Genomic DNA, 115,343 nt, shown 5'->3' with positions numbered 1-115,343 from the left:
AGCATTGGCGATTCAGCAAACAACTGGTCGGCTACGCTGTCTGCTTGGACCGGTGTCGAGCAACTCGACAAGCTCACGCTCTTGTCGTGGCGTGACGTTGTTTGCCCTACGAGTGGGTCTATGCAAGGCCACGGTCCATCACTGGTTGAAGGAGGGAGGCGCCCGGCGCGAGCTAGGCGACGCGGCCCCCCGCCACAACAAAAAAGCCGGCCCTTAGGCCGGCTTTTTTGCGTCCGTTCGCCTCTGCGCGATGCGAACAAAGCTTTTCACGCTACCACCGATTCCCGATAAAGCAAAATGCGTCCCATCGGGAAATAAAGCATAACGTGTCACGGTGGACACTTTATGCTTAACGGCACAGAACTTGTTGGTTCGATGGAACGGGGAATGGTGGGCCGGGTGGGATTCGAACCCACGGTGTCCTTTCGGAGGCGGATTATGAGTCCGCTGCCTGCAACCAGCACGGCGTCCGGCCCAATAAAAAGACCCGGTCTTTGGGAAGGCCGGGCCTCGTTTACAGTCGCGACATGTTACACGAAACCGTTGCATTCAGGGCCATGACGCAGCCCTCGAAACCGCGGCAACGGTACTACGTCAATTGCCTTCCAGGAACGACTTGAGCTTGTCCGAACGGCTCGGATGACGCAGCTTGCGCAGTGCCTTCGCCTCGATCTGGCGGATCCGTTCACGCGTCACGTCGAACTGCTTGCCAACCTCTTCGAGCGTGTGGTCCGTGCTCATCTCGATACCGAAGCGCATACGCAGCACCTTCGCTTCGCGCGGCGTCAGCGAATCGAGCACGTCCTTCACCACGTCGCGCATGCTCGCGTGCAGCGCGGCATCTGCCGGTGCGACGGTGTTCGTATCTTCGATGAAGTCGCCCAGATGGGAATCGTCGTCGTCACCGATCGGCGTTTCCATCGAGATCGGCTCCTTCGCGATCTTCATGATCTTGCGGATCTTGTCTTCCGGCATCTCCATCTTCTCGGCGAGCGTTGCCGGATCCGGCTCAAGGCCGGTTTCCTGCAGAATCTGCCGCGAGATGCGGTTCATCTTGTTGATCGTTTCGATCATGTGAACCGGAATACGGATCGTGCGCGCCTGGTCCGCGATCGAACGCGTAATGGCCTGGCGGATCCACCACGTCGCGTACGTCGAGAACTTGTAGCCGCGGCGATATTCGAACTTGTCCACCGCCTTCATCAGGCCGATGTTGCCTTCCTGGATGAGATCGAGGAACTGCAGACCACGGTTCGTGTACTTCTTCGCAATCGAGATCACGAGACGCAGGTTCGCCTCGGTCATTTCACGCTTGGCCTGACGTGCCTTCAACTCGCCCGCCGCCATCTGGCGGTTGGTTTCCTTCAGGTCCTTGAGCGGCAGCACCACGCGCGCCTGGAGGTCCAGCAGCCGTTGTTGCTGTTCGCGGATCGCCGGAATGTTGCGCGACAGGATGGCGCTGTACGAATGGCTCTCGCCCACGATCTTGTCGGCCCATTCGAGATCGGTTTCACTGCCCGGGAAGCGGGCGATGAATTCCGAGCGCGGCATGCCGCACTTGTCGACCACGATGTGCAGAATCTGGCGTTCCACCTGGCGCACTTCATCCACCTGCGCACGCAGCGTATCGCACAGACGCTCCACGGTACGCGCCGTGAAGCGGATCGACATCAGTTCGTTCTGGATGGTTTCCTGCGCCTTGAGGTACGACTTCGACTTGTAGCCTTCCTTCTCGAACGCGCGACGCATCTTGTCGAACCATTCGCTGATCAGCGCGAACTTTTCGAGCGAGGTGCGCTTGAGGGCTTCGAGCTGCGCCGCGTTGGCCGTGGCCTGCGCGGTGCCGTCGTCGTCTTCCTCTTCTTCCTCTTCCTCTTCTTCCTCTTCCTCTTCGGCGTTTTCGATCTCCTCCGCTTCCTGAGCCGAGAAGCCGTCGGTATCTTCCGCGTTCGGATCGATCAGGCCGTCGACGAGTTCGTCAACTCGAATCTCGTCGTTCGCCACGCGCTCGGCCATGGCGAGAATGTCGGCGATCGTCGTGGGGCACGCCGAGATGGCCATCACCATGTGCTTCAGGCCGTCTTCGATGCGCTTCGCGATTTCGATTTCGCCTTCACGCGTGAGCAGCTCGACGGTACCCATTTCGCGCATGTACATGCGCACGGGGTCGGTCGTGCGGCCGAATTCGGAGTCGACGGTGGAGAGTGCGACTTCCGCTTCCTCTTCCACTTCGTCGTCCGACGACGCGGCCGGCGCGTTGTCGTTGAGCAGCAACGTTTCCGCGTCAGGCGCCTGCTCGTACACCGCCACGCCCATGTCGTTGAACGTGCTGATGATGCCTTCGATCGCCTCGGTTTCCGTGAAGTTGTCCGGCAGGTGATCGTTGATTTCAGCGTAGGTCAGGAAGCCGCGTTCCTTGCCGAGCTTGATCAGCGCACGCAGCTTGGAGCGGCGCTCCTCGAGCTCCTCGACGGTGCCGGGCTGCGTCGACGCGAACGCGTCCTTCAGCAGCGCCTTTTCCTTTGCGCGGCGGTCGCGGGCGCGCGCCTTCTCACCCTTGGCGGGCGTGGGCGCCGTTTCTTCGCTCTGGGTTGCGTCGTCATCGACGGATACTTCGTTCAGCTTTTTCGTCATGGAGTTCGCCGTACCGGCTGTAGTCTCGACTCGCGGCTGCTGGACAACAGCCTCTTGAACCGTGGATACTTGAGTCTCGCGCTCTGCCGCATCGTCCGCGACGGCAGGCACTTCCCTTGCGCTTCTCTCACCGGACCGCTTCGTGGCCGGTTGGGTCGAAGCTTTAGCTGCACGCGCTGGTGCAGCTCGCGCGGCCGAAGCCGCCGGGGCCCGTTTTCTGGCAACAGGGGCGGTGCCGGCATCAGACGCTTTTGCTGCGGAACGAGAGGATCTGGCCTGATTGACCGTCGTGGTCGGCTCTTCGGAGCCCTTGCCTGTCGCTCTTTTTCCGCCCGTAGTCTTTGCCATTGCGAGTCCGTCCCTTGCTGGATTACTGGATGCCTGGAAAAACAGCCGCTGGAAACCTTTTATTATAGCACGCGGGCTTACCCCCTCCCCGCGCGGCCTCCGATCGGTTACAGCCCGAGCTGCCGCTTCATTTCGGCGCGCTTTTGGTTCAGATCCGTCAGCTCCGCCAATTCCTCGGGCGTGTGTTTCGATTGACGCGACAGCGCATCCAGGCGGTCGCACCACGCGTCGTAACGCATCTTGAGAATCGCCGCCTTCAGCTCCTCAGCGGCCAGTCGCTCCTGCTCGCGCCGTTCCTCGATCACGGCGGAATCCTCGGCATCCTTCAGCAACAAATCCCGAACGTTTTCATCATAGTTCAGAATTTCGCGAAAGATTTCCTCGAAGGTTGCCGCGTTTGCGCCGTTTCTCAGCAGGTCGGAGAGCAGCTGAAATGCTGCCGCGTCCCCCAGTGCGCGCGCGTGCGTGGCGACCTCCTCGAACAGTTCGCCATTGCGCGTCAGCGCAAGCAACGCTCGTTCGGCCTCTTCATCCAGCTCCAACACGATCTTCGGATGCATGACGAGATTGCGCAGCGCGCGCTGCTCGATTCCCGTTACCGCACGCCGGTCCTTGCGCGGCGGCGCGGTACGCGCGGCGGCGGCAATCCGGGCATCCACCTCGCAGAGGGCCGCCACCTCTTCGAACGGCACGTCCAGCCGGTCCGCCAGCATGTGCATGATCTGCGAACGCAGCGCATTGGCCGGCAGAGCCTGCAACAACGGCTTGGCATCGAAGAGCGCGCGTGCCCTGCCTTCCGGCTGGTCCAGTTCCTTGCCTACCAGTACTTCGTTCAACAGAAACTGTGACAGCGGCATGGCACGCTCGACCTGTTCGGCAAACGCCTCCGTGCCGAATTCACGGACGTAGCTGTCCGGGTCGTGCTCCGTCGGCAGGAACAGGAACCGGATGGTGCGGTTGTCCGCCGCGTGCGGCAGGCAGGCGTCCAGCGCGCGACGCGCCGCCCGTCGCCCCGCCGAGTCGCCGTCGAAGCTGAAAATTACCGTGTCGGTTTGACGCAGCAGCTTCTGCACGTGAATCGGCGTACAGGCCGTGCCGAGCGTGGCCACAGCGTTCTGGAATCCAAGCTGCGCTAGTGCGACCACGTCCATGTAGCCTTCGACCACGAGCACATAGTGTTGTTCGCGTATCGCGAGCCGGGCTTCGAAGAGCCCATACAGCTCGCTGCCCTTGTTAAATAGCGGCGTTTCGGGCGAATTCAAATACTTCGGCTCGCCTCCGTCCAATACGCGCCCACCGAAGCCGATCACCTGGCCCTTCACATTGCGGATGGGGAACATGATCCGTTCCCGAAAGCGATCGTAGCGGCGCGCGTGGCCCTGCGCGTCCTGCTTCTCGCTAACGATCACAAGGCCCGCTTCCACCAGCGCGTCGTCCCGATAATTGGGGAACGCCGCCTCCAGGTTCTGCCAGCCGTCCGGCGCGTAACCAAGTCCGAAACGCGCCGCAACTTCGCCTGTCAGCCCGCGCTTTTTCAGGTACTGGATTGCGTTGGGTGCGCCTCGCAGTTGCTTGCGGTAAAAATCGCACGCTGTCTGCATGACGTCGGATAGCGCTGTGGTGACCGCCCTGGAGGCAGCCGGCCCGTAGTCGTATCCGCCGCCCTGCCCGCCATACGAACCGCTGTTGCCGCGCCCGGGTGCCGGCTCGTTCGGAACGGTCAGCCCCACTGACTGCGCCAGTTCGTTTACTGCTTCTGGAAACGTGAGCCCGGCATGCTCCATGAGAAAGCCGATCGCCGTGCCGTGCGCCCCGCAACCGAAGCAGTGATAGAACTGCTTGGTAGGACTAACGGTGAACGAAGGGCTCTTTTCGTTGTGAAACGGGCAGAGCCCCATGAAGTTCGCGCCGCCCTTCTTCAATTGCACATAGCGCCCAACCACGTCGACAATATCGACGCGGTTCAGCAGATCCTGCAGGAACGAATGCGGAATCATCGAATGGCGCGGCCAGAAACGTGCGGGACGGTACGGAATTGCATGGCGGCGCAGCCGGACTCACGGGGCCGCCTTGGCGGCACGGCGCCGGCCAGCGACGGCGTTTTACTTCGAGAGCGCAGCCTTGACCTGCGCCGACACGGCGGTCATGTCGGCCCGGCCCGCCAGCTTCGGCTTGAGCACGCCCATCACCTTGCCCATGTCCTGCGGGCCTGCGGCGCCCGTCTGCGCAACGGCGGCCGCAACTTCGGCGGCGATCTGCCCAGCCGAAAGCTGCTCAGGCATATAGGCCGACAGCACCGCAAGCTCCGCGCTCTCCTTGCTGACCAGATCGGTACGGCCGGCGGCCTCGAACTGGCTGATCGAATCCTTGCGCTGCTTGATCATCTTGTCGATGACGACCGTGATGCCGGCGTCGTCGAGCGTCACGCGATCGTCGACCTCACGCTGCTTGATTGCCGCGAGCAACAGACGAATCGTGCCGAGCCGCTCGGTTTCGCGCGCGCGCATGGCGGCCTTCATGTCGTCGTTGATCTGGTCTCTTAGACTCATCACTCACCTGCATTCGTTGGATTGCTAAAACGCCCGGGAAGCTCGCCGACCGGCTCGAACCGCGCAAGACGAAGTCTTGCCGCGCCGCCTGCATTGCACAACAGCCGACGGCGCATTAATGCAAAAACCCGCTTGGAACATTTTCCAAGCGGGTTGGCGCAGACTCTTTGGTTGCGGCCTCACCAGGATGGCCTCGCGGTACAGGCTCTTGCCTCCTGCACCGCTTCGCGGCAGCGGACCTCGCCGCCACCTTCCGCCGCACTGACCGGGGACCCTGAGGTCCGAGGCGGCGCAGCGGCGCCGGAATCAGTAGAACTTCTTCGGCAGCATCTGGCTGCGCAGGCGCTTGAAGTGGCGCTTCACCGCGGCAGCCTTCTTGCGCTTGCGCTCCGCCGTCGGCTTTTCGTAAAACTCGCGTGCACGAAGTTCGGTCAACAGGCCGTTCTTCTCGATCGTGCGTTTGAAGCGGCGCATCGCTACTTCAAACGGCTCGTTTTCTTTAACGCGGATCGTCGTCATTTTCCAATAACGGGAAAGGGGCAAAGAACGGAAAGTATAGCAGAGCGTTTTGCACAAAGACAGCCAGCCGTCAAGCCGATTCTGCGTATCCGGCGGCGGCTTTTCCGGCGGCCACGCCCGACGCCCACGCCCACTGAAAGTTGTAGCCGCCGAGCCATCCCGTCACGTCGACGGCCTCGCCGACGAAGAACAGCCCCGGCACCCGCTCGCTCATGAGCGTCGACGACGACAGCTCGCGCGTATCCACGCCCCCGCGCGTCACTTCGGCCTTTCGATAGCCCTCCGTGCCGCTCGGGGTGAGCGTCCAGCGCGAAAGTGTCTCGCCAATGCGGCGTAGCGCGCGATCCGGGAGGTCGGCAAGGCGCGCCTCGGGCGCGATTTGATGCGTTTGCAGCCAGACGTGCGCGAGCCGACTGGGCAGCCACTCGGAGAGCAGATTACCGATTTGCCGCTTCGTGGCGCCTTTCGCCTCAATCAGCGCTGCCGCGACGTCCCGCTCCGGCAGCAGATTGACGTGGATCGGCTCTCCCGGCTGCCAGTAGCTCGAAATCTGCAGCACGCCGGGACCAGAAAGGCCGCGGTGGGTGAGCAGCAGATCTTCCACGAATTCGCCCCCGGTCTTGCGGTCGCCGGTGACGAGATGAACCTCGAGCGAAACGCCCGAGAGCGCCGAAAACGGCGCCCAGTCCTGGGCGGCAAACGTCAGCGGCACGAGCGCGGGACGTGTATCCACGAGCTTGTGGCCGAACTGCTTTGCGAGACGATACGCGAAGTCCGTTGCGCCGATCTTCGGAATGGACAGTCCGCCTGTCGCAATCACGAGCGCGCGTGCGCGAATCTGCCCCGCCTTCGTGCCCAGCGTGAAGCCGCCTGGCTGCGCGTACTCGACATGTTCCACCGCGAGCGGTCGCCGCCACGCGATCCGGCCTGCGTCGCACTCGGCGCGCAGCACGTCGATCACGGCCTCGCTCGACTGATTGCAGAAAAGCTGCCCTTTGTGCTTCTCATGCCACGTTACGCCGTGGCGCTTGAGGAGCGCCATGAAGTCGCGCGGCGTATAGCGCGCCAGCGCGGAGCGGCAAAAATGCGGGTTGGCGGACAGGTAATTGGCCGGTCCTGCATACAGATTCGTGAAGTTGCAGCGGCCGCCGCCCGATATGCGGATTTTTTCGGCAAGGTTCGGCGAGTGGTCGATCAGCACCACGCGCCGGCCCAGTTGCCCGGCCACAGAGGCGCACATCATGCCGGCCGCACCCGCGCCGATCACCGCAATATCGAAAGATTCCATGGCGCGCATTGTACCTGCGGGCCGCCGCCGTTCCTGGGCACTGCTATACTTTCAGGCTCGCCTCCAACTTCTGCTCACGCGCCGCACCGCCGCCCGGTTATCGCCAGGCCACTGCCGCGCGCCGCATCGAATCATGCTTGTTCTCGGCATCGAAAGCTCCTGCGACGAAACCGGTCTTGCGCTCTACGACACAGAGCGCGGCCTGCTCGCGCATGCGCTGCATTCGCAGATCGCCATGCACCGGGAGTACGGCGGCGTGGTGCCGGAACTCGCCTCGCGCGACCATATCCGGCGCGCGCTGCCGCTGCTGGAAGACGTGCTGGAACGTTCGGGCGCCACGCGAGGCGACATCGACGCCATCGCCTACACGCAAGGCCCCGGCCTCGCCGGTGCGCTGCTCGTGGGCGCCAGCATCGCAAACGCGCTTGCCATGGCCTGGGACAAGCCGACCATCGGCATCCATCACCTCGAAGGGCATCTGCTTTCGCCGCTGCTCGTCGATGCACCGCCGCCGTTCCCGTTCGTCGCGCTGCTCGTGTCGGGCGGTCACACTCAGCTCATGCGCGTAACCGACGTCGGCGTCTACGAGACGCTCGGCGAAACGCTCGACGACGCCGCCGGCGAAGCCTTCGACAAGACCGCGAAGCTGCTCGGCCTTGGCTACCCGGGCGGCCCGGAAGTCTCGCGACTCGCTGAATTCGGCACGCCGGGCGCCGTCGACCTGCCGCGCCCCATGCTGCATTCGGGCGACCTCGACTTCAGCTTCAGCGGTTTGAAGACCGCTGTGCTCACGCAGGTGAAGCGGCTGGGCGGAAACGTCTGCGAACAGGCCAAGGCCGATATCGCACGGGGTTTTGTCGACGCCGCGGTGGACGTGCTGGCGGCAAAGTCGCTGACGGCCCTCAAGCGGACGAAGCTCAAGCGACTCGTGGTGGCAGGCGGAGTGGGGGCGAACCGGCAGTTGCGCGAAGCGCTTTCGGCCGCGGCGGCGAAACGTGGGTTCCACGTCCACTACCCCGACCTCGCGCTCTGCACCGACAACGGCGCGATGATCGCGCTTGCCGGCGCGCTGCGACTTCAGCGCTGGCCGGCGCAGGCCGAGAAGAACTACGCGTTCACGGTGAAGCCGCGCTGGGATCTTTCGTCGCTCGCGCAGCAGTAAGGGCGGGACATCAGGCGAGGCGGCGAACAAAAAGCGGCACGGTTTCCACCCGCCGCGTAGGCACGATCAAAAGCCTGGCGCCTCACGCAACACGCTTGTCGTGCTCGATCACGGCGTACGCGCTGTGGTTGTGAATCGACTCGAAGTTCTCCGCTTCGAGCGTGTATGCGACCACCCGCACATCGTCGTTCAGGCGCTGCGCCACGTCCCGCACCAGATCTTCGACGAACTTGGGATTCTCGTAGGCGCGCTCGGTCACGAACTTTTCGTCCGGGCGCTTGAGCAGTCCCCACAGTTCGCACGACGCTTCTTCCTCCGCGATGGCGATCAGTTCTTCCGGCGCAAGATCGCCGGCCAGCTCAGCGCTGATCGTCACGTGCGAGCGCTGGTTATGGGCGCCGTATTCCGAAATCTTCTTGGAGCACGGGCACAAGCTCGTCACGGGCACGAGCACCTTCAGGAAGAGCCGCGTCTCGCCGTTGCGCGCATCGCCGGTGAGCGTCACCTCGTAGTCGAGCAGACTTTCCACGCCCGAGACGGGCGCCACTTTCTTCACGAAATACGGGAACGACACTTCGATACGGCCGGCGTCCGCTTCCAGCTTCTGGAGCATCGCCGCCAGCATCCGGCGGAACGTGGCCGGCTCGAGCGGCTCGCGGTTCTCTTCGAGCAACGCGACGAACCGCGACATATGCGTGCCCTTCTGATGCGCCGGCAGATGAACGTCGAGATTCCACACGCCGACGGTGGGCTGCACTTCGCCGCTACCCGTGCGTACCGTCAACGGATGGCGCACCGCCCTCACGCCCACCCGCTGGATCGGGATCTGCCGTGTGTCCACCGTGCTCTGCACGTCGGGCATCACGAAGGCGGGGTTCATCTGGTTCATCTTGTTGTCCTCAATGGCGCGCAAAACTGGACGCGCAAAGGCAAACGCCGGCAGCACGCCGGCGTTTTGCCAGATGGGCCTTGGCCCATCGGTTGAAACGGGAGTCGCTATACCCTCGACGACCGCCCCGACCTCACGCTACGCGCTTGACCGACTTGCCGGCCGCGCTGCTCGCGTGATCGAGGAACCGTTCGCGAATCGACTTCGCGATGCCCGCGGCGTCGAGCCCACAGCCGGCCAGCAGACGCGCCGGGTCGCCGTGGTCGATGAAGCGGTCGGGGAGGCCCAATTGTAGTACGGGCTTGATAACCCCACTCTCCAGCAGGGCTTCGACGCAAGCCGAGCCGGCACCGCCCATCACGCAGCCTTCTTCAACGGTCACGATGGCGTCGTGCGTCTCGGCGAGGCGGCGCACCAACTCGGCGTCGATCGGCTTCACGAAGCGCATGTTCGCCACGGTCGCATCCAGTTCTTCGGCGGCAGCCAGCGAAGGCGCCACCATCGTGCCGAACGCGAGGATGGCGATCCGCTTGCCGGACGGCTGCGACGTCTCGCGACGAACCTCGCCCTTGCCAACCGGAATGGTCGTCATCTGCTTGACGGTGGCCACGCCCGTGCCGGCGCCCCGCGGGTAACGCACGGCCGTCGGGTTCGACTGCTGAAGCGCCGTGTACAGCATCTGGCGGCATTCGTTTTCGTCCGACGCCGCCATCACAATCATGTTCGGGATGCAGCGCAGGAACGCGAGGTCGTAAGCGCCCGCGTGGGTAGCGCCGTCTGCGCCGACGAGACCCGCGCGGTCGATCGCGAACACAACCGGCAGGTTCTGCAACGCCACGTCGTGAATCAGCTGGTCGTAGGCGCGCTGCAGGAAGGTCGAATAGATGGCGACCACGGGCTTGAGCCCTTCGGCCGCGAGACCGCCCGCGAACGTGACCGCGTGCTGCTCAGCGATGCCCACGTCGAAGTAGCGGTCCGGAAAGCGCTTCTCGAATTCCACGAGACCGGAACCTTCACGCATGGCCGGCGTAATGCCGATCACGCGCGAATCGAGTTCGGCCGCGTCGCACAGCCACTCGCCGAACACCTGCGTGTACGTCTTCTTGCCCGGCGACGTGGACGGCTTGATGCCTTCGGCCGGATTGAACTTGCCCGGACCGTGATAGAGCACGGGATCCGCTTCGGCCAGCTTGTAGCCCTGGCCCTTCTTGGTGACCACGTGCAGGAATTGCGGACCGCGCAGTTCCTTGATGTTCTGCAGCGTGGGAATCAGCGAATCGAGGTCGTGACCGTCGATCGGGCCGATGTAGTTGAAGCCGAATTCCTCGAACAGCGTAGCCGGCACGAGCATGCCCTTCGCGTGCTCTTCGAGCTTGCGGGCGAGGTCGAGCATGGGCGGCGCCACGCGCAGCACGCGCTCCACGCCCGCGCGCGCAGCCGCGTAAAAGCGGCCCGACATGAGACGCGCCAGATGGCGGTTGAGCGCGCCGACGGGCGGCGAGATCGACATGTCGTTGTCGTTGAGGATGACGAGCAGCGGCACGTCTTCCATGACACCCGCGTTGTTCATGGCCTCGAAGGCCATGCCGGCCGTCATCGCGCCGTCGCCGATCACGGCGATCGCGTAGCGGTTGTCGCCTTGCAGCTGGCTCGCGACGGCCATGCCGAGCGCCGCCGAAATCGACGTGCTGGAATGCGCGGTGCCGAACGTGTCGTAGTCGGATTCGGTGCGGCGCGGAAAACCGGAGATGCCACCGAACTGCCGCAGCGAGTGCATCTGGTCACGGCGGCCGGTGAGAATCTTATGAGGATAGGTCTGATGCCCGACGTCCCAGACGATGCGGTCGCGCGGTGTGTCGAACACGTAGTGCAGTGCAATCGTCAGCTCGACCGTCCCGAGGTTGGACGAGAGGTGGCCGCCCGTCTGCGACACGCTGTCGAGCACGAAGGCGCGCAGCTCGTCGGCAAGCGGCTGCAACTGGCGGCGATCGAGCCGGCGCAAATCCGCAGGATCGTCAATGGTTTTCAGCAAGTCGTACATCGTCGTTCCATTGTAGGAAAACTTACGCGCCCGCACTTTTTTCGCGCACACCCGTAACGTTGTTCCATTCGTTTCATGCGCGGCGGCGGGCTTTCGCGTTCAGCTGACCCGGTCAACCACCAGGTCAGCGAGTTCTGCAAGACGCTGCGCGCGTGCGCCAAACGGCGCGAGCGCAGCGTGGGCATCGCGGCGCAGCTGTTGTGCCAGCGCGCGCGATGCGTCGAGTCCGATGATCGATACGTAGGTCGGCTTGCCGTCCTTCGCGTCCTTTCCGGCGGTTTTGCCGAGCGTCGCGGAGTCGGTCGTGACGTCGAGAATGTCGTCGACCACCTGGAACGCGAGACCCACGGCGGCCGCATAGGTGTCGAGCGACTTCAGCGTGTCCGCACCCGGCGCCTCGCCTGCAAGCGCGCCCATACGCACGGAGGCGCGCAGCAGCGCGCCTGTCTTCATCCGGTGCATCGTTTCCAGTTGCGGGCGCGTGAGCGCGTGGCCCACGCTTGCGAGGTCGATGGCCTGGCCGCCCGCCATGCCCACCGAGCCGCTCGCCACCGCCAGTTCGCGCACGAGCGACGCCTGTTGCGCCGGGCTCAGCACGTCGGCAGTCAGCGTGATGAAAGCCTGCGACTGCAATGCGTCTCCGACGAGAAGCGCCGTGGGTTCGTCGTATTTCACGTGGACCGTGGGCTTGCCGCGGCGAAGCGCGTCGTCGTCCATGCAGGGCATGTCGTCGTGCACCAGCGAATAGACGTGGATCATCTCAAGCGACACGGCGGCCGCATCGAGGCATTCGGCCCGCGCGCCCGTGAGTTCGCCCGCAGCATGGCACAGCAAGGGCCGGACCCGCTTGCCTCCGCCCAGCACTGCATAGCGCATGGCTTCGTGCAGTTGCTCGGGGACAGTCTTTTCGGACGGCAAATAGTGTTCGAGGGCCGCTTCGACCCGCTCGAGCACCGCGCGGGTCCACTGTTCAAAAGTCATAGATCGTCGTCTGCCTCTTGGGCGGCATTTCCAGTCGTATTGAGGGGCACGGGACGCAGCGTCTCGCCGTCGAGCACGCGGACCTGCTGCTCCACCTTCTCCAGCTGTTGCTGGCAGAACGTGACGAGCGCGGCTCCGCGCCGGTACGCAGAGAGCGATTCCTCGAGGCTCAGATTGCCGCTCTCCATCCGCGCCACGAGCCCTTCGAGTTCTGCGAGCGCCGCCTCGTAGTTCTCCGGCAGCGGCGCGCCGCCGTTGTCCTCGACGGACGCGGCAGCATCCTTCGGTGCGGTTTTGGCCATGAGGTGGTCGCAAATTTGAAACAAGTCGGACATTCTACGGCAAAAGCGTTATTTCCGACCCGCACGCCGGCGCCTGTCCCCTTACAGCTACAAGCCGGCATGTAACCAAATCCATCGCGTCCGCCTGGAAAATTTGAACTCCGGGGACAAATTTGACCCAAATCAGGCACTTAGTCTCCCCCGAAAAGGGGAAACGGGTATAATCGCCGGCTCCCTAAATCGAACCTTCGTCGAACCTTCGATGGTTGGGTTGTTCACTGCTTTCACGTCTTCATCGGGAGTGGGAATGTCCAATCTGAGCAATGCATTGCAGCTGAAGTCCATCCACAGCCAGCTGCCAGTCACGGCTTACTTTGACCAGGCGCTTTACGAGCGCGAAATCGCAACACTCTTCCAGCAGGGCCCCCGCTACGTCGGGCACGAACTCATGGTGCCCGAGAAGGGGAGTTATTTTGCCTTACCTGGCGAAGGCGAAGGGCGTGTGCTCGTCCGGAACCAGCAAGCTCAGATCGAGTTGCTCTCGAACGTCTGCCGCCACCGGCAGGCCATCATGCTCAACGGCCAGGGCCAGACCGAGAACATCGTCTGCCCGCTGCACCGCTGGACCTACGACCTGAACGGGCAACTGCTCGGCGCCCCACACTTCGCCGACAAGCCGTGCCTCAACCTCAACGCCACGCCGCTGCAGAACTGGCAGGGCCTGCTGTTCGAGTCGAGCGGTCGCGACGTGGCAAAAGACCTGGCGAACCTGGGGCCAGCGAAGCACTTCGACTTTTCGGACTACATGTTCGATCACGCCGAAATCCACGAGTGCAACTACAACTGGAAGACGTTCATCGAGGTGTACCTCGAGGACTATCACGTCGTGCCGTTCCATCCGGGCCTCGGCAGCTTCGTCTCCTGCGACGATCTGCGCTGGGAGTTCGGCGACTGGTACAGCGTACAGACGGTTGGCGTGCACAGCGGCCTCGGCAAGCCGGGCAGCGCGACGTATCGCAAATGGCACGACGAAGTGCTGCGTTTTCGCGGCGGCGAGCCGCCCGAGTTCGGCGCCATCTGGATGGTGTACTACCCGGGCGTCATGATCGAGTGGTATCCGCACGTGCTCGTTGTCTCGTGGCTTATTCCGCAGGGGCCGCTGAAGACCACGAATATCGTGGAGTTCTATTACCCCGAGGAAATCGTGCTGTTCGAGCGCGAGTTTGTCGAAGCCGAACGCGCCGCCTATATGGAGACGGCTCGCGAAGACGACGAGATTGCGGAGCGGATGGACGCCGGCCGCCGTGCGCTGTACGAGCGCGGCGAATCGCAGGTGGGCCCGTACCAGAGCCCGATGGAAGACGGTATGCAGCACTTCCACGAGTTCCTGCGCGCACAACTGGGCGACATCTAAGGCACCGCTCGCTACGCATCGCCGAATTGCGGATGCGCGGCAAGGCGCCAGGGAAAGACGGGCTCTCGCCCGTCTTTTTTTGTTTAGACTGACGGCATCCGGCGGGCCGATATCAAGCGACGTACAAGTAAGCTTCCGGCCCGCGCCATGCCCCAGGAGCCGTCATGCCTCACACTCACTACACCACGCTCATCTCCGCCGCGAACCTCAAGGAACGGCTGGATGCCGCGCCGGGCAGCGTGCTGATTTTCGACTGCCGCTTCGACCTTGCCGATCCCGCTTCCGGCGAAGCCGCTTACGCCGCCGGTCATCTGCCCGGCGCGCGCTATCTGCATCTGGACCGTGATCTCTCGGGTTCGAAGTCCGGCAGCAACGGGCGTCATCCGCTGCCCGATCGCGCAAAGCTCGTCGATACGCTCGCGGCACACGGGCTGAATGAAGGCCAGCAGGTCGTCGCATACGACGCGCAAGGCGGCGCCTTTGCCGCACGCCTCTGGTGGCTGCTGCGCTGGCTGGGTCACGATTCCGTGGCGCTCCTCGACGGCGGGCTGCAGGCCTGGCAAGCCGCCGGGCTAGCGCTCACGAGCGACGCTCCGCCCGCCTCCCGCGGCACCTTCAAGGCGAGCGCCCCGCTGCAGTCCACCGTGGACGCGCAAGCGCTGCTGCGCAATCTCACCCAGCGCGAACAACTCGTGATCGACGCCCGCTCGCCGGACCGCTATCGAGGCGAAAACGAAACCATCGATCCGGTCGGCGGCCACATTCCGGGCGCACTCAACCGGTTCTTCAAAGACAACCTCGGCGCCGACGGACGCTTCAAGTCCGCCCACGCGTTGCGCGAGGACTTCGCGGCGCTGCTCGCCGGCACCGCCCCGGACCACGTGGTACTGCAGTGCGGTTCCGGCGTCACGGCGTGCCACAACGCGCTCGCGATGGAAGTGGCGGGGCTGCACGGCGCCACGCTCTATCCCGGATCGTGGAGCGAGTGGTGCACGGACGCGTCGCGACCGGTCGCAACCGGGCCGAATCCCTGACGCCTGAACGCTACGCGAACGCTTTTAGAAGCAGCCGCGGCGCCAACACGAGCCCGCGGCCGCCCTTCTCGATGCGCGAATCGCAGCCTCGCGCATCGGAACCGCCTCAAGCCACGCCGTGTTCCTTGAACCAGGCGAGTGCGCGGCGCCAGCCGTCCTCGGCGTCGGCCTTGCGGTAGCTCGGCCGATAGTCTGCGAAGAACGCATGCCCCGCGTCGTCGTAGACCACGAACTGCGAGTCGCGCGCCGGCTGCGATGCATGGGCAAGCGCCTGCTTCATCTGCTCGATGGTGTCCTGCGGAATGCTCTGGTCCTGACGGCCGTAAAGCCCGAGCACCGGCACGCGCAAATCCGCGACGCGATCGATCGGATTGGCGGGCGTCATCGCGGTGTGGTCGCCCACGAGCCGCCCGTACCACGCCACGGCCGCCTTTAGCCGGGGATTGTGCTCGGCGTAGAGCCACGCAATCCGCCCGCCCCAGCAGAAACCCGTGAGCCCCAGCCGCTTCAGGTCGCCGCCATGTTCGCCGGCCCAGGCCACGGTCGCATCGAGGTCGGCCATGACCTGCTCGTCGGGCACCTTGCTGACAATGTGCTCGTCGAGTTGCTGGATGGTTGGGTACTTCGATGCATCGCCCTCGCGAACGTACAGGTCCGGCGCAATCGCCAGATAACCGAGCTTCGCGAATCGACGGCAGACGTCGGCGATGTGCTCGTGCACGCCGAAGATTTCGTGCACCACCACGATCACCGGCAAATGCGTCTTGCCTTTCGGCTGCGCGCGGTAGGCGGGCACGAGCGTGTCGCCCGAGTGAATGCCCACCTCGCCAGCTTCCAGCCCTTCGCTGTCGGTGTGGATGGTTTGTGCCGACACGGGCAACACGGCCGCTGCAAAGCCCGAGCCCAGTGCGGCCTTGATGAACGTGCGTCGATTGAACGGGACGTGGGGAACGAGGCTATCGACTTCAGGTTTCAGCATGCGGCGCTCCTTGGTGAGCCGCCCGGGAGAAGAGAGCGCTGGCTGCGAGGGCACGTGACACGAAGAGCCCGCTATCGAAACGCAGCAAGCAAGCACGGACGGAAATGGCGAACGTGTCGACCCTGAACCTCGGCCGCACACGCTCGCGCATTGTAGGCGCCTAACCCTGACGTCTGCAGAAAACCGCTCAGTGGAGCTTCACGCGCGGCAGCGTGGTGCGGTGCAGCCAGTGTGCGAAGGTGTCGAGCACCATCCGCGCATAGCCGTGCAGGGCCGCGATATGCAGCCGATACAGCGACATGTACATGAAGCGCGCAAAGAGCCCTTCGATCAGCATGTTGCCGCCGATCACCCCGCCCATCAAATTGCCGACCGCGCTGAAGTGGCCGAGCGAAACGAGCGAGCCGAAGTCGCGATAGGTGAATTCCGGCAGCGGCCGGCCTTCCAGCCGGTTGCCGAGCGCGCGCAGCAGAAAGCTGGCCTGCTGGTGTGCGGCCTGCGCGCGCGGCGGGACATTGCGTTCGTTGCCGGGCCAGGGACAGGCGGCGCAGTCGCCCATCGCGAAGACGTTGTCGTCGGTTTCGGTCTGCAGCGTGCGGCGCACCTGGATCTGCCCCAGCCTGTTGACGGACAGACCGTCCAGTTGCGCGAGCACGGGCGGCGCCGTGATGCCGGCGGCCCACACAGTCAGATCGGCGCGAATGGTCTTGCCGCTCGCGGTACGCACGAGGCCCTGCGCGACTTCCGTCACGCGCTCGCCCACCATGACCTTCACGCCCAGCTTCACGAGCAGCTCGGCCGTGGCCGACGACACGCGTTCCTGCAACGCGGGCAAGATACGCGGCCCCGACTCGATCAGCACGATGCCCACGTCGTGGCGCGGGTCGAGCTTGTGCAGACCGTAGGCCGAGAGCACCTGCGCCGTGTTGCGCAGTTCGGCGGACAGCTCGACGCCCGTCGCGCCGCCCCCGACGATCGCCACCTGAACCCGCGGCTCGTCAGACGGCGCGCCGCCGTCCGCGGGGTTGCTCTCCACCGGCTCGTGGACCTGATGCTCGGCGCGCATGCACGCCGCGATCAGACGCTTGCGGAAACGCTCGGCCTGCGGAACCGTGTCGAGGGCAATGGAGTGTTCCTGCGCGCCTTGCACGCCAAAGAAATGCGTCATGCTGCCGATGGCGATGACAAGCGTGTCGTATTCAAGCTCGCGCTTCGGCAGTAACTCGCCGCCATCATCGTCCTTCACCGCCGAGAGCGTGATGCGCTTCGCCGTGCGATCGAGGCCGCACAGCTCGCCCTGCTGAAACTCGAAGCCATGCCAGCGCGCCTGCGCCGCATAGGCCAGCTCCTGCGTGAACGGGTCCATGCTGCCCGCCGCCACCTCGTGCAGAAGCGGCTTCCAGATATGCGTGGGATAACGGTCCACGAGTGTCACGTGCGCGCGTGGCTCGCCCCGGTTCTTCTTCGTCGCGCCGTAGCGATCGCCAAGCCGCGTCGCCAGCTCCAGTCCTCCCGCTCCTCCACCCACGACGATGAACCGATGCATTCGACTCTCCAGGTTATTGACCGCGTTCGGGTACGGCAGCTACGCGGCGAGGCGCGCAGCCACACCGGACGATTGTCAGTGACGTCCTTGCATTGCAACAAGTCCTGAAAAAAGATGTGTGACATGCGCGCGACGCCGGGCTTGCGGCGCCGCTGCACGTCTGCAGCACGATCAGTGCGCTTCTTCCCAGTTGGCGCCCGCGCCCACTTCGGCCACGAGCGGCACCTTGAGTGCCGCCACGGAGCACATCAGCTCCGGCAAGCGCTTGCGCACGAGGTCGAGTTCGGCGTCCGGCACTTCGAGAATCAGTTCGTCGTGCACCTGCATGATCATCTTCGAGCCGACGCGCGACTCCTCGAGCCACTTCTGCACCGCGATCATCGACAGCTTGATGAGGTCTGCCGCCGTGCCCTGCATCGGCGCATTGATGGCCGCGCGCTCGGCGGCCTGGCGGCGCGGACCGTTGCCGCCGTTGATTTCGGGTAGCCACAGCCGGCGCCCGAACACGGTCTCGACGTAGCCGCGCGCCTTCGCGGCGGTACGCGTCTCGTCCATGTAGCGCGCGACGCCCGGGTAGCGGGCGAAATAACGGTCGATGTAAAGCTTCGCCGCGTCGCGCGTGATGCCGAGATTCGAGGCGAGACCAAACGAACTCATGCCGTAGATCAGGCCGAAGTTGATCACCTTCGCGATGCGCCGCTGGTCGGAACTCACTTCGAGCGGCGTCACGCCGAACACTTCGGACGCCGTGGCGCGGTGAATGTCCTCGCCCTGCGAGAACGCGCGCAGCAGCGACTCGTCGCCGGAAATGTGCGCCATGATGCGCAGCTCAATCTGCGAGTAGTCAGCCGATACGATCTTGTGGCCCGGCGGCGCGATGAAGGCCTCGCGAATACGGCGGCCCTCCGCGGTGCGCACGGGGATGTTCTGCAGGTTCGGATCGTTCGATGCAAGGCGCCCCGTTACGGCCACAGCCTGCGCGTAGTTGGTATGCACGCGGCCGGTGAGCGGATTCACCATGCGCGGCAGCTTGTCGGTGTAGGTGGACTTCAGCTTCGAGAGGCCGCGATGTTCGAGCAGCAGCTTCGGCAACGGATAATCTTCCGCCAGCTTCTGCAGCACTTCTTCGTCGGTGGAAGGCGCGCCGCTCGGCGTCTTCTTCACCACCGGCAATTGCAGCTTCTCGAAGAAGATCTGGCCGATCTGCTTGGGCGAGCCCAGGTTGAACTCGCCGCCCGCCAGCGCGTACGCATCGCGTTCGAGTTCGATGAGCCGTGTCGCGATCTCGTGGCTCTGCACGCGCAGCTTTTCCGCATCGATCAGCACGCCGTTGCGTTCCATCTTGCGCAGCACGCGCGACGTCGGCATCTCGATGTTGCGGTAGACGTGGTTGAGGCCGGCTTCGGGTTCGATCTGCGGATACAGCGCGCGATGAAGCTGCAGCGTGATGTCCGCGTCTTCGGCTGCGTATTCGGACGCCTTGTCCACCGGCACCTCGTCGAAGCCGATCTGCTGCGCGCCCTTGCCCGCCACTTCTTCGTACTTGATGGTCTTCACGCCGAGATGGCGCAGCGCGAGGCTGTCCATGTCGTGCGTGCGGTGCGATTCGAGCACGTAGGACTCGAGCAGCGTGTCGTGCTCGACGCCGTTCATTTCGATGCCGTAGCTTGCGAGCACCTGCTCGTCGTACTTCAGATGCTGGCCGAGTTTCTTCTTGTCCGCGCTCTCGAACCAGGGCTTGAGCTTTGCGAGCACTTCGTCGAGCGGCAACTGTTCAGGCGCATCCGGGCCGCGATGCGTGAGCGGCAGATACGCGGCATGACCGGGCTCCACCGAAAACGACATGCCCACCAGCTTCGCCGTCATCGCGTCGAGCGACGTGGTTTCCGTGTCGAACGCCGTGATTTCCGCGGTGTCGATCTTCGCGAGCCACGCGTCGAACTGTTCCCAGGTCAGGATGGTTTCGTAGTTGCGCTCGCCGTCCACGAGCGGCGCCGGCTCGTCGGTGGAACCGGGTTCTTCCACGGCCGCGGCCATTTCCACTTCGCGCAGCCACGTCTTGAAGCCGTGCCGCATGAAGAGATCGCGCAGCTCTTCGCGCGCTTCGGGCCGCGTGACGAGCGTGTTTTCGAACGACGCGACGTGCCCGTTGAGATCGCACGCGGTCTCCACCGTAACGAGCTTGCGCGCCATCGGCAGAAAGTCGAGCGCGCGGCGCAGATTGTCGCCTACCGCACCTTTTATTTCGTCCGCGTGTGCGACGATGTCGTCGAGCGTGCCGTATTGCGTGAGCCATTTGACCGCTGTTTTCGGGCCGCATTTCTCGACGCCGGGCACGTTGTCCACGGTGTCGCCCACGAGCGAGAGATAGTCGACGATGCGCTCGGGCGGCACGCCGAAACGTGCGATCACGCCGTCGCGATCGAGCGTTTCATTAGTCATCGTGTTGACGAGGGTGACATGATCCGTCACGAGCTGCGCCAGGTCCTTGTCTCCGGTGGAGACGACCACGTTCATGCCGTGGCGCTCGGCCTCGCGCGCGAGCGTGCCGATCACGTCGTCGGCTTCAACGCCATCGATCATCAGAAGCGGCCAGCCAAGTGCGCGCACGGCGACATGAATGGGCTCGATCTGCTTCGCAAGCGGCTCGGGCATCGGCGGCCGATGGGCCTTGTACTCCGGGTACCAGTCGTCGCGGAACGTCTTGCCCTTCGCGTCGAACACGCACGCGCTATACTCTGCCGTAACTTCCTTGCGCATACGGCGCAGCATGTTGATCATGCCGTAGAGCGCGCCAGTCGGTTCGCCGTCCGGGCCGCGCAAATCAGGCATCGCGTGGTAAGCCCGGTACAGATAACTCGAACCGTCGACCAATAGCAGGGTCTTACCTTCCAGATTTCGTTCTTCAGGCATTATGGACAAGAGAAAAGTGATTCCGAGTCTGCGTTCACTCGCAGATCAAGAGCGCGCCACGGCCAAGAAGGCCCGCGCGTCGTGGCAGATGTTCACGATTATGGCAGAGTTTATTGAGGCGACCGAGTACCTCTCGGAGATCCGCCCGGCTGTCAGCATCTATGGTTCGGCACGTCTGAAACCGGACTCGAAGTACTACCAGCTTGCAACGCAAATCGCGCGAAAACTCTCGGATGCGGGCTTCGCTGTTATCTCCGGTGGCGGCCCCGGCATCATGGAAGCGGCGAACAAAGGCGCACATGCGGGCAAGGCTCCTTCGGTAGGACTGAACATCGAGTTGCCGCACGAACAGTCGGGCAACCAGTGGCAGGACATCTCGCTGCGCTTTCGCCATTTCTTCACGCGCAAGGTCACGTTCGTGAAGAACTCCGACGCGGTGATCGTGATGCCTGGCGGTTTCGGCACGCTCGACGAACTCGCTGAAGTGCTCACGCTGATCCAGACGAAGAAATCGCGCCACGTGCCCATCATTCTGGTGGGCGGCGAATTCTGGACCGGCCTGCTCGAGTGGTTCCGCAGTTCGCTTCTGCCCATGGGTCTCATCAGCCCGGGCGACACGGACCTCATGCAGGTAATCGACGACCCGGACCAGGTGCTCGAAGCCGTGCTGTCGTTCTACGAAGACCGCGAAGAGACGGAGCCGCAGGCCGCCGCGAAGTCCGACGACGACCGCATGTTCTATCTATAAGCATCAGGCGGCGGGCGCAGCGCCTTTGGCCTGCGCCTCCAGCCAGCGGCAAAACTGTTCGACCAGCGGCGCGTTCGCCACCTCGCGCCGCGCCACCCACCAGTAGCCGCGCGCATCGATACTCGGTCCCGCGAACGGCGCCACGAGCCGGCCCGAGGCCAGTTCGTCGGCCACCAGCGGCAGCGGCCCGAGCGCGACGCCCAACCCGTCCACCGCCGCCTGCAACACCAGATAGAAGTGGTCGAACGACTGCTTCTTGCGGCACTTCACCTTCACACCCGCGGCCGCAAGCCATGTACGCCACGCGTCGGGCCGCGTATCCGAATGCAGCAGCACGTGTCGTGCAAGATCGTCCGGCGTGCGGATCGGCAGGCGCTGCACGAGCGCCGGGCTGCACATCGGAATTTCCATTTCATCGAGAAAGTGCGCGCTCGCGCAGTCGGGCCAATGCCCGGGGCCGCGCCTCACCGCGACGTCGAAGGCGTCGAGCGTCTCGACCGGCGCATTCGACGTGGAGAGCCGCAGCTCGACGTTCGGCACCATGCGCTGAAACTGGTTCAGACGCGGCAGCAGCCACTTCATCGCGAAGGTCGGCACCGCGTTAATACGAAGCACGTTCACGACGGCGGTGTCGCGCAACTGGTTGGTGGCGAGCGCGATGCTGTCGAAGGCGGCCTGCACCGTCGCGAGGTACCGGCGGCCATCGTCAGTGAGCCGCACGCGCTTGCCCACACGGTGGAACACCTGCACGCCGACCCACGCCTCGAACGCCGCCACCTGCCGGCTGATTGCACCGTGCGTCACATGAAGCTCGTCCGCTGCCGCCGTGAAGCTGTTGTGCCTTGCAGCCGCTTCAAAGGCGCGCAGCGCGGGAAATGGGGGAAGGTTACGGATCATGCTTGTGATTCTAAGTCACAAGCGGACGGCACAAAAATCGTTTTGCCTGACAACCGATCGGCGCTACCCTCGGGTCTTCTTACAAGATGGCACTGGTCATGGACGGCTCTTCTCCTTCGGACCGCGGCGACGCAAACGGCGCACCGCCGCACGCTCTGGCCCACACGCACGCCGCCGGCGACTCCACTACGGCGCCGTCGACGGTTGTTCCCACGGTGCGCGAAATATTCCTCGGCTTCCTGAGCCTCGGGTTCACCTCGTTCGGCGGCGCGCTACCGCTTGCGCGGCGCGCCATCGTGGAGCAGCGGCACTGGCTCAGCGCTTCGGAATTCACCGACCTGCTTGGCCTGTGCCAGTTTCTGCCCGGCGGCAACGTCATCAACCTTTCGGTTGCGCTGGGCATGCGCTTTCGCGGCCTGCGCGGTGCGCTTGCCGGTTTGCTCGGGCTGATCGCCGGGCCTTCGTTGGTGGTGGTCGGGCTCGGCGTGATTTACGAGCGCACGCAGAACGATCCGCATGTAAGACATCTGTTTGCCGGACTCGCAGCGGCAGCAGCCGGCCTGCTCATCGCGATGGCGGTCAAGATCCTGCTGCCGCTACGTCACGATCCGGCTGCGGCGACACTCGCGGCGCTCGGCTTCATCGCGATCGCGATCCTGCGCGTACCGCTGCTGCCCACCATGCTCGTGCTCACACCGCTCAGCATCTTCATTGCCTCGAGGGCCTCACGATGACCGACACGCTCGTTTCGCTCGCTATTATCTTCAGTCAGCTCTCGCTGCTTGCATTCGGCGGGGGCAATACGATCCTTCCGGAGATGCAGCGGCAAGTGGTCGATGTGCATCACTGGATGCCCGCCACCGAGTTCAGCGCCCTCTTCGCACTGGCTCAGGCCGCGCCGGGTCCCAACATGATGGTGGTGACGCTCGTGGGATGGCATGTGGCCGGGTGGTGGGGCATGCTCGTGAGTTCCGTGGCGAAGTTCGGACCGTCGTCGATCGTAACGATCCTCGCGCTTCACGCGTGGGAGCGATTCAAGGACCGCCCGTGGCGGCGCTTCGCGCAGAAGGGCCTGGTGCCGGTGACCGCGGGGCTCGTCACGGCCAGTGCGGTGCTCATCGCGCAGGCGTCGGACCTGGTGTGGGTTACATGGGGCATTACCGCTGTGTGCGCGGCTCTTGCGTTCAAGACGAAGATTCATCCGCTGTGGTTGCTCGGCGCGGGCAGCCTGATTGGGCTGACGGGGATCGGGCAGATGTAGCATACGCGACCCACCTTGCCGCGATGGCCGTGGGCGTTCATCGCGTGAGCCGCCCACGGCGGAATGTCGACAGCCCGGCTTACTGAAATGCCACTTCGGCGAAGCTCCGCAGCTTGCGACTGTGCAACCGATGCAGCCCGTTCGTGCGCAGCAGCTCCATCGCCTTCACGCCGATCTGCAGATGCTGGTCGACCTGCGCGCGATAGAACTGGTCTGCCATGCCAGGCAATTTCAGCTCGCCGTGCAGCGGCTTGTCCGAGACGCACAGCAGCGTGCCGTACGGCACACGGAAGCGGAAACCGTTGGCCGCAATCGTCGCACTTTCCATGTCGAGCGCAATCGCGCGGCTCTGCGACAGCCGCTGCACCGGCTCGCGATGATCGCGCAGTTCCCAGTTGCGGTTATCCACGCTCGCCACAGTGCCCGTGCGCATCACGCGCTTGAGTTCTGCGCCGTCGAGTTGCGTCACCTGCGCCACCGCACGCTCGAGCGCCACCTGCACTTCGGCCAGCGCGGGAATCGGCACCCAGAGCGGCAGGTCGTCGTCGAGCACGTGGTCTTCACGCACATAGCCGTGCGCCAGCACGTAGTCGCCCAGGCGCTGCGTGTTGCGCAGACCCGCGCAGTGCCCGAGCATGATCCACGCATGCGGGCGCAGCACGGCGATGTGATCGGTAATGGTCTTCGCGTTCGACGGCCCCACACCGATGTTGACCATCGTAATGCCGCTGCCATCCGCGCGCTTCAAGTGATAGGCCGGCATCTGCGGCTGCCGCGGCGGCGGCGCGCCTTCGTCGGCCTGTTCGTCGAGGTTCGCGTTGTACGTCACCACATCGCCGGGCTCGACGAACGACGTGTATTCGCAGCGGTATTCGCGCAATTCGGGGTCGTCGGTGTGCGCCATCATCGTGCGGCCCAGCTTCACGAACTCGTCGATATAGAACTGGTAGTTCGTGTAGAGCACGTAGTTCTGGAAGTGCGTGGGCGACGTGGCCGTGTAGTGCTTGAGCCGATGCAGCGAAAAATCCACGCGCGGCGCCGTGAAGAGCGCGAGCGGCTGCGGCTCGCCGTGCGCAGGCTCGTACGTGCCGTTGACGATGCGGTCGTCGAGCAGCGCGAGGTCAGGCGTGTCGAACACGTTGCGCATGGCGAGCAGACGGTCGCGATCCAGGTCACCTTCCAGATGAATGCCTTCGGCAAAGGCGAAGTGGATCGGAATGGGATGCTCCGATACACCCACTTCGATCGCCACGTGATGGTTCTTCGAAAGCAGACGCAATTGCTCGCGATAGTAATTGCCGAACAGGTCGGGACGCGTCACCGTGGTTTCGAACACGCCCGGGCCCGCGACGAAGCCATACGAGCGGCGCGAATCGATCTGCGTGTTGACTTCGGTACGGATGCGCACGAACGGATAACAGGCGCGCACACGACGCTCGAAAGGCTCGTTACGGCGATAGCGGGCGAACGCATCGCGCAGGAACGCCGTGTTGGCTTCGTAGATGGCCGAGAGCCGGGCCACTGCTTCGGTGGCGTCTTCGAAGGCCTCGGTGGGATAGTCGTTTGCCGGTGTCATCAGCGTCGGCAGATTGAATTCCTTGTTCATCTTGATCGCCTCGAATAGTTCAAACGACATTACCACGGAACCCGGCGCGAAGAGCGCAGCGCGCGTGCGCGGCAGCACCATCGAGCGGCATGCCAAACAGGTTCTGCATGACCGGGCAGCCTCGCGGCGGACACGGCCAAAGCGGCGCAAAATAAGGCTGTAGCGCCCGTGGCGCGAGCCGGATTTGTTAGAATCGCCAAACTCGAACGGAGAAACACCATGAAGCCGCTCCTCCCTGCTGCCGTTGCGGCGATGCTTGCTATGTGCAGCGTTGCGATGGCCGCGCCCGCCGACGAAGCGCAGGCCAACGTCGACGCTCAATCCGCCCAGGCCGCTCCGCAGTCGGCCAACGAACGCGCGGGGCTGCCCGATCTCGCAGCCATCAACCGGCCGCCGGCAAACGTGACGTCGAAGGTGGACATCAACGTGCCGCGCAAGCCGAGCTTCCACGAAAAGGCGGGGAACGGCACGGAAATCACCGAATATCGCGACAAAGGCAAGCCGGTGGAAATCGACGTGCGTTCGAACTTCGGCACGCACTATCAGATGAGCGCGCCGCTCGATACGTCGCCCACCGTGCGCGACAACGGCCAGGCAAGCAAGCGTCTGCCGTCGGTAAGCCTGCATTACTGATCCACACCGCGGCAGCGCAGGGCACGCGCCCTTCGCTGCCGCAGACGCGCCGCCTGACGCGCGGTGCTCGCAATCACTCATTGCCCGTTTGTCCGATCTCACCGCCGCGCCCGTCAGGCACGGACGGTCCGACCAACCCGACCCGACGTTTCGCGCATGGCCGTTTTCACCGCTGTCACTGAACCCCAGCTCGCGCAATGGATGCGCGACTACGACCTTGGCGAGGTCGTCGATTTCCGCGGCATTCAATCTGGAATCGAGAACAGCAATTTCTTCCTCACGACCACGCGCGGCGAATACGTTCTCACGATCTTCGAAAAGCTCACGGCAGTGCAGCTGCCTTTCTATCTGGATCTGATGCGGCACCTCGCGAGACATCGCGTGCCCGTGCCCGATCCGATGCCGCGCGCCGACGGCTCGCTCTTCGGCATGCTCAACGGCAAGCCGGCCGCCATCGTGACGAAACTCGAAGGCTCGGCCGAACTGGCGCCTCGTGAAGAGCACTGCATCGAGGTGGGTCAGATGCTCGCGCGCATGCATCTGGCCGGCCGCGATTTTTCGCGTGTGCAGCCGAATCTGCGCAGCCTGCCCTGGTGGCGCGAGACGGTGCCCGCCGTGCTGCCGTTCGTCACCGACGCACAGCGCGAACTGCTTACTACGGAACTCGCGCACCAGGAAGCGTTCTTCGCCTCGGCCGACTATGCGGCGATGCCGGGCGGCCCGTGCCATTGCGACCTGTTCCGCGACAACGTGCTGTTCGCGCACGCCGACCCGTCGACCGGTCACGAAGTGCGGCTGGGCGGGTTCTTCGATTTCTATTTCGCCGGCTGCGACAAGTGGTTGTTCGACGTGGCGGTCACGGTGAACGACTGGTGCGTCGACATCGCCACGGGCAAGCTGGACCTGGCGCGCGTGGAAGCGATGCTGCGCGCGTATCAGACCGTGCGTCCGTTCACGACCGAAGAAAACCATCACTGGGACGACATGCTGCGTGCGGGTGCATACCGGTTCTGGGTGTCGCGCCTGTACGACTTCCATCTGCCGCGCGCGGCAGAGCTTCTCAAGCCACACGACCCGGCACAGTTCGAGCGCATTCTGCGCGAACGCCTCGTCGGCTCCGCACTTCCTGGCATTCATACCTCATGCAACTGATTGAAGTTCCCGCGAAGGCCGGCTATGTCTGGTTCCGGCAGGGAATCTGGCTGTTCCGCAGAAATCCGCTCGCGTTCCTGACGCTGTTCTTTGCCTATTTGCTGGCGATGACGCTGATTTCGGCCATTCCCCTGGTGGGCAATGTGCTGCCGCTCATCTTCATTCCGGGCGTGGCAGTGGGATTCATGGCGGCGTGCCGCGACACGATCGCGGGCAAGCCGGTCTTCCCCACCATCTTGATTGACGGGTTCCGCTCGTATGGCGCCGTCGTGGCGCGGCGGCTGATCCTGCTCGGGGTGCTCTATGCGGTGGCGATGGCGCTGGTGCTCGCCGGGTCGGCGCTCGCCGACGGCGGCGCGCTGCTCAAGCTCATGACGGTAGGCGGTTCGACGGAGCCGGACAGCATCGCGAACAACGACGTGCTGCTCGCCATGATGGCGGCATTCGCGCTCTACATCCCCGTGGCCATGCTGTTCTGGTTCTCGCCGATATTGATTGCCTGGCACGACGTGCCGCCCATCAAGGCGATGTTTTTCAGCGTGGTGAGTTGCTGGCGCAATCGCGGCGCCTTCGTGGTGTACGCAGCGCTGTGGTTCGCCGTATCGATCACGGTATCGCTGGCGCTTTCGGCGCTGACACAAGCGCTCGGCACGGGCGAATACGGACTCGCTTTCGTTATGCCGGCGCTCATCGTCGTGACGACGATGCTCTATTGCTCGTTTTATGCGACGTATCGCGGGTGCTTCGGCGTACAGGAGCCAAAGACACCGGATCTGCCTGCGGCGGGGAAGTAGCCCGCAGGCAAGTAGACATCCGGCGGCCCGATGCAGGCCGCCACCGCGCCCACCCGCTTCTTAGTGCTGATTCATCCACGCCGGCTGACGGGTGCGCGACTCGCGATCCAGCTTGCGCATACGGAACTCGAGGTCGTACAGGTCGGTGGCTTCCGCCAGATACGCGTCGTTGCGTTCCTTGGCGCGTTCATCGGCGGACTTCGTGAGGAAGAGGAAAAGGCGGCTCAGAAGATACATGGTAACCTCGACGGTGTAAGGGTTAACACCTAAGTACAAACCCGATTATACGGGAAAACCCTGAGAGCTGCCACCGAATCATTATTCTGATGCTGCTGCGCAACATGCACTGATCAGAGTCTTGCCGCCGCGCTGCGGTCCGCGGTTTCTGCCGGTGCCGCCCGGCGTTGCAGGCGGAAAAAGTCCCAGATCAGGGCGCTGGCATCGGGCCCTTTTGAAGAGTGAAACGGCACGCTGTCGTCGCCGCCGCTCCAGGCGTGTCCAAGGCTGCCGATCCGGTAGACGCTCACCACCCGTCGCCCCGCTTGCAGGTAGTCGCGCACCACCACGTCAGCCCGGCGCTCCTCGCGCAACTGGCCGTCGCGACCTGAGCCACGCGCGTCCACCAGGCCGTTCAGGCGCAAGAACTGGACGGCCAGTTGTTCCGCGTTCACAGGCGCGACGACAGGATCGTCGTCGCCCTGCAGAATGATGGCCGGCATGCCAGGGTACGCGGATACGTCGACGGCTTTGTCCACCAGCGCCACAGGGTCGTGACGGGAGCCGCGCCGCATGACGTCCATCGCCGTAATGCCGGAATGCGCTTCGCCGAACATGGGCCCCGAATGCAGCGCCACGGCCGCGAACCGTTGCGGGTAGTGCGCCGCGAGCAGCGTAGCCAGCCCGGCGCCCGCCGACAAACCCGCCACGTAGACACGCTCACGGTCGAACCCGTGCTGCTCCACCAGCGACTCCACGAGCGAATCCACGGCGCGCGCCTCCGCGAGGCCCGTATGTTCGCTCGTGTCGTACCAGTGCCAGCACCGATGGGCATGCGCGTGCTTCGATTGCTCGGGGTACAGCACGGCGAACCCGTACCGGTCGGCGAGAAGGTTCATGCGCGAACCCTCGGCGAATTCGTCGATGGACTGCTTGCAGCCATGGAGCATCACGACCACCGGCATCTGCGTCGTCGGGCGGTCGGCCGGAAGGTAGAGACCGTAGGACAGGTGATTCACGAGCCGGCCGGCCGGAACAGGCGCCGAATGGAAGGAACGGGTCCAGTGCCCGGTCGCCCACGCGGCTGCGCGGGGACGCACGCGCGACTCCCTTGCCGGCGGCGTGCCGCGCGTGGCGGGCTTGCGCGCCTTCACGGTGGGCTTGGCGGCCGGTTTCGTCGTGGCTCTTGTCGGCGTTGCAGCACGCGCCGGCCGCAACCCCGCGCGTTTCGTCGTCTTGCGAATGTGTTCGCTCTGGATGGCCAGCAGGCGCTTCAAGCCGCCCAGCCAGATCTTCGTAAAGCTTTTGGTCATCGGGGACCTCGTAAAAGGGACCGATCTGTCGCTTCCCGCTGCGTCGTTCGCGAGCGGAAGGCGACATGTTGTGCGTTGCACAATAACACCATTCCGGGTCTGTCGCTGACGTCGAATATGCCTGCCGGATTGCGCTTCGCTCCTCTCGTCGCGCGACTCACCGCGCCCGACTTGCCGCACGGCCGCCGGCCCCCTCCCGCGGGCGGCGGCTATACTGGAGCTTATGCATTTAACGTGTTGTCGTCGGATGAAGCGGCTTACGCGTTATTCAAGTGATGAACCTGCCCTGAACGCGCCCGGTCGCCCGATGTCATGCCAGAGTTGCCTTCCCACCTGTGGTACCTGATCACCAGCTTCGGCGGCGCCGGCCTGACGCTGCCGCTGGCGCTCGCCATTGCGCTGTGGCTGGCGTTCGGGTACTCGTGGCGCCTTGCGGCGGGTTGGCTAGTGCTGCTCGGGATTGCCGTCGGCATCGTCACGGTGACGAAGATCGCCTTTCTGGGTTGGGGTGTCGGCATTCGTGAGCTCGACTTCACTGGCGTAAGCGGGCACGCAATGCTCTCTACGGCCGTCTATCCAGTCGCTTTTTTCCTCGTGCTATTGCGGGCGCGGCCCCCGGTACGAATACTCGGCATTGTGGCCGGCATCGCGGCCGGCGCTGCAGTGGGGCTCTCGCGGGTCGCGCTGGAGGCGCATTCGCCATCCGAAGCCGTGACGGGCTGCTTCGTCGGGGCTCTGACGGCGCTCGCGTTCATCCGATGGGCGTGGCATGCGCAGCCTGGGCGGCTGTCGGCGTCCGCGGTGACGATCAGCCTCGCCATCCTCGCTTTCACGCTGCATGACGTGCGCGTGCCGACCCAGCGCTGGGTCACGCACATTGCGCTCAAGGTGTCCGGCCACGAGCGTCCGTTCGTCCGCGCCAAATGGAAAGCCGGACGCTACGACCGCCCTCCTGCCGCCCCGGTCTCGCAGACTAGCAACACGCTTTCGCCGCGGCCCTCCGAAGCGGTCTAACCTGCGACCGCGCCCCACGTCGCGCGCCGCAGGTCGCATTTCCAACACCCAAGCGACGGACGGTGCTCAGCGCAGCGCCTGATCGAGCAGCCCCCAGCCCGGCCGCCTTTCCCAGACGCCTGCGCCGCGACCGCTGCGTCTCAATCGCTCACGCCGAGAATCACGCTCGACGCCTTGAACGCCGCAATCGCCTTCACACCGTCGTTAAGGCCGAGCGCATCCACGCTCTCGTTCGTAACGATTGCCGTCACCACCGGGCCGCCGTCGAGCTGAAGCGCGACCTCCGAGTTCACCGCGCCGCGCTTGACGCCGCTCACCGTGCCGCGCAGCTGGTTGCGCGCCGAGAGCTTGACGGGCTTGCCGTCGTCCACGAGCAGCATCACCCACGAGGCCTTGATGAGCGCAAACGCCTGCGCCCCAGGAGCCAGGCCCAGCGTTTCGCTGCTCTCGTGCGTCAACACGGCCACGATGGTCTGCCCGCCCGGCAGCTCGAGTGCCACTTCGTCGTTCACAGCTCCGCGTGTTATCGCCGAGACCTTGCCGTACAGCTGATTGCGTGCGCTCGTCTTCATGCCGATTCTCCCAATGAGTTGCCAGTCGTCTGCAAAATTTTCGATTGCCTCGCCCGCGCGTTCGAGAAACCGCCGGTGCTCCCGCTCCACCGCGCGAAACGTGGCGATCAGCTTGAGTGCGCGCGGCGTGAGTGTCGTGCCGCCACCGCCCTTGCCGCCCGTTGCCCGTTCGACGAGCGCCTCGCCCGCCAGGTTGTTCATGGCGTCGATGGCATCCCACGCGGCCTTGTAGCTCATGCCCACCGCTTTGGCCGCGCCCGTGATGGAGCCCGTCTCGCCAATCGCCGCGAGCAGCGCGATGCGCGACGCGCCGCCGAGCGTGTGCTCGCCGGCCTGAAACCATACGGAGCCGCCGAGTTCGAGCGGCTCGCGCAACGCACGGGCGGAGCGCGAGGAACGGGACGAGCGGGCAGGACGGGCGGTACGCGAAGTCATCGGCGCAAGGCAAAGAGGGGGGGAAACGCGGCGGGACGAACAACGTCCATGACGTGGACGCCGGCCGATTATAGCCACGCACCACACGACCAGCCGCGACCGCGCAACGGCGCTCACCCGTCGCCGCCTACGATCTTCGGCGCATCGAGGTCGCGCAGCAGCCGCTCGCCTTCTCGCGCCGTGTAACGCTTGACCGCCTCGCACCAGCCGCGCGCAAAGCCCTGCTGATACGCGTCGACGTTAAGTTCATCCAGATAACCGAGCGCCACCGCGGCGTCGTTGCCGTCCCCCAGCACGCTCTGGATGCGCGAGAGCGTCTTCGCCACCTCCACGCGCGTCTTGCGCGACAAGATGGACTCGAAGAACTCCAGCGCGTACCGCAGACGCTTGGCCTCGATGCGCACGCTATGGCGCGCCTTCTCGTCGATGGTCGTGAGTTTCGGCGTCTCGACGAGCCGGCGATACGGTTTGCGGATGCGCTTCTTCGCATGCTTCGCGAGCGACTGCCGCGCGGCATTGGGCGGCGTCTCGCGCGAGAGCAGCGCTGTCTGCCATTCGAGCCACGCGAGCGCGAGGTTCGCGTAACGCCGCGACGCCATGGCTTCCTGCACCTTCGCGCGCGCGGCGAGGCGCTGGACGTCGGCGGCCTCGCGCGTGGCTGCCCAGCGCGCAGCGTCGGTGTCCGCGTTCGCCAGCGCCGGCAGCGTCGAATCGACGAACACGTCGCGGTCGCGCGCGTTGCCCAGCAGCTTGCCAAGCCACTTCAGGTCGGGTTCGATGCGGTCGGCCCACGCTTCGTCAGCCCAACCCTTGAAGAGGCGCATGGCCGTGCGCAAGCGCCGTTGCGCGACTCGCATCTGATGGACGAACTCGGTATCCGCGGCGTCGCGCACGCCGGTTTCGTTGCCGAACCAATGCTCGGCGACATTGCGTCCGATGATGGCGAGCGCCTCGCGCTGGGTACGTGCTCCCGACAGATCGACCCCGCCCGCACGCACCGCCGTGAGCGCCGCGCCCACGCGATTACGGCATGTGCGGTCCGCGTAATCCGTCAGTTGCACGAAAGCGGGCAGCGCCGCGAGCGCGTCGCGTGCGGTCGCGAAAAGCGCCTGCCACGCGGCGGCGGGCACGGCCCCGCCCGGCCCGCTTCCAGGATCATCGGGCAAGGCAATCGAGAGACGCAGTTCATGAAGGCAGGGCTCGGCGCGATCCGGTGGCCCCATATCGGCATCGAGCGTCACGTCGATCACGACGCCATCCGGGCGCGGCCACATCCAGCGCGTGCGGGCAAATGCGAGCGTTGCGGCGGGTTGCAGCTCGCCCGCCATGGCGAGCGCTTCGCGAAACGCGGCGGGAGCGTCGTCGAAAGAAATGGCCGCGAGGCCGGCCGGGCGGTGGGCTCCATCAGACGGCGCCGCATCAGACGATGCATCACCCGGCGCATCGATCGCCACATCGAATACCGCCGAGCGGATCATGACGCCCGGCGAAAACGGCTCGAAATGCCAAACGGTGGCGCGCTGCGCATCTGCTGACGCTTCGATCGCCACCCGCCAGCCCGCATGGACCAGCGCGCTGCCGTTATCGAAACAGACGCTTTCGATGCGGGCGACAGAATCGCCGTCGGCACGCTCGAGCTGCGGCAGCGCTTCGCCCAGCAATTGAACGAATGCCGGTGCCTTCCCGCGTCGGCGGCTGCCGTCCTTCTTTTGACCGGCCCAATCACGGACCGCCGGTACAGCGATATCCAGCACGATCTCGATAAAACGAGCCATGAATATTCACCGGTAAGAAATGCGGCGCGCCCTGCCCGCGTGGCCGCCCGCCTCGGCAAGAACGCCACCGTTCATGTTACACAAGCCGACAGCCGGACAGAAAAACGACGCGCGAGGCAACGTGCGCCTTATGAGCGCACGACCGCATAAGGTGTGCGTAGGGTGGGGCGCAGGACGCAGGCACCCCCCGGCACCGCAGACCGCGCGCAACGGACAAGGCACAATGCCGCACTGGCGCCATGTTCGACGCCGCGCTCGTTTGAAAGCGCGCGGGCGCCATTCGTTCCTGTGTGCGTGAACTGCGTCACGCGCACGACGCCTCGCGAAACAACTTTGCAGTCTGCGTAGAAGGCAGTCCGTCCGAGACGATGCCCGCGACGACTCTGTCCGGCTCGTCCCGTCCCCCTGTCCAACTCGCGCCGTCCCTTGCGCCGCGCGCCAGCCTGGGAGCCCTACATGGCAACGCTGTCCGATATCCGGCATATCGTCGTGCTGATGCTCGAAAACCGTTCGTTCGATAACGTGCTGGGCTACCTCTATACCGACGGACGCGACTTCAACGGCCTCGCCCACGCGCCCGGCACCGCCAACCCGGAGCCGGGCAACACGCCCATCGCGCCGTGGACAGCACCGGGCGACCCCGCCGCGATGTCGCTGCCCGCGCCAGACCCCGGCGAATCGTTCGTCGACATCACGCAGCAGCTTTACGGCAACGCTGCGGCCAGCGGTGTTGCGCCCATGAACGGCTTCGCCGCGAATTACGTGGCGCACGGCGGCAAGGCGCGCGACATCATGCATTGCTTCAGTCCGCAGGACTTGCCGGCGCTCACCACGCTCGCCAGAAGCTACGCGGTCTCCGACATGTGGTTCGCTTCCGCGCCGTGCCAGACGTGGCCGAACCGCTTCTTCGTCCACACGGGCACGGCGAACGGCTACGAGAACAACGACCTTGCCGGCTTCCCGTTTCCCATGCAGAGCATCTTCAACGAGTTGCAGGGCGCGCAGCAGAAGTGGCGCATCTACTTTCACGACTTCTCGCAAGCCGCGCTGTTGCAACGGCTGTGGCCGTACTTCACGAACTTTCGTCCGTTCGACGAGTTCCTGGAAGACGTCAATTCGAACGACATGCCCGCGTACTCGTTTCTCGAACCGCGCTACTTTCCTGGCCTCGACATGCCGTGCGACATGCATCCGCCGCACAACGTGGCCTACGGCGATGCGCTGGTGGCGCAGGTGTACAACGCGGTGCGCAACTCGCCGAACTGGGCCTCGACGATGCTCGTCATCACCTTCGACGAACACGGCGGCTGCTACGACCACGTGCCGCCGCCCGCCGCGGTATGCCCCGAAGCGCCGCGCCCGGGTCAGGTGTTCGGGTTCGACCGCTACGGCGTGCGCGTGCCTGCCGTGATCGTGTCGCCGTACACGAAGCCGCAAACCATCCTGCGCTCAGCAGGCCCGCAGCCGTTCGATCACACGTCCATCATCCGCACCGTGCGCGCGTGCTTCGGCTTGCAGAATCCGCTGTCGGCACGCGAAGCCTCGGCGCCTGACCTGAGCGCGGCGCTGAACGACTCGCTCGACGTCAACCGCGCGCCTGCGACTTTGCCGGTCACGACGCCCGCATCCGCCGCGAACGACCTGCAGGCCGCGCAAACCGCGCAGCCGACCGGCCTGCAGAAGCTGTTTCACCAGATCGCGGAAAAACTCGATGCGCTGACGAAGCCCGACGTTTCCGTCGAGCAGCATCTGCAAACCGCAGTCCAGCAGACGGCGGCGCAACCGCCGTTCAATCCCGCGCAGTTCCCCGCCATCAACGCGGAGCAAGCCGGCGCCTACGCGCGAGGCGTGATGCAGGCGCTCGCGGCGGGCGGGGCGACGACGTCAAATAGCGCGAGCGGCACGGCTGGCACGGCGGGGACAACCGGCACACCAGTCACGACACCGCCAGGCATCGCGCCGTCACGCCCCAACGGCGCGGGGCAACAGGACCCGTACGTCGGCGGTAGTTGAGCGGCAAGCACGCCTGCGGGCAAGCGCCCACCGGTCCTGGACGCGAAAGCCTCCTCGCGAAAGCCGCGAACGAAAAGGCGCAAACCAACGCCGTCCATACCGCCACGCGGCCACGCGGTCACGGGACCATGCGCCGCCGCGCGGCGCTGCCGCTCTCGCATGCCGCCGTGCCAGGCCACCCTGAGCGCGTGCTCCGCCATCTTTCTCTATCATCGTCGCGATGCCCCAACAGCGGCGGGGAGCGTCACCAGCGTGAACGGGCTCCGAGCCATGCCTCGCCGCGCCAACCGAGGAACTGCACGATGAACATCGATCTTTCCGGCAAGACCGCCATAGTCAGCGCATCCACCGCGGGCATCGGGCTCGCGATCGCTACGGGACTCGCGGAATCGGGCGCCGAAACCGTCATCAACGGACGCACCCAGGAATCCGTGGATCGCGCCATCGAAACCATCCGCAAAGCCGTGCCGCAGGCGAAGCTGCGTGCTTTCGCCGGCGATCTCGGCACGCAAGCCGGCGCGGATGCGCTCGCGAAAGCCGTGCCCTCCGCCGATATCCTCGTGAACAATCTTGGCGTCTTCGGCCCGGGCGACATCTTCAGCACCGAAGACAGCGATTGGGAGCGCTACTTCCAGTACAACGTGATGTCCGGCGTGCGGCTCACGCGTCAGTATCTGAAGGGCATGGTGGATCGTCGCTGGGGGCGCGTGGTGTTCATCTCGTCGGAATCGGGGCTCAACATTCCGCCCGACATGCTGGCCTACGGCTTCAGCAAAACAGCGCAGCTCAGCATTGCGCGCGGCATCGCGAAGACCGTGGCAGGCAGCGGCGTGACGGTGAATTCGGTGCTGCCCGGTCCGACGCTCTCGGACGGCCTGCGCGCGATGGTGGCCGATACCGCGAAGAAGGAGGGCAAGAGCGTGGAGCAGGTGGCCAACGAATTCGTGCTCGCGCATCGCGGCAGCACGCTGCTCAAGCGCGTGGCCACCACCGAGGAGGTCGCCAACATGGTGGTGTACGTCTGCTCGCCGCAGGCGTCCGCCACGACCGGCGCGGCGCTGCGCGTGGACGGCGGCGTGGTGGACACGATCGCCTGAGGTGGCCTGAAACCACCTGAGCGGCCATTCAGTTTCACACCAGACGCCTCCACGGCAAACGATCCACGATCGAACGGCGGACGGCGCACGCGCGCCGTCCGCCCCGCCGGGCTCATCCGCGCAGGCCTCGTCCACATCACAGCAGACCGTAAACGAGCCCGCGCCCACATCACGTCGCGTACTGCGCGATCCCGTTACCGAACGACCAGTTCTCCTTCAGCACCTCGACGAGGTTGATGAACACGTCCTCGCGCCGCACGCCTGGGTCGTTCGCCAGGTTCTCCACGATCTGCGCGTAGAGCGCCTTCTTCTGCGCCTCGTTCCGCGAATTGGTGACCGTGAGCTGGATCAGCACCAGATCGTCAGTGCGGTCGATGCCGAGATAGTGCTTGCCGTAAAAGAAGCTGCCCTCGTCATGCTCGGTAATCGACATGAAGATGTCGTCTTCCGGCACGTTGAAGGTGGCGACAAGCGCGCGCTGGACGCCCTGCGCCAGCGCCTTGCGATAAGGCGCCGGCTTGCCGGCGCGAATGGCGATGCGGGTGAACGGCATGATGGCCTCCTGTTGAAAGATCGGACGCTTCCCAGCTTAGGGGCGCGCATCCATAATGAACAGGCATTGCTGCCTATTTCATCCATTTTCAACAGAAATGAAAGTTCTCGATCTCGATGCCGTGCGTGCCTTCGTGCTGGTGGCCGACCTGCGTAGCTTCACGCGCGCCGCCGATGCGCTCGACACCACGCAATCCGCTGTGAGTCTCAAGCTCAAACGGCTCGAGCGGCATCTCGGCAAGCAATTGCTGGAGCGCACGCCGCGTGTGGTGAAGCTGTCGCCTGAAGGCGGCACGTTCCTCGCCGCCGCGCGCGACCTGCTTTCGGCGCACGAGCGGGCGCTGGGGTCGCTCGCTATCGAGCGGCGCAAGCTCACGCTGGGTCTTTCCGAACACGTCGCGGACGCCAACCTGCCGCATCTGCTCGCCCGGCTGAACACGCACGACCCGGGGCTCGTGCTGGAACTGCATATGGGCATGTCGGCGGGGTTGCTGGCGCGATTCGACGAGCGGCAACTGGACGCGGTCATCGTCCGTTACGAGCGCGATGAACCGCCACGCGACGACGCCGAGCCGCTATTCACGGAACCGATCGTCTGGCTCAGCGCGCCGGACTGGGCGCCGCGACCGGACGCGCCGCTGCCGCTCGCGCTGCTCACGGCGCCGTGCTCGGTGCGGGCCGCGGCACTGCGCGCGCTGGACGGCGCGGGCGTGCCGTGGACCGAGACCTTCATTGGTGGAGGCGTGACCGCCATCGGCGCGGCCGTGGCGGCGGGGCTCGCCATCTCACCGCTGGCACGGCGCGTGGCGCCACGCGGCCTGGTGGACGTCGGGGCCCGGCTCGGCCTGCCCGCCCTGCCGGATTCGCAGGTCACGCTGCATTCGCGGGTGCGCGACGAGCGGTCGATCGAAACGCTCAGGCTGATTGCGAACGGGCTACAGAATGGGCTGCAAGGCGGTTCGTCGCTTGGGCGCTAGTCAGGTAATCAACGCGTTTGACCGCTTGAGGGCCGCCGGAAACGCGTCGTAACGCGCCCACGCGGTGACCCGGACCTCGGCTGGACTTCAGCTCAGGATAGGCGGCAGCTCACGCGTCTGCGGCTTGCCGGCGCCCTGTGCGTGGCTGGGCCGCGTCTGCATCACGAGTTTCGGCTTTCCGTGAGGAGCATGCTGCGCGTCCCGTTTAGCGCTGGTGCGCGCGGTTTTGCTCGCTGCGCGATGCCCGTGGGGCGCGACGGAGGCGTGCCTCGACGCCGACCTCGTCTGCCCCAGAGCACGGAGACGACCGGCGTGTTTCTCGACATGCGACCCGCGCCCGTGCGCTGCGTGCGCAACCTGCGCCGCATGCGCATGCACGCCCGTATGCACCTTCACACGCACCTTCACATGCCGCTGCGACACTGCCCGGCGACGCGCCGCGACAGGCCGCACCTGCGCCTCGTGCCGACCTTGCCCCGCGCGCGCGGATTGCGCCTCCTGCGGATTCCAGGTCTCGATATAGCGCGGCGAAGCCGCCGCCCAAACGTTGCTCGTGCCGCTCGCCCATACCGCCACGGCAATCGATGCCGCTACCACTGCTACTGCCGCCTTCACCACGCCTCCCGTTCCTTCCGATACCAACGCATACACACGCATACACACGCACACCAACCGCCATCACCCAAACGGCCGAATACCCATTTCGATGCCGGGCCGCGGATTATACCGAATATCTCTTTGCAACAATCCACAGGTGGACTATTATGCAAATACAGTTCAATTCAGGACTCTCCCGGAACTTCATCATGTCCAGAGCCGCTCATGTCACGCGTTCGGACCCGCCACCCGCTCGTGCCGGAACGCAGCCCTCGCTGACGGAAATGTCGGCGGCGGGCCTGCGCGCGTTTTTCAACATGGCCCGCGACTGGGATCTGTCCGCCGACGAGCAGATCGTCCTGCTCGGCTCGCCCGGTCGCTCCACCTTCTTCAAGTGGAAAGCGTCGCCGCAAACGGCACGGCTGGGCCGCGACACACTGGAACGTCTTTCGCTGCTGCTCGGCATCTACAAAGCCTTGCAGATCCTGTTGCCGCAGCCCTCCGCCGCGGACGCCTGGGTCAAGCGCCCCAACAGCGCCCCTCCGTTCGGCGGCCGGCGCGCGCTGGACCGCATGCTGGCCGGCAACGTGAGCGACCTCGTCGCCGTACGCGAATATCTCGATGCAATGCGAGGCGGATGGGCGTGACGGCACCGAACTGGCAAGACCGCTGGCCGGTTGCGTTGCTCGACTGGTCGCCCGCGTATCGCGTGATTCCCACGCGCTTTCCCGCCGTGAACCTGTTCGACCGCGTGGCCTCGCCCGAAGACTTCGAGGCGCTCTATGCGCTCGAAGCCATGACGAACGACCGCCTGCGCACCGAAATGGGCGAACTGGACCTGGTGCCGCGCGAGGAGCGTCGCTTCGGCCCCGGCTACGGGCCCATCATGGCGGCGTTCACGCATCTGAATCCGCTCGGCAGCCGGTTTTCCGACGGCAGCTACGGCGTGTTCTATTGCGCGAAACAGAAGGAAACGGCCATCGCTGAAACGCGCTATCACACGAGCCTGTTTCTGGCCGCTACCGCCGAGCCGCCCATGCGTCAGCAAATGCGGCTCTACACCGTGCTCGCACAAGGCCACGTCGTGGATCTGCGCAAGCACGAGGACGCAGGGCTCGACCCCGCCGTGCTCTCTCCGCACGACTACGCGGCCGGCCAGCAGCTGGGGCGAGCCGCGCGAGCGGCGGGCGCGCCGGGCATCGTGTATCCGTCGGTGCGGCATAGGGGTGGGGAATGCCTCGCCGCGTTACGCACCATGCTGCTGCGCGACTGTCATCACGCGGCGTATCTCGAATACAACTGGAACGGCAAGGCTGTGGACGTGGTGTTCGAACTGAACCAGGTGGGCTGAGAAAGCCAGAGGCCGCCGCGATTCGACCGAACCGCCTCAGGGCACACCTCGGCGCAGGCAGCCAGAACCACGAAGGCTCAAGGCAACGCCATTTCCGCCGCGCCTTCGGCGCGCGCCGCCTCGACAGTCACCGACCACCTATGCGCCGTGCGCGCCTGCACGACGGTGAGCTTGCCCCCAGGGCCGAAGGCGCCGGTATCGATGAACACCTGCGAGCCGATCTGATGGATCTGCCGCATCGGCGTGTGGCCGCAATACGTGAGCGAGAGCCCCGCCTGCCGATGCGATTCACCCATCGACATCGCGAGCTCGCGGCCCCATAGCAGATGCTGCCGGGCGTCGTCGTCGAAATTGCCGGCATCGAGTGTGGTGTCGTCGCCGAAGAACTCGGCGTGCAGCACGTTGAAACGGTCCGCGCCGCTGCCCACCACACGGGCGAGCGGCAAGGTGCGCAGCTTGCGCGCGTAGAGCTTGAGACGCCCCTCGGGCACCGTCGCGCCCCACGCGCCGCCAATGCCGTACCAGTAATGCCGCGGCAGGCGGCCCTCGGCGACGGCGCACAACGTGTCCTCGTGATTGCCGAGCACCGCGTAGAACCAGGGTTTGTCGAGCAGCGCAAGCGCTTCTTCCGACTGGGTGCCGCGATCCACCAGATCGCCCACCGAAAAGAGCCGGTCGCGCGCCGGGTCGAAGTCGATTTCGCGCAGCAGGAAGCGCAGCGCGTCCACACAGCCGTGCAGGTCGCCCACGACGAAGTCGCGGCCCGCGCGGTTGCGTTCGTGATGCTCGACGACAGGAACGAGGGTGGAGGTCATCTGCCAATGATAGTGCGCCGCCAATAACGCGTATGCGCGCTGACGATCTTTTCCCACCACCTCTGCAGCGCGTTCGCGCGCTGGGGAAAGCGCCTTGTTGGCCAAGGCTTCCCTACCCGGCCTGATACGTGCCCCCCGAACGTCGCTCCAACGCGTCGCTCCGATGTGTCGCCCCGATACGCCGCCCCATGCATCGCCCAACGCACCGCCCAAGTTAGAATCGCCGCGTCGCGTCCGCGCCCGGCACAGGTTGCGTTCGCTGAACCCCACACTCTGCTTTCAACGCACCCATGACCCTTTACCCTCAAGTGCTGCGCAACCGTCCGCGTCTGGTTGCCGGCATCGTGGTCGGCCTCGTGGTCGGCCTGTTCGTGCCCGGCACCATACGGCCCATGATCCGACTGCTCGTGGGCTGGGACAGCGGCCTGTGGGTCTATCTCGCGCTCATCTGGACGCACATGGGTCTCGCCCATCACTCGCGCGTGCGCGAGATCGCCCAGCAGGACGACGAAAAAGCCAGCATCGTGCTTGCGGTCGTCTGCACGGCGACGGTGGCAAGCATCGCGGCCATCGTGCTCGAACTGGCTTCTGCGAAGAACCTCGGCACCGCATCCACCATCGAGCACTACCTGCTCACAGGCGCGACGCTGATCGGCGCGTGGTTTCTGATTCCCACCATCTTCACGCTGCACTACGCGCGGCTCTTCTACGGCTCCGATTCGCCGCAGCCGCCGCTCGCGTTTCCCGAAGACAACCCCGAACCGGACTACTGGGACTTCCTGTACTTCTCGTTCACCATTGCCGTGGCTTCGCAGACGGCCGACATCGGTCTGCGCGGCAGCAGCATGCGCCGCGCCGTGCTCGCACAGGCCTTGCTCTCGTTCTACTTCAACGTGGCCGTGCTCGGCCTGTGCGTGAACATCGCGGCCGGCCTGCTGGGCTCGTAAAGCGCGGCGACGCGTAACGGGTCACCAGCAGGCCACCAGCGGGTCACCGGCAGGTCACCGACAGATCACCGGCGTGGGCCGGCGGCCCGTGTAAAACGCGCCCTGGCTGCGCCAGTTTTACCGCGCGACGTTCGCTCACGCGCCTTCTTTCCGCTCCCATCCATTCCATCCCGGCCTTTGACGCCCCTTGCACGGCGAAGGCCACTCGCTCGTGCGTGGCTCCCGTGCCTCTGCGCGCGAATGCTTTGGCACGTCCCTTGCTGTCTCAACGCTGCCGAAGGAGCACGCCGGCAGCCGCAAATACGGTCGGAAATGCCCCGGCGACACGCCGTTGTATGGACTACATTTGACGAGTACGCGCACGGCCCCCGGGCAGTGCGCGGGCTCGCCTCCCTGGAAGCCCAACAGGCGTTGTGATCGCACGCTGTGCATCCACACCGCACGAAGAAACTGGGATACGACCAATGGAATTTCCCCACGCCTATGCGCCGCGTATCTACTTCGCTCACTCCGTTCTTGTCGGGCCATTCGAAGCGTGGCCTGCCCAGTTCGCCCATGCCGCCGCGCTCGGGTTCGACCACGTCCTGATCGGCGGATTGTTCCAGCCAGGCCGGGCCGGACATGCGCTGATCGTCGGCGATCACGCGCGCCTTCATCCCGTTTTCGACACGGTGCAGCCCGCCACGGAAGCACTGCGCGAACTCGCCGATGCCGCAAGCGAACACGGCCTCACGCTGCTCGCCGATCTCGCGATCGATCGCGTGGCCGCAGACGGCGCGTTGTTCGCCGCTCACGCCGACTGGTTTCATCCATTCGAGGCCGAGGAAGCGCGGCTCGACCCGCGTCACGGTCATCGCGGCGACAACGTTGCCTACGCGAATTTCAGCGCGAGCACGGCAAGCGGCGAAGGCCCGCTCGTGGACTGGTGGACGCAGCAGTGGATCGCGCTGGGCGAAGCGGGCGTGGGCGGTTTTCGTTTCGACTCGCCGCATTGCGTGCCGGCTGCGGTGTGGCGGCGTCTGATCCGGCAAGCGCGTGCGCGCGTGCCGTCCATGCGTTTTCTCGCGGCCACACCAGGGCTTGCGCGTCATGACGTGGCCGCGCTGGAAGGCGTGGGTTTCGACAGCGTGTTTTCGTCGCTGCGCTGGTGGGACTATCGTTCGAGCTGGCTCACCGAAGAACACGCCGCGCTGCGCCGCGTCGCCGCGCCCATTGCGTTTCCCGAAGCACCGTACGGCACGCGCCTGCGCAACGACTTCGCGGATGCCGCAGACGCGAGCATCGTCGAGCGCGCGTATCGCCGCGCGCTGTACACGGCCGCATCGGTTGGCACGGGCTGGCTCATGCCGATGGGCTTCGAGTACGGCGTCGCCGAGCCCATCGCGTTCACACGCGGCAGCGCCGGCCACTTCGCACACGCGTGCACGAACGCACCGTTCGACCTCTCCACGCACGTGACGCACGCCAACGCCTTGCAGCGCGACACCCTGGCGCTGGATACAAGCGGCGAGCTACGCCTGTTGAGCAGCCCAGGTGCACCGGTCGCGGCGTTACTGCGCGGCGACCACGCCGACTTGCGAGACGCGCAGGAAGCGGTGCTGATCGTGGTGAATCCCGAGCTGGCCGCGCCGGTCCACGCCGATCCCGCGCGCTTTCTGGATGGTGTGCCCGGCGCCTTCACGCGGTTTCTTTCGCTCGACGCCGTGGCGTCGGCGCGTGGCGCATTCGCAGGCCAGCAGCCCGCCACCGACGCCGATACCGATACAACGGCCGTGCCCGAACAATCGACACGCGCATCGCAGTCGCAACGGCAATCGCAGTCCGCCACCGACGCGCCGCCCACGCACACAGCAATGCCGAACAAAGAGGCCGCAAACAAAGCCGCGGCAACGAGCAAAGCGTCGAAGACAAAGATCTCAGGTACCAACGTCGCGAGCACCGCGCAGGTGTCGACGAAGACCAGGGCCAACGTCGAAGCGCCCCACCAGGCCAACACCACCCCCATGCCGCAGCCGCTCGCCGCATTCACGCTCGCGGCCGGCGCATGCCGGTTGTTCGCCGCGGTGGCCGACCCGCCCGTGAATCTCGCACCGCCGCTCGACAAGCCGAAGGATCGCAAGAGCGGCCACAAGACCGTGCTCGATGCCATCGCCGCGCCGCGCATCGCCATCGAAAGCGTGTCGCCCGCCGTGGATCACGGCCGCTTCGTCGCGAAGCGCGTGGTGGGCGAACGCGTCGAGGTGAAGGCCGCGATCTTCGCGGAAGGTCACGACCGCATCGCCGCCGCCGTGATCTGGCGCGCCGCCGACGAAACCGCCTGGCACGAAGCGCCCATGACCGCCACGCAGCCCGCGGGCACCGACCTCTGGACCGCCCGCATTCCGCTTGAACGCGTAGGCCGTCACGAATTCACCGTGATCGCGTGGCGCGACGACTTCGCCTCGCTCGTCGACCATGTGCAGAAGAAGCTGAACGCGGGCCAGTCCATCGATCTCGAACTGCAGGAAGGCGCGCATCTGCTCGCACTCGTGCTGGCCGAAGCGGAGACTGCCGAAGGCGCGGACACCGCCGCACTCGAACGCATCGTCAAGCACTACGCGAAGGCGCACGGCGACGACCGCCGCGACCTGCTGCTCGCGCCCGTCACAGCAGCGGCCGTTGCGGCGGCGCGCCACCGGCCGTTCCTCTCGCGCGATCCGCTCGTCTATCGCATCGACGCCGAACGCGCCGAAGCCCGCTTTGCCAGTTGGTACGAGATCTTCCCGCGCTCCATGAGCGACGACGAATCGCGCCACGGCACCTTCGACGACGTCATCGCCAAGCTGCCGCGCATTCGCGACATGGGCTTCGACGTGCTGTACTTCCCGCCCATTCATCCCATTGGCCTTGCCAACCGCAAGGGCCGCAACAACACGCTTAACGCAGAGCCCGGCGACGTAGGCAGCCCTTACGCGATCGGCGCAGCGGAAGGCGGCCACACCGCCGTGCATCCGCAGTTGGGCACGCTCGACGACTTTCGTCGCATGCTGGCCGCCGCGCACGCGCACGGCCTCGAAATCGCGCTGGATTTCGCGATTCAGTGCTCGCCGGATCACCCGTGGCTCGGGGAACATCCCACGTGGTTCGCGTGGCGCCCGGACGGCACGCTGCGCTACGCGGAAAATCCGCCGAAGAAGTATCAGGACATCGTGAATCCGGACTTCTACGCGCACGACGCGAAGCCCGACCTGTGGCTCGCGCTGCGCGACGTGATCCTGTTCTGGATCGACGCGGGCGTGCGTATCTTCCGCGTGGACAATCCGCACACGAAGCCGCTGCCGTTCTGGGAATGGATGATCGGCGACGTGCGCGCGCGTCACCCCGACGTGCTCTTTCTCTCCGAAGCATTCACGCGCCCGCGCTTGATGTACCGGCTCGCGAAGATCGGTTTCTCGCAGTCGTACACGTACTTCACATGGCGCGAGTCGAAGCGCGACTTCACCGAATACCTCACCGAACTCACGCAGACCGAAGTGCGCGAATTCTTCCGGCCGAACTTCTTCGTCAACACGCCGGACATCAACCCACGGCATTTGCAGTCGTCGGGGCGCTCGGGCTTCCTGATTCGCGCGGCGCTGGCCGCCACGCTCTCGGGCCTGTGGGGCGTGTACAGCGGCTTCGAACTCTGCGAGGCGCGCGCGCTGCCCAACAGCGAGGAATATCTGGATTCCGAGAAGTACCAGCTGCGCGCGTGGGACTGGAACCGGCCCGGCAACATCGTGGCCGAGATCGCCGCGCTCAACCGTGTGCGCCGCGCCAATCCGGCGCTGCACACGCACCTGGGCATCACGTTCCTGCCCGCGCACAACGAGCACATTCTGTGTTTCGAGAAGGCCACCGAGGCACGCGACAACGTGATCGTCGTCGCGATCAACCTCGACCCGTTCAACGAGCAGGGCGCCGATTTCGAACTCTCGTGGCAGACGTTCCACCACTGGCATCTGGACGATCACGCCCGCTTGAAGGTGGTGGAGGAAACGAGCGGCGAGCACTTCGAATGGCACGGGCGCTGGCAGCACGTGAGGCTCGATCCCGGCAGGCGGCCCTTTGCGATCTGGCGCATCGAGCCGGCGCAAGGTTTGCCGCGCATCGAACCGGTCGAACCAGAAGCCGCCGACCTCACCCGCCACCCCGAACTCAGCCCGAATTTCCCGAACGAAGGTGCGACATGAAACGTGACGACACTCCTGCGGGTACGTTGCAGGTCCGCGCCGCCGGCGCCGTCGAAACGCAACCGCAGTCCGTGGCGGCAGAAGCGCGGCAAGCCGGCGCAAGCAAGGCGCGTCGCGGCCACCCCTCGCAGCTTTCCAACGACCCGCTCTGGTACAAGGACGCGGTGATCTACCAGGTGCACGTGAAGTCGTTCTTCGATTCGAACAACGACGGCGTGGGCGACTTCCCGGGGCTGCTCGCGAAGCTCGACTACATCGCGGGGCTGGGCGTCACCGCGATCTGGCTGCTGCCGTTCTACCCGTCGCCGCGCCGCGACGACGGCTACGACATCGCCGATTATCGCAACGTGCACCCGGACTACGGGCATCTCTCGGACGTGCGCCGCTTCATCCAGGAGGCGCACGCGCGCGGCATTCGCGTCATTACGGAACTGGTCATCAATCACACCTCGGACCAGCATCCGTGGTTCCAGCGCGCGCGCCGCGCGCGGCCCGGCTCGAATCATCGCAACTACTACGTGTGGTCCGACAACGATACGAAGTACGCCGGCACGCGCATCATCTTCATCGACACCGAGCCCTCCAACTGGACCCACGACCCGGTGGCCGGCGCCTACTACTGGCACCGCTTCTACTCGCATCAGCCCGACCTCAATTTCGACAATCCGGCCGTGATGCGCGAAGTGCTGCAGATCATGCGCTTCTGGCTCGACATGGGTATCGACGGGCTACGGCTCGACGCCGTGCCGTATCTCGTGGAACGCGAAGGCACCACCAACGAGAACCTGCCGGAAACGCATGCCATCCTGAAGAAGATTCGCGCGACCATCGACGCCGAATACCCCAACCGCATGCTGCTCGCCGAGGCAAACCAGTGGCCCGAAGACGTGCAGGAGTATTTCGGCAACGAAGACGAATGCCACATGGCATTCCACTTCCCGCTCATGCCGCGCATCTACATGGCGATTGCGAGCGAAGACCGCTTCCCGATCATCGACATCATGAAGCAGACGCCGGATCTGCTGCCCACCTGCCAGTGGGCCATTTTCCTGCGCAATCACGACGAACTCACGCTGGAGATGGTCACCGACTCCGAGCGCGACTATCTCTGGAACACCTACGCGAGCGACCGCCGCGCGCGCCTGAACCTCGGCATTCGCAGGCGGCTTGCGCCGCTCATGGAGCGCGACCGCCGCCGCATCGAACTCATCAATTCGCTGCTGTTTTCCATGCCCGGCACGCCCGTCATCTACTACGGCGACGAACTGGGCATGGGCGACAACATCCACCTGGGCGACCGCGACGGCGTGCGCACGCCGATGCAATGGTCGTCGGACCGCAACGGCGGATTCTCGCGTGCCGACCCGGAACAACTGGTACTGCCGCCCGTAATGGGCTCGCTCTACGGCTTCGACGCCGTGAACGTGGAAGCACAGAGCCGCGACCCGCATTCGCTGCTCAACTGGACGCGCCGCATGCTCGCCACGCGCCGCGCGAAGCAGGCGTTCGGGCGCGGCACGCTGCGCTTTCTGCGCCCGAACAACCGCAAGATCCTCGCGTACCTGCGCGAGATGCCGGGCGAGCCGCCCATCCTGTGCGTGGCCAACCTTTCGCGTGCACCGCAGGCCGTGGAACTCGACCTCTCCGAGTTCTCCGGCATGGTGCCCGTCGAAATGACCGCCGATTCGGTGTTTCCGGCCATCGGTCAGTTGCCGTATCTGCTGACCTTCCCGCCCTACGGCTTCCTGTGGTTCCAGCTCTGCACGGGCGACCAGCGGCCCGCGTGGAGCCAGCCCATGTCGGAACAGCTGCCCGAATTCGTCACCGTGGTGATTCGCGAAGGTCAGACCGGCGCGACGCCCGAAAACATCCGGCTGCTCGAATCCGAAGTGCTGCCGTCGTGGCTCTCGCGGCGCCGCTGGTTCGCGTCGAAAGACCAGAAGCTGCGCGGCGTGCGCCTCGCCGCGCTCACCACGATTCCCGAAGGCGGCTTCGCGTTCACGGAGATCGAAGCGGACCTCGGCGACCACACCGAGCGCTACGTGCTGCCCATCGCCATCACCTGGGGCATGGACACCACCACGCCGCTGCACATCCAGTTGGCGCTCGCGCGCGTGCGCCGCGGGCGGACCATCGGCCATCTCACGGACGCGTTCGCGCTGCCGCTCTTCGCGCACGGCGTGCTGCGCAAACTGCGCCAGCACGCGGTCGTGCCCACGGTGCAGAAGAGCGAAATCCGCTTCGTTCCGAGCGAGCGCTTCAGCGAGCTCGACGCGCTGGGCGAGATGCCCGAGGTGCGCTGGCTCGCCGCGGAGCAAAGCAACAGCTCGCTCGTGATTGCGGACACCGCCGTGCTCAAACTCGTGCGGCGCCTGATGCCGGGCGTGCACCCCGAAGCGGAGATGAGCCGCTACCTCACGCACGTGGGCTACGCGAACACGCCGCCGCTCTATGGCGAGGTAGTGCGCGTGGACCCGCAGGGCGTGCCGCATACGCTCGCCATCCTGCAGGGCTATATCGACAACCAGGGCGACGCGTGGAACTGGGCGCTCGACTACCTGCGCCGCACCATCGACGAACTCGCGCTCGCCGCAGCCAACGGCAGCGACGGCGAGCCCATTACGGGCACCCAGGACGAAGCGATCGAAGGCTACCGCGCGTTTGCGGGCGCCATCGGCAAGCGTCTGGGCGAGTTGCACGTCGCGCTGGCCTCGCCCACCGACGACCCCGCCTTCGCGCCCGAGCCCGCGAAGCCCGAACACATCGCGGCGTGGATAGAAGACACGCAGACCATGCTGGCGGGCGCGCTCGACGTGCTCGCCCAGCAACTCGGCCCGAACGGCACGCTTTCGCCCGACACGCGCGAAATCGCGCAAAGCCTCATGGACCGCCGCGCGGCACTCACCGAGGCCGTCGCCAACCTGGTGCCGCTCGACGCCGTGGCGTGGCGCACGCGCATTCACGGCGACTTCCACCTGGGCCAGGTGCTGGTGGCCCAGGGCGATGCCTGGCTGATCGACTTCGAGGGCGAGCCGGCGCGCCCGCTCGAAGAACGGCGCGACAAATCGAGTCCGCTGCGCGACGTGGCGGGGCTGTTGCGCTCGTTCTCGTATGCGAGCGCAGCGGCGCAACCCACTACGGAAAGCGCGCCGCAACAGACTGCCGACCGCAAGCGTGCGCTCTTCGAACGATTCCGCGGCTACGCCATGGAGAGCTTCCTCAGCCACTATCGCGCGGCAGTGGCGGAATCGCGCATTCCGCTCGTTTCCGCAGCGCACGAGCAGCCGCTGCTGGACCTGTTCCTGATCGGCAAGGCGGCCTACGAGATTCGCTACGAGGCGGCCAACCGTCCCACCTGGATCGGCCTGCCGGTACGCGGGCTCGCCGCCATTGCGAGCCGCGTGCTAGGCGATACGGGCGCCTCGGCGGCTTCGGGCGCTTCGGGCGAGGCCACGCCGGCCACGCCCAGCGGAGGCGATCATGAGTGAACGCGATCCCTCTGCCGGCCTGCACGCGGTAGACGTCGAAGCGATTGTCGATGCCCGCCATCCCGATCCGTTCTCGCAACTCGGCATGCACTGGACCGACAACGGTCCCGCCGTACGCGCGATGCTGCCCAACGCGGCGCGCGTCACCGTGATTGCGCGCGCCGATGGCCGCGTGATCGGCGAACTCGCGCCGCTTCATCCGAATGGCCTCTTCGCAGGCTTCGTGGAAGAAGCCGTGCCGTACCGGCTACGTATCGACTGGCACGGCGTCGAGCAGGAAATCGAAGACACGTACTCGTTCGGCCCGATACTCGGCGACGAACCCTTGCAGCGGCTCGCACACGGCGACCCGTATGCGGTGCTCGAATGCCTGGGCGCGCGTCCCATGGAAATCGACGGCGTGCCGGGCGTGCGCTTCGCGGTGTGGGCGCCGAACGCGCGGCGCGTTTCCGTGGTGGGCGACTTCAACTCGTGGGACGGGCGCCGCCACCCCATGCGGCTGCGGCACAACGCGGGCGTCTGGGAACTGTTCGTGCCGCGCGTCGCGGCCGGTGCGCGCTACAAGTACGAGCTGCTCTCGCGCGAAGGCTATCCGCTGCCGCTCAAGGCCGACCCATGCGCGATGCAGACCGAGCGGCCGCCCGCCACGGGTTCGGTGGTGGCGAAGGTGGACGAGATCGACGGCTTTGCCTGGACCGATCATGAATGGATGCAGTCGCGCGGCGCGCGGCAGAACGCGCAGCAGCCGTTGACCATCTACGAGGTCCATCCCGAATCGTGGCTGCGCGTGAACGAGGAAGACCGGCGCGGGCTCACGTGGCCCGAGCTTGCGGAGCGGCTCATTCCGTACGCGAAAAGCATGGGCTTCACGCACATCGAATTCCTGCCCGTTGCCGAGCATCCGTTCGGCGGGTCCTGGGGCTATCAGCCGCTTTCGCAGTTCGCGCCTTCCGCGCGGTTCGGCTCGCCGGAGCAGTTCGCGGCCTTCGTGAATCGCGCTCACGAAGAAGGGCTCGGCGTGATTCTCGACTGGGTGCCCGCGCATTTTCCGAACGACCCGCACGGCCTCGTCTCGTTCGACGGCACGCCGCTCTACGAGCACGCCGATCCGCGCGAGGGCTATCACCAGGACTGGAACACGATGATCTACAACCTCGGCCGCAACGAGGTCAGTGCGCACCTGGTGGCGTCGGCGCTCGCGTGGCTCAAGCGCTATCACGTGGACGGGCTGCGCGTGGACGCGGTGGCGTCCATGCTCTATCGCGACTACTCGCGTGCAGCGGACCAGTGGGTGCCGAACATTTATGGCGGGCGCGAGAACCTGGAGTCCATCGCGTTTCTCAAGCGGCTCAACCACGAGGTGCGCTACGTGCCGGGCGCGCCCGGCGCAATTACGGTGGCGGAGGAATCCACGGCGTGGCCGGGCGTCACGTCGCGCATCGAAGACGGCGGGCTCGGCTTCGACTTCAAATGGAACATGGGCTGGATGCACGACACGCTCCACTACATGCACGAAGACCCGGTGTACCGGCGCTACCACCATCACAACATGACCTTCGGCATGGTCTACGCGTATTCGGAGCGCTTCGTGCTGCCGCTTTCGCACGACGAGGTGGTGCACGGCAAAGGGTCGCTGCTCGGCAAGATGCCGGGCGACCGCTGGCAGCGCTTCGCGAATCTGCGCGCGTATTTCGGTTTCATGTGGACGCATCCCGGCAAGAAGCTGCTCTTCATGGGCGGCGAGTTCGCGCAGATGGCCGAGTTCGATCACGACGGCTCGCCGCACTGGCATCTGCTCGACGACCCGCTGCATCGCGGCGTGCAGAAGCTCGTGCGCGACCTCAACCACCTTTACCACGACGAGCCGGCGCTCTACGCACTGGATAGCGACCCGGGCGGCTTCGAATGGATCATCGGCGACGACACGGCAAACAGCGTGTTCGCCTGGCGCCGCGTGGACGGCGCGGGCCGCGAGATCGTGACCGTCTGCAACTTCACGCCGGTGCCGCGCGAGGGCTACCGCGTGGGCCTGCCGCGCGCGGGCCACTGGGCCGAAGTGCTCAACACCGACGCGGCCCTGTACGGCGGATCGAACATGGGCAATGCCGGGCTCGTGGTCACGCAGGACATTGCGAGCCACGGCAAGCCGCAGTCCGCCGCGCTCGTTCTGCCGCCGCTCGCCACCATCGTGTTGCGCGCACAGCCGTGAAGGCGGGCTTTTCTGAACACAGAACAGGCAAGACACAAGCGACGCACGCGCTACACCGAAGCGTCGCCCACTGAACAACTGAACAACTGACAAGAGGAAATCGGGTTCATGTCGAACATCCTGCCGGACCGGCTTCAGCCGGGTGCGCCTTACCCGCTCGGAGCCACCTGGGACGGACTCGGCACCAACTTCGCGGTCTTCTCGGCGAACGCGTGGCGCATCGAGCTGTGCCTGTTCGATCCCACGGGCCGCAAGGAAATCTCGCGCTACACGCTGCCCGAATGCACGGACGAGGTGTGGCACGGCTATTTGCCCGGCGCGCATCCGGGCACCGTGTATGGGTTTCGCGCGCATGGTCCGTATCAGCCGCAGCACGGCCACCGCTTCAATCCGCACAAGCTGCTGCTGGACCCGTATGCGCGGCGCCTCGTCGGCCAGTTCCGCTGGTCTGACGCGCTCTTCAGCTATCGCGTGCATTCGAACCGGCTGGACCTTTCCGTCGACCGCCGCGACTCCGCGCCTGCCATGCCCAAATGCGTGGTGGACGACAGCACCTTCGACTGGTCGCACGACGCGCGTCCCAACGTGCCGTGGGGCAGCAGCGTGATCCTCGAGACGCACCTGCGCGGCCTCACCATGCAGCGCGAAGATTTGCGTCCTCACGAGCGCGGCACCTTCGCGGGCCTGACGGCGCCGGGCGTGATCGAGCATCTGCAAAAGCTGGGCGTGACCGCCGTGGAGTTGATGCCCGTGCATGCGTTCCTGCACGACCGCTTTCTCGTGGCGCGCGGCCTGCACAACTACTGGGGCTACAACACCGCGGCGTTCTTCGCGCCGGAGCCCGGCTATCTCTCCACGCATCATCCCGACGAAATGCGCATCGCGATCCGGCAACTGCATGCGGCCGGTATCGAGGTCATTCTCGACGTGGTCTACAACCACACCTGCGAAGGCAACGAGCTGGGGCCCACGGTGTGCTGGCGCGGGCTCGACAACGCGAGCTACTACCGGCTCATTCCCGGCGACGAACGGCACCATATCAACGACACGGGCTGCGGCAACACGCTCAATCTCTCGCATCCGCGCGTGTTGCAGATGGTGATGGATTCGCTGCGCTACTGGGCTACCTCGTACAACGTGGACGGCTTCCGCTTCGATCTGGGCGTGACGCTGGGCCGCGAGTCCACGGGCTTCGACCCGGGCTCCGGCTTCTTCGACGTGCTGCGCCAGGACCCGGTGCTCTCGCAATGCAAGCTCATCTCGGAGCCGTGGGACATCGGTCCCGGCGGCTATCAGCTCGGTAATCTGCCGCCTGGCTTCGGGGAATGGAACGACCGCTTTCGCGACAGCGTGCGGCGCTACTGGCGCGGCGACCCCGGCCAGCGGCCCGATCTCGCCGCGCGGCTGACGGGCTCCGCGGACTTCTTCAACCGGCGCTTTCGCAAGCCGTGGTCGTCGGTCAACTTCGTCACCTCGCACGACGGCTTCACGCTGACGGACCTGGTTTCCTACACGCACAAGCACAACGAGGCGAACGGCGAAGGCAACAACGACGGCCACAACGAAAACTGGAGCGCGAACTGGGGCGCCGAAGGCGCCACCGACGACCCCGCGGTGCGCGAAACGCGCGAACGCGTGTCGCGATCCATGCTCGCGACGCTGCTGATCGCGCTCGGCACGCCGATGCTGCTCTGCGGTGACGAAGCATGCCGAACGCAGCAAGGGAACAACAACGCGTACTGTCAGGACAACGCGCTGTCGTGGTACAACTGGTCGCTTGCCGCCTCCGACGAAGGACGCAAGATGACGGTGTTCGTCGCGCGCGCCGTTGCGCTGCGCAAGAACCACCCGCTGCTGCGCGAAACGCGTTTTCTGTTCGGCGACCGCGAAGTGCTGCCGGGCGTCTACGACATCGGCTGGTTCGACGAACGCGGCGACCCGCTTTCGATCGAAGCCTGGCAGGACCCCGAAGGGCGCGCGTTCACGCTGCGCCGCGCGGGCCAGGCACTGGACGGCGAAACGGAAGTGCTGCTCATGATGCTCAACGCATCGGGCGACGCGCTCACGTTCACGCCGCCCCCGCCGCATCTGGAATGGCACGTGCTGCTGGATACGGCGGAACCCGAGGCGCCGGAGCGGCCGCTCGGCGCGACGGAACTCAAGGTGGCCGCGCACACGATGGTCGTGCTGGGCGCGCGGCCATCAGGCGACGCGGACTGGCAGACAGGCTGGATGCCGGGTGCCCAGCATGGCGAACGATTGCTCACCGCCCTGCCGCCCGACCCCGGCACGCTCTCGCCCGACGACACAGACGACGGTCGCGCGCCGCCGCCCATCAGCCACCGCAACGAACCGCCGCACGAGGCGTAGGCGCCTCGCAGCAAACACACGATGGGATGAATCATGTCCGAATCTGCGATGGATCCCAACACGCGCCGCTACGCGCATTGCCTGCCGCTCGGCGCGCAGCTCGTGGGCGCCGGCAGCGACAAGCCGCACACGCGCTTTCGTCTGTGGGCGCCGTCGTGCGAGTCGGTGCAGTTGCAGTTGGAAGGCGGCTGCAATGGCAGCGGTGATGCTGCGCTGGTCGATATGCAGCCGGCCGGCAACGGCTGGTTCGAAGCCGAAACGGCGTGCGGGGCAGGCACGCTGTATCGCTACCGCATCAACGGCGAGCTGGCGATACCCGACCCGGCCTCGCGCTTCCAGCCGCAGGACGTGCATGGCCCGAGCGAAGTAATCGACCCGCGCGCATACCACTGGCAGCACGCACACTGGCAAGGCAGGCCCTGGGAAGAGACGGTGCTTTACGAACTGCACGTGGGCACGCTGGGCGGTTACGCGGGCGTGACGAAGCGGCTCGCGGCGCTCGCGGAAGTGGGCGTGACCGCCATCGAACTCATGCCGCTCAACGAATTCCCCGGCGCGCGCAACTGGGGCTACGACGGCGTGCTGCCCTACGCGCCCGATTCGGCCTACGGTCGGCCGGAGGACCTCAAGGCGCTCATCGACGCGGCGCATGGCTTGGGCCTCATGGTGTTTCTCGACGTGGTCTACAACCACTTCGGTCCGGACGGCAATTACCTCCAGCAATACGCCAAGCCGTTCTTCAAGGACGGCTCGCACACGCCGTGGGGCCAGGCCATCGACTTCGACCGCATGGAGGTGCGCGATTTCTTCTGCGAGAACGCGCTCTACTGGCTCAACGAATACCGCTTCGACGGACTGCGCATCGACGCCGTGCACGCCATCGATAACGACGAGTGGCTGCGCGAGCTCGCCGATCACGTTCACGCGCGCGTGGAGCCCGGCCGCCACGTGCATCTCGTGCTGGAAAACGAGCGCAATCATGCGAGCCTGCTCGAATCGCACTTCAACGCCCAGTGGAACGACGACGCGCACAACGTGCTGCACGTCATGCTGACGGGCGAGACGGAGGGCTACTACCAGTCGTATGCCGAGGCCCCGGCGCGCAAGCTCGCGCGCGTGCTGGGCGAAGGCTTCGCGTATCAGGGCGACCCCTCGCCCGCGCACGACGGCGCCCCGCGCGGCGAGCCGAGCGGCCACCTGCGGCCCACGGCGTTCGTGATGTTTTTGCAGAACCACGATCAGATCGGCAACCGCGCATTCGGCGAACGGCTGCGCATGCTCTGCCAGGACGACCCCGTGCGGGCCGCCACGGCGCTGATGCTGCTCTCGCCGCAGATTCCGCTGCTCTTCATGGACGAGGAGTACGGATCGAAGCAGCCGTTCCTGTTCTTCACCGACTACACCGGCGAACTTGCGAGCGCCGTGCGCGAAGGCCGGCGTCGCGAGTTCGCGCGCTTCTCCGCGTTCGCCGATCCCGAACGCCGCGCGCAGATTCCCGACCCGAACGACCCCGCTACGTTCGCGGCCTCGTCGCCGCCGCGCGGCGACCCTGTCGCGCATGCAAGCGGCGAGCGGCTCGAATGGATGCACTTCTACAAGTCGGCGCTCGCGGTGCGCGCGAAGCTGATTACGCCGCGGCTCGCTCATGCGAAGACCGCGGGCGCCAGCGTGCTCAAGGCACGCGACGGCAACGAAGCGCCTGCTGTCATCGCACGCTGGCGCCTCTCCGACGGTGAAACGCTGACCCTCGCGCTAAACCTGGGCGACGACGACGTGCCGCTTGCCGAACTGCCCGCAGGCAAGGTGATCTTCGAAACGCCGCCGCGCGCCCGCGATCACGTGCGCGACCACGCGTTGCCCGCGTATGCCTGCGTGGCGTGGCTCACGGGCGACGTCTGCGAATACGCATTGGGCCACGACGCCCGGCGCGCCGAACCCGGGGAGCCCAACTCGTGACATCTGCACGACGCACGAACGGTACGGCCGGCACCGTCACCACGATTGCGCAGCTCGCCGAAGCGGCGGGCTTCGAGGTGCAATGGTCCGACGCGCATGGTCATTCGCAACGCGTGCCCGAGCCGACGCTGGCGGTGCTGCTCGAACGCATCGGCTTGCCGTGCTCGAACGCCGCGCAGATTCGCCAGAGCGCCGCCGCGCTCGAAGCGGAGAACGCGGGACGCAAGCTGCCGCCGCTCATCTCCGTGGACTGCGACCGCGCCGTCGCGCTGCCCGTGGCCGGCGTGAAGTCGGGCAGCCATTACCGCATCGAACTGGAAAGCGGTGCCGTGATCGACGGACGGTTCACGGCGCCCCGAGGCGAGGCGCCGTTGCTCGCGCCCATCGGCGAGCCGGGGTATCACAGCCTGTTGCTCAACGACACACGCATCACGCTCGCCGTGGCGCCGCAGCGCTGCCACACGGTGGCCGACGCCTGGCGCGCGCTGCACGGCGAGGCCGCGCACGCGCCGCCGCTCTGGGGCATCGCGGCGCAGCTTTATGGCTTGCGCCGCGCGGACGATGGCGGCGTAGGCGACTACACGGCGCTCGCATCGCTTGCGATAGAGAGCGCGAAGCGCGGCGCGCAGGCGCTCGCCATCAGCCCTACTCACGCGATGTTCAGCGCTGAGCCGCAGCGCTTCAGCCCTTACGCGCCGTCGTCGCGGTTGTGGCTCAACGTGGCGCACATCGACCCCGCCGCGGTGTTCGGCACAGAGGCGGCGCAAGCGGCCATCGCCAGGGTGCATGCCGCGGACGAACGCGCCGCGCTCGAAGCGCTGCCGCTCATCGACTGGCCGCCCGCGGTGCGCAACAAGCTGCGCGTGCTGCGCGCGCTGTTCGAGCGGTTCTGTACTGAAGAGCGCACGCACGGTTCGCCGCGCGCCCGCGAATTCGAGGATTTCTGCACGCAAGGCGGACGGGCGCTCGAAGATCACGCGCGGTTCGAAGCGCTGCACGCGGCGCAGCTTGCGGCTCATGAAGGCAACGGCAGCGGCAACCGCAGCAGCAGCCCGCACCACTGGCGCGACTGGCCCGAAGCGTTGCGCAATCCGCGTGCGCCCGAAGTGGACGCCTTCGCGAGCGAGCATCGCAGCGAAGTGGACTTCCATCTCTTCCTGCAATGGCTCGCGGCAAAGGGCCTCTCGCACGCGCAGCACGCGGCGCGCGACGCAGGCATGGCGATCGGTCTGATCGCGGACCTCGCCGTGGGATGCGACAGCGCGGGCAGCCACGCGTGGTCGTGGCCCGAGGACATGCTGCAAGGCGTCTCCGTGGGCGCGCCGCCCGACCTCTTCAACCAGGCCGGGCAGTCGTGGGGGCTCACCACGTTCTCGCCGCGCGCCATGCGCACGCAGGGCTTTCGCGCATTCATCGACATGCTGCGCGCCGCATTCGCTCACGCGGGCGGCGTGCGCATCGACCATATCCTCGGGCTGCGCAGGCTGTGGCTCGTGCCCGAGGGCGATAGCGCGCGCAACGGGGCCTACCTGCGCTATCCGCTCGGCGATCTGCTGCGGCTCATCGCGCTCGAATCGTGGCGGCATCGCGCCGTCGTGATCGGCGAAGACCTGGGCACGGTGCCGCCGGGCTTTCGCGAGCGGCTCGCCGAACGCGGGCTCTCCGGCATCCGTGTGCTGTGGTTCGAGCGCGACGGTTCTCGCTTCATGTCGCCCGCGCAGTGGGACGCCAACGGCGTAGCCACCACCACGACGCACGATCTGCCCACCGTGTGCGGCTGGTGGAGCGGAACGGACATCGACTGGCGGCACCGCATCGGACAAACCGCGCCGCGGCCCGATGGTCGCGACCCCGTGCAACTCGCGCGCGAGGAACGCGCGGCGGACCGCGACGCACTCTGGTCCGCGTTCCAGCACGCGGGCGTCGCCGCCCCGGACGTGCCCGCGCCGCCCGCCGATCAGGCGCCGCTCGACGAAGCGCTCGCGTTCGTGGCCGCCACGCGCTGCCCGCTCGTCACGTATCCGCTCGAAGACCTGCTCGCGCTCGCGGACCAGCCCAACCTGCCCGGCTCCATCGACGAGCATCCGAACTGGCGCCGGCGCCTCGCCGTGCCCGTCGACGAAATGTTCGACGACGAGACGTTCTCCGACCGCCTGCTCGCCGTCGACCGCGCCCGTGCCGCGAGCCGCGAGGCGACGCCTGCATCGTCAGCCGTGTCAGCCACGCCCGCACCACCCGCGCCGTCGGCGCCCTCCCCTGACCGATCATGACTGTCCCACGCGCCACCCTTCGTCTCCAGTTCCATTCCGGCTTCACCTTCGAGGACGCCGGGAAGCACCTCGATTACTTCGCCGCGCTGGGCGTGAGCCACCTCTACGCGTCGCCCATCACGACCGCGCGGCCCGGCTCGCTGCACGGCTACGACACCGTGGACTACAGCCAGGTCAGCGAAGAACTGGGCGGCGAAGCCGGGCTGAAGCGCCTCGTCGCGAAGCTGCGCGAGCGCGGCATGGGGCTCGTCATCGACATCGTGCCAAACCACATGGGCATTGGCGGCAGCCACAACGCGTGGTGGCTCGACGTGCTCGAGTGGGGGCGGCATAGCGCTTACGCGCGTTACTTCGACATCGACTGGCATTCGCCGGACCCGGCGCTGCGCGGCAAAGTGCTGATGCCGTGTCTGGGCGCGCCCTACGGCGTGGAGCTGGAGGCCGGACGCATTGCGTTGCGCTTCGATGCCGACAGCGGCCGGTTTCACGCGGTGTACGGGGACAACCTGTGTCCCATCTGCCCGGTGGACTACGCGTCGATCCTTCAAGCCGCTACGGACAACGCCGAACTGACCGCCCTTGCGCAAGCGTTCGATGGACTCACCACGCAGCCCGACGATCATCCGCGGGCCGCGGCCGGGCGCGAAGCGCTGCGCACGTTCGCGGCGCAACACGGTGCCGCTGCGTTCGAGCCTGCGCTCGAAGCGTTCGCGGCCACGGCGGTGGCGTCGCGCGAGCGGCTGCATCGATTGCTCGAACGCCAGTATTTCCGGCTCGCGTGGTGGCGCACGGCGTCTGACGAAGTGAACTGGCGGCGCTTCTTCGACATCAGCACGCTCGCCGCCGTGCGCGTGGAGCGGCCGGAAGTGTTCGAAGCCGTGCACGCGCTCGTGTTCCGGCTCTACGAACAGGGGCTGATAGACGGCGTGCGCATCGACCACGTGGACGGGCTCGCCGAGCCGCGCGAATACTGCCAGCGCCTGCGGCAGCGGCTGGTCGATCTGCGCGGCAACCATCCGTACATCGTGGTGGAGAAGATTCTCGGGCGCGGCGAGCGGCTGCGCGACGACTGGCCCGTGGACGGCACGACGGGCTACGACTTCATGAACGACGTCGGCTCGCTGCTCCACGACCCGGACGGCGCCGCGCCGCTCGCGGCGACCTGGGCGGAACTGACGGGCGCGTCGCCCTCGTTCGCCGACGAGGCCATCGCCGCGCGGCGGCAGATACTCGCCGAGCACCTCTCGGCCGAACTGGACCGCGCCACGCGCGCGCTGCACCGCATCGCACGCGACCATCCGACCACGCGCGACTTCACGTTCGCCGCGATTCGCCGCGTGGTCGCCGCGCTCGCGGTGCATTTCCCCGTCTATCGCATTTACCCGCAAAACGGCCTGCGCACCAACGCCGACAACGAGTGGTTCGCGAAAGCGCGCGAAGCGGCGAAACGTATGCTCTCGCGTGGCGACCACGAGGTGCTGGCGCGTGTGGACGAGTGGCTCGGGGGGAATGTGCGGGAAGCGGAGCGTGATGGACGCGATGGGCGTGATGGGCGCGATGGGCGCGGTCATCGGCCGGCTGCGGCTGCGGGGTCGTCCCAGTCTCACGTGCAGACGCAACCGCCGGCCCAGTCACCCGCTCCAGCGGTCGAGCAAAAACCGCGGCCCGCGGCGCCGCCCGTCCCCACGGTCGCGACGCTCAGTCATGCGCTCTCCTCGCAGCGCACCGCGCTCACGTTGTTCTCGCAACTCACCGCGCCGCTTGCCGCGAAGGCGATCGAAGACACAGCGGGTTATCGCTACGGCCGGCTGCTTTCGCGCAACGAAGTGGGCGCGGATGCGGGCGACTTCTCCATCACGGTCGAGCAGTTTCACGCCGCCAACCAGGAGCGACGCCGCCGTTTTCCGCACGCGATGCTGGCCACCTCCACGCACGATCACAAGCGCGGTGAAGACGTGCGTGCGCGGCTCGCGGTGCTGAGCGAACTCGCGCCCGAATGGGGCGCTGCGCTGCGCCGCTGGTCAACGGTCAACGCGCCGCTGCGACGGTTTGTCGAAAGCGGCGCGGTATCTGCGGCCCCGGCGCCCGATACAGCCGGCAACGTCCCCGATCCGCAGCATTGGGTGCCCGGACCCGCGGCGGAAGCCATGCTCTATCAAACGCTGGTGGGCTGCTGGCCGCCAGGGCTCGCAGCCGACGACGAAGACGGCATTCGCGAACTCGCCGAGCGCACGGCGCAGTGGCAATTGAAGGCGCTGCGCGAAGCGAAGCAGCGCACCAGTTGGTACGCGCCCGACGAAGCCTTCGAACGCGCCTGCCGCGACTTCCTGTTCGACATCCTTGCGCCCCAGCGGCGCGACGGCTTCCTGCGCGAGCTGTGCGATTTCGTGGAACGCATCGCGCCGGCCGGCGCCGTGAACAGCCTGCAACAGACCGTGCTGCAACTCACGTCGCCAGGCGTGCCCGACCTCTATCAGGGCACCGAACTGTGGGACTTCAGTCTCGTCGACCCCGACAATCGCCGCCCTGTGGACTTTGCGGCGCGCGCCGCCGCGCTCGCGACCACACCACCCTCGGAACAACTGCACGCGTGGCGCAACGGACACGTGAAACTCGGCGTCGTGCAGCGGCTGCTCGCATTGCGTGCGCAGATGCCGGAGGTGCTCGGCACCGGCGTCTATCTGCCGCTCACGGTGCGTGGCACGCATGCGAAGCGCGCCATCGCGTTCGTGCGTCAGCACGGCAACGGTTATGTGGTGGTGATCTGCACGCGCCTCGCGGCGCCGCTGCTGGATGGCGGCGCGGGGCTGCCGCTGGTGGAGCCGGCGAAGTGGGAAGACACGGCCGTCGACATGCCCGCGGGGCTCGCGTCGCGCACGCTGATGGATCTGCTGAGCCCGGCTGCGCAGAAGGTGAACGGCGACGGCCTGCTCTATCTGCGCGATGCGCTGGCGGCCATGCCGGTGGCGGTGCTGCTGGAAGACGGTGTGCCGGGTGCCTGAGGCGGGGCGTTTGAGGCGGGGCGTTTGAGGCTGGAGGCTAGCGGCCCGGTAACGCGGCCGTGCCAAGCGCCGAGGCAACCGGACTCAGCCGCCCAGGTCTTCGAGGTCTTTCGGGTACACGCGCACGAGCACGATGCGCGGACCCTTCATCTTCTTGACCACCACGTCGAAGCGATCGAACGACACGCGCTGACCTTCGGCAGGCAGATCGTTGAGCGCCTGGATCACGAGGCCGCCCACCGATTCGGCGCGACCTTCGTCGATGTCGATGCCGAGCGCGCGCTCCAGCGAAACCACCGGCAAGCTGCCCTTGCCCATCAGCGTGCCGTCGTCCATGCGAGTCCAGTCGGCATCGCTCTGGCGGAACTCGTCGTGAATCTGGCCCACGAGCGCGCCCAGCAGGTTGTCTAGCGTGATGAAGCCCATCGGCCGGCCGCGCTTGTTGCCCACCAGCGCGAAGTGCGGCACGCCCTTGCGGAAGCGTCGGAACAGTTCGAGCGCGGGCATCTGCGGTTTAACGTACTGCACGGGGCGCGCGTAACGGCGCAGGCTTTCGTTTCCGTGCGCCGCGCCGCTTTCCTGGGCGAGCAACAGGTCCTTCAGATGCACGACACCGGCCACGTGCTCGCCGGACCCGTCTTCGAACAGCGGATAGCGACTGAAACGATGCTGCGCGATCACCTGCAGGTTTTCCTGCCACGGTCGGTCCAGCCGCAGGCTCACCAGTTCGTGTGCGGGCCGCATGAGGTCCGACACGGTCATGGTGGAAAAGTCGAGCGAATGCGCGATGGTGTTCCACTCGTCGGCGCTGTAGGCATTCGTGGCCGCCGAGGCCAGCGCCGCTGCCGGTCCTCCTGGCTCCGCTGCCGCCTTCGCCGCGTGGCCCGCTGCGCGCGTGCGGCGGCTGCGCAGGATCAGCTTGAGTTCTTCGGTGGAGTACTGGGCGTCGGTGTTGTGCGTCTGCGCGAGGCCGGCCATGCGCAGCACACCGTTCGCGCTCGTGTTGAGCAGCCAGATGGCCGGATACATGACCCAGTAGAAGCCGTAAAGCGGCGCGGCCACCCACAGCGCGATCTTTTCGGCCTCGCGAATGGCGAGCGACTTCGGCGCAAGCTCGCCCACCACGATATGCAGGAACGAAATGCACGAGAAGGCGAAGAACAGCGAAATGCCGTGAATCAACTGCGCGGACGTCACGCCGGCCAGCTCGAAGACCGGCGTGAGCAGTTCCGCAAACGCGGGCTCGCCGATCCAGCCGAGACCCAGCGACGCGAGCGTGATACCAAGTTGGCAGGCGGACAGATAGGCATCGAGCCGGCCGTGCACGCGCGCGAGCAGCTTGCCGCGCATGCCGTAGCGCTTCTCCAGCGTCTGGACGCGCGTTTGTCTCAGCTTGACGAGTCCGAACTCGGCGGCCACGAAGAAACCATTGAGCGCCACGAGCAGCAGCGCACCAACAAGGGCGATAACCTAGATCAAGACAACGGGCTCCAACAACAAAAGTCGTCAGTATAGGGCCCGAAAGTGGGATGTAAGCGAGCGGACGGCATCGGGCGGCGACTGGGGTGCCGCCCGCGACGCGTTCATCCGGCCATGAGCGGCACGTGCAACGCGAGCGTCGCGCTCTTGTCAACCTCCGGCATGGCCTGCTCGAAGGCGCCGCCATGCGCTTCGGCCACGCGTCGGCAGAGCGACAACACCCACGCGATGCGGCCGGCTTCGCGCGGCTCCTGCGCCTGACGGCGCGCGAAGGCTTCGAGCAGATGCGGCAGCGATTCGTCGGTAAGCGTCTGCGGCGACGGCGAGTACGCCACGTTGAAATGCGCGGAACCCCCAATGGCCGCAGCCGCGAGCAGCACAGTGCCGCCGCGCGCGCTCGCTTCCGTGGCGAACGTGAGCATCAGCCACAACGCCTGCGCAATCCGCTCGCGGTCGCCGGTCACCTGTTCGGAGGTGAGCGGCGTATCGACCACGATCGTTACGCCGCGTGCGTCGGCAAGACCGGCGCGCACTTCGTCCACGGCCGCATCCACCAGCGCGCGCAACCCGAACGGTTCGCGTTCGATGGCGAGCTTCCTGGTTTCGCTGCGCGTGGTGTCGACCACCTCCTCCAGCAGCTTCACCTGCTGCTCGATGCCGGTGCGAATGCCGGTGAGCGCGCGTTGCGCGGTGGCGTCGGCGGCGTCGATCTTGCGCTCCAGCACATACGCCCAGCTGTGCACGGCGTTCAACGGACTACGCATGTCGTGCGACACCACCGAGAGCACGTGGTCGCGCATGAAGAGAGCGGTTTCGGCACACAGACGTGCCACGCGTTCGGCACGGGAGAGGGACGTTGCCACGATCGGAATTCCTTGAACGAAGCTCGTAGGAGTCTGGGAAAACAGGGATAAAGAGCGACTGAATTATAGGCGCCGCCAAAGGTGTTCCGGCGCCGCACGAAACGTGCCCGACCATCTTTCCCGGCGCCGCGCCAACCCGGGCTTCGCGAGGTGCGAAAAGCGTGAAGGCAAGGCAATACGCCTACAATGTCGACTTTTCCTTTATCGCGACCAGGAGTTACTCATGTCGAACGTCACGACCGCATCCGGCCTTCAATACGAGGACCTGACCGAAGGCACCGGCGCCGAGGCGCAGGCCGGCCAGACGGTCACCGTGCATTACACCGGCTGGCTCACCGACGGCCAGAAGTTCGACTCCAGCAAAGACCGTAACGACCCGTTCGCATTCGTGCTGGGCGGCGGCATGGTCATCAAGGGCTGGGACGAAGGCGTGCAGGGCATGAAGGTGGGCGGCGTGCGCAAGCTCACGATTCCGCCGCAACTCGGCTACGGCGTGCGCGGCGCGGGCGGCGTGATTCCGCCGAACGCGACGCTCGTGTTCGAAGTGGAACTGCTCGCTGTCTGAGTGAGCGAGAAACGCCGATGACGTGAAGGCACGCTCCCACGCCCCTTCTGTCACCCGGTTTGCCGCGATGCCGCATCCTCATACGCCACTGCTCGCTCCCAGCGTCTCGCTGCGCCGTTACGGCGATATCGAGGCGTCGGACGTGCACGACTTTCATCAGGTCGTGCTCGGGCTAGACGGCACGATGGTGATGGCGGTGGATGGCGTGGCGCAGCAGATCGACGCGCACTCGGCATGGCTGGTTCCGGCCGGCGCGCGCCACGACTACGCGGGCATCGGCGAGAACCGGCAACTCGTGCTGGACCTGCCCGCGGCCTCCGTTGCGGTGCCCGAGCGGCTCTTCGCGCAGGCACGACCGCTCGCGCTGGATAGCGTGCTCGTGCGGCTTGTTCGGGACATTGCGGTGGGCACGACGGGCACGGCAGGCGAAGCGCAATGGCCGGATTCGCCCGATTTGCCGACGCGCCGTTTCAGTTGGGATGCCGCCACGCGGCTGTGTGCGGGCATCGTTGCCCAGGCGGGCCTGGCGCGCGAGGCCACGGCGGTGCAATCGGCGGGCCTCGACTTCGCCCGCATCGACCGCTGGTTGCGGACGCACTTGTCCGAACCGCTGCGTATCGCCGACCTCGCCGCGCACTGCGGCTTCGGCATGCGCCGCTTTCATCAACTCTTCAACGAAGCGTTCGGCGAAACGCCGCATCGCTACCTTCAGCGGCTGCGGCTCGATACGGCGGTGACGCTGCTTGCCGATCCACGACGTGCCCTCACCGACATCGCGCTCGAAGTGGGTTTCGCAGACCAGAGCGCCTTCACGCACGCCTTCTCACGACGCTTCGGCGTAGCGCCCGGGCAGTGGCGCATGCAGCGCCACTGAGCAGGCAGTTCGGTTTGATGTGCTGCCGGCGCGTTGCCAACATGTAGCCAACGTATAGCGCCGGCTCATCGAGATCGAGCCGGCACCGTGCAGCCCGTTACTTCGAATCCAGACCGCGCGCCAGGTCGTGGCGAATATCGTCCGAATTTTCGAGGCCCACCGCGAGGCGGATCAGGCCTTCGGTGATGCCCGCCGCGGCGCGCGCTTCCGGCGTGACGCGGCCATGCGTGGTCGTGGCGGGATGCGTGATGGTGGTCCGCGTGTCGCCCAGGTTGCCGGTGATCGAGCAGATCTTCGTGTTGTCGATCACGCGCCAGGCGTTGGCCCGCTGCGCGTCGGGCGTGTCACCCTTCAACTCGAACGAGACGATCGCGCCTCCCGCCTTCTGCTGGCGCTTCGCGAGCGCATATTGCGGATGCGATTCGAGACCCGGATAGAACACGCGCTTCACCGCAGGATGCGACTCCAGCCAGCGCGCGATCTCCAGCGCATTCGCCGACTGCTTCTCGACGCGCAGCGACAGCGTTTCCATGCCCTTGAGCAGCACCCACGCGTTGAAGGCCGAAAGCGTGGGCCCCGCGCTGCGCACGAACGGAAACACCTTCTCCATGATGAATTTGCGCGAACCCACGAGTGCGCCGCCCAGCACGCGCCCCTGACCGTCCAGGAACTTGGTGGCCGAATGCATCACCACATCCGCGCCCAGTTTCAGCGGCTGTTGCAGCGCGGGACTACAGAAGCAGTTGTCCACCACGAAGAGCGCGTTGGCCGCTTTCGCGATCTTGCCGACTGCTTCGATGTCCGCAATTTCCGTGAGCGGGTTCGACGGCGTTTCGAGGAAGAACATCTTCGTTTCGGGGCGCACGGCGTTCTTCCAGGCGTCGAGATCCTTCGGATCCACGAAGGTGGTCGCAATGCCGAAGCGGCTGAAGATCTGCGAGAACATGCCGAGCGTGGAGCCGAACAGGCTTTGCGAGCTGACGATATGGTCGCCCGCCTGCAGCGCCGACATCACCACCGAGAGAATCGCCGCCATGCCCGACGCCGTGGCGATGCACGCCTCGCCGCCCTCGAGCGCCGCGAGCCGGTCCTGGAACATCGATACTGTGGGGTTGGTGAAGCGCGAGTACGTGTACGCGTCTTCGGCGTTCTTGAAGCGCTCGGCCGCTTCGGCGGCGCTCGAAAAACAGAAGCTCGACGTGAGGAAGATGGCTTCCGAATGCTCGTTGAAGTCGCTGCGCAGCGTGCCCGAACGCACGGCGAGCGTGTCGAAGTTGAGGGTATCGTCCATGCTGGTTCTGTTTCCGTTTCAAGGCCGATGCGCAGTCGTGCTTATGCGGTCTTCCATGCGGCGGCATGGAAACACGTGGCATCGGCGGACAACAAAAAAGCCCGCTTTGCGTCGGCATAAGCGGGCTTCATGTAATTGGCGAGGTGCCTGTGTGGCTGTGGCTTCAACCTTGAGCGGCTTCAAGCGTCGGGGCGATGGCGGCACCGGTCGCTTTAGCTGTTTTGGGTTGCCCCGCGTCCGCAAGCTGAGATCAAATCGACGCAAGCCGCCATGCTATCACGACTGACCGCGGTTCATCACCGCGGCCGTCGTCAGCGCTGCCGGGCGCTTATTCCACCGAAAGCTGCAGATGCAATTGCGAGCGCGCGACGCCGCCTTCGATAGCGTCGCTTGCCGCATCGCGGTCCGACTGCGCGTCCGGTGCCAGCCGTGCACGCTCGATACGGTCCAGATACTCCGTGGTCACGTCGCCCGTGATGTAGTCGCCGTCGAAGCACGATGCCTCGAAGCCCTTCAGCGCCGGGTTGATATCGCGCACGGCCTGCTTGAGGTCTTCCACGTCCTGATAGACGAGAACGTCCGCGCCGATCAAGCGCGCCACTTCTTCGTCCGAGCGGCCGTGGGCCACGAGTTCGCCGCGCGTCGGCATGTCGATGCCGTAGACGTTCGGGAACTTCACAGGCGGCGCAGCCGATGCGAACACCACCTTGTTGGCGCCCGCGTCGCGCGCCATCTGCACGATTTCGTGCGAGGTGGTGCCGCGCACGATGGAATCGTCCACGATCAGCACGTTCCTGCCCTTGAACTCGATGCCCATGGCGTTGAGCTTCTGGCGCACCGACTTCTTGCGCACCGCCTGGCCCGGCATGATGAAGGTACGGCCCACGTAACGGTTCTTGAAGAAGCCTTCGCGATATTCGACGCCGAGCTTCGCCGCCACCTGCATGGCAGCGGGGCGCGACGAATCGGGAATCGGCATGACCACGTCGATCTTCACGTCGGACGGCAACACGCGCAGGATTTTCGCCGCGAGGTAGTCGCCCATGCGCAGGCGGGCGTTGTAGACCGGCACGCCGTCGAGCACCGAATCCGGCCGCGCCAGGTACACGAGTTCGAAAATGCAGGGGTTGAGGCTCGGGTTGGTGGCGCATTGCTGCGCGTGGAAGTTGCCTTCGATGTCGATGAAGATCGCTTCACCCGGCGCCACGTCACGCACGAATTCGAAGCCGATGCCTTCCAGCGCCACGGACTCCGAAGCCACCATCCATTCGGTGCCCTCGGGCGTTTCCATCTTGCCGATGCACAGCGGGCGGATGCCGAACGGGTCGCGGAAGGCGAGCAAACCGTAGTCCGCGATCAGCGACACGATCGCATACGAGCCGCGCACGCGCCGGTGCACGCCGGCAACAGCCTTGAAAAGCGCCGCGGGGTCGAGTTGCAGACCGGAACTCGAAAGCTGCACCTCGTGCGCGAGCACGTTGAGCAGCACTTCCGTGTCCGAATTGGTGTTGATGTGGCGGCGATCGACGCGGAACATCTCGTCTTTCAACTGCTGCCAGTTCGTGAGGTTGCCGTTGTGCGCAAGGATGATGCCGAACGGCGCGTTCACGTAGAACGGTTGCGCCTCTTCCTCGCTCGATGCGGACCCCGCCGTGGGATAGCGCACCTGGCCGATGCCCCAGGTGCCGGGCAGGCTGCGCATGTTGCGGGTGCGGAACACGTCGCGCACCATGCCGTTGGCCTTGTGCATATGGAACGTGCTGCCGTTCGCGGTGGCGATGCCGGCTGCGTCCTGGCCGCGATGCTGCAAAAGCAGCAGGCTGTCATAGATGAGCTGGTTGACGGGAGATCGGGAAACTACGCCTACGATGCCGCACATGGCATGTCCTTCAAAAGATTCGAAATCGGTAGCGGCGCGGGCGTTGAGTACCCGGTGATACGCCGCGGCGTTGCACGCCTGTCGGGCCGCCCGCCTCGACTTGCCGCTCCGTCACACGCGGACGTAAGTGGCAAGCGCCTCGGGCAGCAGCGGTTTCAGTTCACGCACGCCCTGCTCGGCGTAGGGCCGCAGCAGCGCGTCGCGCCAGAAAGCTTGTTTGGGCAGTTCGGTCAAGCCTGCAAGGGCGACCAGAATCAACACCAGCACGACCCCGCGTGCGAGGCCGAACAACAACCCGAGCGACCGGTCCACGCCGGAAAGGCCCGTGGCCTGCACGAGCCGGCTGAGCACTGCGCTCGCCACGCCCGCTACGAGGATGACGCCGACCACGATGACCGCGAATGCGATCAACCACTGGGTCAGCGCGCCACCCGGCCAGTTAGCCGGAATCCACGGCACCACCAGACCGACGAACCGGCACGCCACCAGGAACGCGACGATCCAGCCCACGAGCCCGAATACCTCGGACAAAAACCCGCGCCACGTGCCCCGCAGGGCTGACAGCACAATAACCGCCATTACAGCGTAGTCGAAGGCGGTGAACATCGGCGGCTTATCGGTGGCTTACTGCGCGGACTGGCCGCTACTGCCGTTCGCGCCCGAGCCGAGGCCCGCCTCGCGCACCTTCGCTATTGCCGCCGACGCCGCCGCACGGTCCGCAAACGGACCGGCGCGCAAGAGCGTGCGCATCGAACCGTCTGCCTGCTTGCGACGCTCCGTATATGCGGGAACTCCGGCCGCTTTCAACTTCGCGGCCCAATTCCGGGCGCTGGCGTCGTCCGGGAACACGCCCAGTTGCACCGCAAACCGCGCGCCGGGCGGAGAAGCCGGGGAGCCGGTGTCTTTTCCTGCGTCTGTGCTGGGTTCAGCCTTGGCTGCGCGGGCGCTGCTGTTGGCCTGGCTGTTTGCCGCGTTATTGGCCGCGTTGTTCGTCGCGCTGTTTGCGACCTGTGCGGCGTTGCTGTGAGTCTTGGACTGGGTGGTTGCTGAAGGCGCGACCTGGGCGCTCGGCGCGTTGCTGGCTGTGCTGCTGGTCACCGCGGCCGGGGACTTCGTATTCGCAGCCGTTTTACCGCCTGCCGCTGCCGAAGAGGCCGCCGCGACATTCGGGCTTGCCGACGTCAGCCCCGACGCACCGGGCGCAACATCAGGCGCTGGCGGGTTGTCAGGCGCGACGCCCGCCTGGGTGTCCTGCGCCGCCGTGCTGGCCTTGGCGACCGGACGGTTGGGGATGTCGATGGAGATGTCGTCGGTGACGGGCTTGGGGTGCGAGTCGAGCACCATGGGCAACACGACGATTGCCGCGACCACGAGCGCGATGGCGCCTACCAGGCGCCGGCGTGCCCGCTGCTTCTCCGGCAAGCTGGGGTCGAGCAGCATGGCATCGGCGTCCGCAGCCGGACGTTCGGTGCGGCGCGAGCGCCGCTCGACGCGCGCATTTCGGCCGCCCCGCGTCGCACTGGAGTCTGCGCCGCGCCGGCTCGGTGCGTCGTCTTTCTTGCCGAACGAGAAAATTCCCATGAATGGCTGGTCCGCTGGGCCCGGGAGCCGCCTGTCAGTGTTGCTGTGACTTGCGCCAGGCCATTACGCCGGCGACGGTCACGAAACTTCCGAAAACCAAGATTCTATCATTTTCGGTTGCCCGTTTTAGCGCGTCTTGAAACGCTGCCGCAGGCGATTCGAAGCGCGTGACGCTGCTGTCCGGGCCGTCCGTCACGCCGGCGTCCCGCAACACGTGCTCGAGTTCCTCGGCCTTCGCGGCGCGCGGCAGCGGCAAATCCGTCACGCACCAGTGGTCGATTTCGCCCTTCAGATGCCGCACCACGCCCGCGATGTCCTTGTCGCGCATCGATCCGAACACGGCATAGGTGTACGGGAAGTAGCCCATGCTGCCGAGGTTCTGCGCCAGCACGGCCGCGGCGTGCGGGTTGTGGCCCACGTCGAAGATGATGGACGGCTTGCCCGGCAGCACCTGGAAGCGGCCCGGCAACTCGACGTTGGCAAGACCCAGGCGTATGTCCTGTGCCGAAACCGGCAAGCGGTCGCGCAGTGCTTCGAGACCCGCGAGCGCCGCAGACGTATTGATCAGCTGGTTTGCGCCGCGCAACGCCGGGTACGCGAGTGCGGCGCGCCGCATGGCGCGGCCGGCGTAGGTCCATTGCTGACGCTCGCTGCCCGGCTGGCCTTCGTAGCGGAAATCGCGGCCGAAGAGCCACAGATCGGCGCCAATTTCTTCGGCGTAGTCGATGAGCGTCTGCGGCGGCACCGGGTCGGCACAAATGGCCGGCTTGCCCGCGCGGAAAATACCGGCCTTTTCGAGCGCGATCTTTTCGCGCGTGTCGCCGAGGTATTCGGTGTGGTCGAGGTCGATGCTCGTGATGATGGCGCAGTCGGTGTCCAGAATGTTCACCGCGTCGAGCCGGCCGCCCAGCCCCACCTCGAAGATCACTGCATCGAGGTCACGCGCTGCGAACAGATGCATGATCGCGAGCGTCGTGAATTCGAAATAGGTGAGCGAAACGGGCTCCGGCAGCGAGCAACGCGCCGCCTCGACGGCTTCGAAATGCGGGAGCAGTTCTTCGTCTGTCGCGATCTGGCCGTTGACGCGCGCGCGTTCGTTGAACGCAAGCAGATGCGGCGACGTGTGGCAGCCCACGCTATAGCCGGCCTTCAGCAGGATCGTTTCGAGGATCGCGCACGTCGAGCCTTTGCCGTTCGTGCCGCCAACCGTGATGATCGGACACGCGAACGAGAGCTGCAGTGCGTCTTTAACCTTGCCGATCCGCGTGAGCCCCATGTCGATGCCGACCGGGTGCGCGGATTCGAGATGCGTGAGCCACGCATCGAGAGAGGGGAATGTCGTCATATGCGCTGCGATTATCGCGGAAATGACAGCGCGCCGCTTGCTTTCGCTTGCGGCGCGCAGGGGCAAATCTTGTTGTTTCGAGCGGCGACGACGCCGCAGACCGTGAGATGGCGGCGCGGGCGCGCCGCCCGGTATCAGGCGACGGCGTCGGCCGGCTGGCGGCTCAGCAGCGCAATCAGTCGCGCCAGTTCTTCGCGCAGCTTGCGACGGTCCACGATCATGTCGATGGCGCCCTTTTGCAGCAGGAACTCGGCGCGCTGGAAGCCTTCCGGCAGCTTTTCGCGCACGGTCTGCTCGATCACGCGCGGCCCGGCGAAGCCGATCAGCGCCTTCGGCTCGGCAATCACGACGTCGCCGAGGAACGCGAAGCTCGCCGATACGCCGCCCATCGTCGGGTCCGTCAGCACGGAGATGAACGGCAGCTTTGCCTCAGCAAGCTTCGTGAGCATCGCGGTGGTCTTGGCCATCTGCATCAGCGAAAGCAGGCTTTCCTGCATACGCGCGCCGCCCGAAGCCGTGAAGCAGATGAACGGCACCTGCTGTTCGATCGCGTTCTGCGCGCCGCGCACGAAACGCTCGCCCACCACGGAGCCCATCGAGCCGCCCATGAACGAGAACTCGAAGCACGACACCACCACCGGTAGCGTATGGATGGCGCCGCCCATGACGACCATCGCGTCGGTCTCGTCGGTTTCGTCCATCGCCTCTTTCAGGCGGTCGGGGTACTTGCGGCTGTCTTTGAACTTCAGCGCATCGACCGGCACGATCTCCTGGCCGATCTCGTAGCGGCCTTCCGGATCGAGCAGGCCGTCGAGCCGCGCCCGCGCGCCGATGCGCATGTGGTGGTCGCACTTCGGGCAGACGTGCAGGTTGGCCTCCACGTCGTTGCGATACAGCACCGCCTCGCACGACGGGCACTTGATCCAGAGGCCTTCCGGAATCCCCTTGCGGTTCTTCGGGTCGGTCTGCTTGATTTTGGGCGGCAGCAGTTTATCCAGCCAGCTCATACTGATTCCTTCGTAAGCCTTGCTCGGGCAGCGCCGCTGCCGGGCGAGCCGGCGGCAGCGTGTTGAAAGTAAAGGCGAATTTTACCGTGCAGCCGCACTCACGCTGTCGATAGCCTCGCGCACTTCGGTAATGAAGCGCGTCAGGGCGCCGACAGCCGCCGAGGGCGCGGCCTGCTCCAGCAATTGCACGATACGGCTGCCGATCACGACGGCGTCCGCCACTTCAGCCACCGCGCGCGCCGTTTGGGCGTCGCGGATGCCGAAGCCGACGCCCACCGGCAGGGGTACGTGCGACTTGATGGCCGCGATTTTACCTTCGATGGTGGAAACGTCCAGATGCCCGGCGCCGGTCACGCCCTTCAACGACACGTAATAGACGTAGCCGCTTGCGATCTGGCCGACTTCGGCGATGCGCTCGTCGGTGGAAGTGGGTGCGATCAGGAAGATCGGATCGATACCCGAAGATTTCATCTTTTCGGCGAAATTAGCCGATTCTTCCGGAGGATAGTCGACGATCAGCACGCCATCCACACCGGCTTCCTTCGCCGCGGCAGCAAATGTATCCACGCCCATGCGCTCCACCGGATTGGCATAGCCCATCAGAACGACCGGCGTGGTGCCGTTCTTTTCGCGAAAGCGCTTCACGTCAGCCAGCACGTGACGCAGCGTCACGCCCTTGGCGAGCGCGCGTTCCGACGACTGCTGGATCACGGGACCATCGGCCATCGGGTCCGAAAACGGCACGCCGAGTTCGATCACGTCAGCGCCGCCTGCGGCGAGCGCGTGCATGAATTCCACGGTGCGGTTCGGATCAGGGTCACCGGCCGTGATAAACGGAATCAGCCCTTTGCGGCGCTGCGCGGTCAGTGCATCGAACGTCTTCTGGATACGGGACATGGAATTTTTCTCTGGAAAGGGGTTACGGCGCACTTCGCGAGTGGGGGCGCCCGGCTTCTTCAGACAGGCGACCGAGCTGGTCGGCCCGCCCGCTTCTGCCAGTGCTCAGGCTCACGGTTCGGACTCCGCTTCGGTGGCCCGCGCAGCGTTTGCTGCGCCTTCGCTGTCGGCAGCGCGGTTCTCAGCAGCCGCCACAGCCGCAGTCACGCCGCGAACGGTTGCAGGCGTTGCCACGCTTACGCGCTCGCGCGCAATCGCGCAGTAACTTTCGTTGATTTCATAGCCGACGAACTCGCGGCCGTGGCGCGCGCAGGCCACGGCCGTCGTGCCGCTGCCCATGAACGGGTCCAGCACGCGGCCGCCGGGCGGGCAGCTGGCAAGCACCATGCGCTCGACAATTTCCAGAGGCTTCTGGGTGGGATGGTCCACGCGCTCGGCGTGCTGCCGATGCAGACGTGAAACCGACCAGACATCCTTTGGATTGTAGCCAAGCTCCAGCCACTTGCTGCCCTCGAACAGCTTGCGCGAGCGGGCCTTCTTGGTCGCGGCGTCGTAGGGAATGCGAACGGGATCGAGATCGAAGTAATAGTCCCGCGAGACCGCGAAATAACCGATGTTGTCGTGTACCGACGTGAAGCGGCGCGTCGTTCCGCCCATGCTCGGCACCCGCCGGTCCCAGATGATCTCGTTGACCATCGTGAGCTTCGTCTTCAGAAAGCAGAAGATTTCGGGCGCGTACTGCCACGTGCAGAAGATGTACAGCGAGCCCGTGGGCTTGAGCTTGGGCACGGCGAGCTCGAGCCACTGGCGCGTCCAGACGAGAAATTCCTCGCCGGAACGCATGTCGGAGTCGTTGCCGTAGTCTTTGCCGAGGCCGTAAGGCGGGTCGGCCACGATCAGGTCGATCGAGGCGTCCGGCAACGCCGCCGCTTCGGTCAGAAAATCGCGGTTCAGGAGACGAATGCCCGAAGGCACCGTACCGGCAGGCGCAGCCGCCACGTCCGCCCCGCCGCCTGCCGCCGAAGCGGAGGCCAGCACGGCATCATGCGGCGGCAAGCCGGCCGTGCCCGCCTGATCGGCAGGCGCGGCCGGCTCGAACTCCGGTTGCGGCGCTTCGAACTCGTCGCGCATCGCGGCGGCGCTCAGAACTTGATGCCCGATCGCTCAGCGACCGTGTGCATGTCCTTGTCGCCGCGGCCCGACAGGTTGACCAGCAGGATCTTGTCCTTCGGCAACGTCGGCGCCAGCTTGGCAGCGTAGGCCAGCGCATGGCTCGATTCGAGCGCCGGAATGATGCCCTCGATGCGGCAGCAGTCGTGAAAGGCCTTAAGCGCTTCTTCGTCCGTGATCGGCACGTATTGCGCGCGGCCGCTGTCCTTGAGCCACGCGTGCTCGGGACCCACGCCCGGATAGTCGAGACCCGCCGAGATCGAATGCGTCTCGATGATCTGGCCGTTCTCGTCCTGCAGCAGGTACGTGCGGTTGCCGTGCAGCACGCCGGGCGAGCCGCCCATCAGAGAGGCCGCGTGGCGGCCGGTTTCAATGCCGTCGCCGGCCGCTTCCACGCCGATCAGTTGCACGGTGTTGTCGTCGATGTACGGATAGAAAATGCCCATCGCGTTCGACCCGCCGCCCACGCACGCGATCACCGTGTCCGGCTGCCGGCCCGTCATCTCGGGCATCTGCACCTTGCATTCGTCGCCGATCACGCGCTGGAAGTCGCGCACCATCATCGGATACGGATGCGGGCCCGCCACCGTGCCGATGATGTAGAACGTGTTCTCCACGTTCGTCACCCAGTCGCGCATGGCTTCGTTGAGCGCGTCCTTCAGCGTGCGCGAACCGGACTCCACGGGCACCACGGTCGCGCCGAGCAGTTTCATGCGATAGACGTTGGCCGCCTGCCGGTGCACGTCTTCGGAGCCCATGTAGACCACGCACTCCATGCCGAAGCGCGCCGCGATGGTGGCCGTGGCCACGCCGTGCTGGCCGGCACCGGTTTCGGCGATCACGCGCGGTTTGCCCATGCGTCGCGCGAGCAGCGCCTGGCCGATCACGTTGTTCACCTTGTGGGCGCCGGTATGGTTCAGGTCCTCGCGCTTGAGGTACACCTGCGCGCCGCCGAGCAGTTCGCTCCAGCGCTGGGCGTGATAAATGGGAGAGGGACGTCCGACGAAGTGCTTCAGCTCGCGGCGATATTCGGCCACGAAGTCGGGATCGTCCTTGTATTTCGCGTAGGCTTCGCGCAGCTCGGAAAGCGCGTGAATCAGCGTTTCGGCGACGAACACGCCGCCATATTGGCCGAAATGGCCTCGTTCATCGGGCAAGTTGTACATGAGTCACTCTGAAGTGAGGGGTGCGGCAGCCGGCGCTCGTTGGGCCGGACGGTGCCTCACCACCTGAAATCATCCCGCGTCCGCTTCGCGCACCGCGCGTACGAACGCCGCCATTCGGGCGTGGTCTTTCACGCCCTTTGCGCCCGGCACTTCGATGCCACTGGAGACATCGACGGCATACGGACGCACCTGGCGGATCGCCTCACCGACGTTTTGCGCGTTCAACCCACCACTCAAAACGGCCCGACGCGCGAGCTCTGCTGGGATAAGTGACCAATCGAAAACCTTCCCGCCGCCACCGTAGCCCTCGACGAGCGCGTCGAACAGCAAACCGTTGGCTGATGAATAGTTAAGCGCCAATTTTAGCAAATCGGCCTGACGAGTATCGGCCGCGACCCGCAGAGCCCGCAACCAGGGCAAACCGGCAACGCCGGCCAGCGTCTCGCATTGCTCAGGCGTTTCGTCGCCGTGGAATTGCAGCAGGGTGAGCGGCACGTTGCTCGCCACCTCGCCGATCCATTCCGGCGTGGCATTGACGAAGAGCCCAACCACCGAGAGAAACGGCGGCACGTCGCGCATCATCTCCACCGCCTGAGCGATGCTGACGTAACGCGGGCTCTTCGGATAGAACACGAGGCCGATGGCGTCCGCGCCCAGTTCGACGGCCTGCTCCACATCGTCTGGCTTCGAGAGGCCGCACAGCTTCACCCGCGTGCGATGTCGCGGGGCGTGCTGGTCCTGGGGCTCGCGGCCTTCGGCGGAGGGTGCGGCTGGGTTCGTCATGATTGGTGACTCGTCTGCTGTTCGGGTTGAGCGTGAGACGCGGCGGCGGAAGGCGCCTCGTCGTCCGCCCACACGGCGCTCCAGGGCACGCTGCCGGTGTGCGGGCCGGGCACCTCGAATTGCGCGGGATAGCCCACACGCGCCAGATAAAGCCCTTCCGGCATGAACGTGGGCGCGGCGCGGTTGCGGTCGCGGCTATCGAGAACCTGGGCGAGCCACGCCACAGGATAACGTCCGCGTCCCACCGCGACGAGGCACCCCATCAGGTTGCGCACCATGTGATGCAGAAACGCGTTCGCGCGAAAGCGAAAGTGGATGAAGTCGCCCTGGGGACGAATGTCGATCTGATACAGATGCTTCACCGGCGTCTTCGCCTGGCACTCCGAAGACCGGAACGCCGAAAAATCGTGCTCGCCGATCAGGCACGCAGCGGCCTCGCGCATCGCGTCGACGTCGAGCGGCGTATGAATCCATCCGGCCCGGCCCGCGAGCATCGGCGAACGCACGGGGTGCACGTACAGCACGTAATAGTAGGTGCGCTCGAAGGCCGAAAAGCGCGCGTGAAACGCCTCTGGCATGGGCTTGGCCCACTGCACGGCGACCGTCGACGGCAAGAACGCGTTCGTGCCGCGCACCCACGAAAACGACGCGCGATCCAGCTCCGTATCGAAGTGCACGACCTGACCCAGGCCGTGGACGCCCGTATCCGTGCGTCCTGCCACCACGGTCTGCAACGGCGTCTGCGCGAACTCGCGCAAGGCGCGTTCGAGTTCGTCCTGCACCGTCCGTCCGTGCGGCTGCGATTGCCAGCCGCAAAACGCGGCGCCGTCGTACTGGATTCCCAGGGCAATGCGCATACGGCGAGCGTCAGGACAACGGCGCGAGGGTGGACAGCAACGCGCGCGCTTCGTCCCGCGTGCCGGCGTCGTTCGATTCGATCACCTCGTTGATGAGCGTACGTGCGCCCGAGAGGTCGCCCAGCTGGATGTACTCCGACGCAAGCTCCAGCTTGTTGCGCGCGATCTTCGCCAGTTGCTCCGGCGTGAAAGCGGGCAGCGGCTGCGCGGGGCTGGGCGGCAGTTCGAGGTCGAAATCGAGCTTCAGCGCACCGAATCGTGCCGCGCCGAGGCCGGCCACCGCCGCGGCGCCGGCCGTGCCTGCGGCGATTTCGCTCGCCACCGTTGCCGGAGCCGACACCGCTTCCGGAACGGCCTGCTGCGCCGTTGCCTCCGGCGACGCGACCGGCTGCAGCGAGAGCGATTCTGGTGCTGCGCCAGCGGGCGCGGACGGTTCCGCCGCCGGCGTGGCGCCCGCGTTCGCGCCCCGAGTCAGCGCCTCGGCCAAACCTGCGTATGCGATTGGACGTGAAACGGGCGGCGGCGCGAAAGGCGCAGCGGCCGGTTCTCCAACCGATGGCTGTTCGACGCGAGGCGGCAACGGCATGTCGAGACTGCCCAGTGCCGCGACGGCCTCGTGCGGGAACTCGGACGTGGGGTGCGTGGTTTGAGTGGGCGCTTCAGGTTCGACTGACGCAGCGGGGATGCCCTCGGCTCGTGCGGCTGACGGCTCTTCGTGAAGCTCGGCTGTGGCGCTCTGATCCTGCTGCGATTCCGTCTGAGTCAGGCTTGCGTCTTCGGGCTGCGCAAAGGGTGGGAGGCCGTCCGTCGCGCCATGCTGCGGTTCCAGATCCCGCAGCGGCAGCGCCTCGGCGCCCAATTCGGCGGCAGCGGCCAGGCTGGCGGCGCGGGTCGCGTCGTCGGCCGTTTCGGGTTCGAATGCGTGGGACTGCGCAGCCGGTCCGCTCTCGCCCTCCGGCTCGTACGGCGCATGCTCGGGCGTCCCGACGGGCTCGAAATGCGTCGGCGGCAACGCGTCGGCGCCCAGTTCCGCGGCGGCCGCGAGGCTGGCCGCTCCCGTTACGTGGTCGAACGTCTCCGGGCTGTCAGGGCCGGTTCCCTGCGCTTCGGGCCCGGCGGCGGGTTCCTGCGATGCGGCAGGATCGAACGCGGCTTCGTGCGGGTGGGCCGTTACGTCTTCGTCGTGTGTGTCCCGGCTTTCGGCATGATCGCCATGCTCGGTCGCGGAAGACAGCGCCGAATCCGACGACGCCCCGCCCGGCATGAGCGTTGGCACGAGTTCCGGAACAATGTCGTCGCGCGCGGCTGCCGCAGCTTCCTCGTTCTGCCGGGCCATGTGCGCGGCGGCGTCGGCTGCGAGAAGGCCTGCGCCCGTCGCTGCTGCCTGCCGCGCCCGAGCCCGGTCGCCATCGTGCGGTTGCGGCGTGTCTTGCGCCGAAGCCAAAGTAGACGGCGCGCCTTCGGCGGCGCCCGCCGTGCTTGCCTTACGCTTGCGCCGGGTAACGGCAAAACCGACGATCAATGCCACCACCGCGGCACCCAGACCGGCTGCCACGGCAGGCTCGACAGGCGGCAACTGGAACGGCCCGCCACCGGCCCGCGATCCCGTTGCCGGCGCCGATATAGCCGGCGCACTGCTGGAGGGCGCTTTCGCCGCCCCCTGCGACGCCCCGCCGACTGGCGCTTGCGCCGTCGCACCCGACGCGGCTGCACCCGTGCTCGGTGCAGCGGACTTCCCAGCCCCGATGCCATGCTTCTGCAACTCCATCAGCACGCGATTCTTCAGCGCGAGCAATTGCTGGAGGCTGGAAAGCGGCACGCGAGGCTGCGAAGCCGGTTGCGCCGCAGCCGAAGTGGCCGGCTGAGCGGGCGTTGCGCTCGACGCGGAAGGAGTACTAGCCGGCGCGGCGCCCGCCGGTTCACTTGCCGGGGGCTGGATGGCGCCGCTCCAGACGTGTGTGCCGCTCGCAGTGGCGGCCGGCACGGCCTGGCTCGACGTGGCCGCAGCGGACGTTGCAGGCGTGGACGAAGCAGAAGGGGAAGCCGAAGTCGTTGCGGGCACCGATGTCCCAGCCGCCGCGGTATTGGCGCTAGCCGCAGCGGCACTACCGCCCGTCGCTGCGGCAACCGATGCGGTTGCGGCCGCCGCACTCGCCGACGCGGCCGTGCCCGCCATGGTGGCGTGCGGCAATGCATTAGGCGCTTGTTCTTGCGCATGGGACGCAGACGGCGAAGCAGCCGCCGCGCTCGCCGCAGTCACCGTCGCCGCGGAAGCGGCCGGTGCAGCGGACGGCGCCACGCCACTGGCGGCCGGCGCGCCCGTCGCATCGAGCGACGGCACATTGAGCACGGCGCCCAGCTTCAGCCGGTTCGAATCGTGGCCCATGAACGCGCCCGGATTCGCGTCGAACAGGGCGCGTGTCGCACGGGCAAGCGTGGCGCGATCGTGCGATTGCGTGACGTCGATCGCCACGTCGTTGAGCGACTGCCCGGGGCGTACGGTGTACTGACTGGCGGTGCCGGCACCGGCCGCGCTCGCGACATTCGCGGCGCTGGGCGCGCTAGCGGCGGCGTTTGCGGCACCGGAAGCTCCAGCGGTCGCAGCAGGCGCGGCTTGCGAGAGGCCAGGCGCCAGGAACGCCACGGCGATTGCCGCAGCAAGGCTGCGCAACGGGCCGCAAGCCTTCCGGGACCGAACCGCACGAGCGGGTTCAACGGAATCGAATCGAACGATCATTGGAATCGTTTGCGCGTCGTCGCGCGGATTGTGTTGGGGATGGAGACAGGATTCGCGGCGCACAATAAAAAAGCGCCGCGACTGGCGCGACGCTTCTTGAAAGTTGGCTACGCGTCGTAAGCGCGTAGTTTACTTTACTTGTCGAGCAGGATGCGAAGCATGCGGCGCAGCGGTTCGGCCGCGCCCCACAGCAGCTGGTCGCCCACCGTGAACGCCGACAGGTATTCGCCGCCCATCGCGAGCTTACGCAGGCGGCCCACCGGCACCGTCAGCGTGCCGGTCACCACCGAAGGCGACAGGTCGCGCATCGACGCTTCACGCTCGTTCGGCACCACCTTCACCCAGTCGTTGCCGGAAGCGAGGATGCTGTTGACCTCGTCGAGCGGCACGTCCTGGCGCAGCTTGATGGTGAGCGCCTGCGAGTGGCAGCGCATGGCGCCGATGCGCACGCACAGTCCGTCCACGGGAATGGAGCCCGGCTGGCCCATGGCCGGCTTGCCCAGAATCTTGTTGGTTTCGGCGCCGCCCTTCCATTCTTCGCGCGACATGCCGTTGCCGAGGTCCTTGTCGATCCACGGAATCAGCGAGCCTGCGAGCGGCACGCCGAAGTGGTCCACCGGCATGCGGTCGCTGTTCATGGCAGCCAGCACGCGGCGGTCGATGTCGAGAATAGCCGACGACGGATTCGCCAGATCTTCCTTCGCCGCACCGTACAGCGTGCCCATTTGCTGGAGCAGCTCGCGCATGTTCTGCGCGCCCGCGCCGGAGGCCGCCTGGTACGTCATCGCGGTCATCCAGTCCACGAGGTTCTCGCGGAACAGGCCGCCCAACGCCATCAGCATGAGGCTCACCGTGCAGTTGCCGCCGATGAAGTTCTTCTGGCCCTTGACGAGCGCGTCTTTGATGACGTCGAGGTTGACCGGGTCGAGGATGATGACCGCATCGTCCTTCATGCGCAGCGACGAAGCCGCGTCGATCCAGTAGCCGTTCCAGCCCGCGGCGCGCAGCTTCGGGAACACGTCGTTCGTGTAGTCGCCGCCCTGGCAGGTGATGATGATGTCGCACTTCTTGAGGTCGTCGATGCTCGACGCGTCTTTGAGCTTCGTCTCGTTCTTCGCGAACGACGGCGCGTCGCCGCCTGCGTTGCTGGTGCTGAAAAACACCGGTTCGATGAGGTCGAAATCACGCTCTTCCTGCATGCGTTGCATGAGGACGCTGCCGACCATTCCGCGCCAACCTACGAGACCTACGTTCATGACTTACCCTTGAAATGGACACTTCCCCGCTATCTTGCCCGGCGTGACCGCGCGGGGAAGACGGGCGGGCACGACGGACGATCAGCGCTTCGTGATCGTTTTCGGGGTAATCGTTTTGATGGTGGTGATGGAGAACGACATGGCGAACGAAACTGCACGGGCCGTTTTGCCGTGGAGCTTCGAAATCGAAATGATCTGGGGGATCGTCGCCATCGCAACAGTCTACACGAAAACCCAAAAATTCAAGCGGATACGGTCCACTTTGCCGCACTTAAAACAAGTTGTGGCACCGATAGACACGGGCGCACAAGACGGGGCCAAAGCGGCCCCACCTTGCGAGCAACGTTGCCTTCGCGGCGCCGCCGGATTAAAGCGCCGCCAGCACAGCGTCGCCCATCGCCGCCGTGCCGACCTGGGTACAACCCGGCGTGACGATATCTGCCGTGCGATAACCCTGCTCCAGCACCTTCTTGACCGCGCTTTCGATACGGTCAGCCTGCTCCGCGCGGTTCAGCGAGTAGCGCAGCATCATGGCGGCCGAAAGAATCGTGGCGAGCGGATTGGCCACGCCCTTGCCGGCGATGTCCGGTGCCGAGCCGTGCGACGGCTCGTACAACCCCTTGTTCTTCGCATCGAGCGACGCGGACGGCAGCATGCCGATGGAGCCCGTCAGCATGGCGGCTTCGTCCGAGAGAATGTCGCCGAACATATTGCCGGTAACGATCACGTCGAACGCCTTCGGACCCTTCACGAGCTGCATGGCCGCGTTGTCCACGTACATGTGCGAAAGCTCGACGTCCGGATATTCCTTCGCGACGTCGATCATCACGTCCTTCCACAGCTGCGAGGTCTCCAGCACGTTCGCCTTGTCGACCGACGTAAGCTTTTTCGCCCGCTTTTGCGCCGCCTGGAACGCGACGTGCGCGATGCGGCGCACTTCAGGTTCCGAATAACGCATCGTGTCGAAGCCTTCGCGCGCGCCGGCAAACGGACCGTCCGGCGCCTCGCGCACGCCGCGCGGCGAGCCGAAGTAAATGTCGCCGTTGAGTTCACGCACGATCAGGATGTCGAGGCCCGAGACGATTTCCGGCTTCAGCGACGACGCGCCCGTCAACTGCGGATAGCAGATGGCCGGACGGAAGTTGGCAAACAGCTGCAAATGCTTGCGCAGCCCGAGAATGGCCTGCTCGGGACGCAGCGCGCGCTCCAGCGAGTCGTACTTCCAGTCGCCCACCGCGCCGAACAGGATCGCATCGGCTTGCTTCGCCAGCGCGAGCGTGGAGTCGGGCAGCGGGTGGCCCTTGGCCTCGTAGCCCGCGCCGCCCACGGGCGCTTCTTCCAGTTCGAACTTTTCGCCGAGGGCGTTCAGTACCTTGACGGCTTCCTTGACGATCTCGGGGCCAATGCCGTCGCCGGGCAACACTGCGATCTTCATCCGATGTTTCCTTGCTGTTCTCTGTTTTGACTCTTGCGCTTCGGCGGCTGGTCTCAGCCGACGATCCGATGATTCAGCCACGGCTGCTTCGCAAGACGCTCCGCTTCGAACTGGCGAATCTCGTCCGAGTGGCGCAGCGTAAGACCGATGTCGTCGAAGCCGTTCAGCAGACAGTACTTGCGGAACGCGGCCACGTCGAACGGATATTCGCGGGCATCCGGCGTGCGCACGATCTGCTTGTCCAGATCGACGGTGAGCTGGTAGCCGTTGAACGCATACGTGTCGTTGAACAGATGATCGACCTGCTGCTCGGTCAGCACGATGGGCAGCAGACCGTTCTTGAAGCAGTTGTTGTAGAAGATGTCCGCGAAGCTGGGCGCGATGATGGCGCGAAAGCCGTACTGCTGAAGCGCCCACGGCGCGTGTTCGCGCGAGCTGCCGCAGCCGAAGTTCTTGCGCGCGAGCAGGATGGACGCGCCCTGGTAGCGCGGCTGGTTCAGCACGAAGTCCGGGTTCAGCGGACGCTTCGAGTTGTCCTGGCCCGGCTCGCCGTGATCCAGGTAGCGCCATTCGTCGAACGCGTTCGGGCCGAAGCCCGTGCGCTTGATCGACTTGAGAAACTGCTTCGGGATGATCGCGTCCGTATCCACGTTCTCGCGATCGAGCGGCGCCACGACGCCGGTGTGCACAACGAATTTATCCATGATCCGTCACCCTGAATGAGACGAGGGTCTTAACCCAGCTTGCGAATGTCGACGAAGTGCCCTTCGATCGCGGCGGCGGCAGCCATCGCGGGGCTCACGAGGTGCGTGCGTCCGCCCGCGCCCTGACGGCCTTCGAAGTTGCGATTCGACGTGGACGCGCAACGCTCGCCCGGCTCCAGCCGGTCCGCGTTCATCGCGAGACACATCGAGCAGCCCGGCTCGCGCCATTCGAAGCCGGCATCGGTGAACACCTTGTCGAGACCTTCGCGCTCGGCCTGCGCCTTCACGAGACCTGAGCCCGGCACGACCATCGCGAGCCGGATGTTCGGCGCCACGCGGCGACCCAGCTTCTTCACCACGTACGCCGCAGCGCGCAGGTCTTCGATGCGCGCGTTCGTGCACGAGCCGATGAAAATCTTGTCCGGCTTGATCGCATCGATGGGCGTGTTGGGTTCGAGCGCCATGTACTGCAGCGCGCGCTCCATGGCGTCGCGCTTCACCGGATCTTTTTCGCGCTCGGGGTCCGGCACGCGGCTATCGATGGACGTCACCATTTCCGGCGACGTGCCCCACGTGACCTGCGGCACGATTTCGGAAGCGTCCAGCTCGACCACGCGGTCGAACTGCGCGCCTTCGTCCGAGCGGAAATTCCGCCAGTACGCCACGGCCTGATCCCACTCGACGCCTTGCGGCGAAAACGGACGGTCCTTCAGATATTCGATCGTGGTGTCGTCCACGGCGACCATGCCGGCGCGTGCGCCCGCTTCGATCGCCATGTTGCAGACCGTCATGCGGCCTTCCATGCTGAGAGAACGGATGGTGGAACCGCCGAACTCGATCGCGTAGCCGGTGCCGCCCGCCGTGCCGATCTTGCCGATGATCGCGAGCACGATGTCTTTCGCGGTGCAGCCGCGCGGCAGCGGGCCTTCCACCTTCACGAGCATGTTCTTGCTCTTCTTTTGCAGGAGCGTTTGCGTGGCGAGCACGTGCTCCACTTCCGACGTGCCGATGCCGTGCGCCAGCGCGCCGAACGCGCCGTGCGTGGACGTGTGCGAGTCGCCGCAGACGATCGTCATGCCCGGCAGCGTCGCGCCCTGCTCGGGACCGACGATGTGCACGATGCCCTGGCGCTTGTCCGTCATCTTGAATTGCGTGATGCCGAAGGCGTCGCAATTGCTGTCGAGCGTGTCGACCTGGAGCTTCGAGACCGGATCTGCGATGCCGTGGCTGCGGTCCGTGGTGGGCACGTTGTGGTCCGAGACGGCCAGGTTGGCGCTGATGCGCCAAACCGGACGGGTAGCGATCTTGAGACCTTCGAACGCCTGCGGACTCGTCACTTCGTGCAGCAGGTGACGGTCGATGTAGAGGAGCGTCGTGCCGTCTTCTTCCGTGCGGACGACATGGGAGTCCCACAATTTGTCGTAGAGAGTCTTGGCCATGATATGCGGGGAAAAGTGACTGCGGGCAATGCGATACGTGTCGAGCGATTATGCCACGCAGTCACCCGCGCTGCCGGCTTGGCGCAGAAAAAACCGATAAAAAACAGTGAGTTGTCTGGTAGTTTCAATACCTGTATCGATGTTACCCGGAACGCTGAAGTCCCCGTTCAGTCCGCTGCGTCGCCGGGCGAGCCGGGTTCGTCGGGGCGGTACTGGAACAGATCGCCGGGCTGGCATTTCAGGATTTCGCAGATGCGCTCCAGCGTATCGAAGCGGATGCCCTTCACCTTGCCCGATTTCAGCAGCGACAGATTGGACCTCCGTAATGCCGATCAACTGGGCCAACTCGCGAGACTTCATCTTGCGTTCCGCAAGCAGCACGTCGAGTCTTACAACGCTAGTCATGGCGCCTCAGACAAAGCTTTGGTTTTCTTCCGCGATGCGGGTGGCTTCCACCAACGTCCACGCAACCAACACCGAACCATCCCGCCCGGGCCGAGGAGACCCGCCCCTCCGAAAACTACCGGTACGTCGGAGGCGATCTGGGCATGAGCCGCGAGAAGCTCACGACCAACCGGGCGGGCTGGTCGGGCAAGTCGTCCGGCAACGCCGCGCTCGGCGCGCACGGCGGCTACCAGTTCTCGCGCTACTTCGCGGTGGAAGGGGGAGTGTCCAGTCTCGGGCAAGTCGAGGCGACCTCGGGCGGCCGGAAGGACAAGTTCACACTAGGCGCCGTGTCGGCCAACCTGGTCGGCTATCTGCCGGTGACCGACCGCTTCTCGGTTCTCGGCATCATCGGCGCAGGCTGGGAAGTGGGCCGTCGACGCGGCGACGTGGAGTCGCGCAACGCGTCGGCGGGTTTTCTCAATGCGGGGTTGGGCGCCGCCTACGACGTTTCGCCGTACTGCACGTGCACGTGCAGTACGTGAACTACAGCAAGCTAAGCTGGAAAGGCAGCAATGAAGCGTCCGTCAGGAGCGACATGATCACCACCGGCGTGGACTATCGCTTCCGCTGATCGAATGCGGGCATGCCGGGCATGGGGCGCCTTTTGAAGGCGCGCTGCACTGTATCGGCATGTCCGCGACTGACTGCCCTGGTGCCGCTAGATATGCGAGACACCGTCCGGCCACTGGTCGAATACGAGCGCTACAGAACGCATGCGAATTGCCGGCTCGGCAAGCCCCTGCTGTGGGCCCGCAGTGCCAACTCGTGCCATGCGCCCAAATGAAAACGCCCCGAGGGCGCAAACCCATCGAGGCGTCTATTGGAGGCTCCTGCGGGAGCGCGGTGTATTCAGTGCGTGCGATGCGACTTGCTACGCCTCGCACGCCAGCGCTATCAACGCTGCGCGATCGGCTTCGCCTCACGCGGCGTGTCGCCGATGAACAGCTGGCGCGGACGGCCGATCTTCTGTTCGGGGTCGGCGATCATTTCGTTCCACTGCGCAATCCAGCCCACCGTACGTGCCATCGCGAAGATGCAGGTGAACATCGAGGTCGGAATGCCCAGCGCGCGCTGCACAATGCCCGAGTAGAAGTCCACGTTCGGGTACAGCTTGCGCGACACGAAGTATTCGTCTTCCAGCGCGATCTTTTCGAGCTGCATCGCGAGCTTGAAGAGCGGATCGTCGTGCAGGCCCAGTTCTTCCAGTACCTCGTGGCACGTCTCGCGCATCAGCTTCGCGCGCGGGTCGTAGTTCTTGTAGACGCGATGGCCAAAGCCCATCAGCTTCACGCCCGAGTTCTTGTCCTTCACCTGACGGATGAATTCGGGAATGTTGTCCGGCGAGCCGATCTCTTCGAGCATGTTGAGCGCCGCTTCGTTGGCGCCGCCGTGTGCCGGGCCCCAGAGACACGCGATACCGGCCGCGATACACGCAAACGGGTTCGCGCCCGACGAACCGGCCAGACGCACCGTCGAGGTCGATGCGTTCTGCTCGTGGTCCGCGTGCAGAATGAGGATGCGGTCGAGCGCGCGCACCAGCACGTCGTTGACCTTGTACTCCTCGCACGGGTTCGAGAACATCATGCGCATGAAGTTCGCGCTGTACGACAGTTCGTTGCGCGGATACACGAACGGCTGGCCGATGCTGTACTTGTAAGCCATCGCCACGAGCGTGGGCAGCTTCGCGATCATGCGGATGGCCGACACTTCGCGGTGATGCGGGTTATTGATGTCGAGCGAGTCGTGGTAGAAGGCCGAGAGTGCGCCCACCGCAGCCACGAGAATCGACATCGGGTGCGCGTCGCGACGGAAGCCACGGAAGAAGAACTGCATCTGCTCGTGGACCATCGTGTGGTTCGTGACGGTCTTCACGAACTCGTCCTTCTGGGCCTGGTTGGGCAGTTCGCCCTTGAGCAGCAGGTAGCAGGTTTCGAGGAAGTCGGCGTTTTGCGCGAGGTTGTCGATCGGGTAGCCGCGGTACAGCAGTTCGCCCTTGTCCCCGTCGATGTACGTGATCGCCGAATTGCATGCCGCCGTCGACATGAAGCCCGGGTCGTACGTGAACTTGCCGGTCTGACCGTACAGTTTGCGGATGTCGATTACGTCCGGGCCCAACGTGCCCTTGTAGACGGGCAGCTCGATGGTCTGGTCGCTATCGGAAAAGCGCAGCGTGGCGTGCGTGTTCGATTCGTTCATCTTCGGAGTCCTTTTTTGCCGGGGCATGAAAGACGCGGTGTGCCGTCGCGCGGGTTGCGGCGACCTGTCGCGGCTCTGGCCTCGCATTCTAAGGCGAGGAACTGGCCAAATTGATGCTGTGCAACACAACAAACCGTCTCGGGACCCGCAATACTCGAAGCAAGCTGACTGTAAGCGTCTTGCGCCTTGAAGACGAAGCGCGCACCAGCGCTCACACGCCGTGCTCTGGCACCCTCGCCTTCACGCCTGCGATGAACGTATCGACGTAGCGATTGAACGCCGCGGGATGCGCGAGGTTCATGCCGTGCGAGGCGCCCTGCACTGTTTCGCGCCGTGCATCGGGCAGCCACGCGTCGAGCGCGCTGGCGGTACGCCGAAACATGTCCGGGCTTTTTTCGCCGTCGATCAGCAGGACGGGGCAACGCACGTCGGCTGCGTCGGCGGGCGTATAGGCCGGCAGCGGATCGCGAAACTGGCGGGCGAGCGTGTGCGCGTTGTCGGTGGCCATCGTGCGGAACGTCATGGTGCTTTTGGCCCAGAAGCCCGGGCGGCTCACCGAATCGACGAACAGTTGCAGCCCGGCGTCGACGTGCCCGTCCTCGATCAGTTGCGCCGCGCGGGCCCGCAACGCATTCACCGTTTCCGGCAATTGCGCGGGCGGGCGGCCTTCGATCTGCAACGGACCGCCGGGGTCTGCGAGCGTCAGCGTACGTACGTGCTGCGGATGCCGCCGTGCGAAATGGAACGACACGCAGCCGCCGCGCGAATGGCCCACCACGTGCGCGGGGCCAGCGCCGAGGCGCTCCACGAACTGCGCAAGTTCATCCGCGTGACGGCTCCAGCTGAAGGGCACGGCGCTCTGCCGGTCGGCGTCGGGCCAGTAATGCGTGAGACTCACGGCCACGCAGCGATAGCGGGCGGCAAGGCCATGGAGTTGCGGTTGCCAGTAGCGGTAGTCGCACAGCGAACCGTGCACGAAGAGCAGCAGTTCGCCCCTGCCGGCCTCGACGTAGGGCATGCGTAAGCCGTTGGCGAGCGCAATGAAGGACGGGACAAAAGCCGCGCGAGCGGAATCGGCTCGAACGGAGTGAGCCAGAGCAAAAGCGGGACGTTGATTCACAGACAAGAGAACGCACCGCAGCGGGATCGAAACATCCGCTGAAAATGGGCGCAGAGACAATGAAGGAACGGTGGATTGTCCCACGGCAGCGCTTTGCGCGTGCGACGCGGCCTTCGTCGTACCGTGCGGGCGTGCCGGTTGCGCGCGCCTGTAGCGCCTATTCGAACGCGTACTCGTCCAGCACCTGCCCGGCCGCGCCCGCGCCGCGCACGGCGCAGGTCAGCGGCTCGTCGGCGATGCGCACCGCCACGCCGAGTTCCGCCGCAAGGCACCGGTCCAGGTTCGCGAGCAGCGCGCCGCCGCCCGTGAGCACGATGCCCGTGCTCGCGATGTCGGTGACCAGTTCGGGCGGCGCGTTTTCGAGTGCGTCTTTCACCGCGCCGATCACCTGCTTGAGCGGCGACACGATTGCGTCGGCCACGTCGTGATTGCTGAGTTCAACGGTGCGCGGCAGGCCGTCGTCGAGGCTGCGGCCGGTCGCGTTCATGCGTTGCCGCGGCACGTCGCGCATCGCCGAACCGATGGTCTTCTTCACGTGCTCCGCCGTGGGCTCGCCGAGCAGCACGCCGAACAGGTTGCGCACGTAGCTCACGATCGCCTGGTCGAACTGGTCGCCGCCCACGCGAATCGAGCCGCTGTAGGCAAGACCGCCCAGCGCCACCACGCCGACTTCGGTCGTGCCGCCGCCAATGTCCACGACCATCGAACCCGTGGCGGACGACACCGGCAGGCCCGCGCCCACCGCGGAAGCCAGCGATTCGCCGATCAGGTTCACCCGCCCCGCTCCGGCGGCCACAGCCGCCTCGCGAATCGCCCGGCGCTCTACATGCGTCGCGCCCGCGGGCACGCAGATGGTGAACGACGCGCGCCGCCCGAACAGCCGGCGCTGCTGGGCCATGTCCACGAACTGACGGATCATGTGCTCGGCCGCGGAGAAATCGGCAATCACGCCGTGGCGCATGGGCCGCACCGTTTCGAGGTTGCCGGGGGTGCGGCCGAGCAGCTGCTTCGCCTCGCTGCCGACAGCCGCCACGCGGGCTTCGCCCGGCGCGGCGTGTTTCTGGAAGCACACCACCGAGGGCTGATTGAGCACGACGCCCTCGTCGTGCGTGTAGATGAGCGTGTTCGCCGTGCCGAGATCCACGGCCACGTCGTGGCGGAACAACCGTTTCAGGAAGGAGGGGTGCGGCGTTGTTCTGGCCATGAGTGGGCTCGGCTCGTGTCGTCGACCGCCCCGCCTGGGCGATCGGAATCGTCGCCGCCCTGGCGCGCCGCGCGGTGGCGAACGCCGCGCTACCTCACGCGCCGGACGGTTCCTGCTGGCCATGACGGCCTATTGGAACCGTTAACGGCGCATGCCGCCGCAAACTTTAGCCGCGCCAGAATAATTTGGCATCCCGGAATGTTTCCGCGTATTTCGGCGCGGGTCATGGAGCGGGTCTCCATGCGCACCGCCCTTTGCTAAAGGGCCGAAAAGGCGCGCGCCAATGCTTCGCGGCCCAGCATGGCGCCCTGCGACGAAATGGTGTGGCCGACGCCCGGCAACGCATAGGCACCCACGGCGAAGCCGGCGTCGCTGAACGCGTTGGCCGCCCGTTCGAGCTCCGCGATGGGAATGACGCCGTCCTCCACACCGTGCACGAGCGTGAGCGGCGTGCGGCTGTGCGCGATGACCGGCACGGCGAGCCGCCCGGAGTAGGCCACGACGGCCACGGCGCCCTCATCGTGCGTTGCAGCGTAATAGAGCGACATGATGGACCCTTGCGAAAAGCCTACGAGTGCAAGCTGACCGAAACCCTGCAGCCCCCAATGCGCGAGTTCGGCGCGCAACATGCGTTCGAGTGCAGGCCAGGCGGCGGCGACACGCTCACCGCGACGGGTCTCGTCGATGTCGCGCAGGCTGAACCACTGGCGCCCGCCGAAACCTCCGTCGAACGGCTCGCTGCCGTCGAGCGATGCCCACGCCACGTCCTGCGGCAGCGAGCCGCGCCATGCGTCGGCGAGCGGCACGAGATCCTGCGCGTTGCTGCCCACGCCATGCAGCAGCACGACGAGCGCCCGCGCGGGCGCGTCGGCCGGCGCAAGGCGCCAACCGTGTTCGAACGATTCCCAGCTCATTGCAATCCCCTGCATGTGGTTTTGCGGCATGGTCCGGCGACTCATGCGCGGGCGCGTGCCCAAACGCGAGCATACCGCGCGTTTCAGTGCAGGCGCCCTGTGCAGGCGCCCATGCCGGCGCCCTGAAATTTGCGGACGGCGACCGCTGCGCACGGCGCCGACGTGCATGTCCGAATGCGGGTAAGCTTGGCCCGATTCGCATCTTTCGCGGCGCGTTGCCGCATTCCGCCGCACGCCGTCGCATGTTCGTTGTGAGCCGGCGCCTTGTGTGAGCGGTTTGCGTCGATATTTCGCGCCAACGTTTCTGCGCGCTGTCGAGGCCGGTGTCTTCCTGTGGCTGCACACCGGCTGATCGGTGTGAGCCGGCCACCCCGTCGGCACATGCGGCCCGATTTTCCGGAGATATCGCTTGAATCCGCCACGGACTGCGTCTGCTACGCCGGCCGCGCCTTCGCCGGCTTCCGCGCCCGCCGCCGCTGCCCCGCCGCCGCTCGCCGGCGGCCAGCTCGTGCTCGCCACCATCGCCGTTGCGCTTGCCACGTTCATGAACGTGCTCGACACCTCGATCGCCAACGTCGCGATTCCCACCATTTCGGGCGACCTCGGCGTTTCCGTGGACGAAGGTACATGGGTCATCACGGTATTCGCCGCCTCGAACGCCGTGTCGATTCCGCTCACCGGCTGGCTCACGCAGCGCATCGGCCAGGTGAAGCTGTTCGTGGGCGCGATCCTGATGTTCGTAGTGGCGTCGTGGTTGTGCGGCGTCGCGCCCAGCCTGCCGGTGCTGCTCGCCGCGCGCGTGTTGCAGGGCGCCGTGGCCGGACCGCTGATCCCGCTCTCGCAGGCCATTCTGCTGGGCTCCTGGCCGAAGGAAAAATCCGCCACCGCGCTGGCGCTATGGGCCATGACGGCGACCGTCGGGCCTATCGCGGGGCCCGCGCTGGGCGGCTGGATCACGGACAACTACAGCTGGGCCTGGATCTTCTACATCAACATTCCAGTCGGCATCTTCGCGGCCGCCATCACGTGGTCCATCTATCGCAAGCGCGAATCGGCCACGCGGCAGCCGCCTATCGACGTAGTGGGGCTCGGGCTGCTCATCACCTGGGTGGCCTCGCTGCAGATCATGCTCGACAAGGGCAAGGACCTCGACTGGTTCAATTCGCCGTTCATCGTGGGACTGGGCGTGACGGCGTTGATCGGCTTCGCGTTCTTTCTGGTCTGGGAACTGACGGAGCAGCACCCTATCGTCGACCTGCGGCTCTTTGCGCAGCGCAACTTCCTGGGCGGCACGGTGGCGATTTCCGTCGCGTATGCCGTGTTCTTCGGCAATCTGGTGCTGCTGCCGCAGTGGATGCAGGAATACCTGAACTATCGTTCCGTCGATGCCGGCCTCGTCACCGCCCCGCTCGGCATTTTCGCGGTGATCCTCGCACCCGTGATGGGGCGCGTGCTGCCCCGCTCGGACGCACGCATCATCGCGACGCTCGCGTTCGTGGGGTTCGCCATCGTTTTCTACATGCGCTCGCGTTACGTGATCGAGATCGATACCTGGCACCTCGTGCTGCCCACGCTGCTGCAAGGCATTCCGATGGCCATGTTCTTCGTGCCGCTCACCGCGATCATTCTCGCGGGGCAGCCGCCGAGCAAGGTGCCGGCCGCGGCGGGCCTGTCGAACTTCGTGCGCGTATTCTGCGGCGCCATCGGCACCTCCATTTCCACCAACGCCTGGAATAACCGCACCGTGCTGCACCACGTGCGCCTCACCGAGCAGGCAACGGTGGACAACCCGCTCTTTCGCCAGCAGATCGACTCCACGCAGACGCTGCTGCACCTGAGTCAGCCGTCGGCGAATGCGCTCTTCGAGTTCACGCTGAACACGCAGGCCGCGATGATGGGGCTGAACGACATCTTCTACGTCTCGGCCATCATCTTCGTGCTGATCATTCCGTTGATCTGGATTACGCGGCCCGCAAAGGGCGGCGGCGGAGATGCGGCCGGAGCGCATTGAAGTGCAGTTCGTCTGCGGTTCGTCGGGGTTCATCGGGTTCGCGATAATCCGGCTGCGGAATGTCGCGTCCAGAGGCGCGCCTTAGCGGAAATATCGTGCAGGCGTTTCGCCGAGTGCATCGCGAAAGACCGCGATGAACGACGACACATCGTTGTAGCCCACTTCAAGCGCCACCTGGGTCACGCTTGCGCCTGCGCCGAGCTTCTCGAGCGCGACGAGCAGACGCAACTGCTGGCGCCACTGACCGAACGTGAGCCCCGTTTCCCGGACGAAGAGACGCGCCGCTGTACGGGCCGTCACGCCGGCCGCTTCCGCGAGTTCATCGAGCACGCGGGAATCCGCGGGGTTCGTGACCAGCATGTCGGCCACGCGCTGGATGCGTGGATCGCGCGGCAGGAACAATGAAAGCGGCATGGCGGCGAGTTGCGACACGCGGTCCAGGATGACCTGCACGAGCCGCGCCTGAGCGCCCTCTTCCGTATAGCCCAGGCCGAAGATGGCCGCGGCTCGCAGCAGTTCGTCGGTCAACCGGTCGATGGCCACTACGCAGCCTTGTGCGGGCACGAACGCAACGGGCGGCACGGCCGCGGCGCCCGGTACGAGCAGCGGTTCGCCTTCGGCGTAGAGCGTATGGAGCGCCAGCGGCGCCGTGGACGACAGCCGGTGCAGCACGCCCGGCAGCACCCAGACCGCATGGCCGGGCGGCGCCACCCAGAGCGCGGACTCCGTGCGCACGGTCAACACACCACTACCCGAGCGAATCAACTGGGCACGCGGCTCCGCACGCCACGGCACTTCGCTGCCTTCATGCCGTTGCTCGAGCACGTAGACGGCGCGCACCGGCGCCGTCGGATCGCGGCTTTCCATCATGCTGTCTGTTTCCCCCGGATCAGGGCGGGAACAAACCAGATTAGCACAGCCTCCACGGGATGAAACCACGCCGCGGAACGCGGCGGCGCCTGCTGCAGTGCAGTCCCGATTACAATGCCGTCCCACGTCGTCTGCACTGAACTGAACTGCATTGCACTACGCTGCGTCCATCGTGGGATGCAGGCACTGAAACGCAGGTGCCGAAGCAGCCTGCACCATTGAGCATCCGACTGACTGTATTCGCCTTCGCCCGTCTCTTGCCCTCATGAACTACACCCCGATCCTCGAGCAGATTCGCCACGACGTGCAGCCCTACCTCGGCACAGGACGCGTGGCCGACTACATTCCCGAACTCGCACGCATATCCGGCGACCGTTTCGGCATGGCGGTCGTGACGATCGACGGTCAGGTGTTCCGCACGGGCGAAGCCGACACACGCTTTTCGATCCAGAGCATCTCGAAACTCTTTGCGTGCACGCTCGCCTTCAAACTGCTCGGCGACGACCTGTGGCACCGCGTGGGACGCGAACCGTCGGGCACGGCGTTCAATTCGCTGGTGCAGCTGGAAGCCGAACACGGCAAGCCCCGCAACCCGTTCATCAATGCAGGTGCGCTCGTGGTGACGGACGTTCTGTGCCGCCGCTTCGTGCAGGCGGAAACGGCACTGGTCGAGTTCATCCGGCGGCTCTCGGGCGAACCCGGCATCGACTACGAGGCTCGTGTGGCGGAATCGGAACTGCAGCACGCGCATCGCAATCGCGCGATGGCGCATTTCATGGCGAGCTTCGGCAATATGGAAATGCCCCCGGAAACCGTCGTCGATGCGTACTGCCGCCAGTGCGCGATCTCGATGAACTGCGTGGAGCTGGCACGGGCCGCGCTCTTTCTCGCCAACGGCGGCGTGTCGCCGGCCACCGGCGAACGGGTACTGGACGCCAGTTCAGCCAAACGCCTGTCCGCGCTGATGCTCACCTGCGGGACCTATGACGCGGCCGGCGACTTCGTCTACCGTGTCGGCCTGCCAGCAAAGAGCGGCGTGGGCGGCGGCATTGTCGCGGTTCTGCCCGGCGAGATGGCGGCGTGCGTCTGGTCGCCGGCGCTCGATGCGAACGGCAATTCGCTGGCGGGCGTCCAGTCGCTGGAATGGCTGACCACGCTTACGGGACGGTCTATTTTTTGATGGGTGCGGCGTGAGCGGTCTGCATTGATTGATCCGCTCAATGCAGGCGCGAGGCGTTGGACTCATTGACTTCATTCTGTTGACCGCGTTTGCTTGCCTGCGCCGACGGCCTTTGGCGGCTCGTCGGCATTCGAGTGCAGGCTTGCTTGCGCTGCTCTATGGCGCCCGTCATGTTGGCGCCCGCCCGATTCCTGAGGATTGAGTGTCGAAGATAGCGTCGATTTCGATACTTTCGGCCTTTCGACCGCCTTCAGACCTTCAACCTGAGCGCCTTTCTTCTTTTCCTCTATTCGTCAGCCGTCTGCTTGTCTTCCTGCCCGGGCGACTGCCGCGCCCGCGGTGTACGCAGGCGCATCGGCAAGGCAGCGTCAGGCAGCAGCGCCCGGCTGGAAGCCAGCGTCGATCTCGACCCGCGACAAGTGAGCGACCGTGTTGACGAGCGTCTTGCCCGCCACGGCCATTGCAATCGCCACCGCCGCACGACGATCGAAACCCGCCGCCTTCAACATGTTGACGTCGCTATCCGACACCTGGGTGCGCTTCGACGCGATGGCAGTCGCGAACTGGCGCACCGCTTCCAGCTTCGGATCGGCGAGCACGCTGCCGCTGCGCAGCGCATCGACCACATCTGCAGACGCGCCGAGCTTGCCGGCGAGCGTCGCGTGAACAGCTACGCCATAGTCGGCGGCATTCGCCCGGCTTGCTGCGGCCATTGCGACCTGCTGCGCCACCGCATCGAGCGAAGTTGCACCGAGCGAATGGAGCCAAGCCAGGTATGCGGAGAGCACTGGCGGCTCGACCGCAAGTGCATGGCCGAGATTAGGCACGAAACCGAACACGCCACGCATGGCGTCGAACAGCGGCCCGGTTTCATCCGACGCCGGCACGTCATTCAGTGCACCGAACAATGCCGGACCTTGCGCAACGTCCAGCGTCCGCGCGAAGAATGCCCGAACGATGCCTGCCACTTCGTCCAGATGCGATTCGAGCGGGAAGTGGCCTGCATCGATAAAACGCACCTCGGCATCAGGGATGTCGCGCCGGAACGCCTCGGCCCCTGCCGGCAGGAAGAACGGATCGTTCTTGCCCCACACAGCCAAGGCCGGCGGACGATGCGTGCGGAAATACTCATGAAAGCGCGGGTAGGCGGCGACGTTGGCCTTGTAATCGCCGAACAGGTCGAGCTGGATCTCGTCGTTGCCCGTGCGATCGAGAAAATGCTGGTCGAGCGTATAGCTCTCCGGCGCGATATGCGACGTATCGCGCTCGCCATGCTCGTACTGGAACCGCGTGGTCCCTGCCACCAGAAGGCTGCGCAGTTGCTCACGGTTCGCATCGGACGGGTCCTGCCAATAGGCGCGTATCGGGTTCCATCCTTCGCTCAGACCTTCCTCATAGGCGTTGCCGTTCTGCGAGACGAGCGCGGACACGCGGTCCGGGCGGGATGCAGCGAGGCGGAAGCCCACCGGCGCGCCGTAGTCGAACACGTACAACGCATAGCGCGTCAGGCCGATCACATCAGTGAAGCTTTCGATCACTTCGGCGAGGTGGTCGAAGGTGTAGCCGAACGTCTTCGCGTCGGGTGCGTCGGAAAAGCCGAAACCGGGCAGATCCGGCGCAACCACGCGGTACTTGTCGGCCAGACGATCGATCAGCCCGCGGTACTGATGGCTCGAAGTCGGGAAACCGTGCAGCAGCAACACGGCGGGCGCGTCCTTCTGCCCGGCTTCGCGGTAGAACAGGTTGACGGCGGTGCCGGTGCGGCGGTCGGAGACGGAAACGGTTTGATACGTGGCGAGCGTGGACATCGAGTTCTCCTGGATCACGGAAAGAGGCGTCGGCCTGAATTGATTGCGCACATTCACTGAACCGAACGATCGGTACAGTAGTAGGTGAGGATGCGCGTGTCAAGGATTGATTTGTGGATCAAGGCGACTTACCCTTTCGATCTGTACCGAACGATCAGTTTTCTGGAGAGGCGAAAGAACCATGGCTACCGCTCAGGCATCGAAGGACGAGATCATCGACCGGCTGTTCACCGTGTTCCGGGACCGCGGGTTCGAGGGGGCGTCAATTGCTGATCTGTCGCGCGCAACGGGCCTCGGCAAATCGAGCCTCTATCACCATTTCCCCGAAGGAAAGGAACAGATGGCTGCGGCGGTACTCGAGCGCGCCACGGCGGTGATCGATCGTGAAATCCTGAACGCGGCCCAATCGGCCGGCACGTTGAAAGCCCGCATCCGCAAAATCGTGGCCGCGCTAGATCGGATGTACCTGGGTGGACGCACGCCCTGCGTGCTCGGGCAACTCGCGACGTCCAATATCGGGTCGGTTGCGAGGCACGGTCTGCTACTGGCGTTTTCGCACTGGATCGACGCTGTCGAAGCGTTGGCGCGCGAAAGTGGCATGTCGCCAGCACGGGCGCGGCATTTCGCGGAAGACTGGGTTGCGCGCCTGCAAGGAGCGTTGATTCTGCAGGCTGCAAATGAGGATCTCGGGCCGTACAAGCGGGCCATGGCCGCATTGACCGAACTCGCAAAGGACGGCACGGACCGGACTCCCGAGTAGATGAATGCACGTCGTTCTGCGGCGCGAGCGAAATGCAATTCTCCGATCGCAGCCAGGACACAGCGAAGACGTAAAAGTCCCAATCAAGCTGTGGCCGCCTCAGACGCTTCCGATATGCAACGCGTCATCGGCACCGTTCGTAAATTGTCGCGGTAACAGCGCCTCTGCTGAAATCGATTACGAAGACCCGCACTTCCCCATCTGGATTTTGCTTCGAGAATGGGGGCCATCACCTCAATGAACTTTTCCTTCGCGTCGTCAGCCACGAAGAACATGCTCGACGCGATTGCGGCACCAAGCATAGCGGTCCGCTGAGGGCGGGCACGCTACGCCTCATCCCTCAGTGTTCCGGAAAACGGGCTTTCAGGTCATCTGCCGCCTCCTGGAAAAACTCACCCACCCATTGCCGGAGCGGCGCCGCGCTGATGCCTGTCTCGGCCGACGCGCCGCGCGCGGCGCCGCCCTTTTCCTGACTCGTATCGAGCCTACCCACCGGTGGCGTGGACCTGCCACTTCACCGACCTCGACGCGACAGAGCATTCCGTGCGGCCCCGGTAATCGAGCGGCGCTTAGGTGTGGCTGCAGATTTCGCCGCCTATAGAAACTGGCCGGCGATAGCCAACACACATTCGAGCTAAAAACCGTTTGACAGACACTCTTACGATATATATCTTAAGATACGTTTTACGACAATTATGAGGAGTCATCCCATGCGTCATCACCCGTTTTCCCGACACGGCGGCGCCCATCCGTTCCGTGACGGTTTTTCACTTCATACGCTCTGGCACGCCATGGGCCGCCACCATCATCGCCGCGGCGGCATGTTCTGGGGCGAGGGATTCGGCGGCCCAGGCGGCTTCGGCGGCGAAGGCGACGGCTTCGGACGTGCACGAAAATTCACGTCTGAAGACCTCCAATTGCTGCTTCTCGCGCTGCTCGCGGAACAGCCCAGCCACGGCTATGAACTCATCAAGGCGCTCGATGCACGCTCTAACGGCTTCTATAGCCCGAGCCCCGGCATGGTCTATCCCGCACTCACCTATTTGGAGGAAGTGGGTTACGTCACGGTGCAGGTAGAAGGCAACCGCAAACGCTATGAGCTGTCCGATGCCGGCCGCGTCTATCTGGCGGAGAACCGTGAACGCGCCGACCTGATGCTCGCCAAACTCACGCACATCGCTCGCAAGATGGACATCATGCGTCGCGCGTTCGCGGGCGAAGAAGCTCCGGACACGACGGAAGGCGGCTGGGTGCCCGAACTCGTGGAAGCGCGACGCGCGCTCAAACATGCACTATTGCGCCGCACCGATGCGACGCCCGACGAGCAGCGCCGCATTGCCGCCATCCTCGCCCGCGCCACGGCGGAAATTGAGGGCGACGGCGAGCACGGCGGTCAGCGCGGCGGCAGCCCCGCAGACGACATCTGAACGCCAATGCATCCAATCTGGAGGGCTTCATGCAAGAGAATGCCAGTCTCGACGTAATACGTATCCGTCATCCCTTGAAGTTCCGTTTGGTGCAGGTCGCGCGAGTGCATGCAGTCACGCCCTCGCTGGTACGAGTCACGCTCACGGGCGACGACCTGCATGATTTCGAGTCCGCCTCGTTCGACGACCACGTAAAGGTCTTTTTCCCGGAACCGGGCGCGACGAAACCCACTTTGCCCACCCTGGGTCCAGAAGGCATTGTCTGGCCGGAAGGTCTGCCCAAACCTGTTGCACGCGACTACACCCCGCGCCGCTTCGACCGTGCCGCGTGCGAACTCGACATTGAATTCGTGCTGCACGATGCAGGGCCTGCTTCGGCATGGGCAGCGCAGGCAAAAGCCGGTCAATACCTCGGCATTGGGGGGCCGCGTGGGTCGATGGTGATTCCGGCGGGTTTCGACTGGCACCTGCTTGTCGGCGACGAGACCGCGTTGCCCGCCATCGCCCGCCGACTGGAAGAACTGCCGCAAGGCGTGCGCGCGGCGGTCGTGCTCGAAGTGGGCGATCCGTCCGCGCGTATCGAGTTTCGTACGGCCGCCAGCCTCTACACCGTCTGGCGCTATCGCGACGAGGCGTGGCGCGGCGATGCGTGCGGACTGGTCGAAGCCGTGCGCGAAACGTATCTGCCGCCGGGCACCGGCTTCGTCTGGGCCGCGGGCGAATCGTCAGCGATCCGCGCCGTGCGCGAGTATCTGTGCAACGAGCGTGGCGTCGACAAGAAGTGCATTCGTGCGTCGAGCTACTGGCGCCGCGGCGCACAGGCGGTGCACGAGTCGATCGACGACTGAATATGCAGCCGCGCGCCCATATGCCTTGGTGGGCTTGAACCGCCCTGACAGACGAGCGCGCAGCGGTATGGAGTGACGTGCAATAAAGTTCAGGCGCGACGGCGTGCCCGCACGGCCTCGGCGAGTTCCTGCAGCACCGGCTCCGTCTGGCTCCAGCCAAGGCATGCGTCGGTAATCGACACGCCACGCTTGAGCGGCACGCCCGGCTTGAGGTCCTGGCGTCCCTCTTCCAGGTGACTCTCGATCATCACGCCCACAATGCGGCGTTCGCCCGCCGATAGTTGCAGCGCCAGATCGTGGGCCACGTCGCGCTGACGCAGGTGGGACTTGTTCGAGTTCGCATGCGAGCAATCGACCATGACCTGCTCGGGCAACCCCGCCGCATGCAGCACGGCGCAGGCTTCGGCAATCGATGCGCTGTCGTAGTTCGGCCCCTTCTTGCCGCCGCGCAGGATCACGTGCGTGTCCTCGTTGCCGCGCGTTTCGAAGATCGCGGCCATGCCCATCTTCGTCATGCCCATGAAGGCGTGGCTCGCGCGCGCCGCAACGATCGCATCCGCGGCGATCTGCACGCCGCCGTCCGTACCGTTCTTGAAGCCGATCGGGCAGCTCAGGCCGGAAGCGAGTTGCCGGTGGCTCTGGCTTTCCGTCGTGCGCGCACCGATTGCGCCCCACGCGACGAGGTCCGCGATGTATTGCGGGCTCAGCAGATCGAGAAACTCCGTTCCCGTGGGCAGACCTAGCGCGTCGATGTCGAGCAGCAGCTGGCGCGCCGCACGCAGCCCCTCGTTGATACGGAAGCTGCCGTCCAGCCGCGGGTCGTTGATGTAGCCCTTCCAGCCCACCGTCGTGCGCGGCTTTTCGAAATACACGCGCATCACGATCAGCAATTCGTCACGCAGCGCGTCGGCACTGCGCTTCAGGGCATGTGCGTATTCCATGGCCTGATCGTGATCGTGAATCGAGCACGGCCCTACCACCGCGATGAGACGGTCGTCGCGCCCCTTCAGCACATTCGCAATGGCGGCGCGGCTTGCTTCCACGAGCGTCTGCGTCGCCTCGGGCACAGGCAGTTCGTCGAGCAGTAGCGCCGGGGAAATGAGCGGGCGCACCGCGCCGATGCGCACGTCGTCGATGCGGGTGGTGTCCTGGGTGGCGTCGGCCACGCCGGCTTCCTGATCGTGCTGCGGATTGTCGATGCGCGTCACGGCATGCTCCTGCGGATGCGAAGAATGGTGGAAAGTCACGGATTATCTCACCGCGCGGGCGCCAAAGTGCCGGCTGCGGCAACACCGGCCAAGGACGCGAGCCGCTGCGACCATGCGCCTCAACTGCTTCCGAAGAGTCAAGGGCCTGAGCGCTCGGACCCATTCCTCGGGTCGACGATGCATGCAGAACGCAAACATCGAACAACGAGGCATGGAAAATTCTCACGCGACCACACTTCAGCAACTTCGCGCTGCTGCCGATATCAAGGCCATACAACAACCATGGATATGCGCGACGTTCGCTTTGGAACACCCGTTTCAGTGCCATGCCGCAATCCGCTTTCTGGGAGCCAGCATGTTTGTCGCCATTGGATGGGTGGTCGTGATTGGGTCGGTCATCGGCAGTTTCGTGGGCGTGGGCGGGCATCTGCCCGCGCTCGTGCAACCGTTCGAATTCCTCTGCATCTTCGGTGCCGCCGTGGGCGCGTTCGTGGTCAGCAATCCTGTCTCCACACTTCGCAAAACGTTGAAAAGCCTGCCCGCGTGCTTCAAGGGCCCCGGCTACTCGAAGGAAAAATATCTCGAGCTCATCGCCCTGCTGTACGAGCTGCTCCAGAAGGCGCGCAAGGACGGCATGATGGCGCTCGAGGCGGACGTCAACGCGCCGGAGGAAAGCGCGATCTTCCAGAAGTACTCGCACGTGCTTGAAGACCATCATCTGCTCGATTTCATCGTGGACTATCTGCGCATGATGTCCACGGGCAACGTCAACGTGCTCGAAGTGCAGGACTTGATGGACGAAGAGCTTGCAACGCATCACGCCGAGTCTTCGGTAGCGGCACAGGCCATCCAGAAGATGGCAGATGGCCTGCCCGCATTCGGCATCGTGGCCGCCGTGATGGGCGTCGTGCACACCATGGGGTCCGTAGGCGCGCCGCCCGCGGTACTTGGCGAGATGATTGCCGGCGCGCTCGTGGGCACCTTCCTCGGCATCCTGCTTTCGTATGGCTTCATCGGCCCGGTTGCAGACCTGCTCAGCGCGCGCGGACGCGCCGAAGCGAAACCGTTTCAGTGCGTGAAGGCCGTGCTGCTCGCGTCGTTGAGCGGCTATGCGCCCGCGATCGCCGTCGAGTTCGGTCGCAAGGTGCTCTTCACTGCGGACCGCCCGAGCTTCCAGGAACTCGAAGACGCGGTGCGCGCGACGAAGTCGCCCAAAGCGGCCTGACCCGCGGGGAGTCACGTATGGCGACGAAACCTCCCAACGGGAACCGGTCCTCGCAGCGCGAAGAACTGGCGGCCATCATCGTGCGCCGCGGGCGGCGCCACGAAGAGCACGGGCATCATGGTGGCGCATGGAAGATCGCCTATGCCGACTTCGTGACGGCCATGATGGCGTTCTTTCTGCTGATGTGGCTGCTCGGATCCACGTCGAAATACGAGAAGCAGGGTATTGAGGATTACTTCAATACGCCTCTCTCGGTCATGCTCGGCACGAAGGACGGCTCGGGCGCCTCGCGCCCCAATGTCGTACAAGGCGGCGGCCGCGACCTTGCGAACACGAAGCCCGGCGACGGTGCGCAACAGCAGCCGCAACCTGCATCAACGCATGCGGCGTCGGTCGCGGTGCCCGCGCCGGCCGATACGGAAAAGCTCAAGCAATTGAAAGCGAAGCTCTCCGCGTTGATCGAGCAGACCCCTGCATTGCGCGCGTTCAAGGACCAGATCCGCATCTCCATCACGAACGAAGGGCTGCGCATCGAAATCGTCGATTCGCAGAACCGGCCTATGTTCGCATCAGGCAGCGCGAAACCGGAGAGCTATGCGACCACGATCCTCATGCAGATCGGCTCCGCACTGAACGACGTGGAAAACCGCATCTCGATTGCAGGCCACACCGATGCCGTACCCTACAGCGGCGGTACGGCCGGCTATTCGAACTGGGATCTCTCGTCAGATCGCGCCAATGCGGCGCGCCGCGCGCTCGTAGCCGGCGGCATGCGTGAGGACAAGGTGCTGCAGGTGCGCGGCCTCGCCGACGTGCTGCCGCTCGATCGCAACGTGGCCGACGAACCCACCAATCGTCGCATCAGCATTCTCGTGCTCAATCATGCAGCGGAGCAGGCGTTCTTCAGCGACGGCGGCCGCACGACGATAACCGGTGGGCAGCCGTTGAACCTACACGGCACAAATGCGCCCGTAGTCAGCACCGCCGCTGTGGCGCCGGTTGCAACTCAATAAGTCTCCAGATGCAGGCGCCCTTCCCGGACAAGGCGCGGCCATAGCGTGTCCCACGCGAGGCCGTGCTGCCCGGCGATGTCCCGCAGTGTCTGCAGTACGCCCTCCTCCATGCCCTTCAAGCCGCACACATAGAGGTAAGTGTTGGCATCCCTGAGCAGTTGCGCAACGTCAGCAGCACGTTCGCGCATCGCATCCTGCACGTAGCGCTTCGGCTCACCTGGCGTTCGCGAGAACGCCAACGTGGTATCGATGAAATCCTTCGGCAAGTTCGTGAGCGGCCCGAAATACGGAAGCTCCTCGCGCGTGCGCGCACCGAAGAACAGCATCAACTTGCCCGTTGCACCCTTCAGCCTGCGGCGACGCCGATACTCCGTCATTGCACGCATGGGCGCGGCTCCTGTTCCCGTGCAGATCATGAGCAGATGCGAATCGGGATGGTTAGGCATCAGAAACGTGCTGCCGAACGGCCCGATCACCTGCACGCGGTCGCCCTTTTTCAGATCGCAGAGATAGTTCGAGCACACACCGTGCGCCGCATCGCCATGGTGGTCGCGCGTCACGCGCTTCACCGTGAGCGACACGTTGTTGTAGCCCTTGCGCTCGCCGTCGCGTGGACTCGCAATCGAATATTGCCTTGCATGGTGCAGTTTGCCGTCTTTCGTCGCGCCCGGCGGCAAGATACCGATGGACTGGCCTTCCAGCACGGGAAACGGCAATGCGCCGAAGTCGAGCACGATGTGGTGGATGTCGCTTTCGGCGGTCTCGTCGGTCACGCGGTAATTGCCGGCCACTGTCGCAACCACAGGCGCCTTGTGCGTGTAGAGATTCACGTATGGCTTCGAGGCCGACCATGGCGGCACCGTGGAACCACGCATGGTGTCCACGTCAGGTCCTTGGGACTCGTCGTCTTCCATGCCCGCTGTTCTCGCCGCGCTGTTCCCCTCGAGCGCCGTCTGCTGGGCAAGCGGGTCGAGTGCCGCACTCGCCGCCGTACTTTGTGCCGGCAACGCGTCCCACGTGAACTGCTCTTCGATGCCGTATGCGTCGGCCTTCAATACCGTGCGCCAGTTGTCGATCGCGCCCGTGGGGCACGGCGGTACGCACGCCATGCAGCCGTTGCAGACCTCAGCGTCGACCACGTAGTTGTTGCTGTCGTGCGTGATCGCGTCGATGGGGCAGGTTTCCTCGCAGGTGTTGCACCGGATGCAGATCTCGGGATCGATCAGATGCTGCCGGAGGACTTCGATGGGTGCGGGTCCGTTCATGTCTGCTCCCCTTTCCGTGGCGGCGGCTATCTTGTGCGGCATGACACCGGGTGCCGCCGCGCGGAAAGACTTAGTTGAAACGCACGTACTCGAACTCGACGGGCTGACGGTTGATGCCCATCGCCGGCGGCGCAATCCAGTTCGCAAACTTCCCGGGCTCGGCCACGCGACCCATCAGCGAGGCCACGTACGCACGGTCTTCCGCGGTAGGCAGCCATGCCGCTTCATTGGCGGCCCATTCCGTTTCGCTCACGATGCGGCCATCCGGCGAGACACGAACACCCGCGAACGTGCCGATGCGGCGATTGAACGCCTTGTGCGGCACCGTCAGGCGGAAATCGATGCCGGCCTTTTCGAGGACCTTGTTCCAGCGATTCACGCCCGCCACGGAGTCTTTGATGTAATCGTCGCGCAGCACCTCGTTCATCGCGTTGAGCATGGGAACCTCGCGCTCCACGAGCCGGCCATCCTCCACGTCGAGCAGGCGATATTGCTGGCCGTTCAATTGATGATCGTCATCGCGCTTGCCCTCTTCGTAGCGCCCCTTCAGGCCGGAGCTGTAGAACGTTGCGGCGTTGGACGACTGGTCCGCACCGAACAGGTCGACCGTCACCGAGTAGTGGAAATTGAGATACCGCTGGATCGTGTCGAGATCGATCACGCCCGCGGCGCGCAGCCGTGCCGGGTCCTCGGTGCGAAGCTCGTTCATCACCTGGGCCGTGCGCTGCACGACACGCGAGACACCCGATTCGCCCACGAACATGTGATGCGCCTCTTCCGTCAACATGAACTTCGTCGTCCGTGCCAGCGGATCGAAACCCGACTCCGCAAGCGCCGACAACTGGAACTTGCCGTCGCGGTCCGTGAAGTACGTGAACATGAAGAACGAGAGCCAATCAGGCGTTCTTTCGTTGAACGCGCCCAGAATGCGCGGGTTGTCCTCGTCACCCGAACGGCGACCGAGCAACGCTTCGGCTTCCTCACGACCATCCCGGCCGAAGTAACGATGCAGCAGATAAACCATCGCCCACAGATGACGGCCCTCTTCCACGTTCACCTGGAAGAGGTTGCGCAGATCGTAGAGCGAAGGCGCCGTGAGGCCCAGATGACGCTGCTGCTCCACCGACGCCGGCTCCGTGTCCCCCTGCGTGACAATGATGCGGCGCAGATTCGCACGATGCTCGCCCGGCACGTCCTGCCACGCGGGCTCCCCCTTATGTTCACCGAAATGAATCTTGCGGTCAGCCTCGCCCGGCGTGAGAAAAATGCCCCAGCGATAGTCCGGCATCTTCACGTAATCGAAATGCGCCCAGCCACCGGGATCGACGCTCACGGCCGTGCGCAGATACACGTCGTAGTCGTGCGAGCCGTCCGGGCCCATGTCGGCCCACCACGAGAGGAAGTTCGGTTGCCATTGTTCGAGCGCGCGTTGCAGCGTGCGATCGTCGGCGAGATTCACGTTGTTCGGAATCTTCTCGCTGTAGTTGATCGAGGTGATCGTGGACATATCGGTTCCTTGTGCGAATGCTGCGAGTGTCGGTTTGCGTTGCGCCTGTGGCGAATGCGGCTTCAGACGCGGGCCACGTCGAACTGCGCCTTGCTGCCCTTGCCGTACACCTTGAGCGCGCCCTTCTCGCCCACCGCGTTTGGCCGGTTGAAAATCCAGTTCTGCCAGGCAGAGAGGCGGCCGAAGATGCGTGTCTCCATCGTCTCGGGTCCGTTGAAGCGAAGGTTCGCTTCGAGGCCTGTCAGTGCATCCGGCGACATCGCGGTGCGCTCTTCAAGCGCGATGCGGATCTCGTCGGCCCAGTCGATGTCGTCGGGCGCAGCGGTGACGAGACCCAGACGATCGGCCTCGACCGGCTTCACTGGCGTTCCGATCGTGGCGCGCACGGCGTCGAGCTGCGTGGCATCGTCGTAGAAACGACGCGCAAGGCGCGACTGATGCGTGACCATGGGATACAGACCGAAGTTGACTTCGGAGAGCGTGATGGCGGGCTCTTCGTCCTCGTTGGCGGGCAGCGCCGCCATGTAGCTGCGATCGGCGGCGAACGCGAGTTCCGCAAACGTGCCCGCGAAGCAAGAACCCGGCTCGATGAGCGCGAACAAGGAGCGCGACGATACGTCGATACGTGCGAGCGTGCGGCGCAGCATGCCGATGGTCTCGCGCACCAGCCAGTGCTCGCGATGCGCCATGAGCACCGCGTCGGCGGCGAGCACCGCGCGTGCGTCACCTTCCGTCTTGAAGATCCACGTGCCGATGTCGAGCTCGTTGGTGCGCATCGAGAGAATCGCGTCGTCGAGTTCGCGCGCGAACTGCAGCGGCCACCAGTTGGCGCTGGCCGCCACGATGGCGTCGATGCTGTCCGGCTGCGGCCCTTGCGGCGCTTTCGCCGTGAAGGTGGCGATTCGGCGTGCACGGTCAATTGCGACTTCAACAGTGTGATATGAGAGTCCGTTCTCGCGGTCCGTGCGTTCGATACGCGTGAGCGCTACGCCTTTCGCCTCCGCCGGACGGTCGCTCTGCGCAGCGAGTTCCAGCGCGCGCGCCTTGATAGCGTGATCGAACTGATTCGGCTTCACGACCTCGTCCACGAGGCGCCACGCCTTGGCGCGCTCGCCGCGAATGCCCTCCACCACCGTGCAGAAGATATCGGCGCGATCGTGACGCACATGGCGCTTGTCGGTCAGACGCGTCAGTCCGCCCGTGCCCGGCAGCACGCCGAGCAGCGGGACTTCCGGCAGGGCCACCGACGACGAGCGGTCGTCTACCAGCCAGATTTCGTCGCACGCCATGGCGAGTTCATAGCCACCGCCCGCGCACGCGCCGTTTACCGCGGCGAGAAACTTGAGTCCGGAATGGCGCGACGAGTCTTCCATTCCATTGCGCGTTTCATTCGTGAACTTGCAGAAGTTGACCTTCCATGCATGCGAAGACAGGCCGAGCATGAAGATGTTGGCGCCCGAGCAGAACACGCGGTCCTTCAGGCTGGTCAGCACCACGCTGCAAACTTCGGGATGCTCGAAGCGGATGCGCTGGATTGCATCGTGCAGTTCGATGTCGACGCCGAGGTCATATGAATTCAGCTTCAGGCGGTAGCCATCGCGAATGCCGCCATCTTCGGCGATGTCGATGCCGAGCGTAGCCACGGGGCCCTCGAACGTCAGCTTCCAGTGGCGGTACTGGGATGGATCGGTACGGTAGTCGACGCGAGTGGCTGCGACCCCGAGCGGGGCTGCGGCGGAAGGGGTGGAAGCGGTGGCATGAAGCGGGTGAGCGGCTTGCGCTGAGGACATGGGTGTCTCCTGGACGGTGCAGTGCATGCTGTTTCACTGAAACATAATGCACTACATTTCCCATGTAAAGCCTATAAATGCATTTTAATGCATTTTGGCGGGTAAACCCCGACCGCCCCCCCGGTGTGGGTGAACCTGCCGTTAGCGCTAGCCCGCCCGCGAAGCTTCCCTGTCGGCTTCAGCCGCCAGCCTGACGGCGAGCCGGTCGCGCAGTTGCAGATAGGCGTCCGCGAGTGTCTTTTCGCTCGTATCGAAGGTCATGTCGGCGCGGCCGTAGAGTTCGTCGCGTCCCGCCAGAATGCGTTTGAGGTCGTCCATCGCCTCGCTGTTGCCGGACATGGGACGCAGGTCGCCCTGCGCCACCACCCGGCGCATGTGCTCCTCCGGGCTCGCCTGGAGCCAGACCGTGAAGCAGTGCGCAAGCAGCGTGTTGAACGTGCCGGGTTCGGAAACGAGCCCGCCAGGCGAGGCGATTACAGCCCGCTCATGCTCGCGGATCACGGCCTCCAGCGCGCGATGCTCATAACGACGGTAGGCACTCGCGCCATAAAGCGAGTGAATTTCAGCGGGCGGGCAACCGGCCAGTTGCTCGATCACGCGCGTGAGTTCGACGAACGGCGCCTTGAGTTCCTGCGCCAGCATGCGGCCCAGCGTGGACTTGCCGGCGCCGCGCAGGCCGATCAACGCAATGCGGTGCTGGCGGTGCGGGTCGCGCGGCGCCTGCGAGAACATCTCGGAAAGCGCAATGCGTGCGCGTTGCAGCGCGGCCTGGTCGCGCCCGTGCAGCAGCTCGCGAATCAGCAGCCACTCCGCCGACGAAGTCGTTTCGTCGCCGATGATCTCCGCCAGCGCGCAGTTGAGTGTGGCCGCAATCTGCCGCAGGACAAGCACCGAGGCGTTTCCCGTGCCGGACTCCAGATTCGCAAGGTGGCGTTCCGAAAGCCCCGACTCAGAGGCCAGCGACTTGCGGGTCATGCCCCGGCGCGCCCGCAGCAGACGCACGCGTTCGCCCATTGCCGACAGGAAGGGATCGCGTGTTTCGCGCTCTACTTCGGTCTTGCCCAGTTCTTCCGCGGCCTCGGCACGCAGCTCTCCGGCGTAAGTTTGCTTCATGTTTTGCGGTCCATGCTTATCAGTAGATGTACTATAGTGCTTGACATGCATCATGGCGAACGGTTAATTTTCGCCACAAATGACTTCGATCACAAATCTTCCGCTGCGCCCCGATCGGAGTCCGATGCGTCTCTGCCGCGCCGAAGCAGGCAGCAGCGGCAATTCACTGCCGCCGCTGCACCTGCCAGGCTCGCTGCCCACATCGCACCCTGGGCACGCGCTAGCCACGCAGCCGCATGAACTTGCGTGCATACGCCAAACTCTGGAGAGAGACAGGCATGTCCCCTCAGGAATTCCAGCGCCTGATTGCAGGCGTGACGGAACAGATCGCCGGCAGACCGCTAGACGATGCCCTTTCCACATGGCTCAACGCAACCTGGCCAGAAGGCAGCCCGATGTTCCGGGACCTCGCGGACGCGTGCCGCGCGGGCGTGACCCAAGGCTGGCTCTGTAACCGGGAAGCGGGCGGCATCCGCTACGGGCGCGTCTTCAAGCCAGTGCCGGAACTGCATGGCTTTTCTGTCGACGTGGTGGACATGAACGAGATTGCCGGTCCACATCATCGTCACCCCAACGGCGAGATCGACCTGATCATGCCGCTCACCGAAGGCGCCTTATTCGACGGCCGCTCTGCCGGCTGGTGCGTGTACGGCCCCGGCAGCGCGCATCGGCCCACAGTTTCCGAAGGCCGCGCACTGGTGCTCTATCTGCTGCCGGAAGGCGCAATCGAGTTCACTGCATCCTGACGAGGCGGGACACACCCATGACTGAGCTTCTGAAAAATCATGCAGGCGGCCGCTGGGTTGCCGGCCAGGGCGACGGCACGATGCTGCGTGATCCTGTAACGGGCGAAGCGCTCGTGCGCGTGTCGAGCGACGGGATCGATCTGCCGGATGCATTCCGCTTCGCGCGGGAGCAAGGCGGCAGCGCGCTGCGTCAGCTCACGTATGCCGAGCGCGCCGCGCGGCTCGCTGACATCGTGAAGCTGCTGCAATCGAAACGCGACGACTACTACGCGATCGCCACCGCCAACTCCGGCACGACACGCAACGACTCGGCTGTCGACATCGACGGTGGCATTTTCACGCTCTCGTATTACGCGAAGCTGGGCGCATCGCTCGGGTCCGTGCGCGCGCTGCGCGAAGGCGCCGCCGTGTCGCTCAGCAAGGACCAGTCGTTCGCCGCTCAACACGTGTTGACACCCACGCACGGCGTGGCACTCCTCATCAACGCGTTCAACTTCCCTTCGTGGGGACTGTGGGAAAAAGCCGGCCCCGCCCTGCTTTCGGGGGTGCCGATCATCGTCAAGCCTGCCACCGCGACGGCCTGGCTCACGCACCGCATGGTGGCCGACGTCGTGGAGGCCAACATCCTGCCGCCCGGCGCGCTCTCCGTCATCTGCGGCAGCGCGGCGGGTCTGCTCGATCAGGTCCAGGCGTTCGACGTGGTTTCCTTCACCGGCTCCGCGCAAACTGCGGCGACGCTGCGCGCTCACCCTGCTTTCGTCGAGCGCGGCGCGCGGCTGAACGTGGAGGCCGACAGCCTCAATAGCGCGATGCTCAGCGCGGGCACGTCGCCCGGCTCGCCCGCATTCGACCTGTTCGTGAACGAGGTAGCGCGTGAAATGACCGTGAAGTCCGGCCAGAAATGCACGGCGATTCGCCGCGCGTTCGTGCCGGCGTCGCTTTTCGACGCGGCAGTGGAAGCCCTCAAGGCCAAGCTCGCCAGGGTCACGGTGGGCAACCCGCGCAACGAAAGCGTACACATGGGGTCGCTTGTGAGCCGTGCTCAACTCGAGAACGTGCGCGCAGGCATTGCGCTGCTGCGCGAAGAGGCCACGCTCGCATTCGACGGATCGACCGTGCCGCTCGTCGATGCGGACGCCTCCGTTGCCGCATGCATCGGCCCGCATCTTTTCGCCATGCGTGACCCCGACACCGCGAAGCACCTCCATGACGTCGAAGTGTTCGGCCCTGTGGTCACAGTGGCACCGTACCGCATCGAAAGCGCACGCGTCCCTTCAGGCGACACCTTGCCCGAAGCGCATGCCATCGCACTCGCGCGGCGCGCTCAGGGGTCGCTCGTTGCATCCGTCTATGGCGACGACGACGTCCACCTCGCCCGCGTAGCGTTGGCGCTTGCCGATTCGCACGGTCGCGTGCACGTCGTCTCGCCGAACGCGCAGACCAGCCACACCGGCCACGGCAACGTCATGCCGATGTCGCTCCACGGCGGCCCCGGCCGCGCAGGCGGTGGAGAAGAACTGGGCGGTCTGCGCGCGCTGCATTTCTATCACCGGCGTGCCGCGATCCAGCAGGCCGCCGGGGGAATCGACGCGATCGCGCAACTCACCACGCGAATCGATCAACCGTAACTCGCAGCAAAACGATAGACCCGAGAGACACAACCCGCCACACGTCAAAGCCGTCAACGAACGGCAACGCGTTCAGCCGGCACATGCAAGCGCATTGAGATCAGAGAGACGAGACACACGCGGCCCGCAGAGCCCGACGCAGATCGGCCCTTGGCCGCACAAGCCTGGAGGAACCATGGAAGCCTTGCTGGAAACGCCGGCCAACCGGCCCGTATCGATTGCCGAACCGCCGCCGGCGCAGTTCAATTTCGCGACGCACGTGTTCCGTCTGAACCAGGCGCGTGCGAGCAAGGCGGCCTATATCGACGATGCAGGCGCCACCTCCTACGGCGAACTCGAAGACCGCGCGCGGCGCTTCGCCAGTGCACTGCAAGCCCTCGGCATTCACGCCGAGGAGCGCCTGCTGCTCGTCATGCAGGATACGGTCGAGTTGCCGGTGGCGTTCCTCGGCGCGCTCTACGCGGGCGTGGTGCCTGTGGTGGCGAATACGCTGCTCACATCGGCCGACTACACCTACATGCTCTCGCACAGCCACGCGCGTGCCGTGATTGCGTCAGGCCCCGTACTCGCCAACGTGCGCGAAGCGCTCGCGGGCGCCGAAAGCGACGATTGCATGCTGATCGTCTCGCGTCCCATGGACGCGACCGCCGAAGCACCGCAGCGCGTGCTGCACGAGCTGACCGATCAGGCCGCGCCCGCCGCGAAGCCTGCATCCACGGGTGCCGACGACATCGCCTTCTGGCTCTACTCGTCGGGTTCAACGGGAAAGCCCAAGGGCACCGTGCATACTCACGCGAACCTGTACTGGACCGCGGAGCTTTACGCCAAACCCGTTCTCGGCATTCATGAGGATGACGTAGTGTTCTCTGCGGCCAAGCTTTTCTTCGCGTACGGACTCGGCAACGGCCTCACGTTCCCGCTCTCGGTGGGTGCCACGACTGTACTGATGGCTGAGCGCCCCACGCCCGCCGCCGTGTTCGAGCGCCTCGCGAAGCACCGCCCCACCATCTTCTACGGCGTGCCGACGCTTTACGCGAACATGCTCTCGTCACCTCAGTTGCCCGCTCGCGACGATGTGGCACTGCGCGTGTGCGCCTCGGCCGGCGAGGCCTTGCCACGCGAAGTCGGCGAGCGCTTTACTGCGCATTTCGGCTGCGAAATTCTCGACGGCATTGGCTCGACGGAAATGCTGCACATCTTTCTCTCGAATCGGCCGGGCGAAGTGGAGTACGGCACGACGGGACGCCCTGTGCCGGGCTACGAGGTCGAACTGCGCGACGAAGCCGGGCAGCCTGTGGCCGAGGGCGAAGTGGGCGACCTCTATATCAAGGGGCCTAGCGCCGCGCTCATGTACTGGGGCAATCGCGAGAAAAGCCGCGCCACGTTTCTGGGCGAATGGCTGCGCAGCGGCGACAAATATCGCAAACTGCCCAACGGTTGCTACGTGTACGCGGGGCGCAGCGACGACATGCTGAAGGTCAGCGGTCAATACGTGTCACCCGTGGAAGTCGAGATGGTGCTCGTGCAGCACGAGGCGGTGCTGGAGGCCGCGGTAGTGGGCGTCGATCACGGCGGGCTCGTGAAAACGCGGGCTTTCGTTGTGCTCAAGCCCGGCATTGCGCCACTCGATAGGCTCGTGGACGAGCTGAAGGCATTCGTGAAGGAACGGCTCGCGCCCCACAAGTATCCGCGCGACATCCAGTTCGTGGACGACCTGCCGAAGACCGCAACGGGTAAGATTCAACGGTTCAAACTACGCGAACTGCTTTGAGGTGCGTGTTCATGTCCGTTATGTCCGATCCCGCCAGCGTCCTGCCCAGCGCCACCGCCGCGGACCCCGCGTTTGCCGCGCTGCCGGCTACGCGCTCGCACGGCCCGCTGCGCATCGAATACCGTTGGCTCAACGCCGGACTGCATGATGCGCCGCTCGCCATCTTTCTGCACGAGGGGCTCGGGTCGGTGGCGATGTGGAAGCAATGGCCGCAAACGCTCTGCGACGCACTGGGTTTTCGTGGGCTTGTCTACTCGCGCCCCGGCTACGGCAAGTCCACGCCGCGCGCCGCGGAGGTCAGATGGCCCGTTGAATTCATGCACCAGCAGGCACGAGAGATTCTGCCGGAGTTGCTCGACGCGCTCGGCATCGATGCCGCTGAACGCGAACGGATGTGGCTCGTGGGTCATAGCGACGGGGGATCCATCGCACTGCTTTACGCCTGCGCTTTTCCGCAGGCGCTCGCCGGCGCTGTCGTTATCGCGCCGCACGTGGTCGTGGAGCAGGTTTCGGTCGAGAGCATCGCGAAAGCGAAGATCGAGTACGACGACGGCAATCTGCGCGACAAGCTCGCGCGTTATCACGACGACGTGGACTCCGCGTTCTTCGGCTGGAACGACATCTGGCTCGACCCCGCGTTTCGGGCCTGGGACATCACGGCGGTGCTGCCCGACATTCGCTGCCGCCTGCTCGCCGTGCAAGGCCACGACGACGAATACGGCACGATGGAACAGATCGATGCAATCCAGCGTAGCGTGGCGCACGCACGCCTCGTGAAGCTGACTGACTGCGGACACTCGCCGCATCGCGATGCGCCCGCGGCATTGAATGCGGCGATCGTGGACTTCGTGCGGCACGAAGATTAGGAGGACGCGCCATGCAGCCCGCCACGACGCTCGAAACGCCACGCCTCGTTCTACGCCCGCATACCGCGGACGATTTCGAAGATAGTCTCGCCATGTGGTCCGACCCGCAGGTGACGCGTTATATCGGCGGCAAACCGTTCAGCCGCGAAGAAGACTGGGCGCGGCTGCTGCGTTACGCGGGTCATTGGGCGCTGCTCGGTTTCGGCTATTGGGCCGTGCGCGAGAAAACGACGGGAAGGTTTGTAGGCGAGGCAGGCTTTGCGGACTTCCAGCGCGAGATCGAGCCGCCGTTCGACGGCACGCCCGAAATCGGATGGGCGCTCGCGGCGTGGGCGCACGGGCAAGGTTATGCGACCGAAACCGTACGTGCGGCGCTCGCATGGGCCGACGAAAAATGGCCCAACACGCAAACCGTCTGCATGATCAGCCCTGCCAATGCAGCGTCGATTCGCGTGGCGAGCAAATGCGGTTACCGCGAAAGCGGCAGCGTGCTCTATAAGGAGCGGCCCGTCACCGTGTATCGGCGCACGCCGGGAACCCGCTAGCGCAGCGCACCTGCACCGCTGCCCTCAAATCCCTTCTTCCAGCACGAGCAGGTTGTCGTGCGAAAAACCCAGCGCCACGGGTTGCCCGCGCTCGGGCAACTGACGCCCCGGGTCATTGAACACGTCGAGAGACAGCACGGCCTCGTTCACGCGCGCGCGAATCCGCACCACGGAGCCGAGAAAGTTCACGTCCTCCACCGTGGCGGCCAGCGTATTGCGGCCCGGCGCCGGTGCTTCCAGCACGATGGCCTCTGGACGCAACGCGAGCAGTCGCTTCTTGCCGGCATCGTCCGATGCGAGCGCGCGGGTCGTGACGAGCTCCTGGCCATCCACCGCCATGCGCCCCGTTGCCGGGTCCACCACGTGCCCCGTGAGGATGTTGAGCGTGCCGACGAACGACGCTACGAAACGCGTGCGCGGGAAGTTGTAGATCTGCGCGGGCGAGCCAACCTGCTCGATGCGCCCTTCGTTCATCACGACGATGCGGTCGGAGATGGAAAGCGCCTCCTCCTGGTCGTGCGTGACGAAGATCGACGTAATGCCCAGTTCGCGCTGCAACGTGCGAATGTCTTCGCGCAATGAAATGCGGATTTTCGCGTCCAGCGCCGAAAGGGGTTCGTCGAGCAGCAGCACTTCGGGCTTGCCCGCCAGCGCACGCGCCAGTGCCACGCGCTGCTGCTGCCCGCCCGAGAGTTGCCACGGGTAACGTGCGGCGAGTGCGGGCAGCTTGATGAGTTGCAGCATCTCGTCCACGCGGCGGCGAATCTCATCGGCCGACTTGCCTGCCACACGCAACCCGAAGCCGATGTTCTCGGCCACAGTCATGTTCGGAAAGAGCGCATACGACTGGAACACCATGCCCACGTTGCGCTGACGCGTGCGCATATGCGTAACGTCGCGACCACCGATGCGGATCGTGCCGCGCGTGGGCGTTTCGAAGCCCGCGATCATGCGCAGCACGGTCGTTTTCCCGCAGCCCGACGGCCCCAGGAACGTGACGAACTCGCCGCGTTCGATCTGCATGTCGAACTGATGCAGCGCCGTGTTGGTGCCGAAGGTCTTGTGCAGGTTTTCGATTTCGAGAAATGCCATGACTTGTTGCCTTGCTGGATCGGTTGCGTTGCGGCGTCAATGGCCGGGGGCGCTCGCGGCGCGCGCCGAGCCGAACACCTGGATCAGACCCATGGAGGCCCACGTCACCACGAACGCAATGATGGCGAGCGCCGACGGTTCATAGGCGCGGTTCGCGCCGATCAATTGCAGATACGGACCGAACGCGGGCCGGTCGAGCAGGCTCGCAATCGTGAACTCGCCCATCACCACGGCGAACGTGAGGAACGCGCCGGAGAGAATGCCCGAGCGGATGTTGGGCAGGATCACGCGAAAGAGAATGGTCGGCCAGCCCGCACCGAGGCACTCCGCTGCTTCGGTGAGGGAACGAACGTCCACGGCGCGCAGGCCGGTGTCCACCGCGCGATACATGTAGGGCAGCGCAAGCGTCACGTACCCGCACACGAGCAGCAAATCCGTCGCGCGCTCGTTGCCCGTGAGCGGCAGGATCGAACTGCTGTTGTAGATGCGCAGATAGCCGAACACGATCACGATGGCGGGCACCACGAGCGGCAGCAACGTGATGAATTCCACGATGGGCCGCAGCTTCGGCAGACGCAGCCGCACCCAGTACGCCGTGGGCACGACGAGCAG

91 protein-coding genes, 1 tRNA gene and 1 pseudogene (2 of these 93 cut by a window edge) are annotated in these 115,343 nt (G+C 65.4%); 39 read left to right on the top strand and 54 right to left on the bottom strand.

The window, feature by feature from the left end:
- Nucleotides 1-291 carry the 3' end of an AAA family ATPase gene (locus PXJ20_RS13820; protein WP_421031413.1) on the top strand. Its footprint begins 1,101 nt before the window's first position, so only the last 291 of its 1,392 coding nucleotides appear in the window; its start codon lies off the left edge, out of view; its stop codon occupies nucleotides 289-291.
- Between the two features lie 97 nt (nucleotides 292-388).
- Here PXJ20_RS13820 and PXJ20_RS13815 read toward each other — a convergent pair.
- The 6 genes from PXJ20_RS13815 to PXJ20_RS13790 all read right to left on the bottom strand — a co-directional run bounded on the left by PXJ20_RS13815 (nucleotide 389) and on the right by PXJ20_RS13790 (nucleotide 7,338).
- A tRNA-Ile gene (locus tag PXJ20_RS13815) sits at nucleotides 389-476 on the bottom strand.
- A gap of 118 nt (nucleotides 477-594) precedes the next feature.
- Nucleotides 595-2,982, bottom strand: coding sequence for an RNA polymerase sigma factor RpoD (rpoD, locus tag PXJ20_RS13810; RefSeq protein WP_176049109.1), 2,388 nt, complete (start codon nucleotides 2,980-2,982; stop codon nucleotides 595-597).
- A gap of 107 nt (nucleotides 2,983-3,089) precedes the next feature.
- Nucleotides 3,090-4,979, bottom strand: a complete 1,890-nt coding sequence (gene dnaG, locus PXJ20_RS13805; RefSeq protein WP_421031414.1) for a DNA primase — start codon at nucleotides 4,977-4,979, stop codon at nucleotides 3,090-3,092.
- A gap of 105 nt (nucleotides 4,980-5,084) precedes the next feature.
- On the bottom strand, nucleotides 5,085-5,531 hold the full coding sequence (locus tag PXJ20_RS13800; protein WP_017773311.1) for a GatB/YqeY domain-containing protein: 447 nt from the start codon (nucleotides 5,529-5,531) through the stop codon (nucleotides 5,085-5,087).
- Between the two features lie 306 nt (nucleotides 5,532-5,837).
- A complete protein-coding gene (gene rpsU / locus PXJ20_RS13795) occupies nucleotides 5,838-6,050 on the bottom strand; it encodes a 30S ribosomal protein S21 (protein WP_026121147.1) in 213 nt (70 codons plus the stop codon).
- 70 nt (nucleotides 6,051-6,120) lie between these two features.
- Complete coding sequence (locus PXJ20_RS13790; protein ID WP_421031415.1) at nucleotides 6,121-7,338, bottom strand: NAD(P)/FAD-dependent oxidoreductase; 1,218 nt, start codon at nucleotides 7,336-7,338, stop codon at nucleotides 6,121-6,123.
- A gap of 133 nt (nucleotides 7,339-7,471) precedes the next feature.
- Between PXJ20_RS13790 and tsaD the strand changes: the two genes are divergently transcribed.
- The gene (gene tsaD / locus PXJ20_RS13785; RefSeq protein ID WP_421031416.1) at nucleotides 7,472-8,500 is read left to right on the top strand and encodes a tRNA (adenosine(37)-N6)-threonylcarbamoyltransferase complex transferase subunit TsaD; all 1,029 of its coding nucleotides are present in this window, start codon (nucleotides 7,472-7,474) and stop codon (nucleotides 8,498-8,500) included.
- A gap of 82 nt (nucleotides 8,501-8,582) precedes the next feature.
- Here tsaD and folE2 read toward each other — a convergent pair whose 3' ends face one another.
- The 4 genes from folE2 to PXJ20_RS13765 all read right to left on the bottom strand — a co-directional run bounded on the left by folE2 (nucleotide 8,583) and on the right by PXJ20_RS13765 (nucleotide 12,713).
- Complete coding sequence (gene folE2 / locus PXJ20_RS13780; RefSeq protein WP_421031417.1) at nucleotides 8,583-9,389, bottom strand: GTP cyclohydrolase FolE2; 807 nt, start codon at nucleotides 9,387-9,389, stop codon at nucleotides 8,583-8,585.
- Between the two features lie 133 nt (nucleotides 9,390-9,522).
- Complete coding sequence (gene dxs / locus PXJ20_RS13775) at nucleotides 9,523-11,430, bottom strand: 1-deoxy-D-xylulose-5-phosphate synthase (protein ID WP_421031418.1); 1,908 nt, start codon at nucleotides 11,428-11,430, stop codon at nucleotides 9,523-9,525.
- 99 nt (nucleotides 11,431-11,529) lie between these two features.
- On the bottom strand, nucleotides 11,530-12,411 hold the full coding sequence (locus tag PXJ20_RS13770; protein ID WP_199544765.1) for a polyprenyl synthetase family protein: 882 nt from the start codon (nucleotides 12,409-12,411) through the stop codon (nucleotides 11,530-11,532).
- Nucleotides 12,408-12,713 (bottom strand): exodeoxyribonuclease VII small subunit, encoded by a 306-nt coding sequence (locus PXJ20_RS13765; RefSeq protein ID WP_026121144.1) that lies wholly within the window; start codon nucleotides 12,711-12,713, stop codon nucleotides 12,408-12,410. The genes PXJ20_RS13770 and PXJ20_RS13765 overlap by 4 nt, the downstream gene beginning before the upstream one ends.
- Nucleotides 12,714-12,999: 286 nt before the next feature.
- Between PXJ20_RS13765 and PXJ20_RS13760 the strand changes: the two genes are divergently transcribed.
- Together PXJ20_RS13760 and PXJ20_RS13755 are read left to right on the top strand one after the other, a co-directional pair.
- The gene (locus tag PXJ20_RS13760) at nucleotides 13,000-14,106 is read left to right on the top strand and encodes an aromatic ring-hydroxylating oxygenase subunit alpha (protein WP_017773303.1); all 1,107 of its coding nucleotides are present in this window, start codon (nucleotides 13,000-13,002) and stop codon (nucleotides 14,104-14,106) included.
- Between the two features lie 164 nt (nucleotides 14,107-14,270).
- On the top strand, nucleotides 14,271-15,140 hold the full coding sequence (locus tag PXJ20_RS13755; RefSeq protein WP_421031419.1) for a sulfurtransferase: 870 nt from the start codon (nucleotides 14,271-14,273) through the stop codon (nucleotides 15,138-15,140).
- A gap of 106 nt (nucleotides 15,141-15,246) precedes the next feature.
- On the opposite strand, the gene PXJ20_RS13750 is transcribed toward PXJ20_RS13755, so the two are convergent.
- From PXJ20_RS13750 to polA, 3 genes are all read right to left on the bottom strand, one after another.
- The gene (locus PXJ20_RS13750) at nucleotides 15,247-16,119 is read right to left on the bottom strand and encodes a dienelactone hydrolase family protein (protein ID WP_017773301.1); all 873 of its coding nucleotides are present in this window, start codon (nucleotides 16,117-16,119) and stop codon (nucleotides 15,247-15,249) included.
- Between the two features lie 187 nt (nucleotides 16,120-16,306).
- A complete protein-coding gene (locus tag PXJ20_RS13745; protein ID WP_126879267.1) occupies nucleotides 16,307-17,665 on the bottom strand; it encodes an NAD(P)/FAD-dependent oxidoreductase in 1,359 nt (452 codons plus the stop codon).
- A 171-nt stretch (nucleotides 17,666-17,836) separates the two neighbouring features.
- Nucleotides 17,837-20,578 carry a DNA polymerase I gene (gene polA, locus PXJ20_RS13740; RefSeq protein WP_421031420.1) on the bottom strand — a complete coding sequence of 914 codons (2,742 nt, stop codon included), beginning with the start codon at nucleotides 20,576-20,578 and terminating at the stop codon, nucleotides 17,837-17,839.
- Between the two features lies 1 nt (nucleotide 20,579).
- Between polA and PXJ20_RS13735 the strand changes: the two genes are divergently transcribed.
- Complete coding sequence (locus tag PXJ20_RS13735) at nucleotides 20,580-21,326, top strand: TIGR00730 family Rossman fold protein (protein WP_017773298.1); 747 nt, start codon at nucleotides 20,580-20,582, stop codon at nucleotides 21,324-21,326.
- Nucleotides 21,327-21,329: 3 nt separating this feature from the next.
- On the opposite strand, the gene PXJ20_RS13730 is transcribed toward PXJ20_RS13735, so the two are convergent.
- Complete coding sequence (locus tag PXJ20_RS13730) at nucleotides 21,330-22,223, bottom strand: transcriptional regulator GcvA (protein ID WP_421031421.1); 894 nt, start codon at nucleotides 22,221-22,223, stop codon at nucleotides 21,330-21,332.
- 98 nt (nucleotides 22,224-22,321) lie between these two features.
- On the opposite strand from PXJ20_RS13730, the gene PXJ20_RS13725 reads away from it, so the two are divergent.
- Nucleotides 22,322-22,957 carry a chromate transporter gene (locus PXJ20_RS13725; RefSeq protein WP_421031422.1) on the top strand — a complete coding sequence of 212 codons (636 nt, stop codon included), beginning with the start codon at nucleotides 22,322-22,324 and terminating at the stop codon, nucleotides 22,955-22,957.
- Nucleotides 22,954-23,484 carry a chromate transporter gene (locus PXJ20_RS13720; protein ID WP_126879270.1) on the top strand — a complete coding sequence of 177 codons (531 nt, stop codon included), beginning with the start codon at nucleotides 22,954-22,956 and terminating at the stop codon, nucleotides 23,482-23,484. Before PXJ20_RS13725 ends, PXJ20_RS13720 begins: the two co-directional genes overlap by 4 nt.
- A 79-nt stretch (nucleotides 23,485-23,563) precedes the next feature.
- Here the strand turns inward: PXJ20_RS13720 and PXJ20_RS13715 are convergent, their stop codons facing one another.
- Nucleotides 23,564-25,090, bottom strand: a complete 1,527-nt coding sequence (locus PXJ20_RS13715) for an AMP nucleosidase (protein WP_413215868.1) — start codon at nucleotides 25,088-25,090, stop codon at nucleotides 23,564-23,566.
- 219 nt (nucleotides 25,091-25,309) lie between these two features.
- Between PXJ20_RS13715 and PXJ20_RS13710 the strand changes: the two genes are divergently transcribed.
- From PXJ20_RS13710 to PXJ20_RS13700, 3 genes are all read left to right on the top strand, one after another.
- Nucleotides 25,310-25,723, top strand: a complete 414-nt coding sequence (locus tag PXJ20_RS13710; protein ID WP_017773293.1) for a hypothetical protein — start codon at nucleotides 25,310-25,312, stop codon at nucleotides 25,721-25,723.
- Nucleotides 25,724-25,879: 156 nt separating this feature from the next.
- On the top strand, nucleotides 25,880-26,875 hold the full coding sequence (locus PXJ20_RS13705) for a homoserine kinase (protein ID WP_413213966.1): 996 nt from the start codon (nucleotides 25,880-25,882) through the stop codon (nucleotides 26,873-26,875).
- On the top strand, nucleotides 26,866-27,669 hold the full coding sequence (locus tag PXJ20_RS13700; protein ID WP_277599102.1) for a BPSS1780 family membrane protein: 804 nt from the start codon (nucleotides 26,866-26,868) through the stop codon (nucleotides 27,667-27,669). Before PXJ20_RS13705 ends, PXJ20_RS13700 begins: the two co-directional genes overlap by 10 nt.
- Nucleotides 27,670-27,729: 60 nt before the next feature.
- Here PXJ20_RS13700 and PXJ20_RS13695 read toward each other — a convergent pair whose 3' ends face one another.
- Together PXJ20_RS13695 and PXJ20_RS13690 are read right to left on the bottom strand one after the other, a co-directional pair.
- On the bottom strand, nucleotides 27,730-27,906 hold the full coding sequence (locus tag PXJ20_RS13695) for a DUF3563 family protein (RefSeq protein ID WP_017773290.1): 177 nt from the start codon (nucleotides 27,904-27,906) through the stop codon (nucleotides 27,730-27,732).
- A 113-nt stretch (nucleotides 27,907-28,019) separates the two neighbouring features.
- The gene (locus PXJ20_RS13690) at nucleotides 28,020-29,198 is read right to left on the bottom strand and encodes a PHB depolymerase family esterase (RefSeq protein ID WP_421031423.1); all 1,179 of its coding nucleotides are present in this window, start codon (nucleotides 29,196-29,198) and stop codon (nucleotides 28,020-28,022) included.
- Nucleotides 29,199-29,510: 312 nt separating this feature from the next.
- Here PXJ20_RS13690 and PXJ20_RS13685 point away from each other — a divergent pair, with 312 nt between their 5' ends.
- A complete protein-coding gene (locus PXJ20_RS13685; protein ID WP_017773288.1) occupies nucleotides 29,511-30,212 on the top strand; it encodes a phosphatase PAP2 family protein in 702 nt (233 codons plus the stop codon).
- 140 nt (nucleotides 30,213-30,352) lie between these two features.
- On the opposite strand, the gene PXJ20_RS13680 is transcribed toward PXJ20_RS13685, so the two are convergent.
- Nucleotides 30,353-31,219, bottom strand: a complete 867-nt coding sequence (locus PXJ20_RS13680) for a TOBE domain-containing protein (protein WP_421031424.1) — start codon at nucleotides 31,217-31,219, stop codon at nucleotides 30,353-30,355.
- Between the two features lie 113 nt (nucleotides 31,220-31,332).
- On the bottom strand, nucleotides 31,333-32,994 hold the full coding sequence (locus tag PXJ20_RS13675; RefSeq protein WP_421031425.1) for a CHAD domain-containing protein: 1,662 nt from the start codon (nucleotides 32,992-32,994) through the stop codon (nucleotides 31,333-31,335).
- A 456-nt stretch (nucleotides 32,995-33,450) separates the two neighbouring features.
- Here PXJ20_RS13675 and PXJ20_RS13670 point away from each other — a divergent pair, with 456 nt between their 5' ends.
- The gene (locus PXJ20_RS13670; protein WP_421031426.1) at nucleotides 33,451-35,007 is read left to right on the top strand and encodes an alkaline phosphatase family protein; all 1,557 of its coding nucleotides are present in this window, start codon (nucleotides 33,451-33,453) and stop codon (nucleotides 35,005-35,007) included.
- 302 nt (nucleotides 35,008-35,309) lie between these two features.
- Nucleotides 35,310-36,104: an SDR family NAD(P)-dependent oxidoreductase gene (locus tag PXJ20_RS13665; protein ID WP_017773284.1), complete on the top strand. Its 795-nt coding sequence runs from the start codon at nucleotides 35,310-35,312 to the stop codon at nucleotides 36,102-36,104.
- Nucleotides 36,105-36,273: 169 nt separating this feature from the next.
- Here PXJ20_RS13665 and PXJ20_RS13660 read toward each other — a convergent pair whose 3' ends face one another.
- Nucleotides 36,274-36,657, bottom strand: coding sequence for a tautomerase family protein (locus tag PXJ20_RS13660; RefSeq protein WP_126879277.1), 384 nt, complete (start codon nucleotides 36,655-36,657; stop codon nucleotides 36,274-36,276).
- Between the two features lie 97 nt (nucleotides 36,658-36,754).
- On the opposite strand from PXJ20_RS13660, the gene PXJ20_RS13655 reads away from it, so the two are divergent.
- Nucleotides 36,755-37,633, top strand: a complete 879-nt coding sequence (locus tag PXJ20_RS13655; protein WP_421031427.1) for a LysR substrate-binding domain-containing protein — start codon at nucleotides 36,755-36,757, stop codon at nucleotides 37,631-37,633.
- Between the two features lie 87 nt (nucleotides 37,634-37,720).
- Here the strand turns inward: PXJ20_RS13655 and PXJ20_RS13650 are convergent, their stop codons facing one another.
- Nucleotides 37,721-38,251: a hypothetical protein gene (locus tag PXJ20_RS13650; RefSeq protein WP_421031428.1), complete on the bottom strand. Its 531-nt coding sequence runs from the start codon at nucleotides 38,249-38,251 to the stop codon at nucleotides 37,721-37,723.
- A 188-nt stretch (nucleotides 38,252-38,439) separates the two neighbouring features.
- Here PXJ20_RS13650 and PXJ20_RS13645 point away from each other — a divergent pair, with 188 nt between their 5' ends.
- Nucleotides 38,440-38,877 (top strand): MbcA/ParS/Xre antitoxin family protein, encoded by a 438-nt coding sequence (locus PXJ20_RS13645; protein ID WP_026121139.1) that lies wholly within the window; start codon nucleotides 38,440-38,442, stop codon nucleotides 38,875-38,877.
- Nucleotides 38,874-39,581 (top strand): RES family NAD+ phosphorylase, encoded by a 708-nt coding sequence (locus PXJ20_RS13640; protein WP_421031429.1) that lies wholly within the window; start codon nucleotides 38,874-38,876, stop codon nucleotides 39,579-39,581. Before PXJ20_RS13645 ends, PXJ20_RS13640 begins: the two co-directional genes overlap by 4 nt.
- 77 nt (nucleotides 39,582-39,658) lie before the next feature.
- Here PXJ20_RS13640 and PXJ20_RS13635 read toward each other — a convergent pair whose 3' ends face one another.
- Entirely contained in the window at nucleotides 39,659-40,396 is a 738-nt protein-coding gene (locus tag PXJ20_RS13635) for a metallophosphoesterase (protein ID WP_421031430.1), read from the bottom strand.
- Nucleotides 40,397-40,686: 290 nt separating this feature from the next.
- On the opposite strand from PXJ20_RS13635, the gene PXJ20_RS13630 reads away from it, so the two are divergent.
- The 8 genes from PXJ20_RS13630 to treY all read left to right on the top strand — a co-directional run bounded on the left by PXJ20_RS13630 (nucleotide 40,687) and on the right by treY (nucleotide 60,849).
- Nucleotides 40,687-41,343: a DUF1345 domain-containing protein gene (locus PXJ20_RS13630; RefSeq protein WP_199544793.1), complete on the top strand. Its 657-nt coding sequence runs from the start codon at nucleotides 40,687-40,689 to the stop codon at nucleotides 41,341-41,343.
- 464 nt (nucleotides 41,344-41,807) lie between these two features.
- Nucleotides 41,808-45,554, top strand: a complete 3,747-nt coding sequence (locus tag PXJ20_RS13625) for a maltotransferase domain-containing protein (protein WP_421031431.1) — start codon at nucleotides 41,808-41,810, stop codon at nucleotides 45,552-45,554.
- Nucleotides 45,551-49,042, top strand: a complete 3,492-nt coding sequence (gene treS / locus PXJ20_RS13620; RefSeq protein ID WP_421031432.1) for a maltose alpha-D-glucosyltransferase — start codon at nucleotides 45,551-45,553, stop codon at nucleotides 49,040-49,042. Before PXJ20_RS13625 ends, treS begins: the two co-directional genes overlap by 4 nt.
- Nucleotides 49,035-51,251, top strand: a complete 2,217-nt coding sequence (glgB, locus tag PXJ20_RS13615) for a 1,4-alpha-glucan branching protein GlgB (protein WP_421031433.1) — start codon at nucleotides 49,035-49,037, stop codon at nucleotides 51,249-51,251. Before treS ends, glgB begins: the two co-directional genes overlap by 8 nt.
- A gap of 108 nt (nucleotides 51,252-51,359) precedes the next feature.
- Nucleotides 51,360-53,621, top strand: a complete 2,262-nt coding sequence (glgX, locus tag PXJ20_RS13610; protein ID WP_421031434.1) for a glycogen debranching protein GlgX — start codon at nucleotides 51,360-51,362, stop codon at nucleotides 53,619-53,621.
- Between the two features lie 33 nt (nucleotides 53,622-53,654).
- Nucleotides 53,655-55,577, top strand: coding sequence for a malto-oligosyltrehalose trehalohydrolase (treZ, locus tag PXJ20_RS13605; protein WP_421031435.1), 1,923 nt, complete (start codon nucleotides 53,655-53,657; stop codon nucleotides 55,575-55,577).
- A complete protein-coding gene (malQ, locus tag PXJ20_RS13600; protein WP_421031436.1) occupies nucleotides 55,574-57,847 on the top strand; it encodes a 4-alpha-glucanotransferase in 2,274 nt (757 codons plus the stop codon). Before treZ ends, malQ begins: the two co-directional genes overlap by 4 nt.
- Nucleotides 57,844-60,849, top strand: coding sequence for a malto-oligosyltrehalose synthase (gene treY, locus PXJ20_RS13595; RefSeq protein WP_421031437.1), 3,006 nt, complete (start codon nucleotides 57,844-57,846; stop codon nucleotides 60,847-60,849). The genes malQ and treY overlap by 4 nt, the downstream gene beginning before the upstream one ends.
- A gap of 84 nt (nucleotides 60,850-60,933) precedes the next feature.
- Here treY and PXJ20_RS13590 read toward each other — a convergent pair whose 3' ends face one another.
- On the bottom strand, nucleotides 60,934-62,316 hold the full coding sequence (locus PXJ20_RS13590) for a hemolysin family protein (RefSeq protein ID WP_421032614.1): 1,383 nt from the start codon (nucleotides 62,314-62,316) through the stop codon (nucleotides 60,934-60,936).
- Nucleotides 62,317-62,432: 116 nt separating this feature from the next.
- Complete coding sequence (locus tag PXJ20_RS13585; protein WP_421031438.1) at nucleotides 62,433-63,191, bottom strand: sensor histidine kinase; 759 nt, start codon at nucleotides 63,189-63,191, stop codon at nucleotides 62,433-62,435.
- A 223-nt stretch (nucleotides 63,192-63,414) separates the two neighbouring features.
- Between PXJ20_RS13585 and PXJ20_RS13580 the strand changes: the two genes are divergently transcribed.
- Both PXJ20_RS13580 and PXJ20_RS13575 read left to right on the top strand, forming a co-directional pair.
- Nucleotides 63,415-63,756 (top strand): FKBP-type peptidyl-prolyl cis-trans isomerase, encoded by a 342-nt coding sequence (locus PXJ20_RS13580; RefSeq protein ID WP_017773268.1) that lies wholly within the window; start codon nucleotides 63,415-63,417, stop codon nucleotides 63,754-63,756.
- Nucleotides 63,757-63,823: 67 nt separating this feature from the next.
- A complete protein-coding gene (locus PXJ20_RS13575; protein ID WP_421031439.1) occupies nucleotides 63,824-64,630 on the top strand; it encodes a helix-turn-helix domain-containing protein in 807 nt (268 codons plus the stop codon).
- Nucleotides 64,631-64,727: 97 nt separating this feature from the next.
- Here PXJ20_RS13575 and PXJ20_RS13570 read toward each other — a convergent pair whose 3' ends face one another.
- The 17 genes and pseudogenes from PXJ20_RS13570 to PXJ20_RS13490 all read right to left on the bottom strand — a co-directional run bounded on the left by PXJ20_RS13570 (nucleotide 64,728) and on the right by PXJ20_RS13490 (nucleotide 84,582).
- Nucleotides 64,728-65,921 (bottom strand): O-succinylhomoserine sulfhydrylase, encoded by a 1,194-nt coding sequence (locus PXJ20_RS13570; protein ID WP_421031440.1) that lies wholly within the window; start codon nucleotides 65,919-65,921, stop codon nucleotides 64,728-64,730.
- Nucleotides 65,922-66,249: 328 nt separating this feature from the next.
- Nucleotides 66,250-67,800 (bottom strand): amidophosphoribosyltransferase, encoded by a 1,551-nt coding sequence (purF, locus tag PXJ20_RS13565; RefSeq protein ID WP_017773265.1) that lies wholly within the window; start codon nucleotides 67,798-67,800, stop codon nucleotides 66,250-66,252.
- 111 nt (nucleotides 67,801-67,911) lie between these two features.
- Nucleotides 67,912-68,406 (bottom strand): CvpA family protein, encoded by a 495-nt coding sequence (locus PXJ20_RS13560; protein ID WP_017773264.1) that lies wholly within the window; start codon nucleotides 68,404-68,406, stop codon nucleotides 67,912-67,914.
- An 18-nt stretch (nucleotides 68,407-68,424) separates the two neighbouring features.
- Complete coding sequence (locus tag PXJ20_RS13555; protein WP_421031441.1) at nucleotides 68,425-69,381, bottom strand: SPOR domain-containing protein; 957 nt, start codon at nucleotides 69,379-69,381, stop codon at nucleotides 68,425-68,427.
- Between the two features lie 34 nt (nucleotides 69,382-69,415).
- Nucleotides 69,416-70,726, bottom strand: a complete 1,311-nt coding sequence (gene folC / locus PXJ20_RS13550; protein WP_421031442.1) for a bifunctional tetrahydrofolate synthase/dihydrofolate synthase — start codon at nucleotides 70,724-70,726, stop codon at nucleotides 69,416-69,418.
- Between the two features lie 134 nt (nucleotides 70,727-70,860).
- Nucleotides 70,861-71,733 carry an acetyl-CoA carboxylase, carboxyltransferase subunit beta gene (gene accD / locus PXJ20_RS13545; protein WP_017773261.1) on the bottom strand — a complete coding sequence of 291 codons (873 nt, stop codon included), beginning with the start codon at nucleotides 71,731-71,733 and terminating at the stop codon, nucleotides 70,861-70,863.
- Nucleotides 71,734-71,814: 81 nt separating this feature from the next.
- The gene (trpA, locus tag PXJ20_RS13540) at nucleotides 71,815-72,630 is read right to left on the bottom strand and encodes a tryptophan synthase subunit alpha (RefSeq protein WP_017773260.1); all 816 of its coding nucleotides are present in this window, start codon (nucleotides 72,628-72,630) and stop codon (nucleotides 71,815-71,817) included.
- Nucleotides 72,631-72,741: 111 nt separating this feature from the next.
- Nucleotides 72,742-73,761 carry a DNA-methyltransferase gene (locus tag PXJ20_RS13535; protein WP_421031443.1) on the bottom strand — a complete coding sequence of 340 codons (1,020 nt, stop codon included), beginning with the start codon at nucleotides 73,759-73,761 and terminating at the stop codon, nucleotides 72,742-72,744.
- A gap of 11 nt (nucleotides 73,762-73,772) precedes the next feature.
- A complete protein-coding gene (gene trpB / locus PXJ20_RS13530; RefSeq protein ID WP_199544816.1) occupies nucleotides 73,773-74,966 on the bottom strand; it encodes a tryptophan synthase subunit beta in 1,194 nt (397 codons plus the stop codon).
- A 69-nt stretch (nucleotides 74,967-75,035) separates the two neighbouring features.
- Nucleotides 75,036-75,749: a phosphoribosylanthranilate isomerase gene (locus tag PXJ20_RS13525; protein WP_017773257.1), complete on the bottom strand. Its 714-nt coding sequence runs from the start codon at nucleotides 75,747-75,749 to the stop codon at nucleotides 75,036-75,038.
- Nucleotides 75,746-76,606, bottom strand: a complete 861-nt coding sequence (gene truA, locus PXJ20_RS13520; protein WP_421031444.1) for a tRNA pseudouridine(38-40) synthase TruA — start codon at nucleotides 76,604-76,606, stop codon at nucleotides 75,746-75,748. The genes PXJ20_RS13525 and truA overlap by 4 nt, the downstream gene beginning before the upstream one ends.
- 10 nt (nucleotides 76,607-76,616) lie before the next feature.
- Entirely contained in the window at nucleotides 76,617-79,277 is a 2,661-nt protein-coding gene (locus tag PXJ20_RS13515) for a FimV/HubP family polar landmark protein (protein WP_421031445.1), read from the bottom strand.
- Between the two features lie 200 nt (nucleotides 79,278-79,477).
- The gene (gene asd / locus PXJ20_RS13510; RefSeq protein ID WP_413215839.1) at nucleotides 79,478-80,599 is read right to left on the bottom strand and encodes an aspartate-semialdehyde dehydrogenase; all 1,122 of its coding nucleotides are present in this window, start codon (nucleotides 80,597-80,599) and stop codon (nucleotides 79,478-79,480) included.
- A 367-nt stretch (nucleotides 80,600-80,966) separates the two neighbouring features.
- On the bottom strand, nucleotides 80,967-82,034 hold the full coding sequence (leuB, locus tag PXJ20_RS13505) for a 3-isopropylmalate dehydrogenase (protein ID WP_126879300.1): 1,068 nt from the start codon (nucleotides 82,032-82,034) through the stop codon (nucleotides 80,967-80,969).
- A 53-nt stretch (nucleotides 82,035-82,087) separates the two neighbouring features.
- Nucleotides 82,088-82,738, bottom strand: coding sequence for a 3-isopropylmalate dehydratase small subunit (leuD, locus tag PXJ20_RS13500; protein WP_413215838.1), 651 nt, complete (start codon nucleotides 82,736-82,738; stop codon nucleotides 82,088-82,090).
- Between the two features lie 29 nt (nucleotides 82,739-82,767).
- Nucleotides 82,768-84,177 (bottom strand): 3-isopropylmalate dehydratase large subunit, encoded by a 1,410-nt coding sequence (leuC, locus tag PXJ20_RS13495; protein WP_421031446.1) that lies wholly within the window; start codon nucleotides 84,175-84,177, stop codon nucleotides 82,768-82,770.
- 167 nt (nucleotides 84,178-84,344) lie between these two features.
- Nucleotides 84,345-84,582, bottom strand: a pseudogene (locus PXJ20_RS13490) (helix-turn-helix domain-containing protein).
- A 143-nt stretch (nucleotides 84,583-84,725) separates the two neighbouring features.
- Here PXJ20_RS13490 and PXJ20_RS13485 point away from each other — a divergent pair.
- Nucleotides 84,726-85,106, top strand: a complete 381-nt coding sequence (locus PXJ20_RS13485; protein ID WP_421031447.1) for an outer membrane beta-barrel protein — start codon at nucleotides 84,726-84,728, stop codon at nucleotides 85,104-85,106.
- Nucleotides 85,107-85,518: 412 nt separating this feature from the next.
- Here the strand turns inward: PXJ20_RS13485 and gltA are convergent, their stop codons facing one another.
- The 4 genes from gltA to PXJ20_RS13465 form a co-directional block, all read right to left on the bottom strand.
- The gene (gltA, locus tag PXJ20_RS13480; protein WP_421057423.1) at nucleotides 85,519-86,820 is read right to left on the bottom strand and encodes a citrate synthase; all 1,302 of its coding nucleotides are present in this window, start codon (nucleotides 86,818-86,820) and stop codon (nucleotides 85,519-85,521) included.
- A 211-nt stretch (nucleotides 86,821-87,031) separates the two neighbouring features.
- Nucleotides 87,032-87,838, bottom strand: coding sequence for an alpha/beta fold hydrolase (locus PXJ20_RS13475; protein ID WP_421032209.1), 807 nt, complete (start codon nucleotides 87,836-87,838; stop codon nucleotides 87,032-87,034).
- A gap of 259 nt (nucleotides 87,839-88,097) precedes the next feature.
- Complete coding sequence (locus PXJ20_RS13470) at nucleotides 88,098-89,144, bottom strand: rod shape-determining protein (protein ID WP_026121626.1); 1,047 nt, start codon at nucleotides 89,142-89,144, stop codon at nucleotides 88,098-88,100.
- 257 nt (nucleotides 89,145-89,401) lie between these two features.
- Nucleotides 89,402-90,058, bottom strand: a complete 657-nt coding sequence (locus tag PXJ20_RS13465; protein WP_421032208.1) for an alpha/beta hydrolase — start codon at nucleotides 90,056-90,058, stop codon at nucleotides 89,402-89,404.
- A 409-nt stretch (nucleotides 90,059-90,467) separates the two neighbouring features.
- Between PXJ20_RS13465 and PXJ20_RS13460 the strand changes: the two genes are divergently transcribed.
- Nucleotides 90,468-92,069, top strand: coding sequence for a DHA2 family efflux MFS transporter permease subunit (locus tag PXJ20_RS13460; RefSeq protein ID WP_413214976.1), 1,602 nt, complete (start codon nucleotides 90,468-90,470; stop codon nucleotides 92,067-92,069).
- Nucleotides 92,070-92,150: 81 nt separating this feature from the next.
- Here PXJ20_RS13460 and PXJ20_RS13455 read toward each other — a convergent pair whose 3' ends face one another.
- On the bottom strand, nucleotides 92,151-92,939 hold the full coding sequence (locus PXJ20_RS13455; protein WP_421032207.1) for an AraC family transcriptional regulator: 789 nt from the start codon (nucleotides 92,937-92,939) through the stop codon (nucleotides 92,151-92,153).
- A 265-nt stretch (nucleotides 92,940-93,204) separates the two neighbouring features.
- Between PXJ20_RS13455 and PXJ20_RS13450 the strand changes: the two genes are divergently transcribed.
- Nucleotides 93,205-94,119 carry a glutaminase gene (locus PXJ20_RS13450; RefSeq protein ID WP_017775615.1) on the top strand — a complete coding sequence of 305 codons (915 nt, stop codon included), beginning with the start codon at nucleotides 93,205-93,207 and terminating at the stop codon, nucleotides 94,117-94,119.
- Nucleotides 94,120-94,487: 368 nt separating this feature from the next.
- On the opposite strand, the gene PXJ20_RS13445 is transcribed toward PXJ20_RS13450, so the two are convergent.
- A complete protein-coding gene (locus PXJ20_RS13445) occupies nucleotides 94,488-95,927 on the bottom strand; it encodes an alpha/beta fold hydrolase (protein WP_421032206.1) in 1,440 nt (479 codons plus the stop codon).
- Between the two features lie 181 nt (nucleotides 95,928-96,108).
- Here PXJ20_RS13445 and PXJ20_RS13440 point away from each other — a divergent pair, with 181 nt between their 5' ends.
- The 3 genes from PXJ20_RS13440 (at nucleotide 96,109) to PXJ20_RS13430 (ending at nucleotide 98,962) form a co-directional block, all read left to right on the top strand.
- The gene (locus PXJ20_RS13440; protein WP_421032205.1) at nucleotides 96,109-96,687 is read left to right on the top strand and encodes a TetR/AcrR family transcriptional regulator; all 579 of its coding nucleotides are present in this window, start codon (nucleotides 96,109-96,111) and stop codon (nucleotides 96,685-96,687) included.
- 710 nt (nucleotides 96,688-97,397) lie between these two features.
- Nucleotides 97,398-98,114, top strand: a complete 717-nt coding sequence (locus tag PXJ20_RS13435) for a PadR family transcriptional regulator (RefSeq protein WP_421032204.1) — start codon at nucleotides 97,398-97,400, stop codon at nucleotides 98,112-98,114.
- A 29-nt stretch (nucleotides 98,115-98,143) separates the two neighbouring features.
- Entirely contained in the window at nucleotides 98,144-98,962 is an 819-nt protein-coding gene (locus PXJ20_RS13430; protein ID WP_413214979.1) for a siderophore-interacting protein, read from the top strand.
- A gap of 89 nt (nucleotides 98,963-99,051) precedes the next feature.
- Here the strand turns inward: PXJ20_RS13430 and PXJ20_RS13425 are convergent, their stop codons facing one another.
- Nucleotides 99,052-100,170, bottom strand: a complete 1,119-nt coding sequence (locus PXJ20_RS13425) for a 3-deoxy-7-phosphoheptulonate synthase (RefSeq protein WP_277598297.1) — start codon at nucleotides 100,168-100,170, stop codon at nucleotides 99,052-99,054.
- A gap of 355 nt (nucleotides 100,171-100,525) precedes the next feature.
- Between PXJ20_RS13425 and motA the strand changes: the two genes are divergently transcribed.
- Together motA and motB are read left to right on the top strand one after the other, a co-directional pair.
- Entirely contained in the window at nucleotides 100,526-101,395 is an 870-nt protein-coding gene (gene motA / locus PXJ20_RS13420; RefSeq protein WP_017775609.1) for a flagellar motor stator protein MotA, read from the top strand.
- A 17-nt stretch (nucleotides 101,396-101,412) separates the two neighbouring features.
- A complete protein-coding gene (gene motB / locus PXJ20_RS13415) occupies nucleotides 101,413-102,408 on the top strand; it encodes a flagellar motor protein MotB (RefSeq protein WP_421032203.1) in 996 nt (331 codons plus the stop codon).
- Here the strand turns inward: motB and boxA are convergent.
- The 4 genes from boxA to PXJ20_RS13395 form a co-directional block, all read right to left on the bottom strand.
- Entirely contained in the window at nucleotides 102,402-103,673 is a 1,272-nt protein-coding gene (gene boxA / locus PXJ20_RS13410) for a benzoyl-CoA 2,3-epoxidase subunit BoxA (RefSeq protein ID WP_421032202.1), read from the bottom strand. The two genes, motB and boxA, sit on opposite strands and share 7 nt — an antisense overlap.
- 70 nt (nucleotides 103,674-103,743) lie before the next feature.
- On the bottom strand, nucleotides 103,744-105,171 hold the full coding sequence (gene boxB / locus PXJ20_RS13405) for a benzoyl-CoA 2,3-epoxidase subunit BoxB (RefSeq protein WP_413215943.1): 1,428 nt from the start codon (nucleotides 105,169-105,171) through the stop codon (nucleotides 103,744-103,746).
- A gap of 71 nt (nucleotides 105,172-105,242) precedes the next feature.
- Nucleotides 105,243-106,970, bottom strand: a complete 1,728-nt coding sequence (boxC, locus tag PXJ20_RS13400; protein ID WP_421032201.1) for a 2,3-epoxybenzoyl-CoA dihydrolase — start codon at nucleotides 106,968-106,970, stop codon at nucleotides 105,243-105,245.
- 147 nt (nucleotides 106,971-107,117) lie between these two features.
- Nucleotides 107,118-108,083, bottom strand: a complete 966-nt coding sequence (locus PXJ20_RS13395) for a helix-turn-helix transcriptional regulator (protein WP_017775604.1) — start codon at nucleotides 108,081-108,083, stop codon at nucleotides 107,118-107,120.
- Nucleotides 108,084-108,361: 278 nt separating this feature from the next.
- On the opposite strand from PXJ20_RS13395, the gene PXJ20_RS13390 reads away from it, so the two are divergent.
- The 5 genes from PXJ20_RS13390 (at nucleotide 108,362) to PXJ20_RS13370 (ending at nucleotide 113,639) form a co-directional block, all read left to right on the top strand.
- Complete coding sequence (locus PXJ20_RS13390; protein ID WP_126877180.1) at nucleotides 108,362-108,829, top strand: DUF4863 family protein; 468 nt, start codon at nucleotides 108,362-108,364, stop codon at nucleotides 108,827-108,829.
- A gap of 17 nt (nucleotides 108,830-108,846) precedes the next feature.
- Nucleotides 108,847-110,457, top strand: coding sequence for a 3,4-dehydroadipyl-CoA semialdehyde dehydrogenase (locus tag PXJ20_RS13385; protein ID WP_421032200.1), 1,611 nt, complete (start codon nucleotides 108,847-108,849; stop codon nucleotides 110,455-110,457).
- Nucleotides 110,458-110,632: 175 nt separating this feature from the next.
- Nucleotides 110,633-112,228, top strand: coding sequence for a benzoate-CoA ligase family protein (locus PXJ20_RS13380; protein ID WP_421032199.1), 1,596 nt, complete (start codon nucleotides 110,633-110,635; stop codon nucleotides 112,226-112,228).
- Nucleotides 112,229-112,248: 20 nt separating this feature from the next.
- Complete coding sequence (locus tag PXJ20_RS13375; RefSeq protein WP_421032663.1) at nucleotides 112,249-113,094, top strand: alpha/beta fold hydrolase; 846 nt, start codon at nucleotides 112,249-112,251, stop codon at nucleotides 113,092-113,094.
- Nucleotides 113,095-113,105: 11 nt separating this feature from the next.
- Nucleotides 113,106-113,639, top strand: a complete 534-nt coding sequence (locus PXJ20_RS13370; protein ID WP_421032198.1) for a GNAT family N-acetyltransferase — start codon at nucleotides 113,106-113,108, stop codon at nucleotides 113,637-113,639.
- A 24-nt stretch (nucleotides 113,640-113,663) separates the two neighbouring features.
- On the opposite strand, the gene PXJ20_RS13365 is transcribed toward PXJ20_RS13370, so the two are convergent.
- Both PXJ20_RS13365 and PXJ20_RS13360 read right to left on the bottom strand, forming a co-directional pair.
- Complete coding sequence (locus PXJ20_RS13365; protein ID WP_017775598.1) at nucleotides 113,664-114,731, bottom strand: ABC transporter ATP-binding protein; 1,068 nt, start codon at nucleotides 114,729-114,731, stop codon at nucleotides 113,664-113,666.
- A gap of 36 nt (nucleotides 114,732-114,767) precedes the next feature.
- A protein-coding gene (locus tag PXJ20_RS13360; RefSeq protein ID WP_017775597.1) for an ABC transporter permease crosses the window boundary here: on the bottom strand, nucleotides 114,768-115,343 show its 3' portion. Its footprint extends 216 nt past the window's final position; only the last 576 of its 792 coding nucleotides appear in the window; its start codon lies beyond the right edge, outside the window; the stop codon is at nucleotides 114,768-114,770.

This window comes from Paraburkholderia sp. A1RI_3L (genome assembly GCF_048957895.1).
Taxonomy (GTDB): domain Bacteria; phylum Pseudomonadota; class Gammaproteobacteria; order Burkholderiales; family Burkholderiaceae; genus Paraburkholderia; species Paraburkholderia kururiensis.
The sequence above is the reverse complement of the archived record's forward strand: the minus strand, read 5'-3'. Positions and strand labels throughout refer to the sequence as shown.

Bases quoted from the DNA above. Each gene is read 5' to 3' on its own strand.
- PXJ20_RS13365 (WP_017775598.1), bottom strand. From the start codon at position 114,731: ATGGCATTTCTCGAAATCGAAAACCTGCACAAGACCTTCGGCACCAAC.
- PXJ20_RS13435 (WP_421032204.1), top strand. From the start codon at position 97,398: ATGCGTCATCACCCGTTTTCCCGACACGGCGGCGCCCATCCGTTCCGT.
- PXJ20_RS13745 (WP_126879267.1), bottom strand. From the start codon at position 17,665: ATGCATCGGTTCATCGTCGTGGGTGGAGGAGCGGGAGGACTGGAGCTG.
- PXJ20_RS13725 (WP_421031422.1), top strand. From the start codon at position 22,322: ATGGACGGCTCTTCTCCTTCGGACCGCGGCGACGCAAACGGCGCACCG.
- PXJ20_RS13475 (WP_421032209.1), bottom strand. From the start codon at position 87,838: ATGCCCTACGTCGAGGCCGGCAGGGGCGAACTGCTGCTCTTCGTGCAC.
- PXJ20_RS13445 (WP_421032206.1), bottom strand. From the start codon at position 95,927: ATGTCCACGCTCGCCACGTATCAAACCGTTTCCGTCTCCGACCGCCGC.
- PXJ20_RS13525 (WP_017773257.1), bottom strand. From the start codon at position 75,749: ATGACGAACCCAGCCGCACCCTCCGCCGAAGGCCGCGAGCCCCAGGAC.
- PXJ20_RS13580 (WP_017773268.1), top strand. From the start codon at position 63,415: ATGTCGAACGTCACGACCGCATCCGGCCTTCAATACGAGGACCTGACC.
- PXJ20_RS13730 (WP_421031421.1), bottom strand. From the start codon at position 22,223: ATGATCCGTAACCTTCCCCCATTTCCCGCGCTGCGCGCCTTTGAAGCG.
- PXJ20_RS13800 (WP_017773311.1), bottom strand. From the start codon at position 5,531: ATGAGTCTAAGAGACCAGATCAACGACGACATGAAGGCCGCCATGCGC.
- PXJ20_RS13705 (WP_413213966.1), top strand. From the start codon at position 25,880: ATGGCCGTTTTCACCGCTGTCACTGAACCCCAGCTCGCGCAATGGATG.
- PXJ20_RS13735 (WP_017773298.1), top strand. From the start codon at position 20,580: ATGGACAAGAGAAAAGTGATTCCGAGTCTGCGTTCACTCGCAGATCAA.
- PXJ20_RS13720 (WP_126879270.1), top strand. From the start codon at position 22,954: ATGACCGACACGCTCGTTTCGCTCGCTATTATCTTCAGTCAGCTCTCG.
- dxs (WP_421031418.1), bottom strand. From the start codon at position 11,430: ATGTACGACTTGCTGAAAACCATTGACGATCCTGCGGATTTGCGCCGG.
- PXJ20_RS13455 (WP_421032207.1), bottom strand. From the start codon at position 92,939: ATGATGGAAAGCCGCGATCCGACGGCGCCGGTGCGCGCCGTCTACGTG.
- rpoD (WP_176049109.1), bottom strand. From the start codon at position 2,982: ATGGCAAAGACTACGGGCGGAAAAAGAGCGACAGGCAAGGGCTCCGAA.
- glgB (WP_421031433.1), top strand. From the start codon at position 49,035: ATGAGTGAACGCGATCCCTCTGCCGGCCTGCACGCGGTAGACGTCGAA.
- PXJ20_RS13710 (WP_017773293.1), top strand. From the start codon at position 25,310: ATGAAGCCGCTCCTCCCTGCTGCCGTTGCGGCGATGCTTGCTATGTGC.
- PXJ20_RS13385 (WP_421032200.1), top strand. From the start codon at position 108,847: ATGACTGAGCTTCTGAAAAATCATGCAGGCGGCCGCTGGGTTGCCGGC.
- PXJ20_RS13665 (WP_017773284.1), top strand. From the start codon at position 35,310: ATGAACATCGATCTTTCCGGCAAGACCGCCATAGTCAGCGCATCCACC.
- PXJ20_RS13575 (WP_421031439.1), top strand. From the start codon at position 63,824: ATGCCGCATCCTCATACGCCACTGCTCGCTCCCAGCGTCTCGCTGCGC.
- boxA (WP_421032202.1), bottom strand. From the start codon at position 103,673: ATGAACGGACCCGCACCCATCGAAGTCCTCCGGCAGCATCTGATCGAT.
- PXJ20_RS13485 (WP_421031447.1), top strand. From the start codon at position 84,726: ATGAGCCGCGAGAAGCTCACGACCAACCGGGCGGGCTGGTCGGGCAAG.
- PXJ20_RS13655 (WP_421031427.1), top strand. From the start codon at position 36,755: ATGAAAGTTCTCGATCTCGATGCCGTGCGTGCCTTCGTGCTGGTGGCC.
- folC (WP_421031442.1), bottom strand. From the start codon at position 70,726: ATGACGACATTCCCCTCTCTCGATGCGTGGCTCACGCATCTCGAATCC.
- motA (WP_017775609.1), top strand. From the start codon at position 100,526: ATGTTTGTCGCCATTGGATGGGTGGTCGTGATTGGGTCGGTCATCGGC.
- PXJ20_RS13375 (WP_421032663.1), top strand. From the start codon at position 112,249: ATGTCCGATCCCGCCAGCGTCCTGCCCAGCGCCACCGCCGCGGACCCC.
- PXJ20_RS13755 (WP_421031419.1), top strand. From the start codon at position 14,271: ATGCCTCACACTCACTACACCACGCTCATCTCCGCCGCGAACCTCAAG.
- PXJ20_RS13675 (WP_421031425.1), bottom strand. From the start codon at position 32,994: ATGGCTCGTTTTATCGAGATCGTGCTGGATATCGCTGTACCGGCGGTC.
- PXJ20_RS13430 (WP_413214979.1), top strand. From the start codon at position 98,144: ATGCAAGAGAATGCCAGTCTCGACGTAATACGTATCCGTCATCCCTTG.
- PXJ20_RS13760 (WP_017773303.1), top strand. From the start codon at position 13,000: ATGTCCAATCTGAGCAATGCATTGCAGCTGAAGTCCATCCACAGCCAG.
- trpB (WP_199544816.1), bottom strand. From the start codon at position 74,966: ATGTACAACTTGCCCGATGAACGAGGCCATTTCGGCCAATATGGCGGC.
- PXJ20_RS13390 (WP_126877180.1), top strand. From the start codon at position 108,362: ATGTCCCCTCAGGAATTCCAGCGCCTGATTGCAGGCGTGACGGAACAG.
- boxC (WP_421032201.1), bottom strand. From the start codon at position 106,970: ATGTCCTCAGCGCAAGCCGCTCACCCGCTTCATGCCACCGCTTCCACC.
- dnaG (WP_421031414.1), bottom strand. From the start codon at position 4,979: ATGATTCCGCATTCGTTCCTGCAGGATCTGCTGAACCGCGTCGATATT.
- polA (WP_421031420.1), bottom strand. From the start codon at position 20,578: ATGCCTGAAGAACGAAATCTGGAAGGTAAGACCCTGCTATTGGTCGAC.
- PXJ20_RS13765 (WP_026121144.1), bottom strand. From the start codon at position 12,713: ATGGCCAAAACCGCACCGAAGGATGCTGCCGCGTCCGTCGAGGACAAC.
- PXJ20_RS13450 (WP_017775615.1), top strand. From the start codon at position 93,205: ATGAACTACACCCCGATCCTCGAGCAGATTCGCCACGACGTGCAGCCC.
- PXJ20_RS13700 (WP_277599102.1), top strand. From the start codon at position 26,866: ATGCAACTGATTGAAGTTCCCGCGAAGGCCGGCTATGTCTGGTTCCGG.
- folE2 (WP_421031417.1), bottom strand. From the start codon at position 9,389: ATGAACCAGATGAACCCCGCCTTCGTGATGCCCGACGTGCAGAGCACG.
- treS (WP_421031432.1), top strand. From the start codon at position 45,551: ATGAAACGTGACGACACTCCTGCGGGTACGTTGCAGGTCCGCGCCGCC.
- PXJ20_RS13370 (WP_421032198.1), top strand. From the start codon at position 113,106: ATGCAGCCCGCCACGACGCTCGAAACGCCACGCCTCGTTCTACGCCCG.
- PXJ20_RS13690 (WP_421031423.1), bottom strand. From the start codon at position 29,198: ATGACCAAAAGCTTTACGAAGATCTGGCTGGGCGGCTTGAAGCGCCTG.
- PXJ20_RS13470 (WP_026121626.1), bottom strand. From the start codon at position 89,144: ATGGCCAGAACAACGCCGCACCCCTCCTTCCTGAAACGGTTGTTCCGC.
- leuD (WP_413215838.1), bottom strand. From the start codon at position 82,738: ATGGATAAATTCGTTGTGCACACCGGCGTCGTGGCGCCGCTCGATCGC.
- PXJ20_RS13715 (WP_413215868.1), bottom strand. From the start codon at position 25,090: ATGAACAAGGAATTCAATCTGCCGACGCTGATGACACCGGCAAACGAC.
- gltA (WP_421057423.1), bottom strand. From the start codon at position 86,820: ATGAACGAATCGAACACGCACGCCACGCTGCGCTTTTCCGATAGCGAC.
- tsaD (WP_421031416.1), top strand. From the start codon at position 7,472: ATGCTTGTTCTCGGCATCGAAAGCTCCTGCGACGAAACCGGTCTTGCG.
- PXJ20_RS13790 (WP_421031415.1), bottom strand. From the start codon at position 7,338: ATGGAATCTTTCGATATTGCGGTGATCGGCGCGGGTGCGGCCGGCATG.
- glgX (WP_421031434.1), top strand. From the start codon at position 51,360: ATGTCGAACATCCTGCCGGACCGGCTTCAGCCGGGTGCGCCTTACCCG.
- PXJ20_RS13630 (WP_199544793.1), top strand. From the start codon at position 40,687: ATGACCCTTTACCCTCAAGTGCTGCGCAACCGTCCGCGTCTGGTTGCC.
- PXJ20_RS13695 (WP_017773290.1), bottom strand. From the start codon at position 27,906: ATGTATCTTCTGAGCCGCCTTTTCCTCTTCCTCACGAAGTCCGCCGAT.
- PXJ20_RS13680 (WP_421031424.1), bottom strand. From the start codon at position 31,219: ATGACTTCGCGTACCGCCCGTCCTGCCCGCTCGTCCCGTTCCTCGCGC.
- truA (WP_421031444.1), bottom strand. From the start codon at position 76,606: ATGCGCATTGCCCTGGGAATCCAGTACGACGGCGCCGCGTTTTGCGGC.
- leuC (WP_421031446.1), bottom strand. From the start codon at position 84,177: ATGGCCAAGACTCTCTACGACAAATTGTGGGACTCCCATGTCGTCCGC.
- PXJ20_RS13465 (WP_421032208.1), bottom strand. From the start codon at position 90,058: ATGAGCTGGGAATCGTTCGAACACGGTTGGCGCCTTGCGCCGGCCGAC.
- trpA (WP_017773260.1), bottom strand. From the start codon at position 72,630: ATGTCCCGTATCCAGAAGACGTTCGATGCACTGACCGCGCAGCGCCGC.
- treY (WP_421031437.1), top strand. From the start codon at position 57,844: ATGACTGTCCCACGCGCCACCCTTCGTCTCCAGTTCCATTCCGGCTTC.
- purF (WP_017773265.1), bottom strand. From the start codon at position 67,800: ATGTGCGGCATCGTAGGCGTAGTTTCCCGATCTCCCGTCAACCAGCTC.
- PXJ20_RS13570 (WP_421031440.1), bottom strand. From the start codon at position 65,921: ATGGACGATACCCTCAACTTCGACACGCTCGCCGTGCGTTCGGGCACG.
- PXJ20_RS13440 (WP_421032205.1), top strand. From the start codon at position 96,109: ATGGCTACCGCTCAGGCATCGAAGGACGAGATCATCGACCGGCTGTTC.
- PXJ20_RS13660 (WP_126879277.1), bottom strand. From the start codon at position 36,657: ATGCCGTTCACCCGCATCGCCATTCGCGCCGGCAAGCCGGCGCCTTAT.
- PXJ20_RS13395 (WP_017775604.1), bottom strand. From the start codon at position 108,083: ATGAAGCAAACTTACGCCGGAGAGCTGCGTGCCGAGGCCGCGGAAGAA.
- PXJ20_RS13750 (WP_017773301.1), bottom strand. From the start codon at position 16,119: ATGCTGAAACCTGAAGTCGATAGCCTCGTTCCCCACGTCCCGTTCAAT.
- rpsU (WP_026121147.1), bottom strand. From the start codon at position 6,050: ATGACGACGATCCGCGTTAAAGAAAACGAGCCGTTTGAAGTAGCGATG.
- accD (WP_017773261.1), bottom strand. From the start codon at position 71,733: ATGAGCTGGCTGGATAAACTGCTGCCGCCCAAAATCAAGCAGACCGAC.
- PXJ20_RS13635 (WP_421031430.1), bottom strand. From the start codon at position 40,396: ATGACCTCCACCCTCGTTCCTGTCGTCGAGCATCACGAACGCAACCGC.
- PXJ20_RS13380 (WP_421032199.1), top strand. From the start codon at position 110,633: ATGGAAGCCTTGCTGGAAACGCCGGCCAACCGGCCCGTATCGATTGCC.
- PXJ20_RS13670 (WP_421031426.1), top strand. From the start codon at position 33,451: ATGGCAACGCTGTCCGATATCCGGCATATCGTCGTGCTGATGCTCGAA.
- PXJ20_RS13625 (WP_421031431.1), top strand. From the start codon at position 41,808: ATGGAATTTCCCCACGCCTATGCGCCGCGTATCTACTTCGCTCACTCC.
- treZ (WP_421031435.1), top strand. From the start codon at position 53,655: ATGTCCGAATCTGCGATGGATCCCAACACGCGCCGCTACGCGCATTGC.
- PXJ20_RS13770 (WP_199544765.1), bottom strand. From the start codon at position 12,411: ATGACTTTTGAACAGTGGACCCGCGCGGTGCTCGAGCGGGTCGAAGCG.
- leuB (WP_126879300.1), bottom strand. From the start codon at position 82,034: ATGAAGATCGCAGTGTTGCCCGGCGACGGCATTGGCCCCGAGATCGTC.
- PXJ20_RS13645 (WP_026121139.1), top strand. From the start codon at position 38,440: ATGTCCAGAGCCGCTCATGTCACGCGTTCGGACCCGCCACCCGCTCGT.
- asd (WP_413215839.1), bottom strand. From the start codon at position 80,599: ATGAACGTAGGTCTCGTAGGTTGGCGCGGAATGGTCGGCAGCGTCCTC.
- motB (WP_421032203.1), top strand. From the start codon at position 101,413: ATGGCGACGAAACCTCCCAACGGGAACCGGTCCTCGCAGCGCGAAGAA.
- PXJ20_RS13535 (WP_421031443.1), bottom strand. From the start codon at position 73,761: ATGCGCGACGAGTTCGAAGCGCCGCAACCGGAGTTCGAGCCGGCCGCG.
- PXJ20_RS13555 (WP_421031441.1), bottom strand. From the start codon at position 69,381: ATGGGAATTTTCTCGTTCGGCAAGAAAGACGACGCACCGAGCCGGCGC.
- PXJ20_RS13685 (WP_017773288.1), top strand. From the start codon at position 29,511: ATGCCAGAGTTGCCTTCCCACCTGTGGTACCTGATCACCAGCTTCGGC.
- PXJ20_RS13560 (WP_017773264.1), bottom strand. From the start codon at position 68,406: ATGTTCACCGCCTTCGACTACGCTGTAATGGCGGTTATTGTGCTGTCA.